Source organism: Corynebacterium limaceinasi (assembly GCF_046717465.1).
Classification (GTDB): Bacteria; Actinomycetota; Actinomycetes; order Mycobacteriales; family Mycobacteriaceae; genus Corynebacterium.
The window spans coordinates 228,110-340,543 of sequence record NZ_CP177100.1 but is presented as its reverse complement, the minus strand read 5'-3'; the positions used below and the strand labels follow the sequence as shown (position 1 = coordinate 340,543).

The 112,434-nt window shown below is 60.1% G+C and carries 104 protein-coding genes, 1 tRNA gene and 9 pseudogenes (2 of these 114 only partly in view); 54 read left to right on the top strand and 60 right to left on the bottom strand.

Going from position 1 to position 112,434, the window contains the following annotated elements; translation table 11 throughout:
- Positions 1–728 carry the 5' portion of a polyprenyl synthetase family protein gene (locus ACLI1Q_RS01720; protein WP_239270059.1) on the bottom strand. The gene continues 277 nt to the left of window position 1, outside the view, so only the first 728 of its 1,005 coding nucleotides appear in the window; the start codon lies at positions 726–728; its stop codon lies off the left edge, out of view.
- Between the two features lie 98 nt (positions 729–826).
- Between ACLI1Q_RS01720 and ACLI1Q_RS01715 the strand changes: the two genes are divergently transcribed.
- Positions 827–2,095, top strand: coding sequence for a geranylgeranyl reductase family protein (locus tag ACLI1Q_RS01715; RefSeq protein ID WP_239270058.1), 1,269 nt, complete (start codon positions 827–829; stop codon positions 2,093–2,095).
- Between the two features lie 16 nt (positions 2,096–2,111).
- On the opposite strand, the gene ACLI1Q_RS01710 is transcribed toward ACLI1Q_RS01715, so the two are convergent.
- From ACLI1Q_RS01710 to ACLI1Q_RS01690, 5 genes are all read right to left on the bottom strand, one after another.
- Entirely contained in the window at positions 2,112–2,816 is a 705-nt protein-coding gene (locus ACLI1Q_RS01710; RefSeq protein WP_239270057.1) for a demethylmenaquinone methyltransferase, read from the bottom strand.
- A gap of 11 nt (positions 2,817–2,827) precedes the next feature.
- Positions 2,828–4,027: a glycosyltransferase family 4 protein gene (locus ACLI1Q_RS01705; RefSeq protein ID WP_239270056.1), complete on the bottom strand. Its 1,200-nt coding sequence runs from the start codon at positions 4,025–4,027 to the stop codon at positions 2,828–2,830.
- Between the two features lie 60 nt (positions 4,028–4,087).
- Positions 4,088–4,537 (bottom strand): DUF3592 domain-containing protein, encoded by a 450-nt coding sequence (locus tag ACLI1Q_RS01700; protein WP_239275281.1) that lies wholly within the window; start codon positions 4,535–4,537, stop codon positions 4,088–4,090.
- Positions 4,538–6,160, bottom strand: a complete 1,623-nt coding sequence (gene menD, locus ACLI1Q_RS01695; RefSeq protein ID WP_239270144.1) for a 2-succinyl-5-enolpyruvyl-6-hydroxy-3-cyclohexene-1-carboxylic-acid synthase — start codon at positions 6,158–6,160, stop codon at positions 4,538–4,540.
- Between the two features lie 80 nt (positions 6,161–6,240).
- A complete protein-coding gene (locus ACLI1Q_RS01690) occupies positions 6,241–6,588 on the bottom strand; it encodes a hypothetical protein (protein ID WP_411697042.1) in 348 nt (115 codons plus the stop codon).
- 83 nt (positions 6,589–6,671) lie between these two features.
- On the opposite strand from ACLI1Q_RS01690, the gene ACLI1Q_RS01685 reads away from it, so the two are divergent.
- A complete protein-coding gene (locus tag ACLI1Q_RS01685; RefSeq protein WP_411697041.1) occupies positions 6,672–6,995 on the top strand; it encodes a hypothetical protein in 324 nt (107 codons plus the stop codon).
- Between the two features lie 47 nt (positions 6,996–7,042).
- On the opposite strand, the gene ACLI1Q_RS01680 is transcribed toward ACLI1Q_RS01685, so the two are convergent.
- Positions 7,043–9,457: an excinuclease ABC subunit UvrA gene (locus tag ACLI1Q_RS01680; protein WP_239270142.1), complete on the bottom strand. Its 2,415-nt coding sequence runs from the start codon at positions 9,455–9,457 to the stop codon at positions 7,043–7,045.
- A gap of 263 nt (positions 9,458–9,720) precedes the next feature.
- On the opposite strand from ACLI1Q_RS01680, the gene ACLI1Q_RS01675 reads away from it, so the two are divergent.
- From ACLI1Q_RS01675 to ACLI1Q_RS01660, 4 genes and pseudogenes are all read left to right on the top strand, one after another.
- Positions 9,721–11,700, top strand: a complete 1,980-nt coding sequence (locus tag ACLI1Q_RS01675) for an FAD/NAD(P)-binding protein (protein ID WP_239270141.1) — start codon at positions 9,721–9,723, stop codon at positions 11,698–11,700.
- Between the two features lie 221 nt (positions 11,701–11,921).
- Positions 11,922–12,176 (top strand): hypothetical protein, encoded by a 255-nt coding sequence (locus ACLI1Q_RS01670; protein ID WP_239270140.1) that lies wholly within the window; start codon positions 11,922–11,924, stop codon positions 12,174–12,176.
- A 67-nt stretch (positions 12,177–12,243) separates the two neighbouring features.
- Positions 12,244–12,600: an IS3 family transposase gene (locus ACLI1Q_RS01665; protein ID WP_349883575.1), complete on the top strand. Its 357-nt coding sequence runs from the start codon at positions 12,244–12,246 to the stop codon at positions 12,598–12,600.
- 39 nt (positions 12,601–12,639) lie between these two features.
- Positions 12,640–13,886, top strand: a pseudogene (locus ACLI1Q_RS01660) (IS3 family transposase).
- Positions 13,887–13,981: 95 nt separating this feature from the next.
- Here the strand turns inward: ACLI1Q_RS01660 and ACLI1Q_RS01655 are convergent.
- From ACLI1Q_RS01655 to ACLI1Q_RS01645, 3 genes and pseudogenes are all read right to left on the bottom strand, one after another.
- On the bottom strand, positions 13,982–14,806 hold the full coding sequence (locus tag ACLI1Q_RS01655; protein ID WP_239268778.1) for an ATP-grasp domain-containing protein: 825 nt from the start codon (positions 14,804–14,806) through the stop codon (positions 13,982–13,984).
- 333 nt (positions 14,807–15,139) lie between these two features.
- Positions 15,140–16,105 (bottom strand): hypothetical protein, encoded by a 966-nt coding sequence (locus tag ACLI1Q_RS01650; protein WP_239268780.1) that lies wholly within the window; start codon positions 16,103–16,105, stop codon positions 15,140–15,142.
- Positions 16,106–16,221: 116 nt separating this feature from the next.
- Positions 16,222–16,446, bottom strand: a pseudogene (locus tag ACLI1Q_RS01645) (DDE-type integrase/transposase/recombinase); the annotation flags it as partial.
- 245 nt (positions 16,447–16,691) lie between these two features.
- On the opposite strand from ACLI1Q_RS01645, the gene ACLI1Q_RS01640 reads away from it, so the two are divergent.
- Both ACLI1Q_RS01640 and ACLI1Q_RS01635 read left to right on the top strand, forming a co-directional pair.
- Positions 16,692–16,910, top strand: a complete 219-nt coding sequence (locus ACLI1Q_RS01640) for a transposase (RefSeq protein ID WP_239268782.1) — start codon at positions 16,692–16,694, stop codon at positions 16,908–16,910.
- Positions 16,911–17,466: 556 nt separating this feature from the next.
- Positions 17,467–17,781 (top strand): annotated as a pseudogene (locus ACLI1Q_RS01635) (integrase core domain-containing protein).
- Here ACLI1Q_RS01635 and ACLI1Q_RS01630 read toward each other — a convergent pair.
- Positions 17,711–17,881 (bottom strand): hypothetical protein, encoded by a 171-nt coding sequence (locus tag ACLI1Q_RS01630; RefSeq protein WP_200449860.1) that lies wholly within the window; start codon positions 17,879–17,881, stop codon positions 17,711–17,713. The pseudogene ACLI1Q_RS01635 and the gene ACLI1Q_RS01630 sit on opposite strands and share 71 nt — an antisense overlap.
- Before the next feature lie 7 nt (positions 17,882–17,888).
- Here ACLI1Q_RS01630 and ACLI1Q_RS01625 point away from each other — a divergent pair, with 7 nt between their 5' ends.
- Entirely contained in the window at positions 17,889–18,146 is a 258-nt protein-coding gene (locus tag ACLI1Q_RS01625) for an integrase core domain-containing protein (protein WP_370658813.1), read from the top strand.
- A 91-nt stretch (positions 18,147–18,237) separates the two neighbouring features.
- Positions 18,238–18,402, top strand: a pseudogene (locus ACLI1Q_RS01620) (IS110 family transposase); the annotation flags it as partial.
- 65 nt (positions 18,403–18,467) lie between these two features.
- Here ACLI1Q_RS01620 and ACLI1Q_RS01615 read toward each other — a convergent pair.
- From ACLI1Q_RS01615 to ACLI1Q_RS01605, 3 genes are read right to left on the bottom strand one after another with little or no spacing between them, the layout of a single operon-like run.
- The gene (locus ACLI1Q_RS01615; RefSeq protein WP_239268784.1) at positions 18,468–19,232 is read right to left on the bottom strand and encodes an ABC transporter ATP-binding protein; all 765 of its coding nucleotides are present in this window, start codon (positions 19,230–19,232) and stop codon (positions 18,468–18,470) included.
- Positions 19,225–20,103 carry an ABC transporter permease gene (locus ACLI1Q_RS01610; protein ID WP_239268786.1) on the bottom strand — a complete coding sequence of 293 codons (879 nt, stop codon included), beginning with the start codon at positions 20,101–20,103 and terminating at the stop codon, positions 19,225–19,227. The genes ACLI1Q_RS01615 and ACLI1Q_RS01610 overlap by 8 nt, the downstream gene beginning before the upstream one ends.
- 13 nt (positions 20,104–20,116) lie before the next feature.
- On the bottom strand, positions 20,117–21,286 hold the full coding sequence (locus ACLI1Q_RS01605) for an ABC transporter substrate-binding protein (RefSeq protein ID WP_239268788.1): 1,170 nt from the start codon (positions 21,284–21,286) through the stop codon (positions 20,117–20,119).
- 227 nt (positions 21,287–21,513) lie between these two features.
- Between ACLI1Q_RS01605 and ACLI1Q_RS01600 the strand changes: the two genes are divergently transcribed.
- Positions 21,514–22,059 carry an OsmC family protein gene (locus tag ACLI1Q_RS01600; protein ID WP_239268790.1) on the top strand — a complete coding sequence of 182 codons (546 nt, stop codon included), beginning with the start codon at positions 21,514–21,516 and terminating at the stop codon, positions 22,057–22,059.
- Between the two features lie 63 nt (positions 22,060–22,122).
- Here the strand turns inward: ACLI1Q_RS01600 and ACLI1Q_RS01595 are convergent, their stop codons facing one another.
- The gene (locus ACLI1Q_RS01595; protein ID WP_411697040.1) at positions 22,123–23,133 is read right to left on the bottom strand and encodes an o-succinylbenzoate synthase; all 1,011 of its coding nucleotides are present in this window, start codon (positions 23,131–23,133) and stop codon (positions 22,123–22,125) included.
- Between the two features lie 105 nt (positions 23,134–23,238).
- Between ACLI1Q_RS01595 and ACLI1Q_RS01590 the strand changes: the two genes are divergently transcribed.
- The 5 genes from ACLI1Q_RS01590 to ACLI1Q_RS01570 all read left to right on the top strand — a co-directional run bounded on the left by ACLI1Q_RS01590 (position 23,239) and on the right by ACLI1Q_RS01570 (position 27,315).
- Positions 23,239–23,700, top strand: a complete 462-nt coding sequence (locus ACLI1Q_RS01590; RefSeq protein ID WP_239268794.1) for a DIP1984 family protein — start codon at positions 23,239–23,241, stop codon at positions 23,698–23,700.
- A 301-nt stretch (positions 23,701–24,001) separates the two neighbouring features.
- Positions 24,002–24,970, top strand: coding sequence for a 1,4-dihydroxy-2-naphthoyl-CoA synthase (locus tag ACLI1Q_RS01585; protein ID WP_239268796.1), 969 nt, complete (start codon positions 24,002–24,004; stop codon positions 24,968–24,970).
- A 15-nt stretch (positions 24,971–24,985) separates the two neighbouring features.
- The gene (locus ACLI1Q_RS01580; RefSeq protein ID WP_023025121.1) at positions 24,986–25,126 is read left to right on the top strand and encodes a hypothetical protein; all 141 of its coding nucleotides are present in this window, start codon (positions 24,986–24,988) and stop codon (positions 25,124–25,126) included.
- 66 nt (positions 25,127–25,192) lie between these two features.
- Positions 25,193–26,329 (top strand): o-succinylbenzoate--CoA ligase, encoded by a 1,137-nt coding sequence (gene menE / locus ACLI1Q_RS01575; protein ID WP_239268798.1) that lies wholly within the window; start codon positions 25,193–25,195, stop codon positions 26,327–26,329.
- 80 nt (positions 26,330–26,409) lie between these two features.
- On the top strand, positions 26,410–27,315 hold the full coding sequence (locus tag ACLI1Q_RS01570) for a 1,4-dihydroxy-2-naphthoate polyprenyltransferase (RefSeq protein ID WP_239268800.1): 906 nt from the start codon (positions 26,410–26,412) through the stop codon (positions 27,313–27,315).
- A 21-nt stretch (positions 27,316–27,336) separates the two neighbouring features.
- Here ACLI1Q_RS01570 and ACLI1Q_RS01565 read toward each other — a convergent pair whose 3' ends face one another.
- A complete protein-coding gene (locus ACLI1Q_RS01565) occupies positions 27,337–27,660 on the bottom strand; it encodes a DUF4229 domain-containing protein (RefSeq protein ID WP_239268802.1) in 324 nt (107 codons plus the stop codon).
- A gap of 38 nt (positions 27,661–27,698) precedes the next feature.
- On the opposite strand from ACLI1Q_RS01565, the gene ACLI1Q_RS01560 reads away from it, so the two are divergent.
- Positions 27,699–27,974 carry a hypothetical protein gene (locus ACLI1Q_RS01560; protein ID WP_239268804.1) on the top strand — a complete coding sequence of 92 codons (276 nt, stop codon included), beginning with the start codon at positions 27,699–27,701 and terminating at the stop codon, positions 27,972–27,974.
- Here ACLI1Q_RS01560 and ACLI1Q_RS01555 read toward each other — a convergent pair.
- From ACLI1Q_RS01555 to hemL, 7 genes are all read right to left on the bottom strand, one after another.
- Complete coding sequence (locus ACLI1Q_RS01555) at positions 27,971–28,228, bottom strand: helix-turn-helix domain-containing protein (protein ID WP_239268805.1); 258 nt, start codon at positions 28,226–28,228, stop codon at positions 27,971–27,973. The genes ACLI1Q_RS01560 and ACLI1Q_RS01555 overlap by 4 nt on opposite strands.
- Entirely contained in the window at positions 28,229–29,326 is a 1,098-nt protein-coding gene (ccsB, locus tag ACLI1Q_RS01550; RefSeq protein WP_239268806.1) for a c-type cytochrome biogenesis protein CcsB, read from the bottom strand.
- An 82-nt stretch (positions 29,327–29,408) separates the two neighbouring features.
- Entirely contained in the window at positions 29,409–31,040 is a 1,632-nt protein-coding gene (locus ACLI1Q_RS01545) for a cytochrome c biogenesis protein ResB (protein ID WP_239268808.1), read from the bottom strand.
- A gap of 7 nt (positions 31,041–31,047) precedes the next feature.
- Positions 31,048–31,851: a cytochrome c biogenesis CcdA family protein gene (locus ACLI1Q_RS01540; RefSeq protein WP_239268810.1), complete on the bottom strand. Its 804-nt coding sequence runs from the start codon at positions 31,849–31,851 to the stop codon at positions 31,048–31,050.
- A complete protein-coding gene (locus ACLI1Q_RS01535) occupies positions 31,852–32,469 on the bottom strand; it encodes a TlpA disulfide reductase family protein (RefSeq protein ID WP_239268812.1) in 618 nt (205 codons plus the stop codon).
- A complete protein-coding gene (locus ACLI1Q_RS01530) occupies positions 32,469–33,077 on the bottom strand; it encodes a histidine phosphatase family protein (protein WP_239268816.1) in 609 nt (202 codons plus the stop codon). The genes ACLI1Q_RS01535 and ACLI1Q_RS01530 overlap by 1 nt, the downstream gene beginning before the upstream one ends.
- Before the next feature lie 36 nt (positions 33,078–33,113).
- On the bottom strand, positions 33,114–34,424 hold the full coding sequence (gene hemL / locus ACLI1Q_RS01525; RefSeq protein WP_411697039.1) for a glutamate-1-semialdehyde 2,1-aminomutase: 1,311 nt from the start codon (positions 34,422–34,424) through the stop codon (positions 33,114–33,116).
- A 136-nt stretch (positions 34,425–34,560) separates the two neighbouring features.
- On the opposite strand from hemL, the gene ACLI1Q_RS01520 reads away from it, so the two are divergent.
- Both ACLI1Q_RS01520 and ACLI1Q_RS01515 read left to right on the top strand, forming a co-directional pair.
- Positions 34,561–35,400 (top strand): NAD(P)-dependent oxidoreductase, encoded by an 840-nt coding sequence (locus ACLI1Q_RS01520; RefSeq protein WP_411697038.1) that lies wholly within the window; start codon positions 34,561–34,563, stop codon positions 35,398–35,400.
- A gap of 115 nt (positions 35,401–35,515) precedes the next feature.
- A complete protein-coding gene (locus ACLI1Q_RS01515; protein ID WP_284772084.1) occupies positions 35,516–36,556 on the top strand; it encodes an HNH endonuclease signature motif containing protein in 1,041 nt (346 codons plus the stop codon).
- A 350-nt stretch (positions 36,557–36,906) separates the two neighbouring features.
- Here ACLI1Q_RS01515 and ACLI1Q_RS01510 read toward each other — a convergent pair whose 3' ends face one another.
- From ACLI1Q_RS01510 to ACLI1Q_RS01470, 9 genes are all read right to left on the bottom strand, one after another.
- Entirely contained in the window at positions 36,907–38,289 is a 1,383-nt protein-coding gene (locus tag ACLI1Q_RS01510) for a protoporphyrinogen oxidase (RefSeq protein ID WP_284772083.1), read from the bottom strand.
- On the bottom strand, positions 38,290–39,324 hold the full coding sequence (gene hemE / locus ACLI1Q_RS01505) for a uroporphyrinogen decarboxylase (protein WP_284772082.1): 1,035 nt from the start codon (positions 39,322–39,324) through the stop codon (positions 38,290–38,292). It abuts the gene before it with no gap.
- A gap of 51 nt (positions 39,325–39,375) precedes the next feature.
- Complete coding sequence (locus tag ACLI1Q_RS01500) at positions 39,376–39,930, bottom strand: tellurium resistance protein TerC (protein ID WP_284772081.1); 555 nt, start codon at positions 39,928–39,930, stop codon at positions 39,376–39,378.
- Positions 39,927–41,105: a hypothetical protein gene (locus ACLI1Q_RS01495; protein ID WP_284772080.1), complete on the bottom strand. Its 1,179-nt coding sequence runs from the start codon at positions 41,103–41,105 to the stop codon at positions 39,927–39,929. The genes ACLI1Q_RS01500 and ACLI1Q_RS01495 overlap by 4 nt, the downstream gene beginning before the upstream one ends.
- A 9-nt stretch (positions 41,106–41,114) precedes the next feature.
- Positions 41,115–42,098: a porphobilinogen synthase gene (gene hemB, locus ACLI1Q_RS01490; protein WP_284772079.1), complete on the bottom strand. Its 984-nt coding sequence runs from the start codon at positions 42,096–42,098 to the stop codon at positions 41,115–41,117.
- A 29-nt stretch (positions 42,099–42,127) separates the two neighbouring features.
- Positions 42,128–43,849 (bottom strand): uroporphyrinogen-III synthase, encoded by a 1,722-nt coding sequence (locus ACLI1Q_RS01485; protein WP_284772078.1) that lies wholly within the window; start codon positions 43,847–43,849, stop codon positions 42,128–42,130.
- Between the two features lie 164 nt (positions 43,850–44,013).
- Positions 44,014–44,910 carry a hydroxymethylbilane synthase gene (hemC, locus tag ACLI1Q_RS01480; RefSeq protein WP_284772077.1) on the bottom strand — a complete coding sequence of 299 codons (897 nt, stop codon included), beginning with the start codon at positions 44,908–44,910 and terminating at the stop codon, positions 44,014–44,016.
- Positions 44,911–46,245: a glutamyl-tRNA reductase gene (locus tag ACLI1Q_RS01475; protein ID WP_284772076.1), complete on the bottom strand. Its 1,335-nt coding sequence runs from the start codon at positions 46,243–46,245 to the stop codon at positions 44,911–44,913.
- Between the two features lie 76 nt (positions 46,246–46,321).
- Positions 46,322–46,561 carry a glutaredoxin family protein gene (locus ACLI1Q_RS01470; RefSeq protein ID WP_239268840.1) on the bottom strand — a complete coding sequence of 80 codons (240 nt, stop codon included), beginning with the start codon at positions 46,559–46,561 and terminating at the stop codon, positions 46,322–46,324.
- 97 nt (positions 46,562–46,658) lie between these two features.
- Between ACLI1Q_RS01470 and ACLI1Q_RS01465 the strand changes: the two genes are divergently transcribed.
- Positions 46,659–47,696 carry an HAD family hydrolase gene (locus ACLI1Q_RS01465; protein WP_284772075.1) on the top strand — a complete coding sequence of 346 codons (1,038 nt, stop codon included), beginning with the start codon at positions 46,659–46,661 and terminating at the stop codon, positions 47,694–47,696.
- Between the two features lie 110 nt (positions 47,697–47,806).
- Here ACLI1Q_RS01465 and ACLI1Q_RS01460 read toward each other — a convergent pair whose 3' ends face one another.
- From ACLI1Q_RS01460 to ACLI1Q_RS01440, 5 genes are all read right to left on the bottom strand, one after another.
- A complete protein-coding gene (locus ACLI1Q_RS01460; RefSeq protein ID WP_003855542.1) occupies positions 47,807–47,908 on the bottom strand; it encodes a 30S ribosomal protein bS22 in 102 nt (33 codons plus the stop codon).
- 345 nt (positions 47,909–48,253) lie between these two features.
- Positions 48,254–48,442 (bottom strand): helix-turn-helix domain-containing protein, encoded by a 189-nt coding sequence (locus ACLI1Q_RS01455; RefSeq protein ID WP_005276651.1) that lies wholly within the window; start codon positions 48,440–48,442, stop codon positions 48,254–48,256.
- Between the two features lie 251 nt (positions 48,443–48,693).
- Complete coding sequence (gene proC, locus ACLI1Q_RS01450; RefSeq protein ID WP_239268844.1) at positions 48,694–49,485, bottom strand: pyrroline-5-carboxylate reductase; 792 nt, start codon at positions 49,483–49,485, stop codon at positions 48,694–48,696.
- A gap of 81 nt (positions 49,486–49,566) precedes the next feature.
- Entirely contained in the window at positions 49,567–50,838 is a 1,272-nt protein-coding gene (locus ACLI1Q_RS01445) for a tripartite tricarboxylate transporter TctB family protein (protein ID WP_284772074.1), read from the bottom strand.
- Positions 50,839–50,847: 9 nt separating this feature from the next.
- Entirely contained in the window at positions 50,848–51,777 is a 930-nt protein-coding gene (locus ACLI1Q_RS01440; RefSeq protein WP_284772073.1) for a Ppx/GppA phosphatase family protein, read from the bottom strand.
- Positions 51,778–51,810: 33 nt separating this feature from the next.
- On the opposite strand from ACLI1Q_RS01440, the gene ACLI1Q_RS01435 reads away from it, so the two are divergent.
- Positions 51,811–52,707, top strand: a complete 897-nt coding sequence (locus ACLI1Q_RS01435; protein WP_411697037.1) for a hypothetical protein — start codon at positions 51,811–51,813, stop codon at positions 52,705–52,707.
- A 17-nt stretch (positions 52,708–52,724) separates the two neighbouring features.
- Here the strand turns inward: ACLI1Q_RS01435 and ACLI1Q_RS01430 are convergent, their stop codons facing one another.
- The 4 genes from ACLI1Q_RS01430 to mshA all read right to left on the bottom strand — a co-directional run bounded on the left by ACLI1Q_RS01430 (position 52,725) and on the right by mshA (position 56,820).
- A complete protein-coding gene (locus tag ACLI1Q_RS01430; protein WP_284772071.1) occupies positions 52,725–53,435 on the bottom strand; it encodes a response regulator transcription factor in 711 nt (236 codons plus the stop codon).
- Positions 53,432–54,694 carry a sensor histidine kinase gene (locus ACLI1Q_RS01425; RefSeq protein WP_411697036.1) on the bottom strand — a complete coding sequence of 421 codons (1,263 nt, stop codon included), beginning with the start codon at positions 54,692–54,694 and terminating at the stop codon, positions 53,432–53,434. The genes ACLI1Q_RS01430 and ACLI1Q_RS01425 overlap by 4 nt, the downstream gene beginning before the upstream one ends.
- Positions 54,695–54,763: 69 nt before the next feature.
- Positions 54,764–55,513 carry a phosphoglyceromutase gene (locus ACLI1Q_RS01420; RefSeq protein ID WP_284772069.1) on the bottom strand — a complete coding sequence of 250 codons (750 nt, stop codon included), beginning with the start codon at positions 55,511–55,513 and terminating at the stop codon, positions 54,764–54,766.
- A 41-nt stretch (positions 55,514–55,554) separates the two neighbouring features.
- Positions 55,555–56,820 (bottom strand): D-inositol-3-phosphate glycosyltransferase, encoded by a 1,266-nt coding sequence (gene mshA, locus ACLI1Q_RS01415; RefSeq protein WP_284772068.1) that lies wholly within the window; start codon positions 56,818–56,820, stop codon positions 55,555–55,557.
- A gap of 66 nt (positions 56,821–56,886) precedes the next feature.
- On the opposite strand from mshA, the gene ACLI1Q_RS01410 reads away from it, so the two are divergent.
- From ACLI1Q_RS01410 to ACLI1Q_RS01390, 5 genes are all read left to right on the top strand, one after another.
- Positions 56,887–58,605, top strand: coding sequence for a long-chain-fatty-acid--CoA ligase (locus ACLI1Q_RS01410; RefSeq protein ID WP_411697035.1), 1,719 nt, complete (start codon positions 56,887–56,889; stop codon positions 58,603–58,605).
- Positions 58,553–59,197 carry a methylated-DNA--[protein]-cysteine S-methyltransferase gene (locus tag ACLI1Q_RS01405; protein ID WP_411697034.1) on the top strand — a complete coding sequence of 215 codons (645 nt, stop codon included), beginning with the start codon at positions 58,553–58,555 and terminating at the stop codon, positions 59,195–59,197. Before ACLI1Q_RS01410 ends, ACLI1Q_RS01405 begins: the two co-directional genes overlap by 53 nt.
- 70 nt (positions 59,198–59,267) lie before the next feature.
- Positions 59,268–60,977, top strand: coding sequence for a long-chain-fatty-acid--CoA ligase (locus ACLI1Q_RS01400; RefSeq protein WP_284772065.1), 1,710 nt, complete (start codon positions 59,268–59,270; stop codon positions 60,975–60,977).
- 11 nt (positions 60,978–60,988) lie between these two features.
- Entirely contained in the window at positions 60,989–62,542 is a 1,554-nt protein-coding gene (locus tag ACLI1Q_RS01395) for an AMP-binding protein (RefSeq protein WP_284772064.1), read from the top strand.
- Between the two features lie 69 nt (positions 62,543–62,611).
- The gene (locus ACLI1Q_RS01390) at positions 62,612–63,088 is read left to right on the top strand and encodes an S-ribosylhomocysteine lyase (RefSeq protein WP_023025084.1); all 477 of its coding nucleotides are present in this window, start codon (positions 62,612–62,614) and stop codon (positions 63,086–63,088) included.
- Positions 63,089–63,249: 161 nt separating this feature from the next.
- On the opposite strand, the gene ACLI1Q_RS01385 is transcribed toward ACLI1Q_RS01390, so the two are convergent.
- A complete protein-coding gene (locus tag ACLI1Q_RS01385) occupies positions 63,250–64,374 on the bottom strand; it encodes a UDP-N-acetylmuramate dehydrogenase (RefSeq protein WP_284772062.1) in 1,125 nt (374 codons plus the stop codon).
- Between the two features lie 24 nt (positions 64,375–64,398).
- On the opposite strand from ACLI1Q_RS01385, the gene ACLI1Q_RS01380 reads away from it, so the two are divergent.
- Genes ACLI1Q_RS01380 through ACLI1Q_RS01370 form a run of 3 tightly spaced genes read left to right on the top strand, consistent with a single transcriptional unit; the run spans position 64,399 to position 66,585 of the window.
- The gene (locus ACLI1Q_RS01380) at positions 64,399–64,890 is read left to right on the top strand and encodes a DUF2505 domain-containing protein (protein WP_284772061.1); all 492 of its coding nucleotides are present in this window, start codon (positions 64,399–64,401) and stop codon (positions 64,888–64,890) included.
- Positions 64,891–64,922: 32 nt separating this feature from the next.
- The gene (locus ACLI1Q_RS01375) at positions 64,923–65,732 is read left to right on the top strand and encodes a class I SAM-dependent methyltransferase (RefSeq protein WP_284772060.1); all 810 of its coding nucleotides are present in this window, start codon (positions 64,923–64,925) and stop codon (positions 65,730–65,732) included.
- A 49-nt stretch (positions 65,733–65,781) separates the two neighbouring features.
- The gene (locus ACLI1Q_RS01370; RefSeq protein WP_284772059.1) at positions 65,782–66,585 is read left to right on the top strand and encodes a DUF2993 domain-containing protein; all 804 of its coding nucleotides are present in this window, start codon (positions 65,782–65,784) and stop codon (positions 66,583–66,585) included.
- A gap of 38 nt (positions 66,586–66,623) precedes the next feature.
- On the opposite strand, the gene ACLI1Q_RS01365 is transcribed toward ACLI1Q_RS01370, so the two are convergent.
- From ACLI1Q_RS01365 to ACLI1Q_RS01350, 4 genes are read right to left on the bottom strand one after another with little or no spacing between them, the layout of a single operon-like run.
- Complete coding sequence (locus ACLI1Q_RS01365) at positions 66,624–67,067, bottom strand: deoxyribose-phosphate aldolase (protein WP_284772058.1); 444 nt, start codon at positions 67,065–67,067, stop codon at positions 66,624–66,626.
- Positions 67,068–67,069: 2 nt separating this feature from the next.
- A complete protein-coding gene (locus ACLI1Q_RS01360) occupies positions 67,070–67,360 on the bottom strand; it encodes a DUF2516 family protein (protein WP_284770986.1) in 291 nt (96 codons plus the stop codon).
- A 5-nt stretch (positions 67,361–67,365) separates the two neighbouring features.
- Positions 67,366–67,800, bottom strand: a complete 435-nt coding sequence (locus tag ACLI1Q_RS01355) for a CGLAU_01105 family protein (RefSeq protein WP_284772057.1) — start codon at positions 67,798–67,800, stop codon at positions 67,366–67,368.
- A gap of 33 nt (positions 67,801–67,833) precedes the next feature.
- Complete coding sequence (locus tag ACLI1Q_RS01350; RefSeq protein ID WP_284772056.1) at positions 67,834–69,192, bottom strand: DUF445 domain-containing protein; 1,359 nt, start codon at positions 69,190–69,192, stop codon at positions 67,834–67,836.
- Positions 69,193–69,707: 515 nt separating this feature from the next.
- On the opposite strand from ACLI1Q_RS01350, the pseudogene ACLI1Q_RS01345 reads away from it, so the two are divergent.
- Positions 69,708–70,901, top strand: a pseudogene (locus ACLI1Q_RS01345) (IS3 family transposase).
- 46 nt (positions 70,902–70,947) lie between these two features.
- Complete coding sequence (locus tag ACLI1Q_RS01340; protein WP_411697033.1) at positions 70,948–72,225, top strand: IS256 family transposase; 1,278 nt, start codon at positions 70,948–70,950, stop codon at positions 72,223–72,225.
- Between the two features lie 30 nt (positions 72,226–72,255).
- On the opposite strand, the pseudogene ACLI1Q_RS01335 reads toward ACLI1Q_RS01340, so the two are convergent.
- Positions 72,256–73,449 (bottom strand): annotated as a pseudogene (locus ACLI1Q_RS01335) (IS3 family transposase).
- Between the two features lie 473 nt (positions 73,450–73,922).
- On the opposite strand from ACLI1Q_RS01335, the gene ACLI1Q_RS01330 reads away from it, so the two are divergent.
- From ACLI1Q_RS01330 to ACLI1Q_RS01320, 3 genes are all read left to right on the top strand, one after another.
- Entirely contained in the window at positions 73,923–74,153 is a 231-nt protein-coding gene (locus ACLI1Q_RS01330) for a helix-turn-helix domain-containing protein (protein ID WP_284772329.1), read from the top strand.
- Positions 74,146–75,102: a DUF4145 domain-containing protein gene (locus tag ACLI1Q_RS01325; RefSeq protein ID WP_411697032.1), complete on the top strand. Its 957-nt coding sequence runs from the start codon at positions 74,146–74,148 to the stop codon at positions 75,100–75,102. The genes ACLI1Q_RS01330 and ACLI1Q_RS01325 overlap by 8 nt, the downstream gene beginning before the upstream one ends.
- Positions 75,103–75,177: 75 nt before the next feature.
- Positions 75,178–75,939 (top strand): DEAD/DEAH box helicase family protein, encoded by a 762-nt coding sequence (locus ACLI1Q_RS01320; protein ID WP_411697031.1) that lies wholly within the window; start codon positions 75,178–75,180, stop codon positions 75,937–75,939.
- On the opposite strand, the gene ACLI1Q_RS01315 is transcribed toward ACLI1Q_RS01320, so the two are convergent.
- Positions 75,879–77,116 (bottom strand): IS3 family transposase gene (locus ACLI1Q_RS01315; RefSeq protein ID WP_284853453.1). Its coding sequence is split into 2 segments (ribosomal slippage): positions 75,879–76,789 and positions 76,789–77,116, totalling 1,239 coding nucleotides; the frame shifts between segments, so codons are not numbered across the junction. The two genes, ACLI1Q_RS01320 and ACLI1Q_RS01315, sit on opposite strands and share 61 nt — an antisense overlap.
- Between ACLI1Q_RS01315 and ACLI1Q_RS01310 the strand changes: the two genes are divergently transcribed.
- The 6 genes and pseudogenes from ACLI1Q_RS01310 to ACLI1Q_RS01285 all read left to right on the top strand — a co-directional run bounded on the left by ACLI1Q_RS01310 (position 77,110) and on the right by ACLI1Q_RS01285 (position 83,244).
- Positions 77,110–77,886 (top strand): helicase-related protein, encoded by a 777-nt coding sequence (locus tag ACLI1Q_RS01310; RefSeq protein WP_411697030.1) that lies wholly within the window; start codon positions 77,110–77,112, stop codon positions 77,884–77,886. The two genes, ACLI1Q_RS01315 and ACLI1Q_RS01310, sit on opposite strands and share 7 nt — an antisense overlap.
- Entirely contained in the window at positions 77,883–78,767 is an 885-nt protein-coding gene (locus tag ACLI1Q_RS01305) for a type I restriction-modification enzyme R subunit C-terminal domain-containing protein (protein ID WP_411697029.1), read from the top strand. Before ACLI1Q_RS01310 ends, ACLI1Q_RS01305 begins: the two co-directional genes overlap by 4 nt.
- Positions 78,764–80,176 (top strand): N-6 DNA methylase, encoded by a 1,413-nt coding sequence (locus ACLI1Q_RS01300; protein ID WP_284849792.1) that lies wholly within the window; start codon positions 78,764–78,766, stop codon positions 80,174–80,176. Before ACLI1Q_RS01305 ends, ACLI1Q_RS01300 begins: the two co-directional genes overlap by 4 nt.
- A 5-nt stretch (positions 80,177–80,181) precedes the next feature.
- Complete coding sequence (locus ACLI1Q_RS01295; RefSeq protein WP_284869957.1) at positions 80,182–81,405, top strand: restriction endonuclease subunit S; 1,224 nt, start codon at positions 80,182–80,184, stop codon at positions 81,403–81,405.
- 210 nt (positions 81,406–81,615) lie between these two features.
- Positions 81,616–82,557, top strand: a pseudogene (locus ACLI1Q_RS01290) (IS256 family transposase); the annotation flags it as partial.
- 150 nt (positions 82,558–82,707) lie between these two features.
- Positions 82,708–83,244, top strand: coding sequence for a hypothetical protein (locus ACLI1Q_RS01285; RefSeq protein WP_411697028.1), 537 nt, complete (start codon positions 82,708–82,710; stop codon positions 83,242–83,244).
- On the opposite strand, the gene ACLI1Q_RS01280 is transcribed toward ACLI1Q_RS01285, so the two are convergent.
- A protein-coding gene (locus ACLI1Q_RS01280) for an IS3 family transposase (RefSeq protein WP_284853453.1) occupies positions 83,231–84,468 on the bottom strand; the annotation gives its coding sequence in 2 pieces (ribosomal slippage) (positions 83,231–84,141 and positions 84,141–84,468; 1,239 coding nt in all). The two genes, ACLI1Q_RS01285 and ACLI1Q_RS01280, sit on opposite strands and share 14 nt — an antisense overlap.
- A gap of 84 nt (positions 84,469–84,552) precedes the next feature.
- Between ACLI1Q_RS01280 and ACLI1Q_RS01275 the strand changes: the two genes are divergently transcribed.
- From ACLI1Q_RS01275 to ACLI1Q_RS01260, 4 genes and pseudogenes are all read left to right on the top strand, one after another.
- Positions 84,553–85,689 carry a Mu transposase domain-containing protein gene (locus ACLI1Q_RS01275; RefSeq protein WP_411697027.1) on the top strand — a complete coding sequence of 379 codons (1,137 nt, stop codon included), beginning with the start codon at positions 84,553–84,555 and terminating at the stop codon, positions 85,687–85,689.
- A 2-nt stretch (positions 85,690–85,691) separates the two neighbouring features.
- The gene (locus ACLI1Q_RS01270; RefSeq protein WP_349837246.1) at positions 85,692–86,489 is read left to right on the top strand and encodes an ATP-binding protein; all 798 of its coding nucleotides are present in this window, start codon (positions 85,692–85,694) and stop codon (positions 86,487–86,489) included.
- Positions 86,490–86,574: 85 nt separating this feature from the next.
- Positions 86,575–86,985, top strand: a pseudogene (locus ACLI1Q_RS01265) (transposase); the annotation flags it as partial.
- Positions 86,969–88,206, top strand: a pseudogene (locus ACLI1Q_RS01260) (IS3 family transposase). The pseudogenes ACLI1Q_RS01265 and ACLI1Q_RS01260, both read left to right, overlap by 17 nt.
- Before the next feature lie 312 nt (positions 88,207–88,518).
- On the opposite strand, the gene ACLI1Q_RS01255 reads toward ACLI1Q_RS01260, so the two are convergent.
- From ACLI1Q_RS01255 to ACLI1Q_RS01240, 4 genes are read right to left on the bottom strand one after another with little or no spacing between them, the layout of a single operon-like run.
- Positions 88,519–88,893, bottom strand: coding sequence for a hypothetical protein (locus ACLI1Q_RS01255; protein WP_005276566.1), 375 nt, complete (start codon positions 88,891–88,893; stop codon positions 88,519–88,521).
- Between the two features lie 56 nt (positions 88,894–88,949).
- Entirely contained in the window at positions 88,950–89,699 is a 750-nt protein-coding gene (locus ACLI1Q_RS01250) for a succinate dehydrogenase/fumarate reductase iron-sulfur subunit (RefSeq protein WP_284771956.1), read from the bottom strand.
- Entirely contained in the window at positions 89,699–91,714 is a 2,016-nt protein-coding gene (locus ACLI1Q_RS01245) for a fumarate reductase/succinate dehydrogenase flavoprotein subunit (RefSeq protein WP_284771957.1), read from the bottom strand. Before ACLI1Q_RS01245 ends, ACLI1Q_RS01250 begins: the two co-directional genes overlap by 1 nt.
- Positions 91,715–91,729: 15 nt before the next feature.
- Positions 91,730–92,485 (bottom strand): succinate dehydrogenase cytochrome b subunit, encoded by a 756-nt coding sequence (locus ACLI1Q_RS01240; RefSeq protein ID WP_284771958.1) that lies wholly within the window; start codon positions 92,483–92,485, stop codon positions 91,730–91,732.
- A gap of 372 nt (positions 92,486–92,857) precedes the next feature.
- Here ACLI1Q_RS01240 and ramB point away from each other — a divergent pair, with 372 nt between their 5' ends.
- Positions 92,858–94,267, top strand: coding sequence for an acetate metabolism transcriptional regulator RamB (gene ramB / locus ACLI1Q_RS01235; RefSeq protein ID WP_284771959.1), 1,410 nt, complete (start codon positions 92,858–92,860; stop codon positions 94,265–94,267).
- Positions 94,268–94,359: 92 nt separating this feature from the next.
- Here the strand turns inward: ramB and lpdA are convergent, their stop codons facing one another.
- The gene (gene lpdA / locus ACLI1Q_RS01230; RefSeq protein WP_239268886.1) at positions 94,360–95,772 is read right to left on the bottom strand and encodes a dihydrolipoyl dehydrogenase; all 1,413 of its coding nucleotides are present in this window, start codon (positions 95,770–95,772) and stop codon (positions 94,360–94,362) included.
- A 658-nt stretch (positions 95,773–96,430) separates the two neighbouring features.
- Between lpdA and ACLI1Q_RS01225 the strand changes: the two genes are divergently transcribed.
- The 6 genes from ACLI1Q_RS01225 (at position 96,431) to rfbA (ending at position 104,024) form a co-directional block, all read left to right on the top strand.
- Complete coding sequence (locus tag ACLI1Q_RS01225) at positions 96,431–97,510, top strand: alpha/beta hydrolase (protein ID WP_239268888.1); 1,080 nt, start codon at positions 96,431–96,433, stop codon at positions 97,508–97,510.
- 39 nt (positions 97,511–97,549) lie between these two features.
- Positions 97,550–98,875 carry a M1 family metallopeptidase gene (locus ACLI1Q_RS01220; RefSeq protein WP_239268889.1) on the top strand — a complete coding sequence of 442 codons (1,326 nt, stop codon included), beginning with the start codon at positions 97,550–97,552 and terminating at the stop codon, positions 98,873–98,875.
- A 163-nt stretch (positions 98,876–99,038) separates the two neighbouring features.
- Positions 99,039–100,595 carry an HNH endonuclease signature motif containing protein gene (locus ACLI1Q_RS01215; protein WP_284849724.1) on the top strand — a complete coding sequence of 519 codons (1,557 nt, stop codon included), beginning with the start codon at positions 99,039–99,041 and terminating at the stop codon, positions 100,593–100,595.
- Between the two features lie 134 nt (positions 100,596–100,729).
- Positions 100,730–101,734 carry a dTDP-glucose 4,6-dehydratase gene (gene rfbB / locus ACLI1Q_RS01210; protein ID WP_239268892.1) on the top strand — a complete coding sequence of 335 codons (1,005 nt, stop codon included), beginning with the start codon at positions 100,730–100,732 and terminating at the stop codon, positions 101,732–101,734.
- Positions 101,735–101,736: 2 nt separating this feature from the next.
- On the top strand, positions 101,737–103,173 hold the full coding sequence (rfbD, locus tag ACLI1Q_RS01205; protein ID WP_239268894.1) for a dTDP-4-dehydrorhamnose reductase: 1,437 nt from the start codon (positions 101,737–101,739) through the stop codon (positions 103,171–103,173).
- 2 nt (positions 103,174–103,175) lie between these two features.
- The gene (gene rfbA / locus ACLI1Q_RS01200; protein WP_239268896.1) at positions 103,176–104,024 is read left to right on the top strand and encodes a glucose-1-phosphate thymidylyltransferase RfbA; all 849 of its coding nucleotides are present in this window, start codon (positions 103,176–103,178) and stop codon (positions 104,022–104,024) included.
- On the opposite strand, the gene ACLI1Q_RS01195 is transcribed toward rfbA, so the two are convergent.
- From ACLI1Q_RS01195 to ACLI1Q_RS01185, 3 genes are read right to left on the bottom strand one after another with little or no spacing between them, the layout of a single operon-like run.
- A complete protein-coding gene (locus tag ACLI1Q_RS01195) occupies positions 104,021–104,635 on the bottom strand; it encodes an MBL fold metallo-hydrolase (protein WP_239268898.1) in 615 nt (204 codons plus the stop codon). The two genes, rfbA and ACLI1Q_RS01195, sit on opposite strands and share 4 nt — an antisense overlap.
- Positions 104,635–105,735 (bottom strand): S-(hydroxymethyl)mycothiol dehydrogenase, encoded by a 1,101-nt coding sequence (locus tag ACLI1Q_RS01190; protein ID WP_239268900.1) that lies wholly within the window; start codon positions 105,733–105,735, stop codon positions 104,635–104,637. The genes ACLI1Q_RS01195 and ACLI1Q_RS01190 overlap by 1 nt, the downstream gene beginning before the upstream one ends.
- A gap of 52 nt (positions 105,736–105,787) precedes the next feature.
- The gene (locus tag ACLI1Q_RS01185) at positions 105,788–106,606 is read right to left on the bottom strand and encodes a GDSL-type esterase/lipase family protein (protein ID WP_239268902.1); all 819 of its coding nucleotides are present in this window, start codon (positions 106,604–106,606) and stop codon (positions 105,788–105,790) included.
- Between the two features lie 152 nt (positions 106,607–106,758).
- Between ACLI1Q_RS01185 and ACLI1Q_RS01180 the strand changes: the two genes are divergently transcribed.
- Entirely contained in the window at positions 106,759–108,381 is a 1,623-nt protein-coding gene (locus ACLI1Q_RS01180; protein WP_239268904.1) for an AMP-binding protein, read from the top strand.
- On the opposite strand, the gene ACLI1Q_RS01175 is transcribed toward ACLI1Q_RS01180, so the two are convergent.
- From ACLI1Q_RS01175 to ACLI1Q_RS01165, 3 genes are all read right to left on the bottom strand, one after another.
- On the bottom strand, positions 108,365–108,706 hold the full coding sequence (locus tag ACLI1Q_RS01175) for a hypothetical protein (RefSeq protein ID WP_239268906.1): 342 nt from the start codon (positions 108,704–108,706) through the stop codon (positions 108,365–108,367). The two genes, ACLI1Q_RS01180 and ACLI1Q_RS01175, sit on opposite strands and share 17 nt — an antisense overlap.
- 224 nt (positions 108,707–108,930) lie before the next feature.
- A tRNA-Thr gene (locus tag ACLI1Q_RS01170) sits at positions 108,931–109,006 on the bottom strand.
- Between the two features lie 101 nt (positions 109,007–109,107).
- Complete coding sequence (locus ACLI1Q_RS01165; protein ID WP_239268908.1) at positions 109,108–110,307, bottom strand: DNA polymerase III subunit delta'; 1,200 nt, start codon at positions 110,305–110,307, stop codon at positions 109,108–109,110.
- A gap of 37 nt (positions 110,308–110,344) precedes the next feature.
- On the opposite strand from ACLI1Q_RS01165, the gene ACLI1Q_RS01160 reads away from it, so the two are divergent.
- The gene (locus tag ACLI1Q_RS01160) at positions 110,345–111,877 is read left to right on the top strand and encodes an adenylate/guanylate cyclase domain-containing protein (RefSeq protein ID WP_239268910.1); all 1,533 of its coding nucleotides are present in this window, start codon (positions 110,345–110,347) and stop codon (positions 111,875–111,877) included.
- On the top strand, positions 111,877–112,434 hold the 5' portion of the coding sequence (locus tag ACLI1Q_RS01155; RefSeq protein WP_239275271.1) for a DUF418 domain-containing protein. It continues 651 nt past the right edge of the window; only the first 558 of its 1,209 coding nucleotides appear in the window; it begins with the start codon at positions 111,877–111,879; its stop codon lies off the right edge, out of view. The genes ACLI1Q_RS01160 and ACLI1Q_RS01155 overlap by 1 nt, the downstream gene beginning before the upstream one ends.

Below are 112,434 nucleotides of genomic sequence, written 5' to 3'. Positions count from 1 at the left end.
CGCAGGTCGGTGCCCGGGGTCTTTCCGGAGTCTTTCGGATCGGAGAAGATATCGATGACATCGTCCACGATCTGGAAGATCATGCCGATGGCACCGCCAATGCGGTACAGCGCCGCAGCGTGGTCGGCCGAGGCGCCGGAGTGGTACGCGCCGAGGTAACCGGCAGAGGCGATAAGCACCGCGGTCTTTTCCTGAATAACGGCCATGTAGTGGTCCACGGGGTTGGCTTCACCGGCACCGATGGTCTCGCGCATCTGGCCGGTCACCAGCTCTTCAAAGGTATCCGCGAAGTGGCCCACGGTATGGGTATCTAGTTGGCTCATCAGGCGGGAGGCGTGCGCGAGGAGGGCATCACCGGCAAGGATGGCCACGGAGTTATTCCACCGGGAGTTGGCGGATTCCACGCCGCGGCGGCGGTCCGCCTCATCCATCACATCATCGTGGTACAGGGTGGCAACGTGCACCATCTCCACAACGGTGGCGGATTTAATAACCTCTTCACAGCCCGGTTTGGCGCCGTACTCAGAGGCAAGCAGGGCCATCATCGGGCGAAAGCGCTTGCCGCCCGCCTTGGACAGATGGCTTACCTTGTCCTTCAAGAAGTCCTGGCCGCGGTCAGTTTCACTGCGCAGCTTTTCTTCTACTGCTTCCATGCCCGCGCCAATGCGTTCATTAAGCTGTGGATCACCAAGATCCACGTGAGTGGCATGCGAGTGGCCGTGAGTCATTAAATAGCGTTCCTTGCAATTAAAAGCCAGAGATAATCGTTTATCTACCGTAGTCCAAACCAGCCCCCTTAACACACTTGAGGGGTTGAACTAGTGCAATGATAGTCCCTATGTCGGAACAGATCGATTCCCCCCGCCCTGTCGAAGTCGCCATCATCGGCGCAGGACCCGCCGGAGCCGCTGCGGCCATCCACGCCGCCCGCGCTGGCTATGAGACTATCCTCATTGATTCAGCCACATTCCCCCGCGATAAAACCTGCGGCGATGGCCTCACCCCACGGGCAATGCACCAGCTAGACAAGCTTGGCATCACCATTAACGCCGTCTACCGCAACCGCGGGCTTAAGCTGCACGGCTACGGCGGGGACGTCACCGCCCCGTGGCCGCAGACCTATCCTTCCCAGGTGGGCACTGCCCTGCCGCGCTTTAGGCTCGATGCGCAGCTGGTAGAGGCTGCCACCGCCGCAGGTGCCACGCTTATATCCGGTACCCCCGCGAGCGCCCCGGTCATGGAGGGCAACCGGGTGACCTCGTTTCGCATCGGCGAGCAGATTATTCGGCCGAAATGGCTCATCGTGGCCGATGGCGTGCGTTCTACCTTTGGCAAGCAATTGGGCCGCACCTGGCACCGCGATGAGGTCTATGGCATCGCCGCGCGCTCCTATGCCGCCTCCCCTCAGGCAACCGAGCCGTGGATGCACTCGCACGTGGAATTAAAAGACGAAGACGATTCCGTCCAGCCCGGCTACGGCTGGATTTTCCCGTTGGGCGCAGAGCTTGGGCAGGTCAATATCGGCGTCGGTGCGCTATCGACCGCACAGCGGCCGGCCAAGATTAATACCAAAAAGTTGCTGGAGTTCTACGCCGCCCAGCAGCGCGCGGAGTGGGGCCTTGGGGACATCGAGCATGTCACCTCTGCCCTGCTGCCCATGGGCGGGGCGGTCTCTAATGTGGCGGGGGCCAATTGGATGCTCATTGGTGATGCCGCCGCGTGCGTCAACCCCTTAAACGGCGAGGGCATCGACTACGGCCTCGAGACCGCAGCGCTCGCGATGGGCATGCTCGGGCCGAAGGATTTCACCCTCGCGTGGCCGGCCACCCTGCGCGAGCACTATGGCGAATCCTTCCTGCTTGCGCGCACGGCCGCCCGCCTGTTGACCTACCCGCAATTCCTGCCCGTGGCGGGCCCATTAGCACTGCGCGGTCCGGTGGGCCGCTTGCTGATGCCCGCTGCCGCACGCCTCATGGGCAACCTCATCACGGAGGAAGACCGCGACCTTATCGCCCGCCTGTGGCGCACGGCGGGCCGCAGCATAGGGGCCGTCCGGCGCGATACGCCCCTGTGGGCCTCCACCGCGGCGGTCTAGGAGGGCTGTAAGGGGTTTACTTCAGGGCATCGGCAAGCGGCTTCGTTGCCGAGTGCAAGGCGACGATGCCCAGGGTGAGGTTTTGCCAGCCCGCGTCGGCCCAGCCATTGCGGTTGATGGCCGCCGCCAACTCCTCTTGTCCAGGCCAAGCGCGGATGGATTCCGCGAGGTAAATATAGGCATCCGGGTTGGAGGAGACCACGCGCGCAACCGGGGGCAGCAGGCGCATGAGGTATTCCTTGTACACGGTGCCGAATACCGGGACGATGGGGGTGGAAAATTCCGCCACCGCCAGGCGCCCGCCCGGCTTGGTCACGCGCGCCATTTCCCGCAGCCCCAGCTCGTAATCGTGGATATTGCGCAGGCCATAGGAGATGGTGACGGCGTCAAACGTATTATCCGCAAAGGGCAATTTCATGCCATCGCCGGCCACCTTGGGTACGTCGCGCTCGCGTCCGGCGGCGAGCATGCCGCGCGAAAAATCGCAGGCTACGCACCACGCGCCGGATTTGGACAGCTCTTCTGTGGATACCGCGGTTCCGGCCGCGAGGTCGAGGACCTTCTCCCCCGGCTGCAGGTTAAGGCGCTCGCGGGTGCGCTTGCGCCAGCGCTTGTCCTGTCCAAAGGACAAGACGGTATTGGTGAGGTCGTATTTTTCGCCGACGGCGTCAAACATGCGCGCGACGTCGAAGGGCTTTTTATCCAGATCTGCCTTAGACACAAATGCCTAGTCTAGGCTACGCGCGCCCCAAGGGCACGAGCCGCCCACCGCGGCAGCTCTGGGCGCTGCCCCAAAATGGTCAGCGGCACCCGGCGGGTATCTTCCAGCACCTCTTCGTAATAGCCCACCAGCTGCTCGCACAGCGCGGTCCACGTCTTCGAAGAAATGGAGGCGCGGGCATTATCCCGCAACTCCGCATGGATCTCTGGGTTTAAGAGCGCATCGACGGCATTGGGCAGGTCATCGACAAAGCTATCCACGTCTAAGAGCAGGCCGTTATAGCCTTCTTGGATAAGGTCCACGGGCCCGCCTGCCCGCGGGCCGATGGTGGGCACGCCAGAGGCTTGGGCCTCCTGGATGGACTGGCAGAAGGTTTCAAATTCGCCGGCGTGCACAAAGACATCGAGCGAGGCATAGGCCTGAGCCAGCTCCTCACCGCTGAGCGCGCCGGTGAACACGGCGTTGGGAAGCTGTGCCTCCAATAGCGGGCGCTCGGGGCCGTCACCGACGATGACCAGCTGAATATCCTCGCGGCCATTAAGCGCGGACAACCGGTGCACGCCCTTTTCCGCGGCCAAGCGGCCGACGAAGCCGACGATGTTTTTCTTTCCACTGCGGTCCCAGCTGCGGCGCAGGCTAGCCGAGCGCTTTTGGGGATGGAAAAGCTCGGTATTGACGCCGCGGCCCCAATGGCGCACGTGCTTGATGTGGTGTTTTTCCAAATCCCGGATGGTCAGCGAGGACGGCGCCAAGGTCATCTGGCAGGAGTTGTGGATCGTGCGCAGCCACTCCCACACAGCGTAAGCCAAGGCGGAGGCGTGGTACTTGGTGGCGAATCCTGCGACATCGGTTTGGTAGAGCGCCACTGCCGGAATGCGCTGTTGGCGGGCCGAAAATGCGCCCGCCGCACCCAGCACAAACGGGCTAGCTAGGTGGATGATATCGGGCTTGAACTTCCGCAGCGCATCATCCACGGCCGTGGTCGGCACGCCCACCGGCAACGAATCCACCAGCGGCACGCGCACGGTGGGCACGCGGTAAATGGGAAAGCCCAAGTAATCAGGGATTTCTTCTTGGCCCTCGCGGGCACCGGGGGCGATGACAATCGCATCGTGTCCGGTTTCTTGCAGGTGCTCCAAAACGCGCAGCACCGAGTTTGTCACGCCATTGACATTGGGGAGGAACGATTCAGCCACGATTGCAACTCGCATGCCACCATAATGACCTATTTTTCTTGGCCTTTGGTGAATCCAATGAAAAATCTGGGTAAATTATTTTTCAGCCCGATTTTCAGCGCGGCGGGTGGTCACGGTAATAAGCCGCCACAGCCCCACGGCGGCAAGCGTAGACACAACCGCCACGGATAGCGCCGGTATGACCGCCAAGGTCCACTCGCGGCCTTCTACCTTCACCAAATCCGGATTATCCTCGGCATACTGCACCCATACCTGCTGGCCCTCGCCCAAGTCCGTGGGATAGAGCAAGCCTTGCCGCGGGGAATGATAGATCCCGTCGCTATCTTGAAAATCCACGGTGGTGCGCAGCGCGCCGACGTCCTTGACCGTTGCCAAAGCCCGGCTAGGCTGCGCGGAAATGGCGCGGTCATTGAGGAGGGGGCCTACCACCAGGCCCACCGAGCCCACGATCAGCGCCACGTAGATGGCCAGCACGAGCTGGTGCAGCCGACGCCGAACAACCGCGGGCCTATAGCGCGGGGCCACTTACTGGCCCACCTTCTGCGTGAGCTTATCCTGCAGCGCCCGGCGCGTGGCACGGGTGGTCTGCGCCTCCACGATGGTGATGCCCGTGGAGTATTCCTTAAGCTCTGCCAGGGTATCCAGCAGCTCCTGCGGGGTGGTCACCAGACGGTAGTCTGCGTCATAAGCCTCTGCCAGCTTGTCGATGCCCACCCCATGCGGCGTTCCAAAGGCCGGCTCGAAGGCATCGCGAAGCGCGGGCGCGCCTTGTTCCAGGGTTTCAAAGATGCCGCCGCCATTGTCATTGGCCACCACGATGGTGAGGTTCTCTGGCCGCGGCTGGTCCTCCGGGATCAGCAGCCCGTTGGCATCGTGCAAAAAGGTCACATCCCCTACCAGGGCCATCACGCGTGGGGCGCGCCAATTAGTGGGATCCAGCGATTGCGTGGCCAGGGCCACGCCGATGGCTTGGGAGACGGTGCCATCGATGCCCGCCACCCCGCGCGGGGCGTAGGTATCCACGCCGTCAAAGGGCAGCCCGATGAGGGAGGCATCGCGCACCGGATTCGAGGCGCCGAGCACCACCGTGTCATTGACCGCGAGCGTATCGCCTACCGCCGCCGCTACGTGCAGGCCGGTGAACCCGAGTTCTTCATCCTCCAGGGTTGTGCGCACGGCCTCGCCGACCATGTCGGTCGCGCCTTGGCAGATCTTGAGCCACTCGCGGCTTGGCTCCCCGGTGGTCTTGACGGTGGTGCCAAGGCGCGCGTTATCCCCGCGCTGGTTGGTAAAGTCCGCCGTGCGCGAGAGCACCACCAGCTCGATATCCGGGTCATTCATCAGCGCGAGCACGCCGCGATGCAGCGTGGGATGGCCCACCACGATGACCTGCTCGACCTTGGTATTGACCACGTAGTCATTGGCGGAGACCTGCGCCTTGCGGAAAATATGCGCCGCGGCCGGGTGCACGGGGTGGAAGGGCCCCGGCGCGGAGGGCTCCGCGATGGTCGGCACGTCTTCTAGGCCCTCGACCTCCCAGGCCTCATCGCCGGCGATAACAAGGGTATTTTTGCTCAAGTCCACCGCGACCTCGCCGTGGTCATAAAACCGCGGGGTGGCCGCGCGGGTGCCATCGCCACCTACTCGCTCCGGCAGGCTATCTCCTACCAGGGGTGCGTCAAAGGCGATATTGATGTGTACCTGGAGGTCGCGCTCAAACCGCTCTGCAATGGCGGCGATATCCTCTTCCGCATTGACCTGGGTGGTATCCGCATAGACGCCGAAGATGCCATCTTGCACGATGGTTTGGGAGGCGCCGGTGCCGATCAACCGCTCCGGGCGGTCCGCGCTGATAATGGCCAGCGGGGTATGGGAATAGTGCGCCTCAACCACCGCGGGCAGCGTATTGGCCACGGCCGTGCCGGAGGTCATCACCACCCCGACGTGGCGGTGCTGCACGCGCGCCATTCCTAAGGCGGTAAACGCAGCGCCGCGCTCATCAATGCGCGTATGCACCCGGATATCCTCGCGCGCGAGGAGGGCGAGCGACAGCGGTGCGTTGCGGGATCCCGGGCACAGCACCACATCGGTAAGGTGGCGCGCCAATTGGGCGGCCACCTGTTCAGCCAGCTGCATCGATTCATTCATGCTGCCAGATTTTACCTACTGCGGCGCAGCGGCCGGCAATCGCGCCGCGCCGCCGCCTTGCCTATAGCCGGTACCGCTGGTTAGCCCTGCTGCTGGTTGCCGCCATTGCCAAAGAGATCCCGCAAAAGGCGTTCCACGTCGAGGTCATCGCCTTCTTCCAGGCGGTCCTGAATTTCCGGTGGCAGCTCGGTAGGAATATCTTCGGGGAGATCGTCTTGCAGATTCGGCAGATTGCGCAGGCGCTCAGAAATACCAGGGCCCGCATCCTCGGTCTCGGTCACTGTGGTGGGCACCTGCGTGGTGGTGGTTTCCGTCACCGGTTCTGGCGCGGGCTTATCGGCATCGCTCGCGGCATTGCGCCACAAGAAGAACAGGGCGCCCGCCGCCAGGATGGCAACGACGGCGATGGCGGCAAAGACCCCGGCCATCCCGCCGTTTTCTTCTTTCCCCTGCCGCGCTGGTCCGGGTCATAGTCCGACGGCACCGGCTCATACTGCTGCTGGGCGTATTGTTGCTGGCCATACTGCCCACCGGGCTGCTGATAGTTTTGTTGGTAATTCTGCTGGTAATCGGCGTTCGCGTCGAATTGCCGCGTCTCATTCTGCGGCTGCTGCGCGCCCGGGAAATACTGCTGTGGGCGCTGGCTGCGGGCATTACCGCCCGCATTATCTGGGACGCGGCCTATCTGGCGCGTGGCATCCTCGGCCGGGCCAGACCACTGGCGGGTCTCGTCAGTGCCGCGCCCATCATCATGAGAGCCTTTTCGGCCATTGGAACCGTTTTCACCAAAGCCATTATTTGTCATGCCTACCAGATGTACATCATTTTCCTGTGAGATCCCAGGGAATCTCCCAGATGCCAGCGTTGGACCGAGGGGAGATGCTAGCTCTGCAGCTGGCGCGCCCGCAGCGCCCGTCCGGTCGCGGTATCTTCCGCGGCCAGCTGGCTTGGGGTGGCATCCGCGATGATCTGCCCGCCGTCCGCACCGGCGCCGGGGCCCATTTCAATGATGCGGTCCGCGCTCGCTAGAACGTTGAGATCGTGCTCGATGACGATCACGGTATGCCCGGCATCGACAAGCTTGTGCAGCTCCGCATTGAGCAGGGCAATATCGGCTGGGTGCAGGCCGGTGGTGGGCTCATCCAGCATGTAGACCGTGTGCCCGCGCCGCGAATTGCGGGAGCGCTGCAGTTCCGTGGCGAGCTTGATGCGCTGCGCCTCGCCGCCGGAAAGCTCCGGCGCACCCTGTCCCAAGCGGAGGTAGCCCAGGCCCACGGCCTGCAGCGTGGCGATGGCGCGGTGGATCTTTGGTTCCTCGGCAAAGAATTCGGCGGCCTCATCCACGGTGAGCTCCAGCACCTCTGCGATGCTGCGCCCATGCCAGGTCACCTCGAGGGTTTCATCGTTGAAGCGGGCACCGCCGCATTGTGGGCAGGTGGTATAGGAACCCGGCAAAAAGACCAGCTCTACCTCGATTTTTCCGGCGCCACCACAGGTGGGGCACTGGCCCTGCTTCACGTTGTAGGAAAAGCGCGAGACCGTCCACTTGCGCTCCTTGGCCTCCGGGGTGGAGGCAAAGAGCTTGCGCACGTTATCGAAAAGGCCGGTATAGGTGGCCAACGTGGAACGCGGGGTGCGGCCAATGGGCTTTTGGGAAATCTGCACCAGACGGGAGACCTTATCCAGGCCCTCTACCCCGGCAAGCGAGAACTCGTGGCCGCCCTCGTCCGCGTCGTCTTTATCCTCATCGGCCACGGCGGTGGCGGATTCCTTGAGGGTTTCTGCCAGCACGGTGCTCACCAGCGTCGACTTGCCCGAGCCCGAAACCCCGGCCACTGCGGTAAATTGCCCCAGGCCAAAGTCCACATCGAGCCCGTCGATACTGCGCGCCGAAATGCCACGGAGGCGGAGGTGGTTGGAGGGGGTGCGTGGGGCATCGGCAAGCGCGAGCTCACGCTGCGCCAACGCGCGGGCGGTAGGGGTATCGGCGTCGTAGTCCTCGACCGGACCGGAATAAACCACCTTGCCGCCGCCCTCGCCGGCGTAGGGGCCAACGTCCACGAGCCAATCCGCCTGGGCCACCAAATCCATATCGTGTTCAACCAGCAACACCGAATTGCCGGCGTCAATAAACCGGCGGCACATATCCAGCACCGCCCCGCGCTCATCGGGATGCAGGCCGGCAGACGGCTCATCGAGCACATACGCCACGCCAAAGAGCCCGGAACGCAGCTGGGCGGCGAGCCGAATGCGCTGCAATTCACCCGCCGAAAGGCTCTGGGTGGGCCGGTCCAGGCTCAGGTGCGCCAACCCCAGCTCCAGGGCGGAGGTCAGCGCCGGCAACACCTGCTTGAGCAGCAGATCCTCCGCGGAATTCTCCTCCGGTTCCTGCGCGCTGAGTACCTCATAGACCTGGTCCAGCGGCAGGGCGCCCAGCTTGTCGATGCTCATTCCCGCATACATCACCTTGAGCGCCCGCGGGTTCAACCGCCGGCCGTGGCAGGTATCGCACTCGCGGGATTCCATGAAGGACAACGTGCGCTTGCGCAGCGATTCCGATTGGGTCTCCTGCAGCGTCTTGGTGAGGTAACTGGCCACCGAGCGCCACGTGCCCTCATAATTGCGCTGGATCTGGTCCGCGCCGCGCAGGGGTTTTACGGTGACCACGGGGCGTTCTTCGGTAAATAGGATCCAGTCGCGGTCTTCCTGCGGCAAGTCTTGCCAGGGGGAATCCAGGTCATAGCCCAAGTTCATGAGGATATCGTGGAAATTTTTGCCCGCCCACGCACCGGGCCAGGCCTTAATGGCGCCTTCCTCAATGGACAAGGTGGGATCGGGCACCATCGATTGCTCGGTGGGCTCGTGCACCACGCCCGCGCCCTGGCACTGCGGACACATGCCCTCTGGGGTATTTGGTGAAAAGGCATCCGAGTAGAGGCCCTCAGGGTTATCCCCGGCGCGCGAGTACAACAGGCGCACGCTATTAGATAGCGCGGAAACCGTGCCCACCGTGGAGCGCGCCCCGCCGCCGGAGGTGGATTGCTGCAGCGCCACCGTGGGCGGCAAGCCCTCCACCTGGCTTACCTGTGGGTCCACCGCGGAGCTAATGAGCCGGCGCGCAAACGGCGCCACCGATTCCAGGTAGCGGCGCTGCCCTTCCCCGTGGATGGTGCCAAAGGCCAGAGAGGATTTTCCGGAACCGGAGACTCCCGTCACCGCCACGAGTTGGCCGCGCGGCATATCCACATCGACGTTGCGCAGGTTGTGTAAGTGGGCATCGCGAACCTTGATTGTCATGACCACAATCCTACCCGCGCACCAGCTCCCTAAGGCAACGCTTCGGCCCGCCACCCCCGCCGCGCATTGCCTACCGATCTGTCTACCACTCCGCCTGCCCAAGAATTAATTTCACGCCCGCTCAGGGTGTTCCGGCTGGCGAGCGCGCCCTGCAACCACCAAGCTGCCGCCGGTGCATATTTCGCCGCCTCTCTTGCTGATAGACTTCATTGTCTATTATGACGATTCCGCTTGGTCTATAAGCTAGAAGGTAGGGCTCCGCGTTGACCGATAACACTTCATCCATCGCGCTGATTGGACTTGGCCCCCGCGGCATTTCCGTCCTCGAGCGCCTCGTGGCACAACTCAATACCGTCTCCCACCCGCCAGAGAAACTAACGCTGCACCTTATCGATGATGCCCAGCACGGCGGCGGCAAGATTTGGGATATCAACCAGCCCAAATACCTGTGCATGAATACCTTCGCCCACGGTATGACGCTGTTTTCTGAGACCAACTCCACGGTGGAGGCCCCAGTGGTGGAAGGCCCCACCATCTACGAGTGGATCCGCCTGACGCTTGGCGATGCCCACGTGTCCCCCGGCGCCCGCGATTACGTCGCCGCCCACCCACTCGATCCGCAGGTGCTTGGGGAATTCGGCCGCACAGAGCTAGAGAAGCTGCGCCCCGAATCCTATTTGCCGCGCGCGCTGTACGGCCACTACATCCTGTGGGTCTTCCGCTCCGTCTTGCAGGATGTGCCGGAGTGGGTTGAGGTCAAGCAACACCACGCCCGCGTGGTGGATATTGAATCCCGCGAGGGTGCAGATATTTTGCACCTTAATAACGACACCACCGTTGCGGCCGGCTCCACCTTGGCGGTCACCGGCTGGCAAAACCAGGGCTATACCGAAAACGAGCGGTGGATCTTAAAGACCTTGGAAGATAACCCCAGCCTGCGCTGGATCCGCGCTGATAACCCAATCGACCAGGGTGTTGACTCCATCAAGGACAACGAGAAGGTCCTCGTGCGCGGGCTTGGTATGGGCTTTTTCGATATCCTCATCCTCTCCACTGTGGGCCGCGGTGGTAAGTTCGTCGAGGATTCCTCCAAGCCTTGGGGCATGCGCTATGAGGCCACCGGCACCGAGCCCACCTTTGCAGCCGCATCCCGGCGCGGCTATCCCTTCCTGCCGCAATCCAATGAAGGCGCCCTCCCACCGGCCGCGGAGATCCCGCGGTTAAAGAAGGTCGTCGCCGAGCTATCCCACCGCACGGGCGCGCGCTCCATCAACTATGACACCGAGGTATGGCCTGCGGTCGCCCGCGATGCCTACCAGGCCTATATCGATACCCTCGCCCGCGTCGAGCCGGAAAGCCTGCGCGCCTCCCGCGAGGAGATCATCGCCGCCCTCGATGCCACCCCGGTAGATGCAGGCGTGGCCTATAACGGCCTGGCCCAGCTCGATGAGGTCATTGCGCGCCATACCACCAAGGATTTCAGCCTACTGCGCTGGATGCACCTGCTCACGGAGGATTTTTCCAACCAGCAGGAGCTCACCGAGCACATCGCGCAGAGCCTGTGCGAGGACCTGGCAGAATCCCAGAAGGGCCCGGATAGCCCGGTGCGCGCCGCTTTGTGGTCGGTCGGTTTCTCCCGCAAACCCACCCAGGTTCTGGGCGCTGAGGGCCGCTATACCCTGGAGTCGCGCCACCACATGTTCGATAAGGCCATCTCCTTGGGCCAGACCACGTGCTCCGGCCCGCCGCCCTTCCGCACGCAGCAATTGCTGGCGCTTGTCGATGCCGGCATTGTCAGCTTCGTCGGCGGCAACCCCGTCTTGGGAACGAATGCCGATGCCGGGGAATGGACCATCAGCTCCAGCGCGTCTGGTGGCAAGCGCATCCCGGGCACGACGCTTCTCGATGCCTGGGTGCACAAGCCCGATATCCGCCGCACCCCGCACGATTCCTTCATGCACTCCCTCGTGGAATCCGGGCGCGTGCGCGCCTTTACAGAAACCGCCAGCGATGGCATCGAGGTACCTACCGGCTCGCCCGCCGAAGACCCCGATACCCGCCAGGTCCACAACGCCGATGGCACCGTGGATGAGCGCCTGCACCTCGTAGGAATCCCCGCCCACGCCGAGTACCCGGATACTACCTTGGCCCCGCCGATTCCCGGCACCGATTCGTGGTTCATCCAGGAAGCCGATAAGGCCGCCGTGCACGCGGCCCAGGTAGCACTCGCGGGGCAAGCGTAGCTAGCAGCGAGGGGGCAGGCAACCGCCTGCCCATTACGCTGTTAGCAGTTCCGTTCGGAGGAGCCCAGGATTCATACTCCTAGCCCCATGCTGGGGCAGGTTATGTTTATCTGCGTTCGGACCTGACCCCCATTTGGTGGACACCTGATATCCAGCCCAGTCGGACTGGGAAGAAAGGTAATCTACCATCATGTCCAGGTATTCCGAACAGTTCAAACGCGATGCCGTGGCCCTCTATAAGGAACAATGAGGGCCTCTCGCTGAACTCAGCATTAGCCGAACTCGGCATCAACCGAGCTTCGCTGCATTCTTGGGTCAAAAAGTACGGCACCGGCAAACGTGCCCGCATAAAAGCCGTGCATGATAAAGCCCAAGCGGCGAATGATTCTGCGCGAATCCGCCAGCTAGAGAAAGAAAACGCAAAACTGCGCGAAGAACGCGATATCCTGCGTAAGGCCGCGAAATATTTTGCTTAAAGCAACTCACTGGTGATCCGCTTCCAGTTCGTCGATGACCACCGAATAAAGTACTCGCCTCACACGGATGTGCCACGTGTTAAAGCTCAATCGTTCCTCGTTCTATAAATGGGTCCACACCCGTAAAAAGCGCAGTTTAAAGATGCATTCCGACGGTCTTATTGGTGCAAGAATAAAGACCATCTTCGACGATGAGCACGGGCTTTACGGAGCTCAACGCATCGCCGCAAGCCTTAAAGCCGATGAGAGCTGTGGTCCGACGAATCACAAGAAAGTTGCACGAATCATGAAAACCATGGGACTTCAAGGCTTTACTAAACGGCGTCGATGCACCACCACTAGGCGCAAGCCTGGTCACCGCGTCATGCCAGATCTAGTAGGCCGCAAGTGCACGGACCTGACCCCCTGGTGGTGGACACGCTGAAACCAGCATGTCGCTGGGGAAGTGAGGTACCTTTCCACCATGCCACGCAAGACCTACACCGAGCGGTTCAAGCGTGACGTAGTCTCGTTGTACGAGTCGACTCCCGGAGCAACGATCAACGCGATCGCCTCCGATCTCGGGGTCAACCGCAACTCGCTGCGCAGCTGGCTCGATGCCTTCGGCACACGCACCAAAACCAATGCCAACGGTGAGAAAGTCGCCAGCCTCATCGCCGCGTCGGACTCCGCCACCGCTGCCTCAGGACTGTCGGACGCCGAGCGCATCCGCGTACTGGAACGCGAAAACGCCAAGCTCCGGGAGGAACGAGAGATTCTCCGCAAGGCGGCCAAGTATTTCGCGGAAGAGACGAACTGGTGAACCGCTTCCGGTTCGTTGACGACCATCGAGACCTCTACGAGGTCAAGCGGTTATGTGAGGTTTTGAAGATCAACCGGTCCTCGTATTACAAATGGAAATCAGCTGCCCCTGCCCGCCGGCAACACCTCGTCGATGACGCGGTGCTGGGAGCGCAGATCAAGACCACCTTCAACGCCGAGAACGGCTGCTACGGCGCGAAACGAGTGACTGCGGCGATCAACTCCGATCCCGTCAACGACCGGGGCAAGGGCGGCCGTCTCAATCACAAGCGCACCGCCCGGCTGATGCGGCAGATGGGCCTTTTTGGTTTCACCAGGAAACGCCGGGTGAAAACGACGACGTCGAGTAAACGGGCCCCGAGGTTTCCGGATCTGCTGCAACGCCGGTTCACTGCGGACAGGCCGAACGCGGTCTACGTCGGCGACATCACGTACCTGCCGATCGCGGACGGGTCGAATATGTACCTGGCCACGGTTATCGACTGCTATTCGCGGCAGTTGACGGGGTTTGCGATCGCTGATCACATGCGCACCGAGTTGGTTGAAGAAGCCCTGACGATGGCCCGGAAGGTTCGCGGGAGCCTAGACGGGGCGATCTTCCACTCGGATCACGGCAGTGTTTATGCCTCTGATCAGTACCGGAGACTATGCGTGCGCTTCGGTGTCACCCAGTCGATGGGCGCGATCGGGACGAGTGCGGACAACTCGTTGGCGGAGTCGTTCAACGCCTCGTTGAAGCGGGAAGTCCTGTAGGATGAGTCTGTTTTCACTAGTCAGTTGGCCTGCCGCCAGGATGTGTTTCGGTGGTGCACGCGGTACAACACCAAACGATTGCATTCATGGTGCGGTTACCGCTCACCGAACGCCTTCGAAGACGCCGGGTTAGCTACACTTACTATCGCATCGTGATTAAATCCCCGTGTCCACTTTCCGGGGTTCGGGCCCCCGTCGTGCGACCGCTGCAGCAGCGACCCCTGCGCCGATAACAGCAATTCGGGTCGTCATCACGCATCCTTTCCGGGGGCAACAGTAAACAGATCACCATGGGCGTCGAAAGACTCAAGAGATTGAAGATCGGTCTCAACAGCAGCACGGTCAGAAGAGCCAAGAAAAACCATGCCAAACGCACCAGTTGTTACGCGATTCGACTTATCGATATAAGTGCCGATCTTTGGTCGCCGCGAGATTCTCTGAACGGTCGGGCGAGTTTGGACAAGATCCCAGTGGCACTGTTGAAGCACACCGTTTGACTGCGGGGTAGGCATGAGCCAGGCGACACACCCGTCAAGATTTCCGGCGAGTACTTCCTGTTCGGCAGCTTGTAAACCATCCACTAGCATCGTGGCGAGAACACTGATCTGGCTGAAACCGCGAGTCGGGAGATAGACCTCGTCGGGTACTTCGGGGCCCATACAGCGACCGTTGTATTCAATAAGTACCCACTGCCCCTTAGACCACCTCAGTTCCACGTGGGAGGCTCCGAAGTTTACTTCCAGAGCGTCAAGGAGCGATAAGGTATATTCCACGGCACCGGAATAGTGGTTGTCCTCCGGTCCTACTGTGATAGCTGAATATATGTGGGGAGCTCCAGATTCCTCCGTAAGTCCGTATCGGAAAACTTCGGTCACAATATGACGCCCTTCGGCTGTCACCGTGTTCACAAAATATTGAGGTCCGTCTACGTACTCCTGAAGAACCACGGAGGGTGATTTTTCTCCTAGCAAAGTCGTAGAATTTTGAATGGTAGTAATCGCTTGAAGAGTCTCGGGTTCTGTTTTGCAGAAATAGACATGGTCACTGCCCCGCTTCCCACAGGCTTGACAACACAATCCTTGACCAGGGACGGGTCTAGATAAAGGCTGTCTTGTGCAGAAGCGGGGGATAGGGTAACAGACCTTGGGGCACGCAGTCCATATTGGTGAGCAACATCAATCATTCCTTGCTTATGGCGACGGTGGCAGATCTTCTCTCTACCGTTATGCGGTAGTCCTAACTCAGCTGAAACCCACTCAGCTATGGATACTCCTGATTCGCTTCCCGGCACAACAAGGTCAAATTTTTCTTGGCTACATTCCCGGAGTAGGGGGCCAGGGCCCATGGATCGGAAATGCTCCCGTCTTCGTTAGCTGAGATGGCATACGGCGGGTTAGCAGTAGCAACCTCTACGTCCCTTTTTGGCGCAGGGTTGCCACCAGATCGGCGCTACTTGAAGAATCATCAACTACTAATATTTTCTTTTTCCGTGTTCCCCACATTGCTTGGCTTATGGTTATTGCCACAATGAGCATCAACAAAGTTAACTGAATTGGTTCGACTTGAGAGCCCAATGCCACCTCGGTAGCCATCACCACGGCCGGAAGGGCCGCGATGATCAGTGCCGAGATGAAAGGCGACGCTAAGGTAATTCCCCACTGCAAGAGCAGGATAGGAAAAGTAATGCACATCACCGATAGCAGGACGATTGACAGGGTAGAGCCTCGAAGCATCTCCGCTTCCACGGAAAAGAAAGCCACGAGACCGCTAATAATCCAAGCTAAGTGAAACCTCACTGCTGCAATCGTGAGAACGCTGTTCCCTTGTTCAGTAGCCCAGCGCGAGGAGTAAAGCACTCCTACCGCAGAAATTCCTGCGCCTACAGCTAGAGCGAAACCCAGATAAGACTGGGGTGAACTGCTTCCCGTTCCTAGGAAGAAAAAACATAGAGCCAGAACCACTACTGCAGTTGTGGACACCAATGAACTGCTGAGCCTTCTGGCCGACCAAGTCATTATTACTGCGACAATAAAAGGGCCGACTCCTGTTTCGATGACACTTGCTGCAGTGGGCTGCATCAAAGTAGTGGAAACATAGAATAAGCAGAAAGCGCCCGCAGTAAACAGATTGAGGCTTGCTGCAGTTGTCATTTTCATGGGGGGATGCGGTGTTTCCGTAGCTCGGTATTTTCTACGATAAAACGCTAAATAGACCACTGTGGAGATAATCGCTGCGATAAGAAACGCTGAAAACGTAGTAAAAGTAGATAGCTCTGGGTCTACTTGGGCTCCGACTATCGCAGTGCCGATTCCTTGCCATAGGACAGCTAGGGCTACGATAACCGCCCCTACACCTGGTTTATTGGACTGGATCATAAAACCTTACCCTCAAAATCCGTAAAGTTAACTTAATAGGTGCTGTTGCAAAGTTGGGCGGAGAGCAGCGAAGACTCAGTTTCTCATTCCCTGATGGCCGCTGCGTGTGGGCGTTGTTAGGCCGTCTCGAAGACCCGGTTGACGATCACCGCGTCCGGGTTCGGTTGCCCGTAGGCCAACATCGTGCCTTGCCCTTTCCGCAATGAGTGCATCGCCTCCATCCCTTTCAACGTCCGATATGCAGATGTCCGGTTCTTAAACGCGCCTTTCGGCCCGAGGATCCGCTTCAGCCGACCATGGTCGCCTTCCAGGATGTTGTTGAGGTATTTCACCTGCCGGTGTGAAGTGCCCCGAGTTTTGTTCCTAGGCATTTGCCTTGATTTCTATTATTCCCTGTTGCGGGGTCTTCTTCCAAAATTCGGTTTCCACCTCGGCTGGGGTTGGTCTGGGCTGGATTAAATAGACCATGTGGTTTGATCGTGTCTTCCGTGACAGCCCTTTGTTGGGCAGGAAGACTGATAATCATGAAGAAGTTTTCAAAACACACTCCTGAGCAGATCGTGGCCAACTTGATAAAGCCCGATCCATGAAGGCCTCGGGTAGTACCGTAGCCGAAGTCTGCCGCGACCTCGGTGTTAGCGAGGCAACCTACCGTCGCTGGGTCAAGCAGTACGGCGAGATGTCCCGCAGCGAAGCCCGCCGCTTTAAAGAACTGCAGGAAGAAAACGCCAAGCTTACCCGCCTACTCGGAGAAGCCGAGTTGGAAAAAGCGCTACTGAAGGAGCTTGCGGAGGGAAAATTCTGACCCCGGCACCCAAATATGAAGCCATCTATGACGCTGTATCCGTGGGCTATTCGGTGCGCTTTGCCTGTCGCGTGGTCGGGGTATCTAGAGCGGCGTACTACAACGCCCGCACACGCCACCAGCAGCCCAGCGTGGATAAGTACGCTGCTCTACGCAGGTGGCTCGTCACTTTCGCTGGTGAGCACCGACGCTGGGGCTATCGCCGTGCTTGGGTGAAAGCCAGGCCAGCTGATTTTACCTGTGGCCGTGATGTGGTGTATTACCTGTGGCGCCAGGAGGGTTTGCGGGTCTTGCCTCGCAAAGCTGGTAAGCAACAGTGCTTGCCTGTGCCAACGCCGCGCACCCAGCCAGCGACATGTCCGGGGCACGTGTGGGCACTGGACTTCCAGTTCGATAGTAACTTTCAGGGCAAAGCCTTTTAAGATCTGCAACGTGATCGACGAGTTTACCCGTGAGCATGTTGGTTTCGAGGTCGCTCGGTCAATCACCGCTACTGCCGTGATTGACCTGCTGGAGAACGTGAGCTGCTGTGCGTGGCAGGCCTCGGGTGTTACGTATGGATAACGGCCCGGAGTTCATCAGCCGTGAGCTGGCTAGTTGGGCTGCTAAGCAAGACACTGTCGAGGCGTTCATCCCACCGGGAATGCCATGGCATAACGGGTTTGTGGAGTCCTTCCACAACCGGCTACGCGACGAGCTGTGAGAGGACGAGATATTCGACGACCCCGACCATGCGTCGCGTTGCCTGCGACTGTGGTCGAAGCGCTATAATACCTATCATCCTCATTCGAGCCTAGGGTTTATCCCGCCGACTGAGTACGCCAACCAATGGCACCACACCCAGGAAGGCACTCAAACCGCCCGGTCTTAAAAACCAGCCCGGCCCACATCGACATGTTTTCCGCCAAGATGCGGTCTTCCACGAGACGGACCACACGGTCCTTCGCATCCTGGTCAAATTTTCTCGGCACGTTCCAGATTTTCCCATCTACTCAAACGGAACAAAACCTGGGACACTTCACACAAGCATTTAGAAACTACTGCTCATCGTTAGGTGTACGCCAGTCCATGGGCGCGGTTGGAACGAGTGCCGATAATGCCCTGGCAGAATCATTTAACGCCACCTTAAAGCGGGAAGTACTGCGTGATAGGAAACTCTTTGAAAGTCCAATCAGCTGCCGCCAGGAAGTCTTTCGGTGGTGCATGGGCTACAACACCCGAAGGCGCCACTCCTGATGCAATCTTGTAGCTCCTGATGTCTTTGAAGCCGAGACTTCAGCTACACTAATTAAAGCAGCACAGCTACCCCGACGTGTCCACATTTCGGGGTCAGGCCCTTATGTCGAATTCGCCCAATCGGGCTGGCAACAAAAAATTAAAGAACGCCCTATAGCAATCGTCTTTTGCATCGATCAGATTCCACGAGCGTTCCCGGCAATTCTATGAACGAAAACGCAAAGAAGGCAAAAGACTCAACGCCGCAGCAACCTAAAGTCAACACACCCCCAACAAGCCCACCCACGAAGTTGACAACCTATATAGGAACATCCTCTCGCTCTAGCCGTTTTCGAGCAGCCCAAGGAGCCGTTCGCGCAGCTCATTTTTGCGCTCCACCACCGCGGAGTCATCGCTACCGCTGCGCGGGCGGGGCAAGCCCACTTCAATGTCCTCGATGATGGTGGCCTCTGGCCCCGGCGACATGACCACAATGCGATCCGAGAGCAATACTGCCTCATCCACGTCGTGGGTGACCATGACCACCGTGCGGCGGTTTTCTTCCCACACATTCAACAGCAGCGACTGCAGCTGGCGGCGGGTAAGCGCATCCAACGCGCCGAAGGGTTCATCGAGCAATAAGATATCCGAGCCGATGGCGAAGGCGCGCGCCAAACCGACGCGCTGCTGCATGCCTCCGGATAACCGCGACGGGCGCCGGTCGGCCGCATGGCCCAAGCTGACCTCGTCGAGGAAGTCCTGCGCAATCTTGGTGCGCTCTGCCTTCGACAGCTCCGGGCGGGCCGATCGCAGTCCGAATTCGATATTCCCGCGCGCCGTCATCCAGGGCAGGAGCGCGTGATTTTGAAATACCACGCCGCGGTCTGGACCTGGGCCGGTCACGGCCTCGCCTCGCGCGCGCACCTCGCCGGTAGAGGGAAATGCGAGGCCCGCGATCATATTCAGCATGGTGGATTTGCCGGAGCCCGATGGCCCCAGCAGGGATACGAACTCGCCCTCCCCAATGGATACCGAGGTATCCCCAATGATCTTGGTTGGGCCGTAGCTTTTGGTAATACCAGCAAATTCGATATGGGCTTTAGTCATAGCGCACCACTTTCTGCAGGGAGGCAACGAGGTAATCCAGGGCCAATCCGATGACACCAATAAGCACGATGACCACGACGATGGCGTCAATATCGAGGCGGTTCCACATATTCCAGACAAAGAAACCGACGCCTTGGCCGCCGACGAGCATTTCCGCAGCCACGATGACTAACCAGGCGGTCGATAGCGATTGCCGCATGCCGGTGATAATCCCTGGCAGCGCAGCCGGCCCGACGATGTAGAGGAGCTGTTGCATCCGGTTCGTGCCGAGCGTGGCCGCTAGGTTCTTATACGTGGGGTGAATCCCGCGGACCGCCTCGATGGTATTGAGCAGCGTCGGCCACAAGGCGGAGAGGATGATGACGAAGACGGCGGTATTTTCGGCATCGCGAAGCAGCGCCAGGCCTAGTGGCAGCCATGCCAGCGGGGAGACGGGGCGCAGGATCTGGACAAAGGGATCCGTCGCGCGGCGGAAGGTTGCAGAAGAGCCCAGCCAAAAGCCCAGCGGAATGGCTATCACCATGGCGATGGCAAAGCCAATGAGCACGCGGCGCAAGGAGGCGACCATATGCCAAAGAATGCCCACTGAGGCCGGCCCATCCCGGTAGAAGGGATCCGAAAGAATCTCTACGGCCCTATCCCAGGTGTGCGCGGGAGTGGGGGCGATATCGGAAAGCCAGCCCGCAGCCGCGACCGCCTGCCAGAGGGCGATGAAGGCAATGAAAAGCGCAATACCCAGGCCCATTGCCTTCCACGGGCTCTCCCGCCGCTTCTTCCGGCTGGCGGTGCGGCCCGAATGGGGCGCTGCTGTGTGAGTGTCAGTGGAGTGCGCTGTACTGGTGCTAGCGCTGTCATTTTTTACTGTGGTCATAAGGCAAGAGTCCTTAACGCTGGTATCCGGCGGTGGGGTGCAGGGGATCGAAGCTATGGCCGTTGATTTTCACCGGGTCCGTGGTGAGATCGGCTTCGCGCGGTAAGACGGATTTCGTGACATCTAGCAACGCTTGGTCATCCATCCGCATCGCGCTTCCGCCCAGATCCCAGCGGGCCATTTGGGTGCCCATCCACGTAATTGCGGTGGCGGAGGTGCGGCCGCCAAACTTGATCATCTGTGGATCCACCGTGTCCTTGCCGTCCCAAGTGGTGTAGTTTCCGGCGAGCGCCCGCGAAATCAGCTCTTCCTTCTGGTTCAGGTACTTCTCCTTAGCCAGCATGGACGCCGATTCATGGACGTGGTCTGGGCTATCGACGTACTGCGCGCCTTCCTGCAGCGCCGCGACGACGCGGTCGCGCACGCCCCGGTCCACTTCCTTCGCCACGGCAACCGAGCAGCACGGGTGGTTGTCCCACATCTGGCGGGTGGGAACAAAGGCGCGGCCCGAGCCGGTAGTCAGGGCGCACTGGTTGAAGGGCTCTGGGCCAATGAAGCCGTCGATGGTGCCGACCGAAAGTTGCGCCACCATATCGGCCGGGCGCAATAGGCGCAGCTCCACATCGGAAACTGGGTCGACCCCGCCGGCCACGAGATAATCGCGCAGCAAGAGGGCATGCACGGAGTACTCAAAGGGAATTCCCAGCACCATGCCCTTCAGGTCCGCTGGCCGCGACACGGTATCCAGGTGAGAGGTGGACAAGGTCAGTGCCTGCCCGTTGGTGTTTTGCGTAAAGGCTAACTCGGTGGGCCGGGAGGCGTTGGTGGCACCGGCATCAATGGCTAGCGGCATGGGCGAGAGCATGTGCGCTACGTCTAAGGCGCCGGTGGCATAGGCGGTCCAGAGATCTGCCCACCCCGCGAATTTGCGCAGCTCAACGTTGAGGCCCTGCTTTGCGAAGGCGCCCAGGCCATCGGCGGCGACCAGCGGGGACGCGCACGCGATGGGCACGAATCCGATGGTGAGGGTTTCCCCGCCCTGCCCGGATGTCCCGGACTGGGCATTGTCCTCCTGCCGCGGCGAGGAACACGCAGAGAGGACCTGCGAGCCCACTGCTACCCCGCCCATTGCTACTGCGCTGCGCAGTATCTGCCGTCGCGACAGCTTCCGATTGTGAACCATGCGTTCTTTCTTCACTAGACCAAGTGGTTTGTTCAGAACGAACCTAGGCCGGGCGCACTACGGTGTCAATTTCTAAATTCACAGGTCAGCAAATGCGGTGCACACATTTATATTCACTCTAGACCTGGCATTCTCTACAAAATAGACCCCTTGTTCTAGATTTATATTTGCCTTCGCGTTACCATGGCGCCATCAGTTAATAAACATCTGATACAAGGAGCAATTTAATGTCTGATCTCACCCCAAACCACAACGAAGGCGACGCTCTCGAGCCCATCGACGGCGAGAAGCTCAACGACCTAGCACAGAAGAACATCGACAACCCTGAGGGTGCCAAGAAGCACGTCCGCACCCACACCGAGGCTGACGGTTTCTTCCGCAATAACACCACCGTGCGCGACCACACCATCAAGGTGGGCGAGCCTTTGCCGCTGCTTGGCGATGACTCCGCACCCAACCCCACCGAGGTCGCTCAGGCCGGTCTTGGCGCCTGCATCAACGTTGGCATCCAGGCCATCGCTCAGCACCGCGGCGTTACCCTGACCAAGCTGGAGCTCGACATCGTTGGCGACATCGACCTCTCCCCAACCTGGGGCGTTGGTGACTTGGGCGAGGACAAGCGCCCGGGCGTTTCCGACGTCAACGTTAAGGTCAATATCGACGGCGACGCCGACAAGGAGACCCTGCAGAAGATCGTGGACGACGCCATCAAGTGGTCCCCGGTTGTTAATACCTACACCCGCCCGGCCAACCTCACCCACGAGTTGGTCTAAGGTTTAGATAGATAAAAGCGCCTGGCAAGTGCCAGGCGCTTTTTCTTATGCTTTTAGGCGCAACTACAGGTGCTGCCACGATTCCCGGAGGCGCTCGAACCACCACTCGCGGCGGTCGGCCGGCGCGGCTAGGTCGGACAGGCGGTCCGGTTCTGGGGCGAGGATCTCGGCGCGCAGGTGCCCGTCGTGTAGCTGGCGTGGCGCGGTGACGTCTTCCTCAAAAAGGCTGCCCGTGGCCAGGCCCGCTGCGGCCGGGGTAACGTCGATGTCCTCGTCATCATAGATTTGCGGCAACGCCGCCACCGCCGCCAAGCCCATATTGATGCCGATGGAGGTATCCAGCGCCGAGGCCACTGTAATATCCATGTGCCGTTCGCGCAGGTGCTGTGCCACCTCGAGGACGCGGCGCACCCCGCCCAGCGGTGCAGGTTTAACCACTGCTACATCGGCCGCCTGCAGATCCGCCACGCGGTATGGATCCTCAACCTTGCGAATGGATTCATCCGCGGCCACGCGCACAAAAAGCCCGTTGCGCATGAGCTGCCTGCGCACCTCCACCAGTTCTTCCGCGCTCGCGCAGGGTTGCTCCATATAGTCCAGCGGCATGAGTGCCTGGGCGGCCTCTACCGCTTCGGCCACACTCCAGCCGCCATTGGCATCCACGCGCAGCACCGGGATACCCCCCCGGGCGCTGACGTGCTCGCGAACGGCGTGGACGCGCGCAATGTCATCGGCAAGCGTCTGGCCTTTCTCCGCCACCTTGATCTTGAACGTCCGGCAGCCGGGGTAGCGATCCACAATCGCGGGTACCTCGCTGGCGGGAACGGCGGGAATGGTGGCGTTGACCTCTACCCACTCTCGGACTGGCTCCGGAAATCCCTCGTAAGCGGCCTCCAACCCGGCGCGCAGCCACGCGGCCGATTCCGCGGGCCCGTATTCCAGGAACGGCGCAAATTCACCCCAACCGGCTGGCCCATCAATAAGCAACGCCTCTCGCGTGGTGATGCCGCGAAACTTCACGGCCAGCGGGAGGGAGACTACGTGGGCGCGGTCGAGAACGTCATCGATGTTCATAGGCTCATGGTAGCTGGCACGCCGCTCGCGCTGCGGACCACAACCCATTGACCCCAGCCCCCACCCCGGCTACGTTGGTTCCTACCTACCCCTGAAGGAGGAACCATGTTACTGGCAGAGGCATTAGCAGAGCGCGCCCAGGCGCAGGACCGGCTCAATGAGCTGCGCGAGCGTCTACTTTCCGTCGTACGCGTGCAGGAGGGCGATACCCCGGACGAGGATCCGGCCGAGCTTTTGCGCGAGTTGGAGGGCATTACCGGGCGCATCGATAAGCTCGTGCAGGCCATCAATGCCACGAACGTGGCCACGGATTTTGATGGCGAGAAGAACCTGATGCAGGCCCTTGCGCTTCGCGATGGCCTCGTGCGCACCCGCCGCATCTACCACGACCTCGCCCAAGCCGCGGGCGCGCGGCAGGACCGCTATTCCCGCGCGGAGATTAAGTTTGTGGCCACGCTGCCGGTAGCAGAGCTGCGCAAGCGGGTCGATGACCTGTCCAAGCAGTTCCGGGAGCTTGATACCCGCATCCAGCAGTTGAACTGGAATACGGAACTGATAACTCCATAGCGAAGCTTTAGTCATGCCACGCCGCGCGCGTGGCGGTAGCCTTTACGCACATGCAGCGAGTATGCCCCCGCCTTCGAGGGGAAATTCGAGGACATGTAGGCACCCTTTGGCGTTAAAGGGTTGAGGGAGTTCGAGTCTTCCCACAGTATTGATGACCGCGCCAGCATAGGGTACACGGGTACATTGCGGGATAACCCCTCGCAGTTATTGAGTATCGATTATTACCAGCATGCTGGGCAGTGCGTAGAGGTGAGGGTTGGGAATGGGGACTAAACTTTTCGCGCCCACTATGCTGGGCGCTATGAGCGAGCAGAAGAAATACAGCACCGAAAATCCGTTCCGCGAGGAATTGTGGCGCCCGGTTGAGGGCTTTGGGGATCTCACGGACGTCACCTACCACCGCCTGGCGGCGGACGGCCGGAAGAATGGCATCGTGCGCATCGCCATCGACAGGCCCGAGGTGCGCAATGCCTTCCGGCCACACACCGTAGATGAGCTGTATCGCACCTTGGATCACGCCCGCCGCACCCCGGATGTGGGCACGATCTTGCTTACTGGCAATGGGCCCTCGCAAAAGGATGGCGGCTGGGCGTTTTGTTCCGGCGGTGACCAGCGCATTCGCGGCCGGTCGGGGTATCGCTACGCCACCGAGCACGCCCACGATGATGCGACGGCGGATGAATCCAGCGTCGACGAGGCCCGCGCCAAGGTCGAAGGCGGCCGCCTGCACATCCTGGAGGTCCAACGGCTTATCCGCACCATGCCCAAGGTGGTTATCGCCGTGGTCAATGGGTGGGCCGCCGGCGGCGGGCACTCGCTGCACGTGGTCTGCGATATGACCGTGGCCTCCCGCCAGGAGGCGCGCTTTAAGCAGACGGATGCGGACGTCGGATCCTTCGATGCGGGCTATGGCTCGGCCTACCTGGCCAAGATGGTGGGCCAGAAATTCGCCCGCGAGATCTTCTTTTTGGGCCGCACCTACGATGCCCAGCGCATGTATGAGATGGGCGCGGTCAATGAGGTCGCAGACCACGGCGAGCTCGAGGACACCGCCATCCGCATGGGCCAGGAAATCAATATGAAATCCCCCACCGCCCAGCGCATGCTGAAATTCGCATTCAACCTTACCGATGATGGCCTGATGGGCCAGCAGGTCTTCGCCGGCGAGGCCACCCGCCTGGCTTATATGACCGATGAGGCCGTCGAGGGCAAGCAGTCCTTCCTGGACAAGCGCGAGCCTAACTGGGACGAATTCCCCTATTACTACTAAGGAGTGCCCCGCACCGTGCTCATCGCATTTTGTATCCTGCTTGCGATCCTCGCCGTCGGGGGCGTTCTCGGCTCGCGCGTGTGGATGCTGCGCCGCATTAAAGAAGCCGAGGCCAATAACGAGCGGCCCTTTGATCAAGAGGACACGTACCGCTGATTCCCGCATCGACTCACCCCGGCCGCAACCGGGCTTTGTCCCGCCGTAGCCTTAAGATCTACTGCCGTGACTATCCTCGCCCCCTTGCCCGTTGATCCGCATGACCCCGCGGCCATCCTGCCGGACCTCGAATCAGCCATTGCCGGTAGGTCCTGCTTTTTGCCGCTGCCGCTTGCCGATGCCACCCGCGCCACCCTCCTGCGCAATTCCCAACGCGCCGGCGAGCCCATCGCCGCGGACATCGCGCTCGTGGTCTCCACCTCAGGGTCCACCGGCACCCCAAAGGGCGCTCAACTAACGCCGGCCAACCTGGTCGCCAGCGCCGATGCCACCCACCAGGTCCTCGGTGGCCCTGGGCAATGGCTCTTGGCGATGCCCGCCCACCACATCGCCGGCATCCAAGTCCTCGTCCGTTCCCTGGTGGCCGGGGTGGATCCGCTCTGCCTCGATCTCAGCGCAGGCTTTAATATCTCCGCCTTCGCCCGCGCCGCCGCGGAGCTCTCCCGCACCGGTGATCGCACCTACACCGCGCTGACCCCGCTGCAACTGGCCAAGGCCATGGATACACCGGAAGGTATCGACGCGCTCCAGAGTTTCGATGCCATCTTGGTGGGCGGGGCCGCCATCCACCCGCGCCTGCACGCCGCGGCCACGGAGCGGGGCATCACTATCACCACCACCTACGGTTCCTCCGAAACCGCCGGCGGCTGCGTCTACGATGGCCGCCCCCTGCCCGGGACGACCGCCCGCGTCCAAGACGGCCGCATCCTACTCGGCGGGCCCACCATCGCGCAGGGCTACCGCAACGCCCCAAGCCACGAGGCGTTTCCCGGAAACGGGTGGTTTGCCACTTCCGATGCCGGCGTCATCGAAGATGGCATCCTCACCGTAACCGGACGCCTCGATAATGTCATCGACTCCGGTGGGCTCAAGCTGCACCCAGAGGTCTTGGAACGCGAGATCCTCCGCGTGCCGGGTGTTGAGGAGGCGTGTGTCGTCGGTATCCCGCACCCGCGGCTGGGCCAGGCCATCGTGGCCGCCTATACCGGTAATGCCGAGCTTGGCGATATCTTCGAAGCCCTCGAAGACGCCGAACTTCCCCGCTGGCAGCTGCCTAAGGACTTAAAGCGCCTCGCGGACTTTCCCACCACCGGCCCCGGCAAGATCGACCGCCAGGCCGTTGCCGCCCTCTTTAGCGCCTAACCTCCACCGCGGGCCCCGGCCTCGACTCCGGCCTCGGCCCCGGCTTCCTGATTGCTAAACGCTGCCAGCCCAGTGGCACAATGGTGGCTATGACTTCATCAGCCGGTAATTATTCCGCTACCGCACAGGATTGGATCAATGGCGCCCGCCCGCATACGTGGGCTAATGCCTTCGCACCCGTTATCGCCGGTACGGGCGCGGCCTTCGGCATTAATAGCGGGCATATCGGCCGCGCGGTGCTCGCGCTCATCGTGGCGTGGGCGCTTATCATCGGCGTGAACTTTGCCAATGACCATTCCGATGGTATCCGCGGTACCGATGATGACCGCACCGGCCCGCAGCGCCTGACCGGCAGCGGGCTTGCGCAGCCGCGCCACGTGAAATACGCCGCCTTTGGCTGCTTTGCCGTCGCCGGTCTGGCCGGAATCTTCCTGTCGCTGGCCGCTGGTGCCTGGTGGCTCATCCTCATCGGTGCGCTGTGCATCGCCGGCGCGTGGTTTTATACCGGCGGCAAGAACCCCTACGGCTACCGCGGCCTGGGCGAGGTCGCCGTCTTTATATTCTTCGGCCTCGTCGCCGTGCTCGGCACCGAATTTACCCAAGCCGGTCGCATTTCTTGGACGGGCCTGGCCCTCGCCATCGGCATCGGCGCCATGAGCTCCGGGGTGAACCTGGCCAATAATATCCGCGATATTCCCTCCGATGCCGAGGCCGGCAAGATCACCCTCGCGGTGCGGCTGGGCAATAAGAACGCCCGCCTGCTCTTTACCGGCCTGCTGCTGTTGCCCTTCATACTCACCATCGCGGTCGCCTTTGGCAGCTGGCTCGCGCTCGCAGGCCTGGTCTACTTCCCGTTTGCACTCCGCGCGGTGCGCACCGTCAACCGCGGCGCCACCGGACCCCAGCTCATCCCCGTGCTAGGGCTGACCGGGCGCGCCATGCTCATCTGGGCAGTCATCGAGGCCATCGCCGTCGCCCTCGTCTAGTCAAGGGCCAGGCTTGCGCGCCTAGGCCTCCGCGCGGCCTTCCAATTCGGCTTGCACCCAGCGCTTGTGCGCCTTGCGCTGCGCGGAGTATTCCGCCAGCGTCTGCGTGGCCTCGATGCGCCAGTTTTTAAACATCAGCATCGATAGCGGCAGGGCAACAAAGAGCGCCAGGAGCGCTGCCATGAGGACGGGGATGGGGAAACCAATCGCTACCGCCAGCAGCTCAATGACCGCGGTGAGCGCGATAAAAAGCACCACGCGCGCGAGCCCGTATTTCCAAAGCGCCTTGCGGGAGCGACGGCGCAGTTCGGGGTCCGGTTTCGGTGGCTCAGGGTTGTGCGTCATGGGGGTCGATTGTACGCCGTACAGGTAGAATAATCTGCATGGGTCGACTAATCCTCCTACTGCTTTTTGTCCTCGCCGCCTACCTGGTGTGGAAGGCCTTTGGGCCATCATCCTGGAAGTCCCGCCAGGTTGAAGAACAACCGCGTTCCATCAAGGGCCCCGATGATGACGAGGAGTTCCTGTGGAACCTGGAAAAGGAGCGCTTCAAGCAGCGCCGCAAACAGGAGGTCGAGGAAGAAAAACGCCGCCAGCGCCGCACTCGCGACGCCGACGGCAACAATGGTTCAAAGGGCCAAGAAGACAACCAGGATTAATCCTTTGGCACGAACCGCATCTCCAAGCCCAGCGCTTCTGCCACGGCGGTAACCTTTTCCCACCGCACGCCTGCCCCACCGTGTTCGATGGTGTGGAGGGTGGAGCGGGAGATGTGGGCGGCATCGGCAAGCTGCTGCTGGACGATGCCCAACTCACGCCGCCGCTGCGCAATCTGCGCGCCCAAGCCCAGGATGAGCTCGTTATCGCCGGCGGGCTTTCCCTGCTTATTGCGCGGGCTATGGTTGGTGGCCATTTAGTTCAGCCCCGCATAGGAGTGCAGGCCGGAGACCACCATATTGATGAAGAAGAGGTTGAATACCATCGCCGCCATGGCCAAAACGTTGATCCACGGCGCCGCCTTGCGGAAGGCCGGGGTGGCGCGCGCATGCAGGTAGGCCGCATAAAGAATCCAGGTGGCAAAGGACATGGTTTCCTTCGGATCCCAGCCCCAGAAGCGACCCCACGCGGATTCGGCCCAGATGGCACCCAAGATGATGCCTAGGCCCAGGGTGGGCAGGGTGATAACGGCCAAGCGGTACGCCAAGCGGTCAATCTTGGCCGCGGATGGCAGCGGATAAGCCAGAGCACCAAAAATGCCACGCTCCGCGTTCTTTGGCTGCCACTGGCGCAACAGGGTCAATAGCGAGATGATACCGGAAATGATGCCGATGGACGCGCCCAAGGACACCACCGTGACGTGAATGGGCAGCCAGTGCGATTGCAGGGCCGGCACCACAGGTGCGGACTCCGCATACAGCTTGGTAGACCCGTAAAACATCAGCGCCAGCACTGGGGTAAGGATCCACGGCCAGACCGTGCGCCATTCCTTGCGCTGCATGGCGATATTGCCCACCAAGAGCACGCCGAAGGACACCATCAACACGTACTCGTAAAGGTTGCCAAACGGGAAACGCCCCGTGGCCAGCCCGCGCAGCACGATAGCCGCGGCGTGCAGGGCAATGCCCACCCACATCAGCGAGCTGGTCATGCCGCCAAGCTTATCCAGCTTGCGTTCCTTGTCCGCGACTTCTTCCTCGCTCAAGGTTGCAGCCGCAGACGACGCCTCAGCCTCGTAGTCGGTGCCGACATCCGTTGCGCCCGTGCCGGTTGCAGCGTCAGCACCGGTATCGCCGCCGCCAGCTCCGGCGGCGGGAGCAGCCGCGGCACCAGCCTCGGCTCCAGCGCCGACCAATACCTTGGACGCCTCCGAGCGGTTGACGCGGTGCGCCTCGATAAGGCTGCGTATGCGGCCGTAGTACAACAGCGACATAAGAAGCGCGACGCAGTACACCACGAATGCGGTCTGCACCGCGAGATCCGAGAAGTTCGACAGATTCTGATCGATCTGCAAGGGAGTCCACCTAGCCTTCACACGTGCGGGATGATGCTGATTACCTTACTCATGCACACAGCGGGATCCAACTATAGTTGGATTACTCATCAGTATAGAGTTTGTCTTCTTCCACCTCATCTGGATCCGGAAGCTCCAAGAGCGCGCGGTGCAGCTCATGGAATTCCTCGGACCAGCCGGCGCGGTCGGTGCGGGCGAGACCACCCATCTCAATGGTGGTGCCGCCGGCGGAATCCGGCCGCAGGCGAATATAGACGCGGCGGCGCTTAATCATCAACGAGGCCACCAGGGATACCAACATGATTAGCGCGGATGCCAGCACCCACTTCTGGAATGGGTCATAGGAGACCTGATAATTGGCAAACTCGTTGGCGCCGTTGAAGGTGATCTTGGTGCCATCGTCAAGCGTGACGTCATCGCCTTGGCTCAGGTTCACGCGGTCGATCTTCTGCAGCTGCCCGGAGTGTACGAGGCTTGAATCCAGCGAAAAGAGCGACTGCGGCGTACCGGTATCGAGGCCAGCATCGCCGCGGTAAATATCGACCGCCAGCGCCGGATCATTCAGGCCCGGGTGAGAGGACTGCAAAAGCTTGCCGTTCTCACCGCTCCACTCGGCCGTTGGGGCGAAGAGGCCCTGGATGGCCAGCTGGTTTTGGCGGCGCTCGAAAAGATCCGGGTACATGCCCGCCGGCGGGTCAAAGCGCAGCACGCCCGAAGACAGGAAGAAGGTCGTGTCAGTGGGCTGGAATTGAATGGTCTGCGTGCGCTTTTCACCATCCGGCCACTCCACGGTCACCGTCGGCGCATAGCCGTGGCCCTGCAGGTAGACGCGGTTTTGTGCCAGGCGCAGCGGGTGGTTGACCTTGAGCTCGTAGTCCTTCCATTCGGAAGGATCCTTATAAATATCGTCGCCTTCCGCATAAGAGACATTGGAGGTAAACATCTCCGCCTGGCCATTGGGCAGGTACTTCGCGGTGAAGTCGTGCGCGGTCATGCAGAAGGGGTGGAGCCCGGTGCCATCGAAAAGCGGCCCTGCCCGGAAGGAGTCAAAGTTCGAGGTGGAGGTATTACAGAACTCCGTGGACTGCTCCAGCGAGGTATTGCCGCCCTGCGAGCCGGATTCCGTAACCACGATGACCTGGCCCTCGTAGTTGACCAGGCGGCCGGCGGCCACGGTGACCAAGATCGCCACCAGGGCGACGTGGAAAATGAGGTTGGCCAGCTCGCGGCCGTAGCCGCGCTCAGCGGAAAAGGCGTGCACCCCGGCGCGGTCCTCATTCGGGGTGTATTCTGCCACGCGCCACTTTTTCAGGCGCTTGTGGATCTCCGCGCTGAGTTCTTCCTCGCTCTTATCCGAATGCCCCTCGGCGCTTAGCGGCAGGCGGTGCAGGTACTTCGGCGCGCGCGTGGGCTGTGTGCGCCACGCCTTGTAGTGATCGATCGAGCGCGGAATGATGCAGCCAATGAGCGAGACCGCCAACAGCAGGAAGATGGCTTGGAACCAGATGGAGGAAAAGACATCAAAAAGCTGCAGCTTATCGTAGATTTCCGCCACGGTGCCATTGGATTCGATGAACTCCTGCACGTTCTGCTCGTTCAGATCGCGCTGCGGCAAGAGGGAGCCGGGGATGGCGGCGAGCGCCAGCAGGAAAAGCAGGGCCAGCGCGGTGCGCATGCTGGTAAGCCAGCGCCAGGCTTTGCGGATATATTTCACGTTTCTCCTAAATGAGGGTTGCGCCGTAGTCCACGGTCCATTTCTGGATATAGGAAATAAACTCGCCCCACAGGCCGGTAATCAGGGCAACGCCCACGAGGATCATCGCCACGCCGCCAATAATCTGAATGGTGCGCGAGTGCTTGCGGGCCCACGAGATGGTGCGCATCGCCCGGGCGGATCCCAGCGCCACCAGCAGGAACGGCAGGCCAAGGCCCAGGCAATAGCCCACGATGAGCAGGGCGCCGCGGGCGGCGGTCACGCCTTCGGTACCGGCGGAAATGGACACAATCGCCGCCAGCGTGGGTCCCAGGCACGGCGTCCAGCCCAGCGCGAACACGCCGCCCAAAAGTGGCGCGCCCAGCCACGTGGTCCAGCGCTTTGGCGCCAAGCGCGTGTCTTTCTGCAGCGCCGGAATCGCGCCCAGGAAAACCACGCCCATCAAGATGGTGACGCCGCCGCCCACGCGCATCAGCGTATCGGCGTTGAGCGTGAGCGCGGAAATCGCGCCAAAGACCGAGACCGTCGCCAGCACAAAGACCACGGTAAAGCCCAAGATGAACAGCGCTGCCGCCAGCACGACGGCCCATTGCCTGCGCTTGCCGACGCCCACCCCCAGCTTCTCGTCATAGCTCACCTCACCGCCAACCACGCTGGCGAGGTACGAGATATAGCCGGGCACCAGCGGGATGACGCAGGGGCTGGCAAAGCTGACGAGACCCGCCAGAGCCGCGGCGAGGATGCCGAGGATCAACGGGCCGGAGGTGGCAGCTTCGGCAAACTGGCCGCCGATATTTGCTGCGTAATCCATTTATTCCTTTTCTAACTTATCCACAACATCCATCACGTCATCGGTAGTGATGGACCGCAAGAAAACGGTAGCCGGACGGTGTTGTTTATCCAAGACGATCGTGGTCGGCACCACGGACGTAGGCACGCCGCCGAGCGCCGCGGCCGTCTTAAACGGCGGGTCATAGATGGAGGGGTACTCCAGCCCGTTATCGTCCAAGAAGTCATTGGATACCTGCGGGTTATAGTCGCGCACGTTGATGCCTAAGACGGTACCCAGGTCGCGTTTTTGCAGCTCTGCGTGCACTGCCTGCAGGTCATCGGCCTCAGCGCGGCACGGCGCGCACCACTGGCCCCAGGAATTCAAGACCACGACTTCACCCTCGTAGTCATCCAAGGAAATGGTCTTATTCGTATCGCGGACATCGGCGCCGCTGAAACTGCGCAGCGGTTTCCTATCGGCTTCCTCGTAGTGGATTTCCCGCTCCCCGCCCGGGGAGATGAATTCGAATTCGCCGCCGGTGGCCACCGCGTTCTGCGCGTTCTCGGCGTCCTGCGTGCAGGCGGTCAAGGTCAGGGCGGTTATAGAAAGCGCGGCTGCCACAACGCGCGTTGCCGCACGGGTGCGTGTACGTGCCATTAAATCTCCTGCGCCGGCGAGGAGTAGAAGATATCGGTGACCTGGTTATCCTCAAAAAGCAGCGAGGTTACCGAGGCCAACGCGCACTCGCGGTTCCACGGCGCATGCGGCAGGCGCTGGCCCAGCACCGTGCGCTGCACCATCACGATGGGCAGCTGGTGACTCACCAGCACGGCTTCATGCCCCTCCGCCGCGGTATGCGCGCGGTCGACCGCACCGAGCATGCGCTCGGCGATGCCCTCATACGCCTCACCCCACGACGGCTCCAGCGGGTTGACCATCTTCGGCCAGTGCCGCGGGTTCCACAGCGCCGAGCGCAAACCCTTGGTGCGCAGGCCCTCGAATTGGTTACCGGACTCGATGAGCGTCTTATCGACGTCCACATTTAGCCCCGTCACCTGCGCAATCGGCCGCGCCGTTTCCTGCGCGCGCTGCAGCGGCGAGGCCGCCAAATAGGTCACATCATGATCGCGGAAGCTTTCCGCCGTCCGCGCGGCCATGGAACGCCCGCGCGAGGATAGGTGATAGCCCGGGATGCGCCCGTACAGGATCTTGCCCGGGTTGTGTACCTCGCCATGGCGCACGAGGTGAACGATGGTGCGTGTCATGTCTCTCCTTATTGAGCAGGCCTAGTTACGCAGGCCTTATTGTGCGGGACGCGCTGCGGCCGCGGCCTTCGCGGCAGGCTTGAGGGCGGCATCGATGCGCTCGAAGTCGGCATCGCCAAGAGCATCAGAGACGAACCAGGTCTCGAACGCGCTCGGTGCCACGTAGATGCCGTTTTCAAGCAGCGCGTGGAAGAACGGGGCAAAGCGGAAGTTCTCCGCGGCCTGCATATCCGCGAAGTTGCGGCCCTCGCCCTCTGCGAAGCGAATGGAGAACATGGATGCCGCGCGCTGAATGTGGTGCGCCACGCCCTCGGCCTCCAGCGCGGAAGAAATCATCGCGCCGAGCTGGTCGGCCTTTTCTTGCAGGCGGGGGTAGAGGGATTCATCGGCAAGCTGCAGCGACTTCAGGCCCGAGGCCATCGCCACCGGGTTACCGGACAAGGTGCCCGCCTGGTAGACCGGACCATCCGGCGCCAGGTAGTCCATGACCTCGGCGCGACCGCCAAAGGCCGCAGCCGGCAGGCCACCGGAAACCACCTTGCCAAAGGTCACCAGGTCCGCCGCCACGCCATCGACGCCGTACCAGCCCTTATAGGAGGTGCGGAAGCCGGTCATAACCTCGTCGAGGATGAGCAGGGCGCCATCGGCATGCGCGATTTCCTTCAGCGCCGCGTTGAAACCCTCATTCGGAGCCACGGTGCCCATATTGCCGGCAGAGGCCTCCGCAATGATGCAGGCAATCTGCCCCTCGTTCTCCGCGAAGGCCTCGCGCACCGCATCCAGATCGTTATAAGGAACGACGATGGTGTCCTTCGCCGTCGCACCCGTCACGCCCGGCGAATCCGGCAGGCCGAACGTCGCCACGCCCGAGCCTGCCGATGCCAACAGCGCATCCACGTGCCCGTGGTAGCAACCCTCAAACTTCAGCACCTTCGCGCGGCCGGTGTAACCGCGGGCCAAACGCACCGCCGACATGGTCGCCTCCGTGCCGGAGTTAACCATGCGCACCTTATCGGCCGCAGTGCGCTTGACGATTTCCTTCGCCAGCAGCGCCTCACCCTCCGTCGGCGTGCCGAAGCTCAGCCCGCCGGTGGCAGCCTGCTGCACGGCCTCGACGATTTCCGGGTGCGCATTGCCGTGGATCATCGGGCCGTAGGAGCTCACGAGGTCGACGTACTCATTGCCGTCGACATCCCACAGGCGCGATCCCTCGCCCCGCTCAATCACGCGGGCCTGGCCGCCCACGGAGCCGAAAGCGCGCACCGGCGAGTTCACCCCGCCCGGGATGACTTTGGAGGAACGCTCGAACCACTGTTGCGACTGGGAAGTATTAGGCATGTCTGTCATTCTAGCGACTCGCGCGCCATACAAAAGTTTGACTGTGCATGTCGGTGGAATTCACAGCAACCCGCCAACGTTCCCTGAGGTTCCGTGATACGTCATAGAAAACGGCATTCACGCTGAGATGGCACACTGGGGAGGTATGAAGATCGCATTTTTAGGAACCGGACGCATGGGCACCGAGCTTGCCCGCCACCTACTCTCTGAGCACGAGCTGACGGTGTGGAACCGCACCGCCGAGCGCGCGCAACCCCTCGTGGACGAGGGCGCGGCGCGCGCCGATACCCCCGCCGCGGCCATCGAGGGCGCCGAGGTCATCATCACCTCCCTCTTCGGCCCCGACCAGATCCGCGAGGTGATCATCGAGCCGCAGCTTATCCCCGAGGGCATTACCTGGATCGACACTACGACGGTCTCGCCTGACGATGCCCGCGAGTTCGCCGCCGCCGTCGACTCCTACGTCCACTCCCCCGTCGTGGGCTCGCTGGGCCCGGCGCGCGAGGGCAACCTGGGCGTTTATGTTGGCACGCCCGACGATGACCGCCGCGAGGTCGCCCTCGGCCTTGCCGAGGCCTGGGCCGGCGAAGAGAAGCTGATTGGGGTGGAAACGGCGGCGACGGCGGCCATCGGCAAGCTGCTGGCCAACCTTGCCCTAGCCGTGACCGCCGAAGGCCTGCTCGAGGCCCTGCAGCTCGGCGAGTCCGAGGGTCTCGATTCCGAGGTAATCCTGCAGATGCTCGACATCACTGGCCTGTCGTTCATGTCCAATATGAAAGGCCCGTTCATCACCGGCGAGCGCAATACCGACCCCGGCGATTTCACCGTCGACGCCCTGGCCAAGGACGCCAAGCTCATGGAGAAGACCTCCGATAAGCCCCTGCCCACCGTGTCCGCCGCCATCGAGCGCTTCGCCGAGATGCAGGACATGGGCCACGGAAACCAGGACTTCTCATCCATCTTCGTTTTCCGCAATAAGGGCTAGTTATTCACATGTCGCGTCAACGAACCGCGGCTTTTTAGCGCCTTTGGGCCGAATTATCCACAGGCTGCGCCCGCGCGCCGCGCTTTAGTTGCGCTATCACCTTAAGCTGCGGGGCATGACAGCACTTCAGGCATACCTCGCGGCCCTGGCGCCCGGCATCGACATCGTCGCCGGGTGCGCAGGCATGTCCGCCCGCGAGCTGCGCGCGGCCGGTGCGCCGAATCGGACGGCGCGCACGCTGCTCACGCTTGCCGATGCCTTCTTCTCCCCCACCTCCTTTTCCCGGCAACAACGCCGCGCCGTGGCCGCCGCCCGCGAACGCGCCCACGCGCTGCCAACGCTCGAGGTCATCGAGCGCTACGCCACGCGCGCCAAGACCAAGCGCCAGGCGTGGCAGCTGAGGGTGGAGCTCTGCCGCACCGCCGCGGATACCGATGAGATGGAAAAGCTCGCGCGCAAGAAGCTGCGTGAGATTAATCCGCCCACCCCGCCGCGCCCCGGCGTCCGCATTCGCCGCCGCAAGGATGCGCCGTGGACGCTCGCGATTACTGGGCCCTCCGCCCTCATCGCTGACTTGGAGTCCAACCTGGACGAAGATGCGCCCTTAGACTCCGTCGCGGGCCTTTTCTCCGGCTCCGCCGCCCCGCGCCCCACGGTGACGACCAATGCGATCATCACGCTCGACGAGCTCGACCGCATCATCGATGGTGACGGCGAAGAAATCACCATCCAGCTCACCAACGGGGCGCGGCTGACCGGCGCCGAATTGGTCGCGCGCACCCTTTCCGAGCGCGGCCTTATCACCCTCGTGCATCCCTTCGAGGGCGCGGTGAACCTCTACCGCACCGAGCGCATGGCCAACGAGAAGCAGCGGCTCATGGCCGCCGCTGAAAACCCCGTCTGCCCGTGGCCGCGGTGCAACTATCCCGCGGATAAGTGCCAAATCCACCACCTCGAAGCCTGGCAGCACGGCGGCGATACCAATATGGCCAACCTCGCGGCCTGCTGCCCGTACCACAACGGCGTCAACGACGATGACCCGAATGCCCCACCTCGCCGCGGTCGCCTCACCCGCAGGCGCGGGCGGGTGGTGTGGCAACCGCCCTGGGCCGATGCCGTGCCCGATGCCGTGCCCGGCCCCAGCGCCGGAACCTAGTATTCGCACCTAGCGCCCAGGTCCCGCCGCCATTCTTGGGAGAGGGACAGGTCCTCGCACATGCCAATTATCTGCGCGCATGTCAGGTTTCCGCACGCGCGGAATCGGCCGCAAACGCCTGTTCAGGCAGCAGTAACCCTGCTGCCTGTTTAGGCATGCCCAAAACCGTCGCGCTCCAGCTCCGGACCGCGACACGGTTCAGGCGCGGGACCGCCGGCGATTCTTAACTACCGGCAGCGCCAGCCACCAACTTCGCTAGGTGCGACCGGCACCAGTTGCAGCCGGCGCTAGTTGCAGCCGAGGCCAGCTTCTGATGCTCGATGCGGGTCCCAGCCGCCCAGCCACGCGAGCTAGCTGCCAGCGATGCGGGCGGCGGCAGCGCGCGCATCCGCGATGACCGCAGGCACGCCCACGCCGCCGGCCCAGGCACCCGTGACGTCGACGCCTGGGGACTGGGATAAGGCATCGCGCACGGCGGCCACGGTGTCGAGGTGGGTGGAATCAAAGCGGGGCAGGCCGCCGAACCAGCGCTGTGTGAAGATTTCGGCAACGCCAGCCGCGCGGCCGTCGAAGCCGGTCAGGTGCTGCAGGTCATCGAGGGCGTAGTCCACGAGGTCGTCTTCCTCGGCGCGGACGATGGCGTCGTCGCCGAACCGGCCGAACGAGGCGCGCACCAACGCTCCGCCGCGCTCTGCCAGGTGGGGCCACTTGCGCGATGACAACGTAAACGCCTTTGCATGCACGTCATCTTGGTCGGTGGCGACGAGGATGCCGGAGTTTTGCGGCAGCGCGGTGCCGGAGGGATCGGTGTCGGATTCGAATTTGAGGCCCACGACTGCCGATGCCGCCAGCTTCACCCCCTTCAACCGCGTCGCCGCATCCGGAGCCACCTTGGGCAGCAGACGCGCGGCGGTCGGTGCTGGTGTAGCTACCAGCACGCGGTCGAAGGGCGCGGTATCGCCCGGCGCGCCGGTCAGGTGGAACTTATCGCCATTGCGCGTGATGCCAGAAATGAACGTGTCAACGAAAATCTTCGCGTCGGATTTTTCCGCCAGGGTCTCGTAAACCTCGGCGTAGCCACCGCGGAAGGTCTGGAAAACGGGCCCGGAACCGCTGGGGTTATCCGCACGGGCTTCCTCAAGGGAGCGCACGGCCGCAGAAAGGGTGACGGGGTGGGAGGCGGCGAGGGAATCGAGGGCATCGGCAAGCGTGGGGATGGTGGCGCGCAGGCCCAGGTCATCGGCGGTGCATGAGTACACCCCGCCCAGCAGCGCGGAAACCACGCGGTCCACCAGGTCGCCGCCGTATTGTTGACGCACCAACTCACCGACCGAAACGTCGCCGCCCACGGTCCACTCGAAGGGCTGCTCGTTATCGATGCGCCGCGCCGTCTCCTCCGAAACCAGGTGCGCGACCGGCGCGGAATGCGACGGAATGCCCATCACCCCGCCCTGCGGCAGGGCCTTGAGCTCCCCGCTGTAGACCAGCGAGCGCAAACCTGACGGGTCAACTAAACTGCCGGCAAGGCCGAGGGAGTGGAAGAACTCCACCGCATCGCGCCGCCGGGCGAGGAAGGCCTCGGCGCCCATGTCGGTGGGGCCGTCATTAAACGGCACGGAATACAGCTTGCCGCCAATGCGCCCGGCGGCCTCGAAAACCTCGACGTCGTGATCACGCAGTTCGTAGGCGGCGGTAAGGCCGGCGAGGCCGGCACCGATGATGGCAATACGCATTTAGCCCTCCTCGTGAATGATGGATACGGCGCGGGTGATGGCCTCCGCGTCGGTGGTGGGCAGCACCCCGTGCCCAAGGTTCCAGATGTGGGTGTCGATATCGCCGCGCTGCTGGGCGCGCTCCACCTCGCCGCGGATGGTGCGCACGGCCTGGCGCACGGCATCGTCGCCGGCAAAAAGCAGCGCCGGGTCGAGGTTGCCCTGCAGCACGCGCGAGTTCACGCGCTGGGCGGCGGCGTCCATGGCCACGCGGTAGTCCACGCCCATGACCTCGGAGCCGGCTTCGGACATCGCCTGTAGCAGCTCCCCGGTGCCCACGCCGAAGTGGATGCGCGGAATATCGACGCTGGCGAGGATTTCCTGCGAATATGGCAGCACGAACTCGCGGTAGTCACGCTCGTTGAGGTAGCCGGCCCAGGAATCGAAAAGCTGCATGGCGTCGATGCCGGCATCGACCTGCACCCGCAGGAAATTAATGATGGTGGGCACGAGCCGGCGCATGAGCATGTGCCACGTCTCGGGCTCGGCGTGCATGAGCGCCTTGGTGCGCTCGTGGTTCTTGGACGGCCCGCCCTCAATGAGGTAGCTGGCCAGGGTAAATGGCGCGCCGACGAACCCGATGAGCGCTTGGGTCTCGGTAAGCTCGCCGAGGATGCCCGCAATGCCTTGGGCGACTTCGGGCACGTCGGTATCAAGGATAGGCAGCTTGCCGATGTCCCCCTTCTCCCTCACCGCCTTCTCCATCACCGGCCCGCGGCCGGGCACGATGTCGACGTTGACGCCGGCGGCCTTGAGCGGGACGACGATATCGGAGAAGAGGATGGCCGCGTCCACGTCGTGGCGGCGCACCGGTTGCAGGGTGATTTCTGCGAGGAGTTCCGGCATGAAGCAAGAGTCCAGCATGCTGATGCCCTCGCGGGCGGCGCGGTACTCCGGCAGGGAGCGACCAGCTTGACGCATCAACCACACTGGCGGGCGGGAGGGGGTGCGGCCGAGGGCGGCATCGATAATGGGGGCGCGGTTAAGTCGAGACATACCCCTCATTATGAATCAAAAGTTGGAGCAGGGGCTAATTTGCCGCGCACGTCAGTCGCGCCCGTGGAGGCTGCGGTGGGCGATAAACCGGTTGGACTGGGGCCGGAAGAGCAGAACCACCGCGATTAGCAGCGTCACGGCGATAATCAGCAGGCCAAGCCCGCCAATGCCAAGCGCTAGGGCCGCGATATTGAAGAAGAGGGCAATCGCAATGACGACGGAGATAATACGGCGCGCCCACTTCGATCCGTTGGCGAGTTGCGCGGAAAAGAGCGCCAGAAGGATCGCGCCGATGATATTAAATACCGAGACGAATAGGCGGTTCGACCGCACGTACTCGGCGATGCGCGAATCCGAAGGCTCCATCTGCTCGCCGCCTCCGCCGAAGATGCCGACCATGCCGCTGACCAGCATGATGACGGCTGCAACAACGAGAACCCAATACGCCCACTGGAGCGGGCGCGGCCACACGGACAAGTCTTGATCCTGGGTGGTGTGCTGCACAGGGCGGTTATAGTCACGGGGCCCCGGGCGATGATTCTTATCCGCAGAACCGCCGTTCCGATCATCATCGCGCCGGCCGTGGCCGGGGAACATGCTGGTCATCGGTTGGCCTTGTGGTCATCGCCCCTGTTTTGGGAGCCGGAATTCCGCGGAGGCTGATTGCGACCGACTTTATCTTTGGGGTCCTTTTGCTTGGCGTCCTTCTCTTGGGCGTCTTTCTCCTTGGCCTCCTGCTTTTCGCGCTTCTCGCGCTCTTTATCCCGGCGCGCCTGTTCGAGTTCCTTTTCCAGCTCGCGCATTTGCTCCAGCTCGCCGGTGTAGTCGAGGGTCTCGGGCTTTATGGAGAAAATAAGACCTAATACGGCGGCGACGCCGACCAGGATTTGCACCATGCCGTCGGAGGCGAAGAGCCAGTCGGGGACGTCGGCACCCGCGGGCGTGACCATGAAGGTCAGCAGGATGCGGAAGCCAAAGTAAATGGAAAAGGCGAACCAGATGCGGCGCGAGGTGCCCGCGCGTTTTGATGGCCCCGCCAGCGACTTCAGCAAAAACAGCAGCAGCACCAGCACGCCGACGGCAATGGCAGCCGACAGCGCCACCGATCCATAGGCGGCCATTTCGATAAAGGAATCCGATACTTCCTCGCCGTCTTCGCCACCCGAGGTGCTTTCGACCATTTGCTTGGCCTGCGCCATGAGCACATCGTGGTTGAGCAGGGTCAGCACCACGTTGAGGATCTGGTGAACTGTCTCGCCGACGACGACGCCCAGCCATAGCCACAGCATGTAGACCACGGTCTCGGGGCGCTTGGAACCGCCCTTCGCGTCCTTGCCGCCCTGCCGGCCGCCGCCAGTTTGATTCGGACTCGGCTTCCCCTGCTGGCCGCGCGGTTTGCCGGGCTCCGGCTTGGGCCGCGATTCTCGTTGAGGCTCACGCTGCTTATCGCGCTGCGGCCCCGGGGTTCCGGGTTGTTGCCCCTGCTGGCCACGCGGATCCCCGGGCTGTGCCCCTGGAGCGCCCGGTTGCGGCTCCTGTTGACCGTGCTGTGGTCGCGGGTCGCCTGGCTGTGGGCCTGGGTTGCCCGGCTGTGGCTCCTTCTTGCCTAGCAGATCTCCAGGCTGCGCCCCCGGGTCACCCGGTTGTGGGCTCGGGGTGCCGGGGTGCGGCTCCTGCTGGCCGCGCGGGTCGCCCGGCTGCTGCGGCCCCAGGTCTCCCGGCTGCTGCGGCGAAGGCGGCGAAGCGGGCGGCGGCGTCGGACGAGAAGAAGGCTGTGTCACAAAAATCCTTTACTTGAGCAGGCGTGCGGCTTCGGTGGCGAAGTACGTCAGGATCTGGTCGGCACCGGCACGCTTGAAGGCGGTAAGAGACTCGAGCATGATGGCCTCGCCATCGACCCAGCCGTTGGCGGCGCCGGCCTTGATCATCGCGTACTCGCCAGAGACTTGGTACACGGCGACGGGTACCGAGGAAGTCTCCGCGATTGCGGACAAGACATCCAAATACGGCAAGCCCGGCTTGACCATGACGAAGTCGGCGCCCTCCTCGATATCGAGCTCGGCCTCCAGCAGGGATTCGCGGAAGTTGCGCGGGTCTTGCTGGTAGGTGCGGCGGTCTCCCTCAAGGGAGGAACCGACGGCCTCGCGGAACGGTCCGAAGAAGGCGGAGGCGTACTTCGCGGAGTAGGCCATGATGGAGACGTCGTCGCGCCCGGCCTCATCGAGATCGGCGCGGATGGCGGCAACCTGGCCGTCCATCATGCCAGACGGCGAAATGATCTGAGCGCCGGCTTCGGCCTGGGAGCGGGCCATCTTTTGGTAGAGCTGGACGGATTCATCGTTAAGCACGCGGCCCTGGTCATCGAGGACACCGCAGTGCCCGTGCGAGGTGAACTCGTCGAGGCAGGTATCGGCCATGATGATGAGGTCATCGCCAAATTCCTCGCGCAGGGCGGCGATGCCGCGGTTCAAAATGCCGTCGGGATTCCAGGCCACGGAGCCGGTGGCGTCCTTGTCCTTGTCCAGCGGCACGCCGAACAGATCCACGCAGGTAACCCCGGCCTCGAGGGCCTCCTCGGTCGCGCGGCGCAGCGAGTCAAAAGTGTGCTGGTACACGCCGGGCATGGAAGAAATCTCATTCGGCTCATCGAGGCCGTCTGCGATAAACATCGGCAGAATTAAGTCCGATGGACGCAGCGTGGTTTCGGCGACGAGGTTGCGCATCTGCGGCGTGGAGCGCAGGCGACGGGGGCGGCGGGCAGGAAATGAGCTCATTGGGTACTCCTTAGAGCGAGACTAAAAACTTACGCCTTCTCGACCTTAGTAGTCTTCTTGCGAGCGCGACGCTTCTTGCGGGGCGCGGGCAGGTTACCGGCGGCGCGGAGGGCGGCGACGTGGCTGGCGAGGGCATCGACAAGCGCGGGCACGTCCGCAACATCCGGCACGACATCAACGCGCAGGCCCAGCTCTTCTGCTGCTGCGCTTGCCGATGGCCCGATGCACGCAATGATCGTCCGTTGGTGCGGCTTGCCGGCGATGCCCACCAGGTTGCGCACGGTGGAACCGGAGGTAAAGGCCACGGCGTCGAAGCCGCCGGTCTTGATCATGTCGCGGATTTCTGCCGAGGGCGGGGCGGCGCGCACGGTGCGGTAGGCCACGACGTCGTCGACGTCCCACTGGAGGGCTTGGAGGCCATCGACAAGCGTATCGGCGGCGATATCGGTGCGCGGCAGGAGAACGCGGCTGACGGCGTCGATGTCCTCGACGTAATTGGGAAAAACCTCGAGCAGCCCTTCGGCGTTTTGCTTCTTCTTGTGCGGCAAAAGCTCCGGCACCATGCCCTTGGCGCGGATGGCATCGGCGGTCTTGGTGCCCACGGCGGCAAGATGCACGCCGGCAAAATCGCGCGCATCCAGGCCGAGCTGGGAAATCTTATCCCACACGGCGGTCACGGCGTTGACGGAGGTAAAGACGATCCACTTGTAGCGGCCCTCGACGATGCCCTTGATGGCGCGGTCCATCTGCGCCGGGTTGCGCGGCGGCTCGATGGAAATCGTCGGCACGTTCTGCGGGATGGCGCCGTAGCCGGCCAGGCGCGCGGACATGGGCCCGGCCTGTTCCTTGGTGCGCGGAACTAGCACGCGCCAACCGTAGAGCGGGCGGTTTTCCCACCACGAGTATTTGGTGCGGTCATCGATGCTGCGGCCGAGCGTCACCACCAGCGGGCCGGACAGGTCCGCGTCCAGCTTGGGGATGGTCCCCAGCGTCGTCTCGTACGTGCGCTGCAGACGCGTGGTGCCGTGGACGGTCACAAATGCCTCGGTTTCCGCCGGCATGCCGCGCTGCTGCAGCTCGGTGGAAATCTCCGCCAAGTCTTCCTTGGTGGCCTGCAAGACGATGGGCTGGGTGGCATTGGCGAGCGCGTCCCAGTCGGCGCCATCGGTGACATCGGCCTCTGTGTACGTCGAGCCCAAGGCTAGCCCGGCAAAAGACGGCACGGTTGAGGGCAGGGACATGCCCGGCACGACCTGGAACTCCAGGCCGGCGGAAGCCACGGCGTTGATCTCGGCCTTGATGGATTCGCGGTTGAGCGGGTTGCCGGTCACGAGGCGGATGACATCCTCGCCATCGGCCTCGGCAAGGCACTCGCGCAGCTGGCTCACGATGTCCTCGCCCGGTGCATAGATAACCGCGGCGGTCGGCGCCGGCGGGCGGGGCGGCTTGCGGCGCGCGCCCTTGGCCTTGGCATCGGCGCACATCTGCGCGTATTCCTCTTCCGCGGCGTCGAGCAGCTCTTGCGGGACGGGCAGCGCGGTGGCGACGGCATCGCGCACGCCCTGCATGACCTGCGGATCGGCCACGGCGATAGCGTTATTGGCCAGAACTTCGCGGGCGCGGACGGTCAGCAGGTCTGGGTTTCCCGGACCAGCGCCCACGAAGACGATCTTGCCCAACTGGGTGTCTGACACAGCATTGCTCATAAAGTTCTTTTCTAGATCTGGGCCCGCGGCACCGCACACGGACATGATCGCCTGCAGTGTTTCTCCCCGCGCCGTCGGTGGGTATCAAGGTCATAACGGCCAAAATCCCAGGCGCGACGTCCTGGGATGCCCTTAAAGGGGGCCGGGTATCATTGCAAAAAATGATCTATGGTATCTACACCTTAAATTATTAGCGCTTAAAGTAGAAATTACTGACCTAGCAGGTCGGCCGCGCCTTGGGCGAAAAGCTCATCAGAGACCCGCGTGCCCAACTCCGCCGCTTCCGCTGCGTCCATCGCAGCGCCGGAGGCGGTGGCGGTCAATTGGCGGGAACCATCCAGCGCAAAGACGCCGCCGCGCACCGTGAGTTGATCGCCGTTCCAGCGGGACGTAGCGGCCACGGGCGCGGTACAGCCCGCCTCGAGGCGGGCGAGAACGGCGCGCTCGGCAAGGGCGGCGGAGGTGGCTTGATAATCAACAATGGCGTCTAATGCCGCGGCCGCCTCGGTGCCGGCGGCGGCCTCGATGGCCAGTGCACCCTGGGCTGGGGCAGGCATGAATAATTCTGGATCGAAGATATCGCTCGCCCGATCCTCGTAGCCGCCGCGCAGCAGGCCGGCATAGGCCAGCACCACGGCATCAAGCTCGCCGTCGGTCACCTTGGACATGCGGGTATCGATATTGCCGCGCAGCGGGCGGATCTCCAGGTCCGGGCGCAAGGCGGCCAGCTGGGAGATGCGGCGCGGCGCCGAGGTTCCTACCCGCGCGCCCTCTGGCAGTTGCATCAAGGTCATCCCATCGCGGGCAACCAGCACCTCGCGGCTGTCCTGGCGCTGCGGGATGACCAGGCGGAAGCGGTCATCCTCGGCCGTGGGCAGGTCCTTGAAGGAATGCACGGCGATATCGCATTCGCCGCGGTACAGCGCCTCACGCAGCGCCTGGGTGAATACGCCCACGCCGATGCGCTCGACCGGGGCCATATTGGTATCGCCGGCGGTGGTGACGATGTGGAGTTCGGAATCGAATCCGGCATCGATAAGCCAATCGCGGACGTGTCCTGCCTGGGTGGTGGCGAGCTTGGAGCCACGGGTACCAATCTGGAACATTTACGCCTCCTTATTCAGCGTGGGCAATTCATTGACGGCCACGGCAACGCCGGAGCCTTCCAGCTGCAGGCCAAAGAGTTCCTGCAGGGCATTTTCGCTGCTAAAACTGCTATCCGATGCCGCCAGCTTCTTCGCCCGCACCGTCGGTTCATGCAGCAGCTTGTCGGCGACGCGCTTGAGGGCGCCTTGGACATCGGCAAGCTGCTTGCCCTCTAGCTCCGGGTGCTTTTGCTGCAGGCGAGCCGCCTCGCACTCCACGAGGTCCGCCGCGCGGCGGTGCAGGGCGCTGACAGCCGGCGCCACATCGCGCACGCGCTGGGCGGAGGTATAGGCGGCGAGCTCCTCATCCACGATGGCGCGGGCCTGCTCGTGCGGGTCCGTGCCAGCCGCAACATCGGTGGCGGCCGCAGACAGGGACTTGCTCAGGCGCTCGATATTCACCAAATCCACGTCATCGATTTTCGTTGCCGCGTCATCGATATCGCGTGGGAGGGAGAGGTCAATGAACATCAGCGGGTGCGCGGGCGGGATGTCGGCCGCGGTAATGGTAAAGCCCTCGGCGCCGGTGGCGGAGATGGCGAGGTCGACATCGGCAAGCGCGGTGGCGCGGTCCTGAAAGTCCACCACGCGGGTGCGCACGCCGGCCTCCTCAGCGTGGCCGGCGAGGCGCTCGGCGCGCTCGCGGGTGCGGTTGGCAATCACCAGCTCGCCGATGCCCAGCCGGCCCGCGTGGGTGGCCGCAAGCGAGGCCATCGCCCCGGCGCCGAGCACGAGCGCGGACTTGCCCTGCAGATCCTCCGCATTCAGGCGCTGCAGCGCCTGGTCAAAGGCGAAAGTCACCATTGAGACGCCGGCCTTATCGATCTCCGTCTCCGAGTGCACGCGCTTGCCGGCACGCAGCGCGGACTGCGCCAAGGCGTGGATGCGCGGGCCAACCGTGCCCTGCTCGGAGGCGGACTGGTAGGCAGAACGCACCTGACCGATGATCTGTTGCTCGCCCACCACCATCGAATCCAGGCCGGAGGTAACGGACATGAGGTGTTCCGCGGCGGCATCGGCATAGCGCACGTAAAGGTAATTGCGCAGCTCTTCCTCATCGACGTGGGAGACTTCCTGCAGCACCCGGATGACGTCCTGCACGCCGGTGTGGAAGGAATTGGTCACCGTATAGACCTCGAGGCGGTTACACGTGGAAATGATCATCGCCTCAGTAAGGGACTCGGTGTCAACCAACCGCCCGCAAGCGGAATGCTGCACCACATCGTCCATACTCAATTTTTCCAGCAACGCCACGGGTGCCGATTGGTGGGACATTCCCACAACGAGCACGCTCATGCTCCACACTCCTCAACCTTTTGATTGACCGCAATGGTTCCAAAGACTACCCCGCGTGGGCGCGGAACCCGAATCGTCAGCGCAGCTCCGCAGCCAACTCTTCGTTATCGACTTCCCAGCAGGCGAATTCTTCTCCGTCTATCACTACAACGGGAACGCGGTCACCGAATTCCATCTCGAGCTCGCGGCTATCTTCCACGTTGCGCACTTCCAGCTGGGCACCGGCCTCCTGGATAACGGGGGTAATCTGCTCTTTTACCCGTTTACAGGAACCGCAGGTGGGGCGCACCATGAGCTCAACTAGATGCTGGGACATAGGGGCGGGATTCTCCTCATAAGGACGCAGACGGGGAAAACGTTTACTATGGACATGTTAGTCCACCCCGCGTTTGCGAAAGCTGTTTATTCCACTCGTGTCCGCTTTACCTCCCCCCGGATTCCCCGAATCTCCCCGCGACTTTTTGGCCAATTGGACGGCCTCGCGCGGCAATCTGCGCAACTTTTTAGAAAACCAGGCGCTGGCCCCCTTGGGCGAGGAAGAACAGCGCGCCGCAGGTGAGGCGGCCGCTGCCGCCGCCTTAGAGGAATTCGGGCTCGAGCTCGAGGACTTCGCCTCCGGCATAGCCTCCGTCTCCGGTTCTTATGACGCCGCAGGCTCCCAGCGCATCACGGCCCAGGATCCGGACGTCCCCGTCGACGTGGGCGCCGCCGCCTTTTTCGACGTGGACAATACCCTCGTTCAGGGTTCCTCCTTGGTGGAATTCGGATTTGGGCTCGCCCGCCGACGCTACATCCGCATCTCTGAGATACTCCCGGTTGCCTGGAAGCAGCTTAAATTCCGCCTTTCTGGCGCAGAGAATGCAAAGGACGTCGCCGCCGGCCGCGCGCAGGCATTGGAGTTTGTCAAAGGCCGCAGCGTGGACGAGCTTATCGATCTCTGCGAGGAAATCGTCGAAGCCTCCCTCGCCCGCCGCGCGTACCCCGGCACCACGCAGCTCGCTGAGATGCATCTGGCCGCCGGCCAACAGGTGTGGCTGGTCACCGCTACCCCAGTCCAGCTCGCCCAGGTCTTGGCGCGTCGCTTTGGCTTTACCGGCGCCCTCGGCACCGTCGCGGAGGTAGAAGACGGCAAGTTCACCGGCCGCTTGGTTGGCGATATCCTCCACGGCCCAGGTAAGAAGCACGCCGTGGCCGCCCTCGCTACCATCGAGGGCCTCGATTTGGACCGGTGCACCGCCTACTCCGACTCCGCCAATGACATGCCCATGCTCACCATGGTGGGCACCCCCGTGGCCATCAACCCGGACCGCAAGCTGCGCAACATTGCAGAGAAGCGCGGCTGGATCGTCCGCGACTATCGCTCCATCCGCCGCGCCATCCGCACCTACGGCCTCCCAGCGCTTGTCACTGCGGCCTTTTCCTATGGCGGCTGGCGCTATTTCCGGAAGTAGCAGCGTACGCGGCGAAGCACTCTCAGCGTAGAAGCAGCTTCGGCACTAAAACCAGAAATCCTCCGCCGCCGCGCTAAGGCACGGTGCGGAGGATTCGTGGGCTGTTGGGTTTACTTGCCCAACTTGCGACGCTGCACGCGGGTGCGGCGCAGCATCTTGCGGTGCTTCTTCTTGGACATGCGCTTGCGGCGCTTCTTGATGACAGAACCCATAACAGGCGTCCTCACTTTCTTTTAGTACGTACTGTGAACCTGCCGGCGCCTGAAACGGCAAAGGTGCACTCTTTGCCACCTTGGCCGCACATATGCGGGCCATCACGGCGTGCCGACACGAATGCGATCTATCTTACCTAGTCCCCAGCGCGTCTCCAAAAGTGGCCCCGGCGGCGACCCGCGGAAACGGCGCGCAGCATATCGCTGCGCGCCGCAAAAGGGTGAAACGCGCTGCACAAGGGTGATGTGCGGTAATCGGACGACACACGGGAAACGAGACAGCGCCCACCACCGCTGACCAAGATTGGCCAACAGAAGTGGGCGCTGCCTTAAAGGCGCGAGCACCTACGCTCCGTAAACGGATGCCTCGAGGTACTCGTTAACGGCAGACTCGTGAACGCGGAAAGAGCGTCCGACGCGCACGGCCGGCATTTCGCCTGCGTGAACCAAACGGTAGACAGTCATCTTGGAGACGCGCATGATTTCGGCGACCTCCGCGATCGTCAGAAAGGTTCCTTTTTCTTCATTTGCCATAATTATCTAACCCTTCAGCTCGTTACGCGCTGTAGGCTTCCCCTCCCACAGGACTTCACGCACGTGCTTGTCCCAGCCTATCGTGAAACATGTGACTAATGCGACCCAAGTGCCAAATTTTTTCACAGCAGTTGTTCAGCTCACCGCCAAAAGCGCTGCGTAACAACCACCCCATGGCTCCCGTATGGCCCCTGAGTGGTGAGAGGTACCTACACCCCCACCACGGGGAACTGGCCGCATTAGGCGGGCTGCTAGCCCAGCTCCTTGGCCTTATCGGAGCAGGCTTGGGCGGCGCGGTAGAACGCACCACGCAGGCCGGACTCCTCCAGCTCGCGCACGGCCGCGGCGGTGGTGCCGCCTGGCGAGGTCACACCCGCGCGCAGCTGCGTTGCCGAGCGGCCGGAGTTGGCCAACATATCGCCGGAGCCGGCAGCTGCTTGGGCGGCGAGCTTTTCGGCGATATCGCGGGGAAGGCCGAGCTGCACGCCGGCATCGACAAGCGCCTCTGCCACAAGGAAGAAGTAGGCCGGCGAGGAACCAGCCAGGGCTGTCGCGGCGTCGATGTTCTTCTCCGGAATGACCGCGACCTCACCCACGGCCTCGAGCAGCTCCGTCACGCCCTGCATCTGGGCCTCAGTGACGTGCTCGCCGGCGGCGCAGGTGCACATGCCGCGGCGCACCAACATCGGCGTATTGGGCATAACGCGCACAACCGGCACGCCGTCGCCCGCAGCAGCCTGCAGGGCCTCCAGCGTCAGCCCTGCGGCCATAGAGACCACCACGGCGTCCTTAGCCGGGTTAATCTCGCCCAGCAGGTCCAGGATGGCATAAGGCTTGACGGAGGCGAAGATATAATCCGCGCCGTCCACCGCCTCAGCGTTATCCGTCGTGACGTTGACGCCATAGTTGCTCTTGAGCTCTTCACCGCGAGAGGCCGTGCGGTTGGTCACCGTGATATCGGAAGCATTGAAGCCCGATTCCACAAGACCCGAGGTCAAAGCCTCACCGATTTGTCCTCCACCTAAAATTGCAATCTTTGTCATAGTCTCCACAATGCCAAAAATAACGCCACCCGGCTACCTCCACGAAGGAAGCAGCCGGGTGGTTCTCAGCAATTCGCTGGTTTAGAGCATGACCAAAAGCAGTGGTCCGAACGTCAATATGAGGCCGGTAATGCCTGCAAGGAACATGGAGAACCCATCGCGGGCCGTGCGCAGCGCATGCGTAACGCCAGCCATAATTGCGGTCACGCCGAGTGCCAAGATAGATACGACGACGCGCGGGAAGTTATCCCAGAGCACTTCAAAGCCCTTGAAGATGACGATGGCCAAGACGATGCCCACGACCACCATGATGAGGATGGACATGGGGTTGAGCTTCTCGTGCTCTTCGGTGACTTCCTCGTCCCGCACCTGAGACAGCTCGCCGGTATCGTCAGACTTCTTCGCAGCCGCCGCAGGCTTCTGCTCAGGCGCGGCAGCCTTGCCCTTGGTTCCAGCGTCCTTGGTGTCTGCTGCGGTCTTCGCGCCAGCCTTCGCTCCCGTTACGGTCGCTGCAGCAGCGCCTGCCCCGGCAGCGCCAGCTGCGCCCGCCTTCTCCTTGGCTTCCTTGGCACCGGATTCAGCGGCATCAGCGGCGTCCTTGCGCTTGTCCTGCGAGGACTGCGACTTACCGATGCGCTGCATTACCGCCGTGTCATCCGCGGATGGCTGATGGGACTTCTTGTCGGCGTCCTTAGCGCCCGCCTTGTCCTCCGGACCCGACTGCGCAGGCTTCTTTGCCTCCTGTGCGTTTGTCTTCTGCGCTGGGGCAGGCTTGGCCGTCGGCTTCGAGCCAGACCCCGCCGCAGGCTTGGGAGAGGCGGTCGGCTCACTCGGCTTCCCGTTCTTCTTCGGCGCAGGGGACGCGGTTGGGGTACCAGCGGAAGGCTTCTCGGCAGCCGGCTTAGGAGAGGAGGATTGGGACTGAGATTGCTTGCTTTGCGCAGGCTTGCCGATGCCCTCCTGCCCCGCGGACGGCTTGCCTGCAGCGGACTTGGCGCCAGCAGGCTTAGCACCGGCAGGCTTGGACCCAGCTGGCTTGGAGCCAGTCGGCTGCGCCGCGGAGTTGTTCGCCGCGGTCTTTTTCTCAGCGGCGTTTTTCTCAGCGGACTGTTCGTCCTTGGACTTCGGCGCGCGGATGACAGGGGCGTCATCGTCGATGGATACGTTGGTGTGCTTCGCCTCAGGCGGGGTGGACTTTACCTTCTTCAGGCTGCCGGTGAGCTCGGCAACGGATACGCCGCCCTCATCGAGGCTCCGCCGACGACGGCGAGAGGTCTTCTCGTCTTTATCCGTGCGGTCCTTCTTATTGCGAGCCAGCAGCTCGGCCACGGTCAACTGTTTTTCGTCAGCCATGATCTCTTCCTATTCCAATCCCTTGTCGGTCCGGCGCAAAATAACACCTTCGCGCAGCGCCCATGGGCAGATTTCCAACTTCTCGATTCCAAGAGCTCGCATGCTTGCCTCGGCAACCAAAGCGCCGGCGACGATTTGGTGCGATCGGTTCGAACTTACACCCTCAAGGTCCGCTCTGTCTGCTGCAGTCATGCGCGTGATGAATGAAATCAACTGGCGCAGGCCCGGTGCGGTCAAGGTGCGCTTGACGTATGGCCCCGCAGACGATGGCGCCGCACCGGTAAGCCGCGAGAGGGTGCGGAAGGTTTTCGAGGTGCCCACGGCCAGGCCAGCCGGGCCCATTGCCTTCATCTGCGTGACGGCATCTTCAAGCTCCGCATCGATGAAATCGCGCAGCGCACTGACCTTCTTTTTCTCCGGCGGATCGGTATCGAACCAGTTGTGGGTCAGCCGGCCTGCGCCCAGATCGAGCGAGAAAGCCAGGTCAGGGTGTTCATCGGTACCGGTGGATAGCTCTAGGGAGCCACCGCCGATGTCCAAGTTGGTGATGCGTCCGGCGGACCAGCCGTACCAGCGGCGGGCAGCGAGGAAAGTAAGCTGTGCTTCCTCCACGCCCGAGAGGATCTGCAGGCGCACGCCGGTCTGCTTTTCCACCTCATCGAGTACCTCTTCAGAGTTAGGGGCAGAGCGGACCGCGGAGGTCGCGAAGGCGATGAATTCGGAGCACCCGAGTTTGTCACCCAGCTCACTTGCCTCACCCACGGCGGAAACGAGCTTTTTCAGGCCCTTTTCGTGGATGTTTCCCTTCTTATCCAGCTGTTCTACCAGCCGGAGTGGGGTCTTCCAATCGCTCATCGGAGTAGGCCGTCCCCCCGTTGCGGCATCGACCGCAACGAGGTGGACGGTATTACTTCCGACGTCTAATACACCTAATCGCACACCCATAGCGTAGTAGGTCTACCGTGGTTAGGTGTGAATCGCCCAAAATCTGACACCGTTTACCTAGGTTTTCCCGCGAGCTCGCCAGCGGCGGCATCGATTAAAGCCGGGCACGAAGAGGCCCCAGATTTTCCGCGGGAGTGGTTCGAATTTACCAACCCAAACGACCCTTACCACGTCTTTTCCATCGATCTCACGTGGGTGGAATCGCACTACAGCTGCCAATTTGGCACGTCGGCGTGCCGGGGCATCGATAAGAGCCAGCCCGATGTGGGCTGCTGCGTGCACGGTGCATATATGGCCGATGAACAAGACCGCGACCAGCTTTACGATGCCGTCTCCCGCATGCCCGCGCGCTATTGGCAGCTGCGCCCAGCGGGGGTAGATGAGTTCCTGGCGCAAGAAAACACCGATGAGCTAGAGCCCTGGTTGGAATGGGACGAGCTCGATGGCGAGGACGGCGAACCGGAACCGGCGCTGAAAACGCCCATCGTGGATGGCGCCTGCATCTTTGCCAACCGCGCCGGCTGGGAAACGGGCACGGGCTGCGCTCTGCACCAATGGGCAGTAGATAGCGGCGAGGAGCTGACCGTGGTCAAGCCGGAGGTGTGCTGGCAGCTGCCGCTGTGGCGCTACGAGGATTATGAAGAACGCCCCGATGGGCAGGAAATTTTGCGCACCACCATCGGCGAATATGACCGCCGCGGCTGGGGCAATGGCGGCGAAGACTTTGATTGGTACTGCTCTACCGATGGCGCCTGCCACGCCAATCCGCTGCCGATGTGGCAATCGCACGAGGACGAGCTCGTCGCGCTCATGGGGCGCGAAAGCTACGATATTTTGGCCCAACAATGCCGTGCCCGCGCAGAAGCCGCCGAGCACGGCGTGCAGCTTACCCAGCACCCGGCCAGCATCAAGGCCGGCTGGTAATAGAGCGCTAGCCGGCGCTAGAGTTCGAATTTATAGCCCAGTCCGCGCACCGTTACCAAGTGCTTCGGGCGGGAAGGGTGCTCCTCAATCTTGGTGCGCAGGCGCTTGATGTGCACGTCGAGCGTTTTGGTATCGCCCACGTAATCCGCACCCCAGATGCGGTCAATGAGCTGGCCGCGGGTCAGCACGCGCCCAGCGTTGCGCAGGAGGTATTCCAGCAGGTCAAACTCCTTGAGTGGCATGGCCACCGGCTCGTCCGCCACGGTGACGATGTGGCGCTCCACATCCATCTTCACGCGGCCGCCGGATAGGATCTGCTGGTCTTCTACCTCGGCGTCCTCCGCGGCGTCCGCGTGGGAGGACTGATCGTTGCCGCGGCGCAGCACGGCGCGGATGCGGGCGATGAGCTCGCGGGAGGAATACGGTTTGGTGACGTAATCGTCCGCGCCCAGCTCTAGGCCCACGACCTTATCGATTTCCGCATCGCGCGCGGTGACCATAATGACCGGTACGGAGGAGGTGGCACGTAGCTGCTTGCACACGTCGGTGCCGGACATACCGGGCAGCATGAGGTCAAGTAGCACGATGTCGATGTCATTGTCGGCGAATTTCTCCAGCGCGGAGGGGCCATCGAGGGCGATAATCGGCTCGAAGCCTTCCTTGCGGAGTAAGAATGCCAGCGGATCGGCCAGCGACTCTTCATCTTCCACGATGAGAATGGTGGTCATTGTGCTTTATCCTTTCGACGTGCTGCAACGCGTGCTACCGCACGCTGGAGCCCAGGAGCCGCCGCATCGACGGAATCCTTGTCTTCATTATCCTGCAAGTCAGCCTCGTGCGCTGGCTTCTCTTCCTTATATATGGGCAACTCGATGGTAAAAGTAGAGCCCGTGCCAGGCCGCGACCACAGCTTGATATTGCCCCCGTGGTTGGCCACCACGTGTTTGACAATTGCTAATCCTAGGCCAGTGCCTCCAGTCTGCCGCGACCGGGCTTGGTCAACGCGGAAAAAGCGCTCGAAGACGCGCTTTTGATGCTCCGGCGGGATGCCGATGCCCCGGTCCGTCACCCGGATCAGCACGACATCATCCCCCACTACCTTCTGTGAGACGGAGACCGGCAATTCCTCTGGCGAATAATTGATCGCGTTGGAAATAAGATTGGACAGCGCGGTTACCAAGAGGGACCGGTCGCCCATGACCTGCACGCCTACGGACGGCCCTTGAGTCAACCTGATGGAGCGCGCGTCTGCGGCAAGCTGATTGCGCGAAATCGCCTCATCAATCAAATCGTCTACGTAGAGCGGTTCCATCTCCGGCAGCGCCTCGGCGCCCTGCAGCTTGGACAGGGAAATCAGCTCGCTGACCATATCCGCCATGCGGTTGGCCTCTTTTTGCACCTTGGTACCGAAGTACTTCACGTGCTCCGGATCCTCGGGGTCTTGCAGTAGGGCCTCTGCCAGCAGCGCGATGCCACCCACCGGGGTTTTCAGCTCGTGGGAGACGTTGGCTACGAAGTCACGGCGCGCGGATTCCATGCGCACGTTTTCGCTCTCATCGGTGCCGTAGATGATGATGAAGCGGCCATCGTTCAGCGTCAGCGGCTTGATAACGGCCCTCACCTGCGTGACGCGGTGCCCGGTGCGGCGCTTAGGGATGGCCAAGTCCACGGTGCGGGTTTCCTTATCCTCGAAGACCTGCTCCGCGGTCTTCCAGATTTCCGGATTGACGGCGCGATCGTGGACCACAGACATCTCGTGCGCCGCGGGGTTGGACAGGATGATTTCCTGGTTCCTATCGAGCACCGTCAGCGCCGTGGGCGAGCCCTGGACCGCGAGGTGGAGGCCTTGGCTCACGGTGGTGACCTGGTTTGCCTGGGCATCGCTCGCGCGCTGGCGGCGTGCCATGCGCTCGCGCACCCGGGAAATCAATGGCAGCGCCACCGCGCAGGCAACCACGCCCGCGAGAAAGACAAAAATTAATTCCACGTCATTAAGCCTAACCATTAGAAAGTCCCCAGGGAGCACCTCCCCGGGGACTTATATGCAGTAGTGGGGTTACTTGTCACCACCCTGCGCGGCGACGGCAGCGGCCCCGGCCTCGGCGGCCTCTGGGTCCAGGTAAGTGCCGCCCTCGTTGACCACGGAGCCATCCTCCGCAATCTCGTACACCAGCGGAATGCCGGTCGGGATATTCAGCCCGGCGATGTCATCATCGGAAATGCCATCGAGGTGCTTGACCAACGCGCGCAGGGAGTTGCCGTGCGCTGCGATCATGACGGATTCGCCCTTCTTGGCCCGCGGCAGGATCTCTTCCTCGAAGTAGGGCACGAAGCGCTCGACAACGTCCTTCAGGCACTCCGTCTGTGGGACCTTGTCCAAATCCGCGTAGCGGGGGTCGTTGGCCTGGGAGTACTCGGCGTCATCGGCAAGCTCGGGCGGGCGCGTGTCATAGGAACGGCGCCATGCCATGAACTGGTCCTCGCCGTACTCTTCCTTGGTCTCGGCCTTGTTCAGGCCCTGCAGCGCACCGTAGTGGCGCTCGTTGAGGCGCCAGTCGCGGATGACCGGGATCCAGTGGCGGTCGGCCGCATCCAGCGCGATATTGGCGGTGCGGATTGCGCGGCGCAGTAACGAGGTGTACAGCACGTTGGGCAGGATGCCCTCTTGCGCGAGCAGCTCGCCGCCGCGCTTGGCCTCTGCCTCACCCTTTTCTGTCAGATCAACATCGACCCAACCGGTAAATTGGTTGGATTCATTCCAGGTGGATTGGCCGTGGCGAAGAAGAATCAGTTTTCCGTTAGTCATGCCTCCAGCATGCCACGAAACCGCCCGGCGCGTCAGTGAGGCTAGTCTCCCATCGCGCGGCGTTGGTGGCAGTCAGGCACGGGAATCTGCTGGGCTTCGGCATAAATCTCCGTCAGCTCCCGGGCCGTGTTGGTCCAGCTAAAGCGCACGGCGTGCGCGACGGCGGCCTCGCCCATGGCGATGCGCCGGGGGTCATCGTCCAGCAGCTGGGTCAAGGAATCCGCCCACTCCTTCGGATCGTGGGACGGCACCAGCAGCCCGGTCTCACCATCGACGACAGCGATGGACAGCCCACCCACGGCCGCGGCGACGACCGGCGTGCCAGAAGCCTGGGCCTCGAGCGCCACTAGACCAAAGGACTCGTTGTAGCTGGGTACCGCCACAATATCCGCTGCGCGGTACACACCCACCAGCTCCTCGGGCGGGCGGGGCCCTAAAAAGCGCACGCGCTTTTGCACGCCCAACTCCCGCGCCAATTCCCTATACGCCTCCGGCGAGGCATTGGCCCCGGATGGCCCACCGCAGATGAGCACCCGAAAATCGCGGGTGGGCTCGCGGTGGCACAGTTCGGCGGCGGTCCGGATAAGGACTTCGGGCCCCTTGAATTTCTGTAGCCGCCCCACAAAGGCCACGACCTTGGTATGCAGCGGGATGCCCAGCTCGCGGCGGGAACGCTCCGTATTGCGGTCGGTACCTGGGGTAAATAGCCCCACGTCGGCGCCCGGGGAGACCACGCGGATGATATCGCGGTCAGCATCGTAATGCTCGGCTAGGTCGCGGGCTTCCTGATCGGTATTGACCACGAGGAGGTCTGCGTTATCCACCAATTGTTGCTCGCAGATGCGCCGCGCTTCTGATTCCACGGTGTCCTCGGCCGTGCGGTAGGCGTTTTTCACCGCGGCCAAGGTGTGGGCGGTGTGGACCAGCGGAATGCCCCATAGATCGCGCAGCAGCCACCCCACCTGGCCAGAAAGCCAGTAGTGGGAATGAATGAGGTCATATTTTTTGCCCTGCCATTTAGCAAATTGCACCACGCCGCCGGAAAAGGCCGCGAGTTGGGTGGGCAGATCTTCTTTTTCTAGCCCCTCAAAGGGGCCTGCCACGATGTTGATCACCCGCAGGTTGGGGGCCACGTCCACGATTTCTTTGTGGCTGGGGCGGGTCGCACGGGTATAGACATCTACCTCTACGCCTAGCTGGGCTAATTGGCAGGCAATATTTAAAACGTAGACGTTCATTCCGCCGGCATCCCCGGAGCCAGGCTGCTCAATGGGGGAGGTATGCATAGAAATCATGGCGATGCGCATGGTGACCCATCTTAGCGGCGCTATACTGGCCCCTGCCAATAACCTACGCTACCGAAAGGTCACGCATTGTCCGCTTATGAATCAAAGGCATGGCTCCAGTATTACCCGGAGTGGACGCCGCATAGCCTCGACTATGGCAACACCACCCTGTTAGACCTGTATGACAACAACCTCAAGGTCAATGGCGATAAGTCAGCCACGTATTTCTTTGGACGCAGCCAAAACTATTCCGAGCTGGACCGCCAAGTGCGCGCCGCCGCAGCCGGCTTGAAGGCCTTCGGCGTGCGCCCCGGTGACCGCGTAGCCATCGTTGCCCCCAATAGCCCGCAGTACATCGCGGCCTTTTATGCCATCTTGAAGCTCGGCGCCCAGGTTGTGCTGCACAACCCGCTTTATACCGCCCACGAGCTGGAGGGGCTTTTCCAGGATCACGGCGCGCGCATCGCCATCGCCTGGGACAAGGCCGCCCCCACCCTGGAGAAGCTGCGGGCTACCACCAACCTGGAAACGGTCGTGTCCATCAACATGATCAACGCCATGCCCACCCTGCAGCGCGCCGCGCTGCGCCTGCCGCTTCCCCCGCTCAAGGCCAAGCGCGAGCAGCTTTCTGCCCCGGCACCAAATACCGTGCCGTGGGAGGCGCTGATTGGCGATGCCATCGGTGGCAACGGCAGCGATATTAAGACGCCAGAGGACATTGATAAAGACACCGTCGCGCTGGTGATGTACACCTCCGGTACGACCGGTGCGCCCAAGGGCGCGATGCTCTCGCACGGCAACCTCGTATCCAACCTGCTGCAGGGCAAGGCTTGGGTTCCAGGCTTGGGCGATAAGCCAGAGCGCATGCTCGCCGCCCTACCCTTCTTCCACGCATATGGCCTGACCATGAACGTCACCTTGGCACAGCTTATCGGCGGCGAATTGGTCATCCTCCCCGTGCCGCAGATCCCGCTCATCATGCAGCTGATGAAGAAGCACACCCCGACCTGGGTCCCGGGCGTTCCTACCTTGTACGAGCGCATCGTCAAGGCCGCCGAGGAGCAAGAAGTACCCATCAAGGGCGTGCGCGCGGCCTTCTCTGGCGCATCCACCCTGCCTTCTGAGACCGTCAATAAGTGGGAAAACGCCACCGGCGGCTTACTCGTGGAAGGCTACGGGCTTACCGAGTGCTCCCCCATTATCGTGGGCAACCCCATGAGCACCGACCGCCGCCCCGGCTACGTGGGCATTCCCTTCCCGGATACCGAGGTGCGCATCGCCAACCCCGATAACCTGGATGAGACCCAGCCAGACGGTGTTGAGGGCGAGGTGCTGGCCCGCGGCCCGCAGATTTTCAAGGGCTATCTTAATAACCAGGAAGCCACCGATGCCGCCTTCCACGATGACTGGTTCCGCACCGGTGACATGGGCATCATGGAAGAAGACGGCTTCATCCGCCTAGTCAGCCGCATCAAGGAAATCATCATCACCGGCGGCTTCAACGTCTACCCGGGCGAGGTCGAAGAAATCCTGCGCGAGCACCCCAGCGTCGACGACGCCGCTGTCATGGGCCGCCCGCGCGACGATGGCTCCGAAGATGTCGTTGCCTGCCTCGATCTTGCCGATGGCGCCGCGCTCGACCCCGAAGGCCTCAAGGAGTACTGCCGCGAGCGCCTGACCCGCTACAAGGTCCCGCGCACCTTCTACCACTTCGAAGAACTGGCCAAGGACCAAATGGGCAAGATCCGCCGCCGTGAGGTACAAGAAGACCTCATCAACCGCCTCGAAGCGGAGAAGAACTCCTAAAACACCTAGAGTTCCCACCACCATGCTGCGCACCATCGATACCCCCATCGGCCCGCTGCTGCTCACCGCGGATGCAGACGGGCTGTCCCGCGTTGACTTCGTCGCGATCCAGTTGGGTCGCGACGGAACCAGCAAGGGTCGCCGCAAACCCAATGAGGTTCGCGACGAAAACAGCAAGGGGCACCGCAAAACCAATCAGGTTCGCGGCGAGGAAAGCGGCGGAGTACATGGGGGCATCGACAAGCGCGGTGCAGACATCTTAGATGCGGCGCAAGAGCAGCTCGCGGAGTATTTCGCTGGGCGCCGCCGCGAGTTTGACCTGCCGCTCAACCCGGCGCCGACGACGGAATTTCGCGCCCAAATTCACGCGCAGTTGGACACCATTGGCTACGGCGAAATCTCAAGCTATGGCGAGCTCGCAGCCGCCGTGGGGCGCCCCGCTGCTACCCGGGCGGTCGGCACCGCCTGCGGCGCCAATCCCCTGCCGATTATTCGGCCCTGCCACCGCGTGCTGCGCAGCGATGGAACGCTCGGCGGCTATGCCGGTGGCCTGGATATCAAGCGTTTTTTGCTGACACTCGAAGAAAACTAGAGGATTTCCTCACGTTCTGGGTATACTCGCCCTTTGTAATATTTTTCTTTAGCAAACGAAAGGGCAGCGCGTGTCCGCATACGAATCCCGGGCCTGGATTAAGCACTACAGCGACTGGACCCCCGCCACGCTTGATTACGGCGATAAAACCATCGTTGACTACTACGTCAATAACCTCCGCATCAATGCGAATAAGTCCGCTACCTACTTCTTCGGCAGTACACAGAGCTACGCGGACCTAGACGCACAGGTGCGCGCCGCCGCTGCGGGACTTAAGGCCTTTGGCATCCGGCCTGGCGATAGGGTCGCCATCGTCATGCCTAACTGCCCCCAACACGTGGTGGCGTTTTATGCCATCCAGCTGCTCGGGGCCACCGCGGTGGAACACAATCCCCTCTACACCGCCCACGAGCTCGAGGGGCTTTTCCAGGACCATGGCGCGCGTGTGGCCATCGCCTGGGATAAGACGGCGCAGACGCTGAATAAGCTGCGCGCCACCACCCCACTAGAGACCATCGTGTCCGTCAACATGATCGATGCGATGCCACCGCTCAAGCGCCTCGCACTCCGGATTCCCCTGCCGCCGCTGGCCGCCAAGCGCGAGCAGCTAACCGGCACGGCCCCGAATACCGTGGCCTGGTCCACGCTTATCGGTTCTGCCATCGGCGGCGATGGCAAGGACCTCGAGATTGCCAAGGTCACGCAGGACGATATCGCGCTTATCCTCTACACCTCCGGCACCACAGGCAAGCCCAAGGGCGCGCTGCTTTCGCACGGCAACCTCATCTCCAACTGCGTGCAGGGCGAAGCCTGGCTGACGAATATGGACGCCACCGACCAGCGCTTCCTCGCCGCATTGCCGCTCTTCCACGCCTACGGCATGACCACGCTGTGCGTGCTCAGCATCTACTTCGGCGCCGAGCTCATCTTGGTTCCATCCCCGCAGATGCCGCTCATCATGGACATCGTTAAGAAGCACACCCCCACCTGGCTACCGGGCGTGCCCACGTTATACGAGAAGATCATGGACGCCGCCGAGGACAAGGGCGTGGATCTTGCCGGCATCAGCAACGCCTTCTCCGGCGCCGCTACCCTGCCGGTTGACGTGATGGAGCGCTGGGAATCCATGACCGGCGGCCGCCTCGTGGAGGGATTTGGTATGACCGAGACCTCCCCCGTGCTCATTGGCAACCCCATGAACGGCAACCGCCGCCCGGGCTATGTGGGCCTGCCCTTTCCCGATACCGAGGTGCGCATTGGCAACCCGGATAACCTCGATGAAACCCAGCCAGATGGCGAGCCGGGCGAGATGCTGGCTCGCGGGCCGCAGATCTTCCAGGGCTATTTCAATAACGAAAAGGCCACCGAGGAGTCCTTCCACAACGGCTGGTTCCGCACCGGCGATATGGCCACCATGGATGAGGACGGCTGGGTCAAGCTGGTTAGCCGCATCAAGGAAATCATCATCACCGGCGGCTTTAACGTCTACCCGGCCGAAGTCGAAGAGGTGGTGCGCAAGCACCCAGACATCAAGGAGGTCGCCGTGGTGGGCCGCCCGCGCAAGGATGGCTCCGAGGACGTCGTCGCCTGTCTCATCCTGCGCGATGGCGCCGTCTTGGACCCAGAAGGCCTCAAATCCTTCTGCCGCGAGCGCCTGACCCGCTACAAGGTTCCGCGCACCTTCTACCACTTTGAGGAGCTGGCTTCGGACCAGCTGGGCAAGGTCCGCCGCCGCATGGTGCAGCAGGATCTCCTCGATCTCCTCAAACAGAAGGCTTAGTATTAACCACCATGTCAGACCTCGAGTACGACGCCACGCTGACGGATTTCCTCGCCACCGCCGTAGCCAACTTCCCCCACCGTCCCGCCACCTTTTTCGCGGGCGAGACCCTGAGCTACGCGGAGTTGGATACCCGTATCGCCGCTGCCGCCGGCGCCCTGCGGGAGATGGGAATCCGCCCCGGCGACCGGGTGGCGCTGGTCTTGCCCAACTCCCCGCAGCACCTCATTGCCTTTTTCGCGGTGCTGCGCCTGGGCGCGGTCGTGGTCGAGCATAACCCTCAGTACACCGCCCACGAGTTGGCCCCGCTCTTTGCCCACCACGGCGCCCGCATCGCCTTGGTCTGGGATCAGGTCGCCGCCGTGGTCGATGGCCTAGCCAGCACGGTGATTCCCGTGTCCTTGGAGGCGCCCCTTCCCCTCTCCGGCGCCCCAGTGCCTCACCGCCAGGCCGCGCTTGCCGATGCCGCCCTCATCCTCTACACCTCCGGCACCACCGGCCAGCCCAAGGGCGTGGTGCTCACGCACGGCAACCTCGCCGCGAACTGCATCCAATTGGAAGCCCAGGCCGATCTGCGCCCGGGCCACGAGCGTTTCCTCGCCACGCTGCCGATGTTCCACTCTTATGGATTGACCATGAGCGTCTTGCTCGCGGTGCGCTGCGCCGCCGAGATCATCCTGCTGCCCTCCCCACGCCCCGCAGCCGTGGTCGGCGCCTTGGCACAGCGCCGCCCGACCTGGATGCCGGGCGTTCCCACCATTTATGAGCGCGCCATGGGCGAGCTGGCGGCAGAATCTGCCTCCGAGGCGGCCGCTGAGCCGACCGCCGAGCAGGCCACAGACCTGGGCGGGGTGCGCTACGCCATTTCCGGCGCGGCATCGCTGCCCGCGCGCATCATCGAGCCCTGGCAAGACCGCACCGGCGGCATGCTTGTCGAGGGCTACGGTCTTACCGAGGCCTCCCCCGTGCTGACCATCAACCCGCTTGGTGAGGGTCGGCGCGTGGGGACCATCGGCAAGCCGCTTGCCGATACCGACTTGCGCATCGGGGATCCCGCTGACCTTGACCGCAGCCAACCCGATGGCACGCCCGGCGAGATCCTTGCCCGCGGGCCCCAGGTTTTTTCGGGCTACCTCGATAATCCCGCCGCCACGCGGGAGGCATTCCACGGCGATTGGCTGCGCACCGGCGATATGGGTGTGCGCGAGGCCGATGGCCATTTCCGGCTGGTGGGCCGGATTAAAGAGGTCATCATCACCGGTGGCTTTAACGTCTTTCCCAGCGAGGTGGAACATGCATTGTTGAGCCACCCCGCGATAAGCCAAGCCGCGGTGGCCGGCGTCCCGCGTGCCGATGGTTCCGAGGATGTCGCCGCCTGCCTTGTGCTCCACCCCGGCGCCACCTTCGACGCGGAAGCGCTGCGCGAGCACTGCCGCGGCCTCCTGGCCCGCTATAAGGTCCCGCGGCATTTCGTGGTGCAAGAAGAATTGCCCACCGATCAGCTGGGCAAGCTGCGCCGCCGCCAGGTACAGGAAATCTTGGTGGCGGAAGTGTCCTCCCGCTAACTCGCGGCGCACAGTCGGCTGAAGAATCTATTCTGTGAAGTGACACTCGCAGCGATTAGGCTGGGGAGTATGACTGAACAGAACCAAGAAAAGATTAACGTCAAGTCCTTCGAGCTCGACCACCGCCTCGTCAGCGCGCCTTATATCCGGGTGGCTGACCGCACCGATTTGGGCGGCGGCGTCGAGATTATCAAGTACGACCTGCGCTTCTGCCAGCCCAATAAGGAGCACCTGGACACGGAGGCGCTGCACTCCGTGGAGCACATGATGGCCAACTTTATGCGCAACTACACCGATAAGCTCATCGGCTTTGCCCCTATGGGCTGCCGCACCGGCTTCTACGCCATTACCAACGGCATGGAGCAGGATGAATTGCTGCGCGCCGTTGAGGGTGCGCTGAACGATATCCTCACCGCCACCGAGGTTCCCGCCGCCAACGAAGAGCAGTGCGGTTGGGGCGCACACCACAGCTTGAAGGGCGCGCAGGATGCGGCCCGCAAGTTCCTAGACGCCAAGCCGGAGTGGCTCGAGGTCATGGCTGCCTAGGAGCCCGCAAGCAACACTTCCGTCCAAAACAACCGCGTTTCGCCAAAAATGAGGGCGAATTTTAGAAGAACGCGGTTGTTTTGGACGTTTTTATCTCCGCGCGGGCCTAAAACCCGGCGCGAACCCAGCGGCTAAGGCCCCGTCGCGCCGAGAGGCGCGGCCTAGTCCTCGTCCATGGATAGGCCCAGCCACACGGGCTCGGGCACGAGCTCGACGCCGAAGGCCTCGCGGACGCCATCGCGAATAGTGCGGGCCAGCGCGACAATATCGGCGGCGCTCGCGTTTCCGCGGTTAGTCAGCGCCAGGGTGTGCTTGGTGGATAGCGTTGCCGGGCCGGATCCGGGGTAGCCCTTTGTAAAGCCGGCGTTATCGATAAGCCAAGCGGCCGAGAGCTTCTCGTGCGGGGACGATTCGCCCTGTGCGGTGGCGACGGGGTGGCGGGGCATGCGGTCGGCGGGGGCATCGCCAAGCGTGGCGCGCACCTTGTCTTGGATGGCGTCGGCGACGCTGGATTCGACCACGGGGTTGGTGAAGAAAGAGCCGGCGGACCAGGTGTCATGGTCGGCGGCATCGAGCACCATGCCCTTGCCGCGGCGCAGGGCGAGGACCTCCTCGCGGACCTGGGCGACGGGGCGGCGCTCGCCGGGGGCATCGGTAAGCTGCCCAAAGCGCAGGGGGCGAGAGAGCCCATCCGTGGTCAATTGCAATTCGACCTCGAGCACCACCGCGCGGCCGGTGAATTTCAGGTTGGAATAGCGGTAGGCCAGATCGAGATCGGAGACGGGAACCCACTCATCGGCATCGGTGCGCAGGTTATACAGGCGCACACGGGTCAAGACCTCAGAAATCTCGGCGCCATAGGCACCCACGTTTTGCACGGGCACCGCGCCCACCGTGCCGGGGATGCCGGACAGGCACTCGATGCCGCCCAGGGACTGCGTCACGGATTCCGCCACGACCTCGTCCCATACCGCACCGGCTTGGGCGCGCACGAGGCCAGTTTCGGTATCCATGTCCACCGCGGCAAAGTCGAGGACGACGGCGACCACGTCTACCTCACCATCAGAAACCAGCAGGTTGGAGCCGCCGCCAACCACAATGAAGGGAACTTTTTCTTTCTCGAGGTACCGCAGTGCCGCAACTGCCGCTTCAGGCAGCGAGCAACGCAACGTGACCCGTGGCTTTCCCCCCACGCGCAAGGTGGTGAGATCAGCAAAGCTCGCCGTGGGATCCACGTCTACGCCGTCGATTGCTGTGAGTTGTTGCGTCAAAAATTTATCAAGCACGTATACCAAGGTAGTCTGTTAAGCATGTCAACTCGTAGTGAAAACACCGTAACCATCAATCAGCCTATCGACATGGTTCACAAGGCGCTGCTCACCCAGGGGTACTGGGAGTACATCGTGGCAAACCTTTCCCCGGAGGCAGGCCAGGTTCACGATTTCTCCGATAACGTAGCCACGCTCTACGAGGTCCTGCCGACCACCCTTTTGCCAGAGGCAGTGCGCGCCATGGTCTCGCAGGACCTCAAGGTCAAGCGCGTGGTCACCGTGGGCGAGCTCAACGGCCAGGCCGCTGACGTCAACTACACCGCTGACGTCAAGGGCACCCCGGTGGACTTCAAGGGCGATATTTCCCTGGCCGGCGAGGGCGAGATGACCAAGCTGACCTACACCAACGAGATCTCCGTCAAGATCCCGATGATGGGCGCAGCCATCGAGCCGAAGGTGGGCGAATCCCTGGCAGAGCTCTTTGATAACGAGGGCAAGCTGACCGAACAGTGGATTTCTGAAAACTCCTAAGGCACTCCCAACCTTAGAATCCACCGATTCCCATGGCCGACCACGCTCATAACCTGCGCGCCAGCGCAGCAGCGGGTCGGCCTTTTGGCGTTATTACCCGCGGCACCACCAATTACAACCGGCTGCGGCGCTGCGATAGGTGGATGGTCGCCCACCCAGAAATTTCGGCGCTGCTGCGCCACGTGCGCACCCCGCTCGCGCTCGACGTGGGCTACGGTGCCTCCCATACCACCACCGTGGAGTGGGCGCGGTGGCTGCGCCGCATCAATCCCCGCGTGGATGTGCGCGGGCTGGAAATCCACCCGGACCGGGTGCTACCGCCGCGCGATGGCGTGCGCTTTGAGCTGGGCGGATTTGAGCTTGCGGGCTACCGTCCGCAGGTGGTGCGTGCCTTTAATGTGCTGCGCCAATACGACGTGGACCAGGTTGCGGAGGCCTGGCAGACGGTGTGTTCCCGCCTGGCCCCTGGCGGGTTCTTCGTGGAAGGCACCTGCGATGAGCTGGGCCGGCGCGCGGCGTGGATCCTGCTCGATCAGCATGGCCCGAAGACGCTGACGCTCGCGTGGGATCCCTTCGACGTGGCCCGCCCCTCCGATGTGGCCGAGCGCCTGCCCAAAGTGCTCATCCACCGCAACGTGCCCGGCGAGCCCATCCACGAGCTCCTGCAGGCCGCCGATAGGGCCTGGGATCGCGCCGCTGGGTGGGCCCCGCACGGCCCGCGGGTGCGATGGCGCATGGCACAAGCCCTGTTTGCCGATGCCCCCTTTAACCTCCAGCCTCCCCGCCGCCGGCTGCGCGATAATACGCTCACTGTGAGCTGGGAGAGCATCGCGCCCCGCTAATATCCAGCACACATTGCCACCGGCCGCCTCATGCGCCACACTGGTAGTCATGGCTGCAAAGAAATCGGGCGGATCGCTCGCTTGGAAAATTGTCGTAGGCGTCCTCGTAGCGCTGCTTATTATCATCCTCATCGCCGAATTTGGCCTGCGCTGGTTCATTAGTAATCAGATGACCGAGGAGTTTAAAAATAGCGCCAAAGAAGAAGGCATCGAGGCAACGGAAGATCCCTCGGTAAGCTTTGGCGGCAGCCCCCTCCTCTTTGGGCTTATGCGCGGCTCGATTTCCCAGATGGACATGACCACGCCGTCGACCCTGCAGATCGAAGGCTCCCAGATCAAGGGGCAACCCGCCTCCGAAATCCACGTGGAAGATATGTCCACGGATGCGGATAACCCAGTGGCCGGCTCCCTCCGCGCCACCACCACCGTTCCGGATGACTACCTGCTGGCTAGCTTCCAAAAAGGAATCTCGGACCAATCCGGCAGCGACACCATTGGGAATATGGTGGTTACTGAAATCACCGCGAATGACCAGAGCGACGAGCTGGAAGTGAAGTTCGGCGGCGGCTTGGCCAGCCTTTCGCTCAAGCCCACCGCCCGCGACGGCAAGCTAGAGATCAATGCCACCGAGGCCGCCATCTTTGGCCTGTCGCTTCCTGAGCAAGCAACTAGTTCCATTTCCGAGGCACTGCAGGAAGGCATGTCTGATGAGCTCATTGCCAAGGACTTGCAGGTCGAATCCGTGGACGTGGGCGATGGCAAGCTCACGCTCACCTTTACGGGCACCGATGTTCCCTTGAATGATTTGGAACACTTCTCGGGCGAAAGCGACGAACAGAAGAAAGCCGCCTAACAACGTCGGCCGCAGAAGCGGCCGACCTAGGGAGAGACTTAGGCGGTGGGAAATTCTACGACGGGCAGCGAGCTGGACAGCTCGCTGCCTTTTTCTATGACGAGTGCGTGAAATCCCGCCTGGGCGGCGGCGGTTTCCGCGAGGGACCGCGCCGGCTCCACCTCCGGCAAGATGAGGCCCACGCGGGCTGGGTCCGGGCAGGCCTCGCGGATGGCGACGAGCTCGGAGAGGATAGGGGTAACATCGGCAAGCGTGGCATCAACGCTGACCCACACCTCGTCCGCGCCGGACTGGATGGCCAGGCGGGCCTCAGAAGCCTTGATGAGCGTGTGGTGCCGGCCGGTGGGATAGCCCGCCACGGCCGTAATGCCCGCTGGATCGGCTGCGGCCGCCACCGTCACGTGATGCGGCGAGACCAAAACATGCTGCCCGGCGGCCTGCTCCCTGACCTCAGTGGCGGAAGCGTGCAAGAGATTTTTCATGCTTAGTAGCTGTAGTCGCCGTTGATGATGGCCTTGAGCTGCGGGCGCACGTCAAACCAGTAGATGCCGGTGATGACCGTGCCAATCCACGCCAAAATTTGGAGGCCGGTAGCCATCGCAACCGCCGAGCCCGCAAGTAGGCCTACCCATACCCATTTACCCTTGCGGTCGCCGGCCCGAAACGCGTCCTCGCGCGTAGATGCCGCGAGCACGGCCCCGATGATGGCGGTAATGGTCAGGACCTGGAAGAAGTAGATGGGAAAATTATAGGCAATGTCAAGTAAGAGGTACATGCAGATTAATTCGTGGGTTCGTCGGTATCGATAACTTCGCCATCGATAATATTATCGTCCTTGTCCGCCGCAGCGGAATTACCGTTCTTGGGCGCGTTCTTCTTCTCGTTCACGCGCTCCTGGGCATAGCCATACGCGTCCTTCACGCCCTCGCGGGTTTCCTGGTACGCATCCGCGAACTTGTCCTTCGCCTCAGAGAAAGCCTCCGAGTCGCGGGTTTCTTCCGCGGCCTTCTTGATGGACGCGCCCCACTGCTTGGCGGTGTTGGTGGCCTTATCCAGCATGCCGTCCTTATCGCCCTGTGGGCCCTGCGCACCTGCGCCCTGCGCGCCCTGGTTCTCGCGCTCTTCCTGCAGGCGGCCGCCGAAATCCTTGGCGGTATTTAGCGCGGACGCACCGGCTTCCTTCAGGGAATCAAAAAGCTTCTTCTTCTCAGTCATGAAATCCTCCGTGTGATGAATTATTCCGGCGCATTAGGCGCCGAAAATGAGATGATTAACAGCATATATGGCCAAGCCTGCCAGGGAGCCGACGATAGTGCCGTTAAGGCGAATAAATTGCAGATCCTTGCCCACCATCAGCTCGATATTTTGCGAGGCCTCCTGCGCATCCCAGCGCTTGATGGTCTCCGGGATGATCGCGATGATCTCCGGGGCGAATTTCTCCACCGCGTAGCGCGCGGCCTTGTCCACAAGATCATTGGCCTGGGCCAAGAACTCGGAATCCTCGAGCAACCGGTGCGCTAGTTCCTTCACCTTGGCCGTCATCTTCTGCCGCAGGAAGGACTCCGGGTCATTGAACTGATCAATCAGCGTGGTAGAAATCGTGCGCCACATCGCCGCCGGCGCCTGCTGCACCTGATCAGAGGCAAGCATCTCTTGCTTGATGTTCTCAATGCGCTCGCGCATATCCGCATCCCACTGCAGATCCGCAGCCAGCTTGGATAGGTTGCGGCGAATGGCCAGGCGGGCCTCGTGGTTGCCATCGCGGCGAACTTCCTCGGCGAAATTAACGAGCTCGCTATAGACCTTGTCCCCCACCATCTCGCGGGCAAAGCGCGGCGCCCACCCGGGCATGCGCTCATCGATGGCCGTGACCACCGTCGATTCCATGCCAAGAATCTTCTTGTGTGCCCAGTCAATGAGGTCATCCTCCAGCGGGCGCGCCTTGCCGTCCGCGATATAGCCCTCCAGCAACCGGCCCAATGGCGGCCCCCACTCCGGCTCCGCCAGGCGGTCCATGACCTGGGTGCGGATGAACTGCTCCGCCTCAGCCGGGTCAAGGTCCTCCACCACGCTGGCGGCGCGCTGGCCAATCCATTCGGAGACCTCCTCCGCCTTGCCGGGTGCTGCCCCCTGGCGCGCCAACCACAGCGGCAGCTCCGCCTCCCGCACCTTGGCACTCAGCGCATCCGCGGTAAGGAAGTTCTCCTCCACAAAGTCCTTCAGCGCATCGCCCACGCGGTCCTTATTATTCGGAATCAGCGCCGTGTGCGGAATGGGCAGGCCCATCGGCCGGCGGAACAGTGCCGTCACCGCAAACCAGTCCGCCAGGCCACCGACCATGCCGGCCTCCGCCGCCGCACGCACGTAGCCCACCCACACTGGAGCCCCGCTTTCCGACGCCTGCCACCACGAACACCCCAAAAAGATCACCGCCGCACCAATCAGGAACGACAGCGCAATCGCCTTCCACCGCCGCAAGTCCGCCCGCCGGGCCTCCTGGTTACCGGCCTGCGGAACGGGAGCAGCGCCCGACGGCGCCGTTGCAGTTTCCGGCTCCGGTGCCGAAGCGGTTGCCGATTCGAGGCCTTCGTCCGCGCGGTGGTTCATGTGGTCTCCTTGGGATTGGGAAGGTGCTTTCGAGCTTCATTCTCTAACACTAGTGCGTCCTAAAACACTCGCTAAACCACGCGACCAATTCAGTTAGGGGTTAGACCTATGCCCCTACGGATCCTGATCTTTATTCGAAGGTCACGTTCCATTTCCAGCGCTTTCCGGTGAATAGCCTTTGCACATGGATACCTATACGTAAACTGGTTCCGCGCCTTCTATCTATGACAATCAAACCCCTGAAACAAAACTTAGCTTCGGTCTTCGAAAGTTTTCCGTCATATCACCGAATTGATATTGCAACGGGATATTTTAGCCTTCGCGGCTGGTCTTCGATTGACCCTTTAGTACGTGAGAGCTTTGAAACAGGGGATGTTGATGGGCCAATCGAGAGTGTCTGATGGTTTGTGTGTGTAGGTACCTAACCCGCATAAGAAGATGGAGGGCCTGACCCCTGTTTGGTGGACACCTGATATCCAGCCCAGTCGGGCTGGAAAGAAAGGTAATCTACCACCATGTCCAGGTACTCCGAACAGTTCAAACGCGATGCCGTGGCCCTCTATGAGAACAATGAGGACCTCTCGCTGAACTCAGCATCAGCCGAGCTCGGTATCAACCGTGCCTCGCTGCATTCATGGGTCAAGAAGTACGGCACCGGCAAACGTGCGCGTATAAAAGCCATGCAGGATAAAGCCCAAGCGGCGAATGATTCCGAACGGATCCGCCAGTTAGAAAAAGAAAACGCAAAGCTGCGCGAAGAACGTGACATCCTGCGCAAGGCCGCCAAATATTTTGCCGAAGAGACTCACTGGTGATCCGCTTCCAGTTTGTCTATGACCACCGAACCGAATTCTCGGTCAAGCGGATGTGCCATGTGTTAAAACTGAATCGTTCCTCGTTTTATAAGTGGGTCCAAACCCGTAAAAATCGCAGGTTAAAGATGTATTCTGATGCTGTTATTGGTGCAAGGATCGCAACCATCTTTGATGATGAGCTTGGGCTTTACGGCGCTAAACGCATCGCTGCAAGCCTGAATGAGGACACGGCGTATGTCCCGATCAATCACAAGAAAGTTGCACGAATTATGAAAGCCATGGGGCTTAAAGGCTTTACCAAACGCCGCCGATGTGTCACTACCAGGCGCAAGCCTGGCCACCGCGTCATGCCGGACTTAGTAGGCCGTAAATTCACCGCCAACGAGCCGAATCGCGTTTATGTTGGCGACATTACCTACCTGCCCTGTAAGGGTGGCAAGAACATGTATGTGGCCACAGTTATTGACACTTCATTCACGCAAACGTGCAGGTTATGCGCTCGCAGACAACATGCGAGTGTCACTGGTCGTCGATGCAATAGCCCACGCGCACGGTGTACGCGGCAGTCTTGACGGGGCTATATTCCATTCCGATCACGGCAGCGTGTACACCTCACAAGCCTTTAGGAACTATTGCTCGTCGTTGGGTGTGCGCCAGTCCATGGGAGCGGTAGGAACGAGTGCTGATAACGCCCTAGCAGAATCATTTAACGCCACCTTAAAGCGGGAAGTCTTGCGCGATAGGAAAGTCTTTGACAATCCGATCTCCTGCCGCCGGGAAGTCTTCCGGTGGTGCATGCGCTACAACACGCGCCGGCGGCACTCCTGGTGCAATCTTGTAGCGCCTGATGTCTTTGAAGCCGAGACTTCAACTACACTGACCAAAGCAGCATAGCTAACCCCCGACGTGTCCACTGTCCGGGGGTCAGGCCCGGACCAGAATGACTACTGTGACAAGACGAGATCCGGCCGATAAAACCAAGATTGATGCGATTGAAAAGAAGCTGCTTGCTAACCCTGAAATCGCGAAACTAATTGATGACCTAGGCACGTCCACAACGGATGCCAATGACCTGGTTCGGGACATGCTGCAAGCCTCAATCGCCAGAGGTTTGAATGCTGAAATGGATGCCCACCTTGGCTACGAGTCTGGTGATAGGAGTGGCAAAGCTGCAGCTGGGACAGACAATTACCGTAACGGCACCTACTCGAAAACCGTGGATTCTAACTACGGTCCGGTAACTGTTGATGTCCCACGCGATCGGGCCGGAACATTCTTGCCGACCATGGTTCCTAAAGGATCGAGACGCTTGACTTACGTTGATGACATGATCGTCAGCTTGTACGCCGGTGGAATGACAATAAGGGATATCCAGCACCACATGGCAACTGCGATGCGGGTAGATATTTCCCATGAGACGATTTCTGCGGTTACTGACACCGTCTTGGATGAAGTCATGGTCCTGCAAAACCGCCAGCTAGATGAGTTCTACCCGGTCATTTTCCTGGATGCACTACGTATTAAAGTCCGCGATGTTGGCCGAGTAGTCAACAAGTCCGCGTACATGGCAATCGGGGTGGACCTCGACGGAATTAAGCACATTTTGGGATTGTGGATTGCCAAAGAAGAAGGCGCTTCCTTTTGGGCGCAGGTATGCGCCAATCTTTCCAACCGTGGGGTCAAAGACGTCTTTATTGTTTGCTGTGACGGGCTGAAAGGCCTACCCGAGGCAGTAGAGGCAGCCTGGCCGAACTCTATGGTACAAACCTGTATCGTGCACCTGATACGTGCCGCGAACCGTTGGGTGGCCTACGGGGATCGCCGGGCTGTTTCAGCCGCGTTGAAAAAGATTTATACTGCTGCGGACGAGCCGACGGCACGTGCTGCCTTAGAGGAATTCGAGGCTTCCGAGCTGGGTGAGAAGTATCCCCGCTCAGTCAAGGTCTGGCAGGACGCGTGGGAGCGGTTTGTTCCGTTTCTGCAGTTCCCACCAGCAGCCAGGAAGGTCATCTATACGACGAATTCCATTGAATCTTTTAACAATGAGCTGCGTAAAGCTACTCGCAACAGGGTGCAGTTCACCAACGATGAATCAGCGCTTAAAACACTGTGGTTGATGATCTGCAATATTGAAGATAAGCGAGCCGCCAAGAGAGCAAAGCAGGGCAAACGAGTCTCAAGAACAGCCGGCAGACTCATGGAAGGAGCCCGGGCCTGACCCCCGGACAGTGGACACGTCGGGGGTTAGCTATGCTGCTTTGGTCAGTGTAGTTGAAGTCTCGGCTTCAAAGACATCAGGCGCTACAAGATTGCACCAGGAGTGCCGCCGGCGCGTGTTGTAGCGCATGCACCACCGGAAGACTTCCCGGCGGCAGGAGATCGGATTGTCAAAGACTTTCCTATCGCGCAAGACTTCCCGCTTTAAGGTGGCGTTAAATGATTCTGCTAGGGCGTTATCAGCACTCGTTCCTACCGCTCCCATGGACTGGCGCACACCCAACGACGAGCAATAGTTCCTAAAGGCTTGTGAGGTGTACACGCTGCCGTGATCGGAATGGAATATAGCCCCGTCAAGACTGCCGCGTACACCGTGCGCGTGGGCTATTGCATCGACGACCAGTGACACTCGCATGTTGTCTGCGAGCGCATAACCTGCACGTTTGCGTGAATGAAGTGTCAATAACTGTGGCCACATACATGTTCTTGCCACCCTTACAGGGCAGGTAGGTAATGTCGCCAACATAAACGCGATTCGGCTCGTTGGCGGTGAATTTACGGCCTACTAAGTCCGGCATGACGCGGTGGCCAGGCTTGCGCCTGGTAGTGACACATCGGCGGCGTTTGGTAAAGCCTTTAAGCCCCATGGCTTTCATAATTCGTGCAACTTTCTTGTGATTGATCGGGACATACGCCGTGTCCTCATTCAGGCTTGCAGCGATGCGTTTAGCGCCGTAAAGCCCAAGCTCATCATCAAAGATGGTTGCGATCCTTGCACCAATAACAGCATCAGAATACATCTTTAACCTGCGATTTTTACGGGTTTGGACCCACTTATAAAACGAGGAACGATTCAGTTTTAACACATGGCACATCCGCTTGACCGAGAATTCGGTTCGGTGGTCATAGACAAACTGGAAGCGGATCACCAGTGAGTCTCTTCGGCAAAATATTTGGCGGCCTTGCGCAGGATGTCACGTTCTTCGCGCAGCTTTGCGTTTTCTTTTTCTAACTGGCGGATCCGTTCGGAATCATTCGCCGCTTGGGCTTTATCCTGCATGGCTTTTATACGCGCACGTTTGCCGGTGCCGTACTTCTTGACCCATGAATGCAGCGAGGCACGGTTGATACCGAGCTCGGCTGATGCTGAGTTCAGCGAGAGGTCCTCATTGTTCTCATAGAGGGCCACGGCATCGCGTTTGAACTGTTCGGAGTACCTGGACATGGTGGTAGATTACCTTTCTTTCCAGCCCGACTGGGCTGGATATCAGGTGTCCACCAAACAGGGGTCAGGTCCCCCGAGTTTCCGGCTGGACACAAGCCATCAACCAAATGGCCGTGGCCTACCCCGACCGCTTCGACAAATACCTATAAACCCAGCTCCACACACAAACAACTTGACACGCTCGGGAACGGAGCTCACCGCACTACCCAGGAGTCCTGGTCATCGACTCTGCACTTAAAGGTTTCGACCAAGGTCGTGCAGAAGCAGCAGGATCCATGCGTGAGGGACTCTCCACCTATCTGACGCAAGAGGCAATACACCCAGCAAATCATCATCCTGGAGAACACCGACGAAGTTCCCGGGGTTGACCGCACCATTATGGGGAATATCATTGATTTTACCAAAGACACCGAAAACGGCCGTTACGGCTACCTGAAAGGCGTCATAGACGTTGCAGAAGAGGAAGATTTCGAATGACGACACCAGTGGTCAGTTACAAACCTCTCTGGAAGACTCTCACTGACAAAGACATGACAAAACAAGACCTACGTAAAGCAACCGGCCTCTCAAGCGCCACTATCACCAAGATGGGATGGGATGAGACAGTGTCAACACAAGTACTCGCAAGAATATTCGAAGCACTCGAATGCGATATTTCAGATATCTGCACAATCGGAAATAGCCAGGAGGTTGGAAGTGACTAACTTCGAATTTCTAAAAAATAGTTTCCCTTCATTGGAAAACCTGGGAACTTTAGCTGAATCATACCTTTATACCGACCCGAGTACCTCTGTGATGAAGCTCGGCATTCTATGCGAAAGCATTGTAGAGCTGATATTCCAGTTCGATCGTTTGACTCCTCCAAATAAAAGCACAGCTTTCAAGCGGATTGACATGCTCTCTCGTGAAGGTCTGCTGCCTCGCGAAGTTGTCGATATTTTGAATCTGGTTCGCAAAGCCCGAAACAAGGCGGCACATAAGGACTGGGGAACAACAGAAGATGCAAAGCGCTTTTTGCCAATGGTTCATTCCCTTGCTTGGTGGTTTGAAGCTACATATGGTGACCCAAATGTGGAGGCATCAAAATATGTACTCCCAGTTGAAAAATCCCTAACTGATCAGGCTACCGATTGGCTGGAGCAAGAGACTGCCGCACTTGCAAAGGACGATGGCACAAAGGCTAAACAGGCACCAGCGGTGTCAAAAGCGAAACGTTCCCAGCGTTCTACTGCTGCGGTGAATCAGCGTCCAAAAACAGAAGCTGAAACGAGGCTCCTCATTGATGAGCAGCTTCGTCAAGTGGGTTGGGATGCTGATACTGAAAACCTAAGGTACAGCAAGGGCACACGCCCTGTTGAGGGACTAAATCAGGCTATTGCTGAGTGGCCTACTGATTCCACGGTAGGGCGGCAAGGCCGAGCTGACTATGCCTTGTTCGTAGGTTTGAATTTCGTTGGTGTGATTGAAGCAAAGGCAGAGCACTCTGCAATCCCATCAGTTTTGGATTTTCAGGCTGCCGATTACGGGCGGCTTATTAAAGATGAGCACGTAGAGTTTACGATGGGTCAGTGGGGTGCCTTCAAGGTACCATTCCTCTTTGCAACGAATGGTCGCCCATATATAGAGCAATACAAGACTCAATCTGGCGTCTGATTTCAGGATGTGCGTAACCCACTAAATTCTCCACGCGCATTAGTTGGATGGCCAAGTCCACAGGGTCTTCTCGAAATGCTTGATGCTGATCAACAAGCTGCGCAGGAGGCACTCGACAACCTGAACGATGATCTGCTCACATCTAGTACTGGCTTAAATCTGCGTAAATATCAGGTCGATGCAATCCACGCTGCTGAGAACGCGATCAGCGAAGGAAACCACCACGCGCTACTTGCCATGGCCACCGGCACTGGCAAAACCCGAACAGTGCTTGGGATGATCTATCGATTCTTGAAGACTAATCGGTTCCGCAGAATCTTGTTCTTGGTTGACCGTACGTCACTAGGCACTCAGGCTTTGGATACCTTTAAGGATGTCCGATTAGAGGAATTGCTGACGCTGGATGAACTCTATTCAATTAATGGTTTAGACGATTCCGACGTTGACCCTGAGACACGTGTGCATGTCTCAACGGTCCAAGGAATGGTGAAGCGCCTGTTCTACCCAGAACCTTCTACTGAAGATACTCAGGCACGCAAACCATCCGTTACTGACTACGACTTGATCATTGTTGACGAAGCTCACCGAGGTTATTTGCTTGATAAAGAAATGACCGAAGATGAAGCTCTCTACCGGGACCAATCTGACTACCAATCCGCCTACCGGTCCGTAATTGACTATTTCGATGCAACGAAAATCGCGCTCACTGCAACACCTGCGTTACACACAACTGAGATTTTGGGCCCGAACCCCGGAAAGTGGACACGGGGATTTAATCAAGATGCGATAGTAAGTGTAGCTGATCCGGCGGCTTCGAAGGCGTTCGGCGAGCGATAGCCGCACCACGAGTGCAAGCGCTTGGTGTTGTAGTGCGTGCACCACCGGAACACGTCCCGACGACATACGAGCTGACTTGGGAAAACGGACTCGTCCTGGAGGACTTCCCGTTTCAGCGTGGCGTTGAACGACTCCGCCAACGAGTTGTCCGCGCTCGTCCCGATTGCTCCCATCGACTGGGTGACACCGAATCGTTCACACAGCTTCCGGTATTGCCCAGAGGTATAGACGCTGCCATGATCGGAGTGAAAAATCGCCCCGTCAAGGTTGCCTCGGACCCCGTGGGCCATCGTGAGAGCTTCTTCGACCAACTCCGTGCGCATGTGGTCGGCGATCGCGAAACCGGTCAACTGCCGCGAATAGCAGTCGATGACGGTGGCCAGGTACATATTCGACCCGTCCGCGATCGGCAGGTACGTGATATCGCCGACGTAGATGGTGTTCGGTTTCTCCGCGGTGAACCGGCGTTTCAGCAGGTCGGGCAACTTCGGAGCCCGTTTCGCAGACACGGTGGTCTTCACCCGGCGTTTTTTGGTGTAGCCGAACAGGCCCATCTGGCGCATCAACCTGGCGGTGCGCTTGTGATTGAAAAGGTCGTCGTTGGCTGGATCGGAATTGATGGCCGCCGTCACGCGTTTCGCCCCGTAACAACCGTTCTCGGCCGTGAACACGGCCTTGATCCTCGCTCCCAGCACCGCGTCGTCAAGGACGCGTCGCCGGCGGGCAGGAGCAGCTGATTTCCATTTGTAATACGAGGACCGGTTGATCTTCAAAACCTCACATAACCGCTTGACCTCGTAGAGGCCTCGGTTGTCATCAACGAACCGGAAGCGGTTCACCAGTTCGTCTCTTCCGCGAAATATTTGGCCGCCTTGCGGAGAATCTCTCGTTCCTCCCGGAGCTTGGCGTTTTCGCGTTCCAGCACGCGGATGCGTTCGGCGTCGGAGAGTCCTTCAGCAGGCGTGCGTGCGCTGTTGGCTGCGGCAATGGGGCTGGCGACTTTTTCACCGTTGGCGTTGGTTTTGGTGCCGGTGCCGAAGGCGTCGAGCCAGGTGCGCAGGGAGTTGCGGTTGACCCCGAGATCGGAGGCGATCGCGTTGAGCGTTGCTCCGGGGGTCGACTCGTACAACGAGACTGCGTCGCGCTTGAACTGCTCGGTGTAGGTCTTGCGTGGCATGGTGGAAAGGTACCTCACTTCCCCAGCGAGATGCTGGTTTCAAGGTGTCCACCATCTGGGGGTCAGGTCCTTTCGGTCAACCGGTGTACACCTACACCTATCGTGAAGCAGTCATGGATGGCTATCTCGTTGACCACGACGCACCACATCGCCTCACAACAAAGCTTGCAACTGAAGGTATTCGATTTGCCGAGGGCGACACTCTTCCGATCTACGACACTGCTACTGGAGAAATCGCCAACAGCGCTGAATTGGCTGACGAGGTTACTTTTGAAGTGGAAGACTTCAACCGGTCAGTAATTACCGAAAACTTCAACCGGACGGTTCTAAAAGAAATCGCTCGGGATCTTGATCCGAGCATGCCTGAATTATTCGGCAAAACCCTCATTTATGCCGTTGATGACGCTCATGCTGACCTCATCGTCGATCTCCTTAAAGACATCTATGCCGACCAGGGGGTTGAGCCAAAAGCGATTATGAAGATCACCGGCTCAGTCGCAGGCGGCAACAAGAAGAAGATCGAGCAAACAATTAAGCGCTTCAAGAACGAGCGTTTTCCATCAATAGTTGTCACCGTTGACCTGCTCACCACCGGTATTGACGTACCAGCAATCACGTCATTGGTTTTCATGAGGCGAGTTAAGTCGCGTATCCTCTTCGAGCAAATGCTCGGTCGAGCCACGCGACTATGCCCAGAAATCTCAAAAGACCGCTTCGAAATCTACGATCCGGTAGGAGTGTACGAAGCCCTTGAAAGGTTTCTACCATGAAACCACTGGTTGCGAACCCCAATACCAGCTTCAAAGATCTCATGGAGGACATTGATCGCGCCGGTACTAATGCTGACAAACTTACTCGAGCAATCGAACAGGTAGTGGCTAAGCTCCAACGTAGACGACGCAAGATTGCCGAAACTACAGCTGAACACCTTAAAGACCTTGGCGGTGGAAACACGATCTCCGAAGTGATTGAAGAACTTCGTGAAGCCTCACCAGCAGATGCAGCCGCATGGATTCAAGAACACGCGCAGTTCTTCGATTTCCTCGACAACTCGACCTTTGGCGACCCACGAAAACTAGTGATTTCAGAGGCTGAAGATGAACTCATCTCACACACCAGGGACTTTGGAAACGCCCAAAAGCCTGAGGACTATCTAGAAGAGTTCAAATCCTTCCTGGAGCAAAACAGTGATGAGATTGCAGCCTTACAAATAGTGTGTACTCGCCCTTCTGAACTCACCCGAGCGGAACTGAAATCACTAAGGCTCATGCTCGACCGCAAAGGCTATACCGAGCAAAAACTCTCTTCAGCCTTGTCGCAAGTGTCTAACAAAGAGATTACTGCAGACATCATCTCACTCATTCGCCGTTTTGCACTCGGATCTCCGCTCCTTACCCACAAGGAACGGGTGAAACTTGCTATCGACAAACTGAAAAGAGAACATGACTTTACTAGAGTTCAGCAGGGCTGGATATCTCGCGTTGAGGCGTACCTCGAAAACGAGTTACTCATCTCAACAGACACCTTCGATACAGACTCTCGCTTTAGACAACAGGGAGGACTGAATCGAGTGCAGGCTGCATTTGATGGCGAATTCGCCAAAATAGTCTCTGAACTTAAGGACTATATGTATGAGGACCTAACCGCATGAACAATCAAGAGATCGTTGCGAAGCTCTGGAACCTGTCCAACGTCCTACGCGATGATGGAATCACCTTCCATCAGTACGTCACCGAGCTGACTTACATCCTATTCTTGAAAATGGCCAAGGAAACCGGTGCAGAAGACGGGATTCCCGAACAATACCGATGGAATGAACTGCGCACGAAGTCCGGCATCGAACTCAAGCGGTTCTACCGTGACCTGCTCCAACACCTCGGCGAAGAAGCAACTGGTCGAGTCCATGAAATCTATGCTGCGTCATCTACAAATATTGATGAGCCGAAAAACCTTGAGAAGATTATCAAGTCAATTGATGCTCTGGATTGGTATTCCGCTCGTGAGGAGGGGCTCGGTAACCTCTACGAAGGGCTGCTTGAGAAAAACGCTAACGAGAAAAAGTCTGGTGCCGGTCAGTACTTCACCCCGCGTGTCCTTATTGACGTTATGGTGCGGCTTATTGACCCACAGCCTGGTGAGCTCTGCAACGACCCCGCATGTGGAACTTTTGGCTTCATGATTGCTGCGAGTGAGCACGTATGCGCCAACACAGACGACCTGTTCGATCTGGACGAAGATCAAGCCGACTTCCAAGTAAAGAAGGCATTTACCGGTGTGGAGCTTGTCCATGACACTCATCGACTTGCGTTGATGAATGCTATGCTTCATGGCATCGAATCCCCTATCCATTTAGGAGATACGCTTTCGCCTGACGGCAAGCGCTTTATTGGGTTTGATGTTGTTCTGACTAACCCGCCATTTGGAACGAAAAAGGGAGGGGAACGTGCAACTCGTGATGATCTAACCTTCCCGACATCAAATAAGCAGCTGAACTTCCTGCAGCATATTTATCGAAGCCTTAAGCCAGGTGGACGCGCTGCGGTTGTACTACCAGACAATGTTCTTTTCGCTGACGGTGATGGCCGCCGCATCCGAGAAGACCTGATGGACAAATGCAACCTACACACTATCCTCAGGCTTCCAACCGGTATCTTTTACGCCCCAGGCGTCAAGACCAACGTACTCTTCTTCGAACGTGGACTCACCGACAAAGGAAATACCAGCGGAGTTTGGTTCTACGACCTTCGTTCTCAGATGCCTTCGTTCGGCAAGCGTACGCCACTTACCGTTGAACACTTCGCTGACTTTGAGAAAGCGTATTTGGCTGAAGATCGAACTCAGCTGGCAAACGAGCGGCTAACCTACTTCAAGCGCAGCGAGATTAACGCTAAAGAGGACTCTCTAGATCTGGGCCTCATGCGTGTTGAAGTAGAAACTTTCGACGCGGAAAACTTTGCCCCAGCAGCATCCGCGCTCGAAGCCGCAACCCTTCTTGACGAAGCAGCTGACCTCCTGCGCACTCTAGCAAGCGATCTCAGCCTCGGAGAAGGTGAAGATTAGTGGCAATGAAACTCCCGCTCATCACAGACTTCAAAGGGATTCCTAACGAAGCCATCGTTCCAGAGGCCGAACAACCATACGCCGTTCCTGGAGACTGGCGGTGGGTGCGGTTGGGTACGGTATTACTTCCCATGGAGACACGCAAACCTAGGGGAGGCTCCTTTACTTACATCGATATCGATGCAGTCAATAATAAGTGCCAAAAAGTAGCAAACCCAAAAATCGTTGCAGCGTCCAAAGCGCCAAGCAGGGCATCTCGAGCGGTGCACGACGGAGATACCCTATTCTCTCTCGTTCGTCCCTACCTCATGAACATAGCGCGTGTAGGGTCAGAATTCTCAGAAGCAATCGCGAGCACTGGTTTTTATGTTTGCACACCTGCCCCAGTAGTTGATTCGCGCTACCTTTTTCATTTCCTTTGTAGCCCAACGTTCATTTCGATGGCGACGGCAAAGATGAAAGGAGACAATTCACCATCGATTAAGGCGACCGATTTTTTACAGCTCCCGATTAGTCTGCCCCCGTTAGGTGAGCAAGCACGTATCGTTGATTTTATCGAGAAAACTAACGCCAAAATCGACGACGCCATACAACGACTCGATAGTTTTCTAGACAATCTTTCAGATAGAAAGGTTGGCATTGCCCGAACATTGCTTGCGGGGCACGGAGTTTCAAATGAAGGTAATGTACATGACACTGTTTGGGAGACTAAGCCCTTGGGCGAGATTATAAGGGTCTCATCTGGAAAAGGCTTAACGGCAAAAGAGATGGCCCCTGGTGGTACCGTTCCTGTTTATGGTGGCAACGGCGTTACCGGATACCATGACCAGTCCTGTTACCCAGCTGAAACAATCACAATCGGTAGAGTCGGATTTTATTGCGGTTCTGTCCACATGACGAACGAAGAATGCTGGGTAACTGATAACGCTCTGGTCGTGCACTTCAATGAAAACGAGATAGACAAGAAGTTTCTCTACTTTCTTTTGCTACACACCAATCTGCGAAAAAATACGAGTTCCAGTGCGCAGCCACTAATTTCCGGCAAGAAAATATATGACATCCTCGTCAGAATCCCTGCGTTAGATTCTCAGAAGGTGATTGCAGAGGGCATTGAAAATTCCTTGGAAAAGCTTGATAAAATTCAACACTTGGTAGAAGGATCCAAGCAGATTCTGGTGCAGCTCCGGAAACAGTTAATTCATCATGCCTTTATGGGGAAAGTGCAATAGATCGTGAATGTAGGCACTTGTGAATTCATGATTACTTTGCGTGGAATTCGTAAACAACTACCTGGAGCGAATATTTTTCTCAGCACCAATAATCGATTCTTCGAAAACAAATTGTTGCGCGCGAAATCTTGGGTGGTTCACCAACACTATGGGTGAGGGTGTCAGGAAGTTTGTGTGTGAGGCTCTGATCTAGAAGGAGTTTCACCGATAATGACTACGGTGTCACCGAAGAAAAACCATGACCCGGCGAGGGTCAACGAGATCAGCGAGAAGCTGATGGAAAATCCTGAAATCGCCAGCTTGATCAGCGAGCTGTCGACTTCTGCTGATGATGCAAGCGAGCTGGTCAAGGCCTGCTGCAGGCATCGATCAACGCTGGTCTTAAAGCGGAGATGGATGCGCATTTGGGCTATAGCCACTGCGACCGCAAGGCCAAAGCGCAGGTGGATACCGCACAGAGCAGCAATCACCGTAACGGGTCCTACACCAAGACCGTCAATTCTGGCTACGGCGCGGTGGAAGTGACCGTGCCCAGGGATCGCGCCGGCACGTTTACTCCCCGGATGATGCCCAAGGGCACACGTCGGCTCACAGAGCTCGACGACATGATTATCTCGCTGTACGCCGGCGGGATGACCGTGCGCGATATTTGCCACCATCTCGCAACCACCCTCGGTGTGGATATGAGCCCGGATACGATCAGCACCATTACCGACGCGGTCTTGGAAGAGGTCATGATCTGGCAAAACCGCCAGCTCGACGAGTTCTATCCGGTGATCTTCCTCGACGCGCTACGCGTCAAGATCCGTGACGGCCACCGCGTGGTCAACAAGGCTTGCTACATGGCGGTTGGTGTCGACATGGACGGCATCAAGCACATCCTGGGATTGTGGATCGCGGACAATGAAGGCGCCGCATTCTGGGCATCGGTGTGTGCGGATCTGGCTAACCGCGGTGTCCAAGACGTGTTCATCGTGTGCTGCGACGGGCTTAAAAGGCCTGCCGGAGGCTGTGGAGACAACCTGGCCGAATTCCATGGTGCAGACCTGTATTGTGCACCTGATTCGGGCTGCGAACCGGTGGGTGTCCTACCAGGACCGTAAAGCAGTCTCCCGCGTACTGCGTGAGGTCTACACAGCCGCTAACGAGGACACCGTGACGCGCGACGCTATTTAGTACCGGTAGGGCGGTATCGAGTACCGACCGGTGCGGATATCGGGTACCGGGGGTAGTTTTTAGGCACTCTTTAGTGGACGGCCCACGCAGTGTGTACGCGTGGGTCGCGTTCACGTGGAAGGAGTGATGGTGGTGACGGATTACCGTGCCATCATGTTTGCCTTGGTTGCCGGGAATCGTTCCTGGAACCAGATTCGAGCCGATTTAGGGGTCTCGAAGTCGACGATTGATAAGGCCAGTCGCGTTGTAAGGGACCATCGACTCGATGCTCGTGGGATTGCTGGATTGTCGAATGCCCAGTTAGAGGAGCTATTTCCGGATAACCGGCGTCGCAACGATGCGGAGTTCCTCGCACCGGATTTCAAAAAGGTTGCTGAGCGGATGGTCTCTGGCAAGCGCGTGACGTTGAAAGTCGCGCACGCCAAGTACCTGGAGTTCCCTGTTGGTACTGGTCAGCGTCATTATTCGTATCGACAGTACTGTTCGCTGTTTGAGCATTATGTCGATGTTCATCAGCTGTCAGCGCCACTGAATCACGATCCCGGTGACGAGCTCATGGTGGACTGGTCGGGCGATGGAATGGTCGTTGTGGATCCTGTCTCAGGCCAGCGGGGGGCCCGAACCCCGGAAAGTGGACACGGGGATTTAATCAAGATGCGATAGTAAGTGTAGCTGATCCGGCGGCTTCGAAGGCGTTCGGCGAGCGATAGCCGCACCACGAGTGCAAGCGCTTGGTGTTGTAGTGCGTGCACCACCGGAACACGTCCCGACGACATACGAGCTGACTTGGGAAAACGGACTCGTCCTGGAGGACTTCCCGTTTCAGCGTGGCGTTGAACGACTCCGCCAACGAGTTGTCCGCGCTCGTCCCGATTGCTCCCATCGACTGGGTGACACCGAATCGTTCACACAGCTTCCGGTATTGCCCAGAGGTATAGACGCTGCCATGATCGGAGTGAAAAATCGCCCCGTCAAGGTTGCCTCGGACCCCGTGGGCCATCGTGAGAGCTTCTTCGACCAACTCCGTGCGCATGTGGTCGGCGATCGCGAAACCGGTCAACTGCCGCGAATAGCAGTCGATGACGGTGGCCAGGTACATATTCGACCCGTCCGCGATCGGCAGGTACGTGATATCGCCGACGTAGATGGTGTTCGGTTTCTCCGCGGTGAACCGGCGTTTCAGCAGGTCGGGCAACTTCGGAGCCCGTTTCGCAGACACGGTGGTCTTCACCCGGCGTTTTTTGGTGTAGCCGAACAGGCCCATCTGGCGCATCAACCTGGCGGTGCGCTTGTGATTGAAAAGGTCGTCGTTGGCTGGATCGGAATTGATGGCCGCCGTCACGCGTTTCGCCCCGTAACAACCGTTCTCGGCCGTGAACACGGCCTTGATCCTCGCTCCCAGCACCGCGTCGTCAAGGACGCGTCGCCGGCGGGCAGGAGCAGCTGATTTCCATTTGTAATACGAGGACCGGTTGATCTTCAAAACCTCACATAACCGCTTGACCTCGTAGAGGCCTCGGTTGTCATCAACGAACCGGAAGCGGTTCACCAGTTCGTCTCTTCCGCGAAATATTTGGCCGCCTTGCGGAGAATCTCTCGTTCCTCCCGGAGCTTGGCGTTTTCGCGTTCCAGCACGCGGATGCGTTCGGCGTCGGAGAGTCCTTCAGCAGGCGTGCGTGCGCTGTTGGCTGCGGCAATGGGGCTGGCGACTTTTTCACCGTTGGCGTTGGTTTTGGTGCCGGTGCCGAAGGCGTCGAGCCAGGTGCGCAGGGAGTTGCGGTTGACCCCGAGATCGGAGGCGATCGCGTTGAGCGTTGCTCCGGGGGTCGACTCGTACAACGAGACTGCGTCGCGCTTGAACTGCTCGGTGTAGGTCTTGCGTGGCATGGTGGAAAGGTACCTCACTTCCCCAGCGAGATGCTGGTTTCAAGGTGTCCACCATCTGGGGGTCAGGTCCGGGTTACCGCGCACTTGTTTGTAGCTTCATTGCCGCACTCAGGGATGATGCATGTATCGGCGTGGCCGGATCAAAAAATGCGGTCGTGGCTTTTAGCCCACCGTGCGGCTTTGGAGTATTTCGGTGGTTGTCCGCTGCGGTTGATCCCGGATAACGCGCTCACAGCCACGCAACAGATTTCCTGTGGGCTGCGGGGGCGTATCCCGGTTGCGGAGTATTCTACATTTGCCGATTTCTATCAGATAGGTATTACTGCGGCGAAAGGCTACCGGCCGCGGTATAAGGCGAATGTTGAAAAGGCCGTGGATATTGCCCAGCAATGGTGCGTGGAATACCTCGACGACCAGGAGTTCTACAGTTTCGACATGCTCAATAAGGCCCTCGAGGACCAAAGCGATTTCATCAACGATCGCCGTCCCTTCCGCGGGCAGGATATCTCTCGTCGCCAGTTGTTTGAAGACCATGAGCAACAGCTGCTGCGCCCATTGCCCGACCGGCGGTGGTCGTGGTCGCGGTGGAAGAAGTCCAAGGTCGCAATGAACTACCACATCCGGATCGCCAATCACTGGTATTCAGTGCCGTGGAAGCTAGCGGGCAAGTTCGTCGACGTGCAACTTTTTGATGACTATCTGGATGTCTTCTACGACGGTGAGATTGTTGCTTCACATCGTATTGCCCCTGCTAATTATGGCTACTCCACCTTGGATGAGCATGTCCCCGACAACCATAAGGACTTAAACACCCAGTGGAACCGGCAACGCTTGGAAGACTGGGCGAAAAGTATTGGGACCGCGACAGCACAGCTCATCGGCCAGATGTTTAACGCTCGTAAAGTCGAAGCCCAAGCATATTCTAGCGTTCTGGGCGTACTGAACCTATCGAAGGATTACTCCCGAATCGAACTCGAACAAGCCTGTGGTCAGCTGTTATCGCGCAAAGCAGTCCCCAGCGTCAACAAAGTAGCCCAAGAGCTCAAGGATCTAAAACAGGCCGCAGCACAGGCGTATTTGCCCACCGATGTACCACTGTCGACGGCCATCGACACTACGCGTGCGCACCGCCAACAGCCCACGGCGGACACGCCGGACTCTGTGTCGCATGTACGCGGGGCCGGGGCGTTTGCCTTCACTGATAAAGAATGGAAGGTATAGCCATGGCTCTTACCGATGAAGACTTCGAACTGCTCGGTTCTCTTCGCGGGATGCGTGTGTTTGCCACGACGCTGCAGGAGATCGTCAACGATCCCAGTCGTGACTTGGACTCCTTTGAAGACAAGATCAAAGAAGCTCTCGATGCTCAGGTAGCTGCACGTGATTCGAAAGTAATCGAAAAACTCGTCAAAGCCGCCAAGCTACCCAACGCGCTTGCGGCTTTGGAACGCTTTGAAGCACACAGCAACCGAGGGATCACTCCAGACCGTATTGAGCGGTTAGCTACCTGCGACTGGATTACCTACGGCAGAGATCTAACCATCGTGGGAGCTACCGGCACCGGCAAAAGCTTCCTCGCCCAAGGCCTAGCCGTGGCTGCGTGCCGGCATAAACTAACCGCACGCTACTTTAGACTCGCCGACTTAGCCGACGAGTTCGACGCCACAGCCGACGCTGCCTATGAGCGCAAAGCCCTCCTTGAGGAACTGACAAAGCCGGCTGTGTTGGTCATCGACGACTTCCTGGCCACGGACGTATCTGCCTTCGCCTTAGCCCAGGTATTCAACCTCCTGGTCAAGCGGGAGCATTCCTCAACCGTCATCGTCAGCCAGCACGAGCCGGAATACTGGTACAGCGTCTTTAGTGAAAACGCGATCGCCGACGCTGTCCTATCCCGACTTGCAAACAACGGCAGCAAACTCACCCTCATCGGTGAAGACATGCGCACCCGTGACGACTTCCAAGAAGAAAGGGGAACACTTAGCAAACAGCTCAAGCAACGTCAACGGTCCAAACGATAAGCGGGGGTAAAACCGGCTACCGGGCGGCTACCGCCACCCCGGTACCTGGTACCGCCTTACCGGTCCCTAAAACAAGCCCGCGTCAGACACCGCGCGTGCCAGCCTGGATGCTTTCGAGGCCAGTGAACTTGGCCGGAAATATCCCTAGTCGGTCAAAGTCTGGCGTGATGCATGGGAGCGGTTCGTGCCGTTTCTGCAGTTCCCGCCAGCGGCGCGGCGAGTGCTCTACACCACCAACTCGATCGAATCGCTCAACGCCGAACTGCGTAAAGCTACCCGTAACCGGGGTCAATTCCCAAACGATACTGCCGCACTAAAGACACTGTGGCTGATGATCTGCAACATCGAAGACAAGCGCGCTGCCCAGCGAGCGAGGAAAGCAAAACGCGATATTGAATGCAACGGCTATATTGAAGGAGCGAAAGCAACTGAAGTGTCCCAGGTTTTGTTCCGTTTGAGTAGATGGGAAAATCTGGAATATGCCAAGAAAATTTGACCAGGATGCGAAGGATCGTGTGGTCCGTCTCGTGGAAGACCGCATCGTGGCGGAAAACATGTCGATGCAGGCCGCGTGCCAGGCAGTAGCTGCAAAGTTGGGGTTTCATGGCACACGGCTCGTCTATGGACTTAAGTCTGCTCGTCGTGCGGGAAACATCCCAGAACCTGTGCCTGAAGATTTGGCTGCCGAAAACGCGAGGCTACGCCGTGAAAATCACCAGCTTCGAGATACCAATGAGTTGCTGAAGGCTGCGTCAGCTTTTTCGCCTCATGACCAGGCCCCAAGCCTCGGTTATGATCCGGTTCATCGATGAATACCGGAATTATTTCTCTGTCGAGTTCATCTGCACTGGCGTTAAAAGAATAGCCGGGCTGGTGGGTTCATCACTTCGCGTGGGTATCGCCAGTCCAAGGCCCGTGGGTTAAGTGCTCGTCGCCTTCGTGATGCTGTTCTAGTTGAACGCATTGGTGCTGTTCATCGGGATAATGACGGTGTTTACGGCGTGCGGAAAATGTGGCATGCGCTTCACCGTGACGGAATCGACATCGGTCGTGAACAAACCGCTCGGCTGATGCGCCTGGCTGGTGTTTCTGGCACAGGCACAGGCGGATCACCTATCACAACCCGCACACCTCAACGTGCCGGATCTGCGCCCGGATTTAGTGGGGCGTGAGTTCAAAGCCCAAGGCCCGAACAAGCTGTGGGTGGCCGACATTACCTATGTGCGCACGAAGAAAGGCTTTGTGTACACCGCGTTTGTCACTGACGTTTACTCCCGGCGGATCGTCGGATGGGCGTTATCAGATTCCATGCGCACTTCAGGCATTGCCGCTGCAAGCACTCAATCAAGCGATTGTGAGTGCGAGGGAAACAACAGGTCTCATTCACCATTCGGATCACGGCTTATAGTACGTCAGCGTTGTCTACAACGAGCGTCTCGCCCAGCACGGGATTGTCGCTTCTACTGGGACTGTCGGTGACTGAAATGACAATGCTTTGGCTGAAAACGTTAACGGCTCCTACAAGAATGAGCTCATCCATACTCGCAGGTGGGATGACGTTGTCGAAGTGGAAATCGCGACGTTCGAGTGGGTGTCATGGTGGAACGAGACAAGGCTCCACCAAAGCTTGGGATACCGAACCCCGGTCGAGGTCGAAACCGAGTTTTGGAAGCAGAACCCGCCACAGGCAATAATAGAAATCAAGGCACATGCCTAGGAACAAAACCCGGGGCACTTCAACATGATTGCCGCGGTCAAACAAGGTTTCACCGAATAAGCGTGCCGTGAATGCGACAAGGCCGATTGATTTCAGGACTTAAGAGGTCTTCCTGTGTGCTTTTATGTCCTAGCTGAAGGAACCGGCTGTTCCCGGCAGCAGCCCCTCCCCTAACGCGAGCAGATGCGGGGTGTGGGGTACTAAGGGGGCATCGCCAAGCGCCAGCTCCCCGTCAAAACAGGAACAGCCCCGCCTCCTGGCATGTTCTCAATGCTATTGGAGGCGGGGCTGGAGGTGTTTTAAGAGCGAATACTAGTTAACTCGGCCGGTTTCCTTGCGGTACTGGCGGTAGTAGCGGCGTCCATAGTGGATGGTGCCGGCGGCGGCGATGGCCACCACAACCAGGGAAATGACGCCGATGGCGATGGTCAGACCGTAGTTGCCTTCACCTGCGGTACCCAGCGGGGTGTCCCAGACGCCGAGGCCCCAGATGAGGATGCCGGCTGCTGGCAGGCAAGACAGGATCAAGCCCATGCCGACCCACGTGGAGGTGCGGAGAAGGGAAGAGTGAGGAGCTGCGAAGGATACCGGGTCGTAGCCTTCGATGTAGTTGTCCTGAATCTTGCCGGAGAACTCCGGATACGTTTCGCTCTGGTAGTCAGCAACTACGTGGGTGTTATCGCTCATGGCGGAGTCTTTCTGTCTTTCTCTCGTTCCTAGTATTCCTACGGAATAACTCTAGCTTAGTCGTCCTTGCCACGGAAAGCAGCACGTGCACGTTCGCGGGTAACGGCAGACACTGCGGTCAGTGGGACGCCAGCCGGGCAGACATCGGCGCACTCACCGTAGAGGGAGCAGTGGCCGAAGTTGGATTCCAAATCAGCAACCATGTTGCGGGCACGGCTACCGCGCTCTTCCTTACCCAGCGGCATCATGGACAGGTGCACCAGCTTGGCACCGGTGAACAGGTGTGCCGCACCGTTCGGGCAGGCAGCAACGCAGGCACCGCAACCAATGCATGCTGCGTGGTCCAGCGAGTACTCGGCGGTCTCGTGGTTGATGTGCATGGTATCGGCATCCGGTGCGGTGCCGGCGTCCATGGATACGTAGCCGCCCTGCTCCATCACGTGGTCCAGTGCGGAGCGGTCAACCACCATGTCCTTGATGACGGGGTACGCAGCGGAGCGGAAGGGCTCCAGCTGAATGGTGTCGCCATCGTTGAAGTTGAACAGGCGCTGCTGGCAGGCAGGGGTGTTCTGGCCCGGGCCGTGTGGGCGACCGTTGACGGTCAAACCACAGGTACCGCAGATGCCCTCGCGGCAGTCAGAGGCGAAAGCGAACGGCTCTTCGCCGCGCTCAATGTAGCCTTCGTTGACGTGGTCCAATAGCTCCAGAATGGACATCTGCTCGGAGGCATCATCCACCTGGACGGTTTCGAATTTACCTTCCTGGGTGGGTCCGGCTTGACGCCAGATCTCAAGTGTCAATTTCATTACTTGTAGTTCCTTGTCATCAGCGGGATCGAGTCAAAGTACAGGGGTTCTGCGTGGCGGATGAACTCGTTCTTGTTCGCGCCCGGCTCCCAGGCGGAAACGAAGCACCAGTTCTCATCGTCACGCTCGGCTTCGCCTTCTTCAGAAAGGTGATCTTCGCGGAAGTGAGCGCCGCAAGACTCATCGCGGTCAAGGGCATCGATGCACATGAGCTCACCCAGGTCCAGGTAATCGGCAACGCGCAGGCCGTATTCCAGGACTTGGTTCATGTCATTCGCCTCACCAGGGATGCGGACGTTCTTCCAGAAGTCATCGCGCAGCGCGCGGATCTTCTCGATGGTGTCCTTCAGGTCATCGACGTTACGGGACACACCGCAGCCGAAGTACAGCAGGTCACCCAGCTGGCGGTGGTAGTGGGACGGACCGTGCGGGTCATCGCCCTGGACCTGCATCAGCTTATCGATGCGCTCCTGGGACTTCTGCACGGCTTCCTGTGCCTCAGCGGAATCCTCGGCCAGCTTGTCCTCGTTGAGGTGGTCAGCCAGGTAGTTCGGGATGGTAAACGGCAGGGTGAACCAGCCGTCAACGGAAGCCGAAAGCAGGGAGTTCGCGCCCAGGCGGTTAGCGCCGTGGTAGGTCCAAGAGCACTCACCGGCGGCAAAGAGGCCGTCAATAGAGGTCATCTCGTTGAAGTCGGTCCACAGGCCACCCATGGTGAAGTGGCAGGTAGGAGCGATGCGCATTGGGGTCTCGTAGGCGGACTCACCAATGGCCTCTTCATACATCTGAATGAGGTTGGAGTAACGCTCGCGGATCTTGTCCTTGCCCAGGCGCTCGATGGCGTCACGGAAGTCAAGGTAGACCGAGTTATTCAGCGGTCCAACGCCCAAGCCCTTGTTGATCTGCTGGGAAATTGCACGGGAGGCAACGTCACGGGGAACCAAGTTACCGAAGGCCGGGTAGCGGCGCTCCAAGAAGTAGTCGCGCTCTTCCTCCGGAATGCTGTTCGGGTCGCGGTCATCGCCCTCTTTCTTGGGGGACCAGATGCGGCCATCGTTACGCAGGGACTCCGACATCAAAATGGTCTTGGACTGCCAGTCGGAGTTGACTGGCAGGCCCGTTGGGTGGAACTGCACGAACGCCGGGGAAGCCAGGTAAGCGCCCTTGTCATAAGCGCGCATCATGGCGCTGGCGTTGGAGTTCTTTGCCAGGGTGGACATGTGGTAGACGTTGCCGTAACCACCGGTACCCAGGATGACGGCGTGGCCGGTGAAGGCCTTGAGCTCACCAGTAATCAGGTTGCGGGTGACAATGCCGCCCGCGCGCTTCTTGCCGTTGTCATCGTAGGTGATGATGTCCTGCATATCGTTGTGGGCAAAAAGCTCCACATTGCCCAGGCCGATCTGACGGTACAGTGCAGAGGTCGTGGACAGCTGCAGCTGCTGACCTGTTTGGCCACGGGTGTAGTAGGTACGGGAGACCTGCACACCACCGAAGGAACGGGTGGCCAGGGTGCCGCCGTACTCACGGGCGAACGGGGCGCCGATGGCGTTCATGTGGTCGATAACACGAACGGACTCGTTGGCCAGGCGCCAGCAGTCGGACTCGCGGCAGCGGTAGTCGCCACCCTTCACGGTGTCCTTGGTGTGGCGGTAAGCGGAGTCATTGTCCACCTTCTTGGCGCGGGAGGCGTTGACACCACCCTGCGCAGCAATGGAGTGCGCGCGGCGTGGGGAGTCGTGGTAGGTAAAGACCTTGACGCCGTAGCCCAATTCACCAAGGGCTGCCGCAGCAGCACCCGCGGACAAGCCGGTACCTACGACGAGGACCTCGAACTTGCGGCGGTTCAGTGGGGAGACCAAGTTCATGTGGTCAACGTGGTGAGACCACATATCCTTCATCGGCACACCGTGCGGTTCCTGGGATTCCAGGATATTACCAGCGGAGACGCCCTCAACGATGGACTTTGGGTGCGAGAAGTTGGGGTGTTCACGCTTGAGTTCAGTAGTAGTCATGGGTTCCTATCTCCTTTAGCTGACCAAGCCCAGGGCAACGGACAAAGGCATAACGATGTTGCCGATGCATACAACGGCCGGGATGATGTACGCCAAGACCAAGAAGGTCTGACGCCATTTTGCACCGGTGATACCCAGGTCAGATGCGGCAAGGCGGATGCCGTGGGTCAGGTGCAGGAAGAGGCAGCACATTGCCAGCACGTAGAAGATAGTGACCGGCCAACGGCTAAAGGTTTCGATCATATTGGCCTTGACAGAACCTTCAACGAAGGCCTCTGGGGCCACCGGCTGTACGCCCAAGGTGAGGTCCAGCAAGTGGAAGATGATGAAGAGCAGCAGCACTACACCGGTTACCAGCATGGACTTGGTGGCGAAGGAATCCAGGCCACCCATCAGGTTGGTGCGCTTGAACTTGCCGCGGGATGCCTTGGAGCGGGAAGCCAAGGTAAAGGCACCGTAGATGTGGGCAAGGATTGCCACGATCAGCACGATGCGGATGACCCACAGGGCAGAGCCGTGCGGCAGCAGCGGTTCACCCATAGAGCGCAAGAACTCGCCGTACTCATCCAGGGCAGGCTCACCGTTGTGTGCCGGCATGTACAGCTTCAGGTTGCCGGCCATGTGGCCGACCACGAAAAGCGCAAAGAGCAAACCGGTAACGGCCATGATGAGCTTCAGTACCCACGATGGCGTTCCGGGATTCTGACGAATTGGTTCATTAGTGATGTGTCCGTGAGCAATTGCCTCACGGTCCGGATTTTTTAAAGTCATGACACCTCCATAGTCATACTCACCTTAACCGGGCTTAACCGCTGGTTACTAGTTATTTTCGAGCGGTTATTTGCTCCCGGTTCGCAGGCACGATGAGGCGGTGAGATCTTTTAGGTAAGGGTATCCTGAGAAGCAGAATGCGAAAACGCTGTTACCTTGGGTACCTTCATTTCCGCAATGCAGATGTTTCATATTTGTGGACCAAACTGTGAGCTTCACCACCCCGTGTTACGTGAGTGATTAACCCACCCCTTTATGTGTCAAACTTTCGCATGAAACCCCACAAACCCTGTGTCCAGGTAGCGAAGAGTCTTCACAAAATTTTCGCCATAAAGATGCACAGCCGCGCTTTCTACTAGTAATCTTTGGCGCATGAGTAAGACGTATGTGGGCTCTCGCCTTCGCCAGCTTCGCCGTGAACGCGATCTCAGCCAAGCCTCCCTAGCTGGCACCCTCGGCCTTTCCGCCAGTTACGTCAACCAGATTGAACACGACGTCCGCCCCCTGACCGTGCCGGTGCTGCTGCGCATTACCGAGGTCTTTGGCGTCGACGCCACGTTTTTCTCCCGCGATGATGATTCCCGCCTCCTCGCGGAGATCCAGGACGTCATCCAAGACAAGGAGCTCTGCCCCTCCCCCGTGGAGCTCCAGGAGCTATCGGAACTGGTGTATAACCACCCCACGGTCGCCCGCACGCTTGTCGATGTACACCGCCGCTACCGCAATGTACGCGATAAGCTGTCGCTGGCTACGGATACGAGGAGGACATCGGAAAGCGCCGCTGCCCTATCCATGCCGCACGATGAGGTGCGGGACTTCTTTTACGCCCGGCAGAATTACTTGGACGGGCTGGACCATCACGCAGAGGAGCTTGCCGGTGACCTCGGCGTTTCCGGGTTCGGCATTCGCGATACCGAGCAAGCGCTGGCAAACCGGCTGCGCGAGAAACACAGTGTAGATATCGAGCTGACGGCGCAGATGGATGGCACTCTGCACCGCTTTGACCGCGAGAGCGGGCAGTTCACGCTCGCCTCGCGCCTGAGCGAGGGCCAACGCGCCTTCCGCATGGCCGCCGAGCTCGGCCTGCTCGAGGCCCAGGACCAGATCTCCGTGCTCGTGGCCGATGAGCCCTTTACCTCTGATTCCTCCCGCAGCTTGGCAAAACGCGGCCTGGCCAGCTACTTCGCCGCCGCCACACTCATGCCCTATACCATGATGCACAGCGAGGCCGAGCGCGCCGGCTACGACGTGGAATACCTATGCCAGGTCTTCGGCGTGGGATACGAGACGGTCGCCTCCCGGCTTTCCACCCTGCAGCGCGATAACCTGCGCGGCATTCCGTTTACCTTCGTGCGCGTGGATCGCGCCGGCAATATGTCCAAGCGGCAATCCGCTACCGGCGTACATTTTTCCAATAACGGCGGCACCTGCCCGCTCTGGAATGTCTACGAGACCTTCACCCGTCCAGGTGTCATCTCGCGCCAGCTCGCGCAAATGCCCGATGGCCGCAACTACCTGTGGATTTCCCGCGCCGTGCAGCACCATCAGGGACGCTACGGCGATACCAATAAGCTCTTCGCCATTGGCTTGGGCTGCGAGGCCCGCCACGCCGATCGCACGGTCTATGCGGAGGGCCTCGACCTCACCAATCTCCACGCCGCCACCCCCATCGGGCCAGGGTGTCGCACCTGCGCCCGGGAAAACTGCTCGCAGCGCGCTTTCCCGCCCATCAACGAGGCAATCAATATCGATATCCACCGCTCGGCGGTCGCGCCTTACTAGCTGGGCTTTATCCGCACACAGCGAAACGGCACCGCGGTCCTCCTTTCTGGAGAACGCTGCGGTGCCGTTATGCGGTATAGGGGGACGCTTGTTTAGAGGTTGATCATGTGGCCGCTGATACCTTCGGCGGCTTCCTTCATGGCCTCAGACAAGGTCGGGTGGGTGTGTACGTTGCGGCCGATTTCCTCAGTGGTCAGGTCGAAACGCTGCGCCAAGGTCAACTCAGGCAAGAGCTCCGAAACATTGGAGCCCACCATGTGTCCGCCGATGAGCTCGCCGAACTCGCCGTCAGCAATAAGCTTCACAAAGCCGGCGGTCTCATTCAGGCCGGCTGCCTTACCGTTTGCGGAGAACGGGAAGGTAGCAACCTTGATGTCCTTATCCGGGAACTTCTCCTTGGCTGCCTCTTCGGTGTAACCGAAGGATGCAACCTGCGGGTTGCAGAAGGTAGCGCGCGGCATGTTGTTGTAGTCACCCAAGAATTGGGTTTCTGCATCAGCAATGGTTTCTGCCGCTACAACGCCCTGCGCCTCTGCCACGTGGGCCAGCTGCAGCTTCGCGGTGACGTCACCGATGGCGTAAATGTGGTCAACGTTGGTGCGCATCCGGTCATCGATGTCGATGGCACCGCGCTCAGTCAGCTCAACGCCGGTGTTCTCAAGGCCAAAGCCCTCAACGCGCGGGGCAAAGCCGATGGAGATCATGGCGCGATCCACGGTCAAGGTGTCCTGCTTGGAGCCATCCTTGGATTCCACCTCAACGGTGACATCGTCGCCGTTGTCCTTTACAGAGGTGGTCTTGTAACCGGTCAGGAGCTTAACGCCGAGCTTCTTGTACTGCTTGGCAATCTCCTTGGATACGTCCTTGTCCTCGTTCGGCAGGACGCGGTCCATAAACTCCACGATGGTAACGTCCACACCGTAGTTGGCCAGCACGTAAGCAAACTCCATGCCGATCGCGCCGGCGCCCACGATGACCATGGACTTCGGTGCTTCCTCGTTCAGGATCTGCTCCTCATAGGAGACGATATTGCCGCCGAGCTCAACGCCAGGCAGGGACTTGACCACGGAGCCGGTGGCGATGATGCAGTCATCAAAGGTAACGGTCTTACCTTCGTCATCGCCCTCAGTAATCTCAATGGTCTTATCGTCCTTGAAGGAACCCAGACCGTTGATCTCGGTGATCTTGTTCTTCTTCATCAAGTAGTGAACGCCCTTGACGATGCCCGAAGAAACCTTGCGGGAGCGCTTGTGGGCTACACCGAAATCAAAGGAAACATCGCCGGAGATGCCAAAAGCCTTCGCCTCGTGGTTGAAGGTGTGGGCAACCTCTGCATTCTTCAGCAGCGACTTGGAGGGAATACAGCCTACGTTGAGGCAGACTCCGCCCCAGTACTGCTTTTCAATAACAGCGACTTTCTTTCCAAGCTGAGCTGCACGGATGGCGGCAACGTAGCCGCCAGGGCCCGCACCGAGTACTACTACGTCATAATGTTCGTTAGTCACGCCCTACAGGATACGTAACTTTGTCCTGAATGTCGCGTAATTGGTCACACTTGGGGGCACCCCACCCCAAGCCGCGGTGAGGATAGGGAAAGGGCCCTGCAAGGGGGCATCGGCAAGCAGCAGATACACCTCCGCAGGGCCCTTAAGCAATCTTGGACTTAAATCACGCCCAAGGATGCTAGCAGCTTGGAATATGCATCCATTGCAGAGTGGATGAATGGCCCAATGAATTCATTGAAGGACACGAGGGCGGAGTCAAAAAGGTTCATTGAAGTTCTTTCTCTTGATGGGGCGCGAGTAGACAATCTCGCTGCTTAGCTTTTCACACTAAAAGCACTAACGCAGCCGTTACTGATGTTATTACAGGTGTGTTATTACAGGTGCCAACCGCGTCACGCCGTGCTTCATTGGGAAATTATGACATAGAAACCTCAGTTGTCCCAGCGTTACTTATTATTGATAACAGAAAAGGCAATGAAGGTATGCCTACCCCCACTATTCCCCCACATCAGTGAAAGTCTTTACCGCCAGGCGTTTATTGGGCACTATTAATGGTTAGGTCTACATGTAGGAATACTAAATATACTTCCCTCAACATGCCGATTTTTCGCGGCCGAAGTATAGTTATCGAGTCCACTCCCTACAGGAAAGAAGCACCATGAAGCGTCTCAATTCTGTCCTCGCGGCAGCTGCGGTTTGCACGGGCTTGGCTTATGCCCCCGTGGCAGGCGCGGCCGAGCTGACCCCGCAGCAGGTGGCGGGCGATGCCGCACAGTCCACGATTTCCCCGCTGGAGCCTACCCCGGAAATCGAGGGTAAGTCCTGGTACAAGAAGTACAAGGACGATGCGCGCGTTGAAAAGCTCGAGGCAACCTCACCGGCAATGAATGACCGGAAGATTCCGCTAGCCGTCATCCGCGCCAAGAGCGAAAACCGCCCAACCATTTACCTGCTCAATGGCGCAGGCGGGGCAGAACAAGACATGGATTGGCTGAAGCTTTCTGATGCCGTTGATTTCTACCACTCGAAGGACGTCAACGTCGTCGTCCCGCAGGCCGGCGCTTTCTCCTACTACACCGACTGGATCTCTGAGCCGAATTCGGGCTTCCTCAAGGGACCACAAAAGTGGGAGACCTTCTTGACCAAGGAGCTGCCGGGGGCCATCGAGAAGCACATCAATGCCGATAACCACCGCGCCATCGCGGGCATGTCCATGTCCGCCACCTCTTCCTTGCTGCTAGCTCAGCACAACCAGGGCTTCTACGATGCAGTGGGCTCATACGCCGGTTGTGCCGCTACCGCTTACCCGCTGGAGCGCCAGGCCGTAGAGCTGACCGTCAACCGCGGCGGCGGCAGCGTGGACCAGATGTGGGGCCCGTACGGCTCTGAGACCAACCGTTACAACGACGCCATGATGAACGCCGATAAGCTGCACGGTACCGAGCTATACATTTCTTCCGGTTCCGGCCTGGCAAGTGAAGAGGACACTTATAGCTACCTGCGCTCTATGGGTCTGGACCAAGAAGATGCCATCCGTGGGTCTTCTACCCTGCAGGTTGAGGGCGGCGGCATCGAAGCTGGGGTGAACTACTGCACCCACAACTTCAAGGCCAAGCTTGACCAGGCCGGAGTGCCAGCCACCTACAACTTCCGCAATACCGGAACCCACTCGTGGCCGCACTGGAAAGAGGATCTGAAGGATTCTTGGCCAGTATTCGAGCGGGCATTCAATAGCTAAATTTCGGCTGCGCGTGACGGGCGGTAGGATCGCAATATTATGACATTGCTTCCTACCGCCTTTTCGCGTGCGCATACTGATCCCTATACCGGCGTGGACTTCAACCTTGGTTTTGAAATCACCCACTACACGCTGGACTTGAACTACCGCGTGGAGCCTAACCTGCTGCAGGGTGAGGCCATTTTAAGCGTGCGCGCGGTGGAAGAGCTGACCTCCTTAACTTTGGACCTCGGCGGGGCGATGGTGGCCCGGCGCGTGACCGCCAAGCATGCCCCGCGGGTGGCTAAGTTCCGCCAATCTTCCGGGAAGCTGCGTCTGCGTTTTGCGTCCGAGATCTCTGCCGGTACCGAGTTTGAGCTGCACATTCGCTACGGCGGCAGCCCGCGCCCCATCCGCACCACCTGGGGCGAAATTGGGTGGGAGGAAACCGAATCCGGCTCATTGGTGGCCAGCCAGCCCAATGGCGCGCCCAGCTGGTTCCCGTGCGATGACACGCCTTCAGAAAAGGCTCCGTATGACATCATCATCACCGCCGATAGCCCCTTTACCGTCATTTCCAATGGCGAGTTGGTCTCCCGCAAGGCCGGCGGTTCCACCACCCGGTGGCACTACCGCACTCGCCACCCCATGGCCACGTACCTGGCAACGGTGCAGGTAGGAGAGTTTTCTTCTTATTCGCTGGGGCCTGATACCCAGGCGTGGGCCTCGGCGTTCTTGCGCGAGCGCGTGCGGGAGGAATTTTCCCAGCAGCAGGAGATGGTGGATTTCTTCTCCTCTATTTACGGGCCTTATCCCTTCCCCACCTATCAGGTCGTCATTACCGAGGATGAGCTGGAGATTCCCCTCGAGGCCCAAGGCCTGTCCATCTTTGGTTCCAACCATGTGAAGGGTGATCACGCCTTTGAGCGGCTCATCGCACACGAGCTGTCCCACCAATGGTTTGGCAATTCCGTTGGCCTTTCTGAGTGGAAGGATATTTGGCTCAATGAGGGTTTTGCCTGCTACAGCGAGTGGTTGTGGGGTGAGCACAAGGGCGGCGCATCCGCGCGCGAGGCGGCGCGCTCGCATTATCAGGTCCTGTCCCGCAAGCGCCAAGACATCAAGGTTTCTGATCCGGGCGCGCGCGATATGTTCGATGATCGCGTGTACAAGCGCGGGGCCCTCGCGGTACACGCCATTCACCGGCTGCTTGGCGATGCCTTCTTCCCCACCCTCTCCTTTTACCTCACCCAGCATCAGCACTCCGTGGTCGAGCCCTCCGATCTCCTCTCCGCCTTCCGTGAGGCTGCGCCGGACGCCGCTCTTTTCGATGCCACCGTTGCCGCATGGCTCGATGAAACAGCGTTGCCCAAGTTTCCGGATTAGTGGTTTTGGGCGCTGTTTGGTGGGGGGTTGCTTGCGTTTGGTTGCGGCTGGGCCCGTTTAAGTGGGGAATGTACAGTCTATTGACCAATTCCTTTCTTGCTGTTGCGCTGGCGTTTTATTGGATTACAATAGAACATGAAAGCGAAACAGGAAGGAGGGAACCATGGAAACTGCCAAGCACACGGAAATCAATACAGCCATTTCAGATGTGGCTGCGGGACTTACGCGCCTGCGCAACCTTATGCAGAATCCGGACGATCTCTCCTTCGAGTTGCTCCACCCCAACTTCGAACATTTAGAGCGGGCGTTGGGCAATAAATCCACCATCGATGCCGCCTTTGCCTTCATTGCAGAGCGCGATGATGCCGGCAGGCGGGTCGGCTCCTCTAAGGCCAAGGATTACTTAGTCGCCCGCCTTGGCCTCACGGAATCTGAGGCCGCCGCCCGCCTGCGCAATGGCAAGAACCTCTTTGCTCCCATCGAGGATCCTGAACCTACTCCCCCGCCAGAGGATGACGAGGCAGACGCGGCGGCGCAAAAGAAAGCCGAGGAGGAAGCGCGCCGCCGCGCCGATCGTGAGCGCCGCGCGGAAGAACAGCGCCGCAAGAAGCTCTTCGAGGAAGACCCTATCCCAGAGCGCGTCCTCAACCTCATCGAACGGGAACTGCGCAACCTCAATAAGTTCGCGGTTCCTGGGCCATGGGAGCTGCGCAATAAGGCCCTGGAAGAGGCCAAGCGCCGCTCCTATGAATCCCTGCGGGATTGGCTGCGTCAGGCCATCCGCAAGGCGAATAAGCATGCCGTGGATCCCTCCGGGAAGCGCGATCCGCACGCGGCCACCCGCAAGCGCCGCTTCAGCATTTCTCACCAAGATGCGGACGGTGGCGTGCACATCTCCGGCTACCTCGATGCCTCTGCCGCCGCGGTCCTGGCCAGTGCCTTCGCCCCTGCCAAGAATAAGGGCAGCGAGAGCCTGAGCCCCGAAGACGATACGCGTACCTATGCCCAGCGCATGGCGGATCAGTTGACCGCGGCACTAGGCAGCTACTTATCCGCAGGCCAAAAGAAATCGGACGGCCTCGGATCCTTCTTCGTGGCCACTACCCTTGAAGAGCTACAAGCGATGAACAGCGATACTCGCTTCACCACGAGCGTGGGAATCGACCTATCCCCGCTCGATCTTCTCCGCTTGGGCGCTGCGCGGAACGACTTTTTCTGCGCCGTCGATGACAAAGGCTTCCCGCTCGAGCTCGGCCGCACCAAGCGCACCGCGTCGCTGTGGCAAAAGCTGGCGCTCGCCGCCAGTGAAATCGTGTGCACCCACCCAGACTGCAACCGGCCGTGGCAAGACTGCGATGTCCACCACCTGCAGGCGTGGTCCCACGGGGGAGCTACAGACCTCCAGAACCTCACTCTGCTCTGCCGCCGGCACCACGTGGACAATAACGATAACCGCGATGGCCGCAATGGCATGGGGCATGCGGAAAGAGACCCAGAAACGGGCCGGGTGGGTTACCGCTCAGCGCATACCGGAGGGCTTTCTCCTTCGGTGGAGCTCAATAACTCCCCCGCTGCAGAGCAAGCCCCGGCGCGCAAGCTCGCTAACCCGCCTGCTCAGCCTCATGAACCGGTGGATTCACCACCCAGTTCCCCGGCCTATTCGCCACACACTTCCGGGACGGATTCACCACCTAGTCCACCACCTCCCGGCGCAGCGTGAGCATGCCCTACTATCCACCCGCTACCGTGCCTTCAGGCCGTACGATCATGTCGTGCGGCCTAGAAGTGCGTGTACAAGCGTTTTGGGGCTGGCCACGCGCAGCGCTTGTACGGACTGCCCTACACTGGAGACTCATGCACACCATGCTCGTTACTGGCGGCGCCGGCTTCATCGGCGCCAATTTCGTGCGCCTCATGACCAAGGTGCGCCCAGATACCCGCATCACCGTCCTGGATAAGCTGACCTATGCCGGCAACCGGGATAACCTTGCGGGGCTCGATGTGGAATTAGTGGAGGGCGATATCGCGGATCCTACGGTGGTGAATCCGCTCGTCGCCAAGGCGGATATCGTCGTGCACTTCGCAGCCGAGTCCCATAATGATAATTCCCTGCGGGATCCCTCCCCGTTTATCCACACCAATGTGGTGGGTACCTATACCCTTCTAGAGGCCTGCCGGACATACGATGTCCGCTTTCACCACGTTTCCACCGATGAAGTCTTCGGGGACTTAGAAATTGGGGCGGATACCAAGTTCACGGAAGATACCGCATACGCGCCCTCCAGCCCCTATTCGGCCACCAAGGCGAGCTCCGATCACCTCGTGCGGGCATGGGTCCGATCCTTTGGCCTGCGCGCCACCCTTTCTAATTGCTCAAATAATTACGGGCCTTACCAACACATCGAAAAGTTCATCCCGCGCCAAATCACCAATATCCTCTCCGGGCATACCCCCAAGCTCTACGGCACGGGCGAGCAGGTTCGAGACTGGATCCACGTCGATGATCACAACGCGGCGGTGCTAAAAATCATCGAGGAAGGGCGGATCGGTGAAACGTATAATATCGGCGCTGACCAGCCGGACATCGATAATAAGCGCATCATCGAGATAATCTGCGAAATCATGGGACATACCCAGGGAGGTCGAGCCCTGTACGAGCACGTGGCGGACCGGCCCGGCCACGACCAGCGCTATGCCATGGACGCCTCCAAGCTACGCCGCGAATTAGAGTGGCAGCCCCGCTATACCGATATCCGGGCGGGTCTGGAAGATACCATCGCCTGGTATCGCGATAACGAAACGTGGTGGCGCTCCCAAAAGGATTCTGTAGAAGCCCGCTATAAAGAGCAAGGACAGTAATTATGCAGGTACACAACACCGCCATTGAAGGCCTACGCATCATCGAGCTGGACGTGCACGGGGATAACCGTGGCTGGTTCAAGGAAAACTGGCAGCGCGAAAAGCTTGGCGAGGCCGCGCCAGAGTTGGCTTCGTTCCAGCCGGTGCAAAACAATATTTCTTTTAACCGCACTGGTGCCACGCGCGGGCTGCACGCCGAGCCCTGGGACAAGCTCGTCTCCGTCGCGCACGGCAAGATCTTTGGCGCCTGGTGCGATCTCCGCGAAGGATCGGAAACCTTTGGGGAAATCGTCACCCATGAAGTGGGTCCGGAGACCGCCATATTTGTACCGCGCGGGGTTGCCAATGGCTTTCAAGCGCTCGAGGAAACTTCCTACTCCTACCTGGTCAACGAGCACTGGTCCCCCGAGGCGCGCTATACCGGAATCAACCTCGGCGCCGTGGAGTGGCCCCTCGAACCGCGTGAGGTATCAGAAAAGGATAAGCACCTGCCTGCGCTTGCCGACGTAGCCCCCATGCCTCCCCGCAAAATCCTCGTTACCGGTGCGAATGGCCAGCTCGGTAGGGCGCTGAAGCGGGTTCTTAAGAATGCCGAGTTCTGCACCCATGCGGAGTTCGACATCACCAATCCCCCGCAGCGCCAGTGGAAGCAATACGAGGCCATCATCAACTGCGCCGCCTACAACGACGTCAATGGCGCTGAGGACGATCGCGCCGCCGCCTGGGCCGTGAACGCCGACGCGCCGGCCAAGCTCGCCCGCATCGCTGCCGAAAACCAGCTGACCTTCGTGCACGTATCCAGCGACTACATTTTCGATGGTTCTAAGGAGCTGCATACCGAAGACGAGATTCCCTCGCCCCTTTCCGCCTACGGGGCGTCGAAGGCCGCGGGCGAAACCGCCGCGCAGACCGCACCGCAGCATTATGTCGTGCGCACCTCGTGGGTATTTGGCGATGGCCCAAACTTCATCGCCACCATGCGCCGCTTCGCCGAAGCCGATAAAGAGCCGAAGGTCATTCATGACCAGCGCGGGCGACCCACCTTTGCCGAGGATCTGGCGAAGGGCATCGCGCATCTCCTGCACACCCAGCCCGAGTACGGAATCTATAATATTTCCAATTCTGGCGATACCGTCGGGCGCGATGAAATGGCGATGTCCGTATTCATCGGCTTGGGCCATGACCCATCAGAGGTCACGCCGGTAAGCACCGAACAGTATCGGGAAATCGCTGGCCCCGAAGCACCACGGCCCAAAGAATCAACGCTTGCCCTAGACAAAATCGAGGCCACGGGCTTTTCCCCGCAGAATTGGCGGGCCGCACTCGCCTTGTACCTCGCGCTGTACCCTAGTGAGCCCAGCGATACTGGCAATACCAGCGAGCCCAGCGCCGCAGAAACCGCCAAAACCGCTGAGACCGCAGAGGCCAGCGAGGAGTAGCGATGAAAGGAATAATCCTTGCCGGTGGATCCGGAACGCGGCTTTATCCCATCACTAAGGGCATCTCTAAGCAGCTCATGCCCATTTATGACAAGCCGATGATCTACTACCCGTTGACCACGCTCATCCAAGCGGGCATTCGGGAGATCCTCATCATCACCACCCCAGAGGACGCTGGGGCCTTTCAGAGGCTCTTCGGGGATGGATCCCAACTCGGGTTGATGATCGATTACGCCGTCCAGCCCCGCCCAGAAGGGTTGGCGCAGGCCTTTTTGATTGGGGAGGATTTCATTGGTGATGACGGCGTTGCGCTGGTCCTCGGCGATAATATCTTCCACGGCTTCGGCGGGGAGCTAAGCCAGTGCCGCAATCCAGAGGGCGGCATCATCTTCGCCTATGAGGTATCGGATCCGCAGCGCTACGGAGTCGTGGAATTCGACCGAGCTGGTCAAGCACTGAGCATCGAAGAAAAGCCGGAGGAACCGCGGTCTAATCACGCCGTCGTCGGGCTGTATTTCTACGATAATTCGGTTATCGATATCGCTAAGTCCATCACGCCTAGCGATCGCGGGGAGCTCGAGATCACCTCCATTAACGAGGCCTACCTGCGCCGCGGCGCGCTGAGCGTGCAGCGCCTCCACCGCGGCAGCGTGTGGTTGGATACCGGCACCGTCGATTCCATGAGCGAGGCCGCCGCCTACGTAGAGGTGATGCAAAAAAGGACGGGCATCGTCATCGGTTCCCCCGAAGTGGCAGCCTATGAAGCCGGATTCATCTCGCAGGCGGAGCTGGAAGCGCTAGCCCAGCCCCTCCTCAAATCCGGCTACGGGGAGTACTTGCGCGATTATTAGTAGCCGCGCTCGATGTACTCGTCGATACGCGCCGCTTCCGCGCCCACCGTCGTGGCATCGCCGTGTCCCGGCAAGACCTTCGTGTCATCCGGCAGGTTGAATACGACGTTGCGCAGGGATTCGATGATGACATCGAAGTCCGAGTACTTGCGCCCCGTCGCGCCAGGGCCGCCGTTGAACAGGGTATCGCCAGACAGCAGGGTGCCATCGACGTAGAGGACAACGCAGCCCGGCGAGTGGCCCGGTGTGTGGTAGACAGTGATCTTCTCACCGTTGATGTCGAACTGGCCGTTATCGGCTAGGTCGATGTAGTGGGCATCGCCATTCGCCTCTCGCCAGAGCATGTCATCGTCCGGATGCATGTAGACATCCGTGTCGAAGCGCTTCGCCGCCTCCGGCGCGAGCTCGCAGTGATCGTTGTGGCCGTGGGTCAAGATGATGCCCTCAACCTTGCGATCGCCCACCAGCTCTGCCACGGCATCGAGGTCGTGGGAAGGGTCGACGATGTAGACGCTGGAGGCATCGCCAAGCACGTAGACGTTATTGTCCACGTCCCATTCGCCGCCATCCAAGCGGAACTTGCCAGAAGTTACTGTGCTTTCAATCTGCATTAAAATTCCACCACCGAACGTAGTACCTTGCCGTCCTTCATAGTTTGGAAGGAAGACTCGACATCGTCAAGCGCGATGCGCTCAGAAACGAACTTATCCAGCGGGAAGTTGCCGGCCTTGTGCAGGGCAACGTATGCGGGGAAGTCGCGCTCCGGCAAGCAGTCGCCGTACCAAGCCGGCTTGATGGAACCGCCGCGGCCGTAGAGATCGATGGCCGGGATGTCCACGTGATCGGTCAGGTTAGGCACGCCCACCATCACCATGCGGCCGGCATGATCGCGGGAGTAGAAGGCCTGGCGCCACGTCGGCTGGATGCCCACCGCGTCGATGGAAACATCCGTGCCGAAGCCGCCGGTGAGATCGCGCACCGCATCGATGACCTCCTGCTCCGACATGCCCTTCGAGCAAATGGTGTCGGTGGCGCCGAACTCGCGCGCGGTCTCCAGCTTGGACTCGTCGATGTCTACGGCGATGATCTTCGCCGCGCCCGCCAGCTTCGCACCGGCAATCGCTGCCACGCCAACGCCGCCGCAGCCGAAGATGGCCACGGACTCGCCCAGCTGGATATCGCCGGTATTAACGGAAGCACCGAGGCCAGCCATGATGCCGCAGCCCAGCAGGCCAGCAGCGGCAGGATCCATCTCATCAACCTTGGTGCACTGGCCCTCGTGGACCAGGGTCTTCTCCGCGAAGGAACCGATGCCCAGCGCAGGCGTGAGCTCGGTGCCGGCGTCCGGATCATCGTCTGCGAGTGTCATGCGAGCGGACGCGTTGTGGGTATTGAAGCAGTACTTGGGCTCACCCTTCTTGCAAGCGCGGCACTCGCCGCACACCGCGCGCCAGTTCAGGACGACGAAATCGCCCTCCTCCACGTGGGTGACCGCAGAACCTACGGTCTCCACCACGCCTGCCGCCTCGTGGCCCAGCAGGAAGGGGAAGGCATCCTCGATGTCACCATCGCGGTAGGCCAAGTCGGTGTGGCATACACCGCAAGCCTGCACCCGCACGATGACGTCATTGGGGCCGGGATCGGGAACGACGATATTTACGGTCTCAACTTCCGCACCCTTAGAGCGGGCAATAACAGCTTTTACAGTCATGTCCACAACCATACCTACATTTTCAATATGTCCGCGGTAATGAAAATGGTTGCTAGGAAGCCGCAATCACATTGGCCGCATGCTCGTGGCCACGCTGGTTCATATGGATGGGCAGGTTACCCGCACCCGCCGTAAAGTCCACCAGACCTGCCCACATGCGGTCATTCGCATTGGCACACATGCCGTTATTACGGGTCGATGGCTTCATATCCAGGAACTGCACGCCCGTGCGTGCCGCCAGATCAACCTGCATCCACTGCGCCTTATTCTCGTAGTCTTGAACCATGGGCAGGAAGGTCGAATCCAGCGGCGTCGGGCCAACGTGAACGAGGCAGTAGTGCGGACCCGATCCGATGGTGGGGTAGCCCACGATCTGGATGCGGGCATTCGGCGCGGCGTGCTTAATCCGCTCAACCTGCGGGGCGGTGCGATCCGTAAATTCCCGGCGGATCTGATCCATGTTCAGATCGCGGTGGTTATAGGTGTCGTTGAAGCCGGTAGTAATCAACACGCGCGCCGTATCTGGGGTCAGCGCGCCAGATCCGATGGCGGCATCAACCTGCTGCCAGATCTGCGGGCCATTGGACATCGACACCGCACCAGAGCAGGAGAAATCGCGCACCGGCAGGCCCATCTTGGCGCCAGCCCGCTTCGCATAGTTGAAGGAGGTGGGGCAGTTTTCCCCGATGACCCGCGTTGGATTGAAGCGGTCCTTCAAGTATTCTCCGCCGTTCGGATCCGCCATGACCGAGTCACCGAAGGAAACGAGATTGCGCTCCGCCGCGCTAGCCTGCGGCGCCGCTACCGCCACGCCCACCACCGCGATCGCGGAAGCGACGACCGAAAATGCCTTGAGTTTTAGGGATTTCATTGAGGGACCTTTTCTTCAAACCTTGTAACTTAAGTGTAGATTAGTCACTCCAGTAACATTTTTCGAGTTAGAAGCAACATCATCTTTCCTTCTAACGATATCGATCGTAGTTATATTTTTGTTATCTTCGCCTTTTCGGAGTTATCTCTTTCATGAAATTGTCTGATGTTTCCTTCCACGCGTCCGCGCTCAGCCAGTTCTTCCCTGCCCTCTTCAAATCGGGGCTGATTACCCGGCAAGGCGGGCTGAGCGGGCAGATCAAGCTCCTGCCCAACCTCGCGCGCTACCGCTTCACCACGGCGCGCGAAATCGAGCAGGCCTATTTAACCTGCCCCGATCGCCTCGCGCTTATCGATGACGACGGCACCCTCACCTACCGCCAGTTGCGATCCCACGCGCAGAATTTCGCCCGCTACCTAGAGTCCCTGGAACTGCCGGAAATCCGGCTCGGCGTCATGGCCCGCAACGGCCGAGGCATCATCATTCCCTTGGGCGCCAAGGGCTACGCCGGTGCCGGGATCTACCTGCTCAATGTCGGTTCTTCCCCAGAGCAGCTCGCCGGCTGCATCGAAGAAAATGGCATTAACGTCCTCGTCATCGATGATGAATTCATCGACCGCGTCAATCCCAACCTCGATATCCCGGTCATCATCGCCCACGATACGGGGGCAAGCGATCTACCCACGCTCGATAAGATCGTGAAGAACCCCCTGGATATCGAGCTGCCCGCCTTTCCCAAGCACGGCCCCATCGTGCTGATGTCCTCCGGCACGACCGGCATCCCCAAGGGCATCGTCCGCCCCGAGCCGACCTTGCCGGTTGTCCTCGCCTCCATCGTGGGCAATATCCCGTGGCGCGCCGATCAGCGCGTGCAGATGACGGCATCCATCTTCCACACTTGGGGCTGGGCTTGCATCAATATTGCCTTGGGGCTGCGCAATACCATCGTCACCCGCCGCGTTTTTGAACCGGAGCAGGTGCTTGATGATGTCCAACGCTACCGCCTCGACGGCATGCTCTCCTCCCCCATCTTTTTCAAGCGCTTGGTGGATCACGATCCCGAGGGCGCTTTCGATACCTCTAGCCTGAACTTCATCGCCTCCGCCGGCAATGCCCTTACCCCGCAGGTGGTCAAGGACACCAACGCGCGCTTCGGCCCCATCCTGTGCAACGTTTATGGTTCCACGGAGCTTGCTCTTGCCTCAACGGCCACGATGGAACAGGTCGCAGAAAACCCTGATGCGGTGGGCAAGGTAGCCAATGGCACCAAGCTTCGCATCCTCGATGAGGAGGGCTACCCCGTTCCCCGCGGCGAGGTGGGCGAAATCTACCTCACCAATTCCACCGCCATGACCGGCTATACCAACCCCAAGCTCAAGCTCAATCGGGTCGATGGATTGTTGTCGATCGGTGATCTGGGGTACATCGACAAGCAGGGCTTCCTCCACGTCGTGGGCCGGGCCGATGACATGATCATCGTGGGTGGCGAGAATGTCCACCCCCAGTCCGTGACCGAGGTGCTCGAGGCCATGCCCGGCATCGATGAGGTGCACGCGGGTGGCGTGGAGGATAGCGAGACCTTCAGCCGCATCGCCGTCTGGGCGGTGCCTACTGCCGATGCCGCCGGCCGCGATCTGACTGCCGATGCCATCCGCGCCTGGGTGCACGATAAGCTCGCCGAGCACTCCGTGCCCCGCGACGTACACTTCCTATCCAAGCTACCGCGCAATGCCACCGGCAAGGTGGTTCCGCGCCTACTTAAGCACGGCGACTAAATTTTTCAATGCCCCACCACATCGGTGGGGTAAAGAGCACGGCAATAAGCCAATAAATCAACCAGAAGCTGCCGTTTAGCCCTACCACCGCGATGCTAACTATAAGGATCGCAGCCGTCACCGCACTGGCATATACGGATTTTCTTAAATTATTATCGGACTGATTCCCAGACTCGGTTTTCGACCTCCCACTGAGTTTCCGATCAACTGCGCGAATGATGTCACCGCCAAAGACCAGCGAAAATGCGATATAAAAAGCTGCGAAACCGTGCATGAATCCCGCTTCGCCGTCAGTATGCAGAGTGAAAAATGAGAAAATTAACAAGACTATGTCAATAATTGGCGTAGCGATAAAGAATGCCAGTCCAATTCTTGGGGCCTTGACGATGTATCGGAGAACACCGCCCAGAATAAGGCACGCCCAAAAGAGGATTTCTGCTGCGACGGTAGCAATAAGCAGTGTCTCGTTCCTTCTCTCATCGAGGCCATATGGCCTGCGTCTATTGAAGGAGAGTTTATATTAAGGAAGAAACCCGCACATATAAAAAATGGAGCCGCCTGCGAGAATCGAACTCGCGACCTTTTCATTACGAGTGAAATGCTCTACCGACTGAGCTAAGGCGGCGCGCTGCTTAAGCAGCACTGGCGATTCTATCGCAGGGGTGGCGCGGAAAAGAAATCGGGGCTCAGGGTCGGTTTTTGGCGGGCCGGCGCTAAAGACCGGCCTTAGAGGCAGGCCCGCCGCAACCTGCCCACCAAGCCGTCGAAGGCAATCTGCGTGCCCACGTTCTGGGTCAGCTGCTCGCGGCAATAAGAAATGGCGGACTGGCACTCCAAGAGGCCCTCCTCGCTCACCCGCTGCGCCAGTTCGCCGGATAGCCCCGCGAAATCCGGGTGGGTCATCTCCACCTGCGTGCCCACCTTTGTCATCAGCGCGTCGCGGTAGATTCCGGAGAGATCGACGAGCACCAAATCGAGGTTATCGATGACCCGCCGCTTCGCCCGCTTCTTGTGCTGTTCCTGCAAGTCTTTGATGGCGGAGCGGGCATCGCGCTGCGCCTTCGCCGCGCCCTTGCCCTTCGCGCCCACGCCAAAGGTATTTTCCAGCTTGGCCAGCTCCGCTTCTTCTTCCTCCTTGTGCGATTCCTTCGCCTCCGCATCCACCAGCTTGAGAAGCGAGGTCACCGCCTGAAAGCCCTGGGATTCGTGGAAGATGTCCTCGGCCAGGTTGATGGCCACAGCGCGGCGCTTTTGCACCGTCGGATCTGCTACCAAGTGGCGCGCCCTGCCCACGTGGCGCAGGGAAGTGACGGCGGCGAGGCGGGCATCGTGATCCGAGGCGCCTTCGCTCACCAACTGGGCAACGATATTGTCCACCGACGGCGAGGGGATGTACAGGTGCCGGCAGCGCGAGCGGAGGGTTTGGGAGAAGTCCTCGGGGGCATCGGAAGGCGCGCACATGATGATCACGGTGCGCTCCGGCGGCTCCTCCACCGTCTTGAGCAGCGCGTTGGCGCCGTTATTGTTGAGGCGATCCGCGTTATTGAAGATCACCACGCGCCACGGGGCGACCGTGGGCAAGCTCGCGGCGCGCCCAATGACCTCGCGCACCGTATCCACCGGGATGATGACCTCCTGCGGGTCCACCAAGACCAAATCCGTGTGCTGCTTAGTCTCCAGCACGGCGCGGCAGGCCTCGCATTTTCCGCAGCCCGGTTCCTCTGGATCGGTGCACATGAGCGCGGCCGCGAAATCGATTGCGGCCAAGGAACGCCCAGAGCCGGGAGGTCCAGTAAAGAGCCAGGAATGGCTCATCGCCCGCGGATCTGCCCCCGGCATCCCCCGCGCCGCCCGCGCGGCACCCAAGATAGTGCGGGCCACACCTGGGGTATCTGCCAATCGTTGCGCAACGCTTCCCGTATTCACTCGCTCTAGCCTACTGGTCTTACTACAGTAAGTAGTTATGAACAGACTATTGCGTGGCGCTCGTTGGCTTATGGGAACCCAATGGCCGGTATACGCTGCCTTGGTCTTGGGCGCCAATCTCATCGGCGCCATCGCGATCATGACCTTCATCCTCTATTTCCTGCCCATGCCGGAAATCGAGGACTTTGCCGCCGAGTTACCCAACCTGAAGGGAGTGGCGGCGGTCTACCTCATCTTTGCCGTCATCATCGGCATCGCCGCTACCCTGCTGCTCTTCCGCCCCGTGCTGGACTGGCAGCGCAATCCCGATGCGCACGATCCAAATATGGTGCGCACCCTCGTGCTGCGCATCCCCGTGTACCAATCCCTGGTCGCGGCCGCGGTCTGGCTCATCGGCATCATCTTGACGGTGGCTATCTCCAGCGGGCAATCCGGGCGGCTCGGGCTCGTCGTGGGTGTCTCCACCACCCTGGCGGGCCTAGTGGTCATCATCTTGACCTACCTGCAGGCAGAGCGCCTCGTGCGGCCCGTCGCCGCGCAGGCCGTCGCCCGCCGCTTTGAAGATTCCACCGTCGAGCCACCCATCAAGTATCGCCTGTTTTCCACCTGGCTGATGACCTCCGGGGTGCCGCTGCTCGGCATCGTGTTGGTGCTGCTGGGCCAGCACACCAGGCTCTTCTCCGGCGACGCTAGCGAGATTATTCCGGCCATCGTGGCGCTCGCGCTCACCGCGCTGGCCACCGGGTTTATCGGCACCAGCTTCGCCATCATGAGCGTGGTCGATCCCATCGTAGAATTGCAGGATGCAATTAACCGCGTGCGCCGCGGCGAGGCCGATGCCGAGGTCGATATCTACGATGGATCCGAGCTCGGCGTCCTGCAGGCAGGTTTCAATGAGATGATGCGCGGGCTGCGCGAGCGCCAGCGTGTCCGCGATATCTTCGGCCGCTACGTAGGCACCGAGGTGGCCCAGCGCGCCCTTGATGAGCGCCCCGAATTGGGCGGCGAGGACCGGAAGGTCGCGGTGCTATTTATCGATGTCATCGGTTCCACCACCTTCGCTGTCAACCACTCGCCCGAAGAAGTGGTCACGGAGCTCAATAAATTCTTCGAACACGTCGTGACGGTAGTGCACCGCAATAAGGGCATCATCAATAAGTTCCAGGGCGATGCCGCCCTCGCCGTCTTTGGCGCGCCGCTCAACGTGTACGACTCGACCTCGATGGCGCTGCAGGCCGCCCGCGAGCTACGCGGCGAATTGCGCGGGCTCGAGCTGCAGGCCGGCATCGGCGTCGCCTCCGGCCACGTGGTGGCCGGCCACATCGGCGGCGCGGATCGCTTCGAGTACACCGTCATCGGCGATGCCGTCAATGAGGCCGCCCGCCTAACCGAAATGGCCAAGGACACCCCCGGCCAGGTCTTGACCAACGCCGCCACCCTAAAGACCGCCAACGAGGCGGAGCAGGCCCGCTGGACCGTCATGAAATCCATCGAGCTGCGCGGGCGCCGCCGCATGACCCAGTTGGCGCGCCCCATTCGCGCCAGCCTGGCAGAAAGGTGCGAAATCTAATGGCAAGCACCCGCCTCATCGTGCCCGATGCGGCGCGCGGAATGGCGCTCTTAGGCATCGCGATAGCGAATATGACCACCGCGTGGATCATCACAGAAGACCGGCCGGGCGCGTATTTCGGCGGCATCCTCAATGACAGCGTGCTGGATAAAATCGCCGTCGTCTTCGGCGCTTTCTTCGTGCACAACCGCGGCCTGCCCATGTTTTCTACCCTGCTGGGCTTCGGCGTGGGGCTCATCGCGATGAGCCTGTGGCGGCGGGGATTTCCGCTGCGGGAGGCGAGGAGGGTCATCGCCAAGCGCTATGGCTTCCTCGCGCTACTGGGCGCGGTGCATATGGTGCTGCTGTTTTGGGGCGATATCATGTTTGTCTATGGCATAGCGGGCATAGTCATTGCCCTGCTGCTCACGCTGCACAATTCTACGCTGCGCAAGATTTCTTATATCGCGCTTGGGGCGCTGACGGTGCTCGGCATCGCAACGTTAATTTTCTCCGCGGTGGACGGCGGGCTCGATATCCCCGTCGATGCCATCGGCACCGTGAATTCCTATGGTGAC

What these genes read in the sequence shown, in the direction of transcription:
- ACLI1Q_RS01715 (WP_239270058.1), top strand. Translation starts at nt 827, where the DNA reads ATGATAGTCCCTATGTCGGAACAGATCGATTCCCCCCGCCCTGTCGAA.
- ACLI1Q_RS01705 (WP_239270056.1), bottom strand. Translation starts at nt 4,027, where the DNA reads ATGCGAGTTGCAATCGTGGCTGAATCGTTCCTCCCCAATGTCAATGGC.
- menD (WP_239270144.1), bottom strand. Translation starts at nt 6,160, where the DNA reads ATGAATGAATCGATGCAGCTGGCTGAACAGGTGGCCGCCCAATTGGCG.
- ACLI1Q_RS01690 (WP_411697042.1), bottom strand. Translation starts at nt 6,588, where the DNA reads ATGGCCGGGGTCTTTGCCGCCATCGCCGTCGTTGCCATCCTGGCGGCG.
- ACLI1Q_RS01680 (WP_239270142.1), bottom strand. Translation starts at nt 9,457, where the DNA reads ATGACAATCAAGGTTCGCGATGCCCACTTACACAACCTGCGCAACGTC.
- ACLI1Q_RS01670 (WP_239270140.1), top strand. Translation starts at nt 11,922, where the DNA reads ATGCCGTGGCCCTCTATAAGGAACAATGAGGGCCTCTCGCTGAACTCA.
- ACLI1Q_RS01665 (WP_349883575.1), top strand. Translation starts at nt 12,244, where the DNA reads ATGTGCCACGTGTTAAAGCTCAATCGTTCCTCGTTCTATAAATGGGTC.
- ACLI1Q_RS01650 (WP_239268780.1), bottom strand. Translation starts at nt 16,105, where the DNA reads ATGATCCAGTCCAATAAACCAGGTGTAGGGGCGGTTATCGTAGCCCTA.
- ACLI1Q_RS01640 (WP_239268782.1), top strand. Translation starts at nt 16,692, where the DNA reads ATGAAGGCCTCGGGTAGTACCGTAGCCGAAGTCTGCCGCGACCTCGGT.
- ACLI1Q_RS01615 (WP_239268784.1), bottom strand. Translation starts at nt 19,232, where the DNA reads ATGACTAAAGCCCATATCGAATTTGCTGGTATTACCAAAAGCTACGGC.
- ACLI1Q_RS01610 (WP_239268786.1), bottom strand. Translation starts at nt 20,103, where the DNA reads ATGACCACAGTAAAAAATGACAGCGCTAGCACCAGTACAGCGCACTCC.
- ACLI1Q_RS01605 (WP_239268788.1), bottom strand. Translation starts at nt 21,286, where the DNA reads ATGGTTCACAATCGGAAGCTGTCGCGACGGCAGATACTGCGCAGCGCA.
- ACLI1Q_RS01600 (WP_239268790.1), top strand. Translation starts at nt 21,514, where the DNA reads ATGTCTGATCTCACCCCAAACCACAACGAAGGCGACGCTCTCGAGCCC.
- ACLI1Q_RS01595 (WP_411697040.1), bottom strand. Translation starts at nt 23,133, where the DNA reads ATGAACATCGATGACGTTCTCGACCGCGCCCACGTAGTCTCCCTCCCG.
- ACLI1Q_RS01590 (WP_239268794.1), top strand. Translation starts at nt 23,239, where the DNA reads ATGTTACTGGCAGAGGCATTAGCAGAGCGCGCCCAGGCGCAGGACCGG.
- ACLI1Q_RS01585 (WP_239268796.1), top strand. Translation starts at nt 24,002, where the DNA reads ATGAGCGAGCAGAAGAAATACAGCACCGAAAATCCGTTCCGCGAGGAA.
- ACLI1Q_RS01570 (WP_239268800.1), top strand. Translation starts at nt 26,410, where the DNA reads ATGGTGGCTATGACTTCATCAGCCGGTAATTATTCCGCTACCGCACAG.
- ACLI1Q_RS01565 (WP_239268802.1), bottom strand. Translation starts at nt 27,660, where the DNA reads ATGACGCACAACCCTGAGCCACCGAAACCGGACCCCGAACTGCGCCGT.
- ACLI1Q_RS01560 (WP_239268804.1), top strand. Translation starts at nt 27,699, where the DNA reads ATGGGTCGACTAATCCTCCTACTGCTTTTTGTCCTCGCCGCCTACCTG.
- ACLI1Q_RS01555 (WP_239268805.1), bottom strand. Translation starts at nt 28,228, where the DNA reads ATGGCCACCAACCATAGCCCGCGCAATAAGCAGGGAAAGCCCGCCGGC.
- ACLI1Q_RS01540 (WP_239268810.1), bottom strand. Translation starts at nt 31,851, where the DNA reads ATGGATTACGCAGCAAATATCGGCGGCCAGTTTGCCGAAGCTGCCACC.
- ACLI1Q_RS01535 (WP_239268812.1), bottom strand. Translation starts at nt 32,469, where the DNA reads ATGGCACGTACACGCACCCGTGCGGCAACGCGCGTTGTGGCAGCCGCG.
- ACLI1Q_RS01530 (WP_239268816.1), bottom strand. Translation starts at nt 33,077, where the DNA reads ATGACACGCACCATCGTTCACCTCGTGCGCCATGGCGAGGTACACAAC.
- hemL (WP_411697039.1), bottom strand. Translation starts at nt 34,424, where the DNA reads ATGACAGACATGCCTAATACTTCCCAGTCGCAACAGTGGTTCGAGCGT.
- ACLI1Q_RS01520 (WP_411697038.1), top strand. Translation starts at nt 34,561, where the DNA reads ATGAAGATCGCATTTTTAGGAACCGGACGCATGGGCACCGAGCTTGCC.
- ACLI1Q_RS01515 (WP_284772084.1), top strand. Translation starts at nt 35,516, where the DNA reads ATGACAGCACTTCAGGCATACCTCGCGGCCCTGGCGCCCGGCATCGAC.
- ACLI1Q_RS01510 (WP_284772083.1), bottom strand. Translation starts at nt 38,289, where the DNA reads ATGCGTATTGCCATCATCGGTGCCGGCCTCGCCGGCCTTACCGCCGCC.
- hemE (WP_284772082.1), bottom strand. Translation starts at nt 39,324, where the DNA reads ATGTCTCGACTTAACCGCGCCCCCATTATCGATGCCGCCCTCGGCCGC.
- ACLI1Q_RS01500 (WP_284772081.1), bottom strand. Translation starts at nt 39,930, where the DNA reads ATGACCAGCATGTTCCCCGGCCACGGCCGGCGCGATGATGATCGGAAC.
- hemB (WP_284772079.1), bottom strand. Translation starts at nt 42,098, where the DNA reads ATGAGCTCATTTCCTGCCCGCCGCCCCCGTCGCCTGCGCTCCACGCCG.
- ACLI1Q_RS01485 (WP_284772078.1), bottom strand. Translation starts at nt 43,849, where the DNA reads ATGTCCGTGTGCGGTGCCGCGGGCCCAGATCTAGAAAAGAACTTTATG.
- hemC (WP_284772077.1), bottom strand. Translation starts at nt 44,910, where the DNA reads ATGTTCCAGATTGGTACCCGTGGCTCCAAGCTCGCCACCACCCAGGCA.
- ACLI1Q_RS01475 (WP_284772076.1), bottom strand. Translation starts at nt 46,245, where the DNA reads ATGAGCGTGCTCGTTGTGGGAATGTCCCACCAATCGGCACCCGTGGCG.
- ACLI1Q_RS01470 (WP_239268840.1), bottom strand. Translation starts at nt 46,561, where the DNA reads ATGTCCCAGCATCTAGTTGAGCTCATGGTGCGCCCCACCTGCGGTTCC.
- ACLI1Q_RS01460 (WP_003855542.1), bottom strand. Translation starts at nt 47,908, where the DNA reads ATGGGTTCTGTCATCAAGAAGCGCCGCAAGCGCATGTCCAAGAAGAAG.
- ACLI1Q_RS01455 (WP_005276651.1), bottom strand. Translation starts at nt 48,442, where the DNA reads ATGGCAAATGAAGAAAAAGGAACCTTTCTGACGATCGCGGAGGTCGCC.
- proC (WP_239268844.1), bottom strand. Translation starts at nt 49,485, where the DNA reads ATGACAAAGATTGCAATTTTAGGTGGAGGACAAATCGGTGAGGCTTTG.
- ACLI1Q_RS01445 (WP_284772074.1), bottom strand. Translation starts at nt 50,838, where the DNA reads ATGGCTGACGAAAAACAGTTGACCGTGGCCGAGCTGCTGGCTCGCAAT.
- ACLI1Q_RS01430 (WP_284772071.1), bottom strand. Translation starts at nt 53,435, where the DNA reads ATGACCACCATTCTCATCGTGGAAGATGAAGAGTCGCTGGCCGATCCG.
- ACLI1Q_RS01420 (WP_284772069.1), bottom strand. Translation starts at nt 55,513, where the DNA reads ATGACTAACGGAAAACTGATTCTTCTTCGCCACGGCCAATCCACCTGG.
- mshA (WP_284772068.1), bottom strand. Translation starts at nt 56,820, where the DNA reads ATGCGCATCGCCATGATTTCTATGCATACCTCCCCCATTGAGCAGCCT.
- ACLI1Q_RS01395 (WP_284772064.1), top strand. Translation starts at nt 60,989, where the DNA reads ATGTCAGACCTCGAGTACGACGCCACGCTGACGGATTTCCTCGCCACC.
- ACLI1Q_RS01390 (WP_023025084.1), top strand. Translation starts at nt 62,612, where the DNA reads ATGACTGAACAGAACCAAGAAAAGATTAACGTCAAGTCCTTCGAGCTC.
- ACLI1Q_RS01380 (WP_284772061.1), top strand. Translation starts at nt 64,399, where the DNA reads ATGTCAACTCGTAGTGAAAACACCGTAACCATCAATCAGCCTATCGAC.
- ACLI1Q_RS01375 (WP_284772060.1), top strand. Translation starts at nt 64,923, where the DNA reads ATGGCCGACCACGCTCATAACCTGCGCGCCAGCGCAGCAGCGGGTCGG.
- ACLI1Q_RS01370 (WP_284772059.1), top strand. Translation starts at nt 65,782, where the DNA reads ATGGCTGCAAAGAAATCGGGCGGATCGCTCGCTTGGAAAATTGTCGTA.
- ACLI1Q_RS01365 (WP_284772058.1), bottom strand. Translation starts at nt 67,067, where the DNA reads ATGAAAAATCTCTTGCACGCTTCCGCCACTGAGGTCAGGGAGCAGGCC.
- ACLI1Q_RS01360 (WP_284770986.1), bottom strand. Translation starts at nt 67,360, where the DNA reads ATGTACCTCTTACTTGACATTGCCTATAATTTTCCCATCTACTTCTTC.
- ACLI1Q_RS01355 (WP_284772057.1), bottom strand. Translation starts at nt 67,800, where the DNA reads ATGACTGAGAAGAAGAAGCTTTTTGATTCCCTGAAGGAAGCCGGTGCG.
- ACLI1Q_RS01350 (WP_284772056.1), bottom strand. Translation starts at nt 69,192, where the DNA reads ATGAACCACCGCGCGGACGAAGGCCTCGAATCGGCAACCGCTTCGGCA.
- ACLI1Q_RS01340 (WP_411697033.1), top strand. Translation starts at nt 70,948, where the DNA reads ATGACTACTGTGACAAGACGAGATCCGGCCGATAAAACCAAGATTGAT.
- ACLI1Q_RS01330 (WP_284772329.1), top strand. Translation starts at nt 73,923, where the DNA reads ATGACGACACCAGTGGTCAGTTACAAACCTCTCTGGAAGACTCTCACT.
- ACLI1Q_RS01320 (WP_411697031.1), top strand. Translation starts at nt 75,178, where the DNA reads ATGCTTGATGCTGATCAACAAGCTGCGCAGGAGGCACTCGACAACCTG.
- ACLI1Q_RS01305 (WP_411697029.1), top strand. Translation starts at nt 77,883, where the DNA reads ATGAAACCACTGGTTGCGAACCCCAATACCAGCTTCAAAGATCTCATG.
- ACLI1Q_RS01300 (WP_284849792.1), top strand. Translation starts at nt 78,764, where the DNA reads ATGAACAATCAAGAGATCGTTGCGAAGCTCTGGAACCTGTCCAACGTC.
- ACLI1Q_RS01295 (WP_284869957.1), top strand. Translation starts at nt 80,182, where the DNA reads ATGAAACTCCCGCTCATCACAGACTTCAAAGGGATTCCTAACGAAGCC.
- ACLI1Q_RS01285 (WP_411697028.1), top strand. Translation starts at nt 82,708, where the DNA reads ATGGTGGTGACGGATTACCGTGCCATCATGTTTGCCTTGGTTGCCGGG.
- ACLI1Q_RS01270 (WP_349837246.1), top strand. Translation starts at nt 85,692, where the DNA reads ATGGCTCTTACCGATGAAGACTTCGAACTGCTCGGTTCTCTTCGCGGG.
- ACLI1Q_RS01255 (WP_005276566.1), bottom strand. Translation starts at nt 88,893, where the DNA reads ATGAGCGATAACACCCACGTAGTTGCTGACTACCAGAGCGAAACGTAT.
- ACLI1Q_RS01250 (WP_284771956.1), bottom strand. Translation starts at nt 89,699, where the DNA reads ATGAAATTGACACTTGAGATCTGGCGTCAAGCCGGACCCACCCAGGAA.
- ACLI1Q_RS01245 (WP_284771957.1), bottom strand. Translation starts at nt 91,714, where the DNA reads ATGACTACTACTGAACTCAAGCGTGAACACCCCAACTTCTCGCACCCA.
- ACLI1Q_RS01240 (WP_284771958.1), bottom strand. Translation starts at nt 92,485, where the DNA reads ATGACTTTAAAAAATCCGGACCGTGAGGCAATTGCTCACGGACACATC.
- ramB (WP_284771959.1), top strand. Translation starts at nt 92,858, where the DNA reads ATGAGTAAGACGTATGTGGGCTCTCGCCTTCGCCAGCTTCGCCGTGAA.
- ACLI1Q_RS01225 (WP_239268888.1), top strand. Translation starts at nt 96,431, where the DNA reads ATGAAGCGTCTCAATTCTGTCCTCGCGGCAGCTGCGGTTTGCACGGGC.
- ACLI1Q_RS01220 (WP_239268889.1), top strand. Translation starts at nt 97,550, where the DNA reads ATGACATTGCTTCCTACCGCCTTTTCGCGTGCGCATACTGATCCCTAT.
- ACLI1Q_RS01215 (WP_284849724.1), top strand. Translation starts at nt 99,039, where the DNA reads ATGGAAACTGCCAAGCACACGGAAATCAATACAGCCATTTCAGATGTG.
- rfbB (WP_239268892.1), top strand. Translation starts at nt 100,730, where the DNA reads ATGCACACCATGCTCGTTACTGGCGGCGCCGGCTTCATCGGCGCCAAT.
- rfbD (WP_239268894.1), top strand. Translation starts at nt 101,737, where the DNA reads ATGCAGGTACACAACACCGCCATTGAAGGCCTACGCATCATCGAGCTG.
- rfbA (WP_239268896.1), top strand. Translation starts at nt 103,176, where the DNA reads ATGAAAGGAATAATCCTTGCCGGTGGATCCGGAACGCGGCTTTATCCC.
- ACLI1Q_RS01195 (WP_239268898.1), bottom strand. Translation starts at nt 104,635, where the DNA reads ATGCAGATTGAAAGCACAGTAACTTCTGGCAAGTTCCGCTTGGATGGC.
- ACLI1Q_RS01190 (WP_239268900.1), bottom strand. Translation starts at nt 105,735, where the DNA reads ATGACTGTAAAAGCTGTTATTGCCCGCTCTAAGGGTGCGGAAGTTGAG.
- ACLI1Q_RS01185 (WP_239268902.1), bottom strand. Translation starts at nt 106,606, where the DNA reads ATGAAATCCCTAAAACTCAAGGCATTTTCGGTCGTCGCTTCCGCGATC.
- ACLI1Q_RS01180 (WP_239268904.1), top strand. Translation starts at nt 106,759, where the DNA reads ATGAAATTGTCTGATGTTTCCTTCCACGCGTCCGCGCTCAGCCAGTTC.
- ACLI1Q_RS01160 (WP_239268910.1), top strand. Translation starts at nt 110,345, where the DNA reads ATGAACAGACTATTGCGTGGCGCTCGTTGGCTTATGGGAACCCAATGG.